This window comes from Micromonospora sp. NPDC048935 (assembly GCF_043197875.1).
Classification (GTDB): Bacteria; Actinomycetota; Actinomycetes; order Mycobacteriales; family Micromonosporaceae; genus Micromonospora.
The window spans coordinates 293,600-408,942 of record NZ_JBICTZ010000008.1; the positions used below are offsets into that span (position 1 = coordinate 293,600).

Genomic DNA, 115,343 nt, shown 5'->3' on the forward strand with positions numbered 1-115,343 from the left:
TCGGCGGGTGGCAGTGGCCCGTGGGGGGCCGCGTCGGCGGGTGGCCTCGGCCCGTGCGGCGGTGGGCCCACGGGTGGCACGGTGCTCGGCTCGGCGGGACCGTCACTCATCGGGCCGGCCCTCGGCGCGGTCGGTGCACCGCGCGGGGCGCGCCCGGTCTGCCGCGGTGCCACCCCGACCAGCCCGCCGCAGCGCTCACAACCCCTCCGCCCGGTCCTCGCCGAGGGCGGTGAGCCGGTCTCGTAGCCGGGCTGCCTCCGCCGGGCGCAGCCCGGGCACCCGGGCGTCGCTCGCCGCCGCGGCCGTGTGCAACTGCACGGTGGCGAGGTCGAAGGCGCGCTCCAACGGGCCGGCGCTGACGTCGACGAACTGCATCCGCGAATACGGCACGATGGAGAGCCGGCGGACCAGCAGCCCGTGCCGGACCAGCAGGTCGGCCTGTCTCTCGGCGTACCCCCAGGCCCGGATCGCGCGGCCGATCGCGACGGCCCGCCACACGCCGAGCAGCACCACGACGGCGAGGGCGAGCCCGAACAGCCAGTGGTCACTCAACACCCAGCCGACCCCGGTCGCCGCCAGCGCGATGGCGACGACGATCGCCAGGCGGATCAGCTCGACCCAGATCAGATCCGTGGAGATCGGCTGCCAGTGAACCGTGTCCGGCCAGGGCTCCAGCGGCCCCCGGCCAGCCGGTGCAGCCGTCGAGGCGTCAGATCCGGGAGGCGGTGGGGCACCGGGGGTGGTCACGTGTCGAGCGTAGGCGATCCGGGCACCGGAGTGACGGCACGCAGGAAGCCGCGAGCGTCCAGGAAGTCACCGAGGCTGGTCCGGTGCACGGCGCAGGCCAGCCAGGTCTTGCGTCGGTCGGCGTGGTGCAGCCGGGGATTGTTCCACTCCAGGGCCCACAGCGCGGTGGCTCGGCAGCCGCGGGCCGAGCAGACGAGGGCGTCGTCGGCGCTGGAGGGAGTGCTCATCCCGGCCAGTCTAGGGTGGCCAGACGGAGAGTTAGCGCGCCGGGCGGCCACGGGGGGAGCCGCCCGGCGACGGGGTGAATCGTACACGCGGCAGCCCGGTCCTTGTACACCCTCGACGCGCGATTCGGCTGCCCGGGGCGGCGCGGCGAAAATCGGCTTCTCCCCACCTCGACACTCAGCAAGGCATGCGAGTCTTGATACCGCACGAGCCGCGACGACCGACAAACGCTGTGGAGGACCGGTGGCCCAGCCGACCATGCCCGACGCCCCGACGCCGAACGGAGCGGCACCCGCGCCGGTTACCACACCGGCGCAGGACGCCACCCTGCTGGAGAAGGGGCTGTTCGAGATCAAACGGGTGATCGTCGGGCAGGACCGGATGGTGGAGCGGATGTTCGTCGCGCTGCTCGCCCGTGGTCACTGCCTGCTCGAAGGGGTGCCCGGTGTCGCCAAGACCCTGGCCGTGGAGACCCTCGCCAAGGTCGTCGGCGGGTCCTTCGCCCGGGTGCAGTTCACCCCCGACCTGGTGCCTGCCGACATCATGGGCACCCGCATCTACCGGCAGTCCAGCGAGAAGTTCGACGTCGAGCTGGGCCCGGTCTTCGTCAACTTCCTGCTCGCCGACGAGATCAACCGGGCTCCGGCGAAGGTGCAGTCCGCGCTGCTGGAGGTGATGAGCGAGCGGCAGGTGTCCATCGGCGGCGAGAGCCACCGGGTGCCCGATCCGTTCCTGGTGATGGCCACCCAGAACCCGATCGAGCAGGAGGGCGTCTACCCCCTGCCGGAGGCGCAGCGGGACCGGTTCCTCATGAAGATCGTGGTGGGCTACCCGACCGACGCGGAGGAACGCGAGATCGTCTACCGGATGGGGGTGACCGCGCCCGAGCCGACCGCGGTCTTCGACACACCCGAGTTGATCGCCCTGCAACGCAAGGCGGACCAGGTCTTCGTGCACAACGCCCTCGTCGACTACGCGGTGCGGTTGGTGCTGGCGACCCGCGCCCCGGCCGAGCACGGCATGCCGGACGTCGCGCAACTGATCCAGTACGGGGCCAGCCCGCGCGCCTCGCTGGGCCTGGTCCGGGCGACGCGGGCGCTGGCGCTGCTGCGGGGGCGCGACTACGCCCTGCCGCAGGACGTGCAGGACATCGCACCGGACATCCTGCGGCACCGGCTGGTGCTCAGCTACGACGCGCTCGCCGACGACGTGCCCGCCGACCACATCGTGCACCGGGTGATGTCGACAATCCCCCTGCCGGCGGTCGCTCCCCGCCAGCAGGCCACCGGGTCGTCGACCGCGCCGCCGCCGGGGGCTGGCTGGCCCGGGCAGCGGCCGTGATCTCACCCACCCCTCGTCCCGCCTCCGACCGCAGCGAGGCCGTGCTGTCCCGGCTGCAACTGCTCGTCACCCGCAAACTCGACGGCCTGTTGCAGGGCGACTACGCCGGTCTGCTGCCCGGACCGGGCAGCGAGGCGGGCGAGTCCCGGGAGTACCGCCCCGGCGACGACGTGCGCCGGATGGACTGGCCGGTCACCGCACGCACCACCACACCCCACGTGCGGCGTACGGTCGCCGACCGGGAGTTGGAGACCTGGCTCGCGCTGGACCTCTCCGCCAGCCTGGACTTCGGCACCGGGCAGTGGCTCAAACGGGAGGTGGTGGTGGCCGCCGCTGCCGCCATCACCCACCTGACCGTGCGCGGCGGCAACCGGATCGGCGCGGTGATCGGCACCGGCGGCGGCGTGTCCGCACCGGCCCGCCGCTGGCGCGGTCGGCCACCACCACCGGCCGGCCCCGGGGTGCTCACCCGGCTGCCGGCCCGCTCCGGCCGCAAGGAGGCGCAGGGGCTGCTGCGCGCGGTCGCCGGCACCACCATCCAGCCGGGTCGTGGTGACCTGGGTGCCCTGGTCGAGATGCTCAACCGTCCGCCCCGCCGGCGCGGGGTGGTCGTGGTGATCTCCGACTTCCTCGCACCGCCCGAGCAGTGGGCTCGGCCGATGCGCAAGCTGCGGGTCCGCCACGACGTGCTCGCCATCGAGGTGATCGACCCGCGCGAGCTGGAGTTGCCCGACGTGGGCGTGCTGCCGGTGGTCGACCCGGAGAGCGGTGAGCTGCACGAGGTGCAGACCGCCGATCCACGACTGCGGCAGCGCTACGCCGAGGCCGCGACCGCCCAACGGGCCACGATCGCCGCCGCCCTGCGCGGTGCCGGCGCGGCCCACCTGCGTCTGCGTACGGACCGAGACTGGCTGCTGGACATGGTGCGATTCGTGGCCGCGCAGCGGCACGCACGTACCCGGGGGACGACACGATGATTCGTTTCATGCAACCGTGGTGGCTGCTGGCCGTCCTGCCGGTGCTCGCCCTCGCGGCGTTCTACGTGTGGCGGCAACTGCACCGCCGGGCGTTCGCGATGCGGTTCACCAATGTGGACCTGCTGCGTACGGTGGCGCCGAAGGGGCTCGGCTGGCGTCGGCACGTCCCGGCGACCGCGTTCCTGCTCTGCCTGCTGGTGCTGGCCACCGCACTGGCCCGGCCGGCGGTGGACACCAGGGAGCCGCTGGAACGGGCCACCGTGATGCTCGCCATCGACGTGTCGCTGTCGATGCAGGCCGACGACGTGGCACCGAACCGGCTGGAGGCGGCCCAGGAGGCGGCCAAGCAGTTCGTCGGTGAGCTGCCGGAGAGTTACAACCTGGGCCTCGTGTCGTTCGCCAAGGCGGCGAACGTGCTGGTGCCGCCGGGCAAGGACCGGGACGCGGTGACGAGTGCGATCGACGGTCTGGTGCTGGCCGAGGCGACCGCGACCGGTGAGGCGGTGTTCACCTGCCTGGAGGCGATCCGGTCGGTGCCGGCCGACGGCGCGGCGGGCATTCCGCCGGCCCGGATCGTGCTGCTCTCCGACGGGTTCCGCACCTCCGGGCGGGCGGTGGAGGAGGCGGCGGCGGCGGCCCAGGCGGCGAACGTCCCGGTGTCCACGATCGCGTTCGGCACCGACACCGGCCAGGTCGACATCGGTGGAACGCTACAGCGGGTGCCGGTGGACCGGTTGGCGCTGGCCGAGCTTGCCGAGACCACCGAGGGCTACTTCTACGAGGCGGCCTCGGTGAGCGAGCTGAAGCAGGTCTACCAGGACATGGGCAGCTCGATCGGCTTCCGGACCGAGCCGCGTGAGGTGACCCAGTGGTACGCCGGGTTGGCGCTGCTGCTGGCGCTCTGCGCCGGCGCGCTCAGCCTGCTGTGGTCGTCGCGGATGCTCTGAGCGGTGAACCGGCGGCGGTCACCGACCGCCGCCGGCCGGCACCCCGGCTCAGCGGCCCCGGCTGGGGCCCCGGCTCACCGACCGCCGCCGGCCGGCACTCGGCTCAGTGGCCGCCGCCGGCCAGCACGAAGACGATGACCACCCAGACGGCGGCGAGGGTGAAGCCCAGCGGGGCGACGTAGCGGCTCATGGACGGCTCCGGGTGGCGGCTGGACGGTCCGCGTGCGGGGGCGGACCGCAGGGGGTGGGGACGCGCACACGAAGTCGTGACCGGGCGGCTCCCGGCGACCGTCCGGAGTCGGACGGCGCGGCACACACCTCGGCGTGTGCCGAGGGGTGGGGGAGCGGAGCGGGGTCAGCTCACCAGACTGAGTCGTGGCTCAGCGGGGCTGACCATCGGCCCGGCCACGACTGGGAGGATCGCTATCTCGCACAGCGATCACCTCCTGCAAGTCGGGCGGGCCGGAACGTCGATGATCGTACACCTGCGGTGCCGACGAGACGCACTCGGCCGACCGGCCGGCGACCCCTCCACCGCCCGGGTGGCGAGGCGGTCTCGACCGGCCGGTCCGCACGACCGTGACCAGCACCGCGGCGAGCAGCGGCAGCCAGCAGAGGCGCGCCAGCACCCAGCCCGGGTCGTCCGGCCCGGTGTGCAACCCCGGCAGGGCCAGCCCGCCGCGGGCGATCAGCGCGGTCACCGCCACCAGCACCGGCTGGTGACTCAGGTAGATCCGGAACGCGGAACGGTTCACCTCGGTCACCGCCCGGCTCGGCACCGGCCGGGACAGCAGCCGCTCCAGCGACGGCCGGGCGAGCAGCCCCAGCCCCACCTGGGCGACCGCCAGCGCCACGGCCAGCAGCGACGGCGGATTCAGGTTGGAGAACCCGGCCCCGGGCACGCCGACCGCACTCACCGGGTAGCCCAGGGCCAGCAACGCGACGAGCGCGGCGGCCCCGCCGGCCGTCAGCGTGCCCGCCGCCCGCCGGCCGGCCAACCGCCCGTCGGCGTGCGCCACGCCCAGCAAATACGGCACCGACCAGGCCGCCACCACGGTGACCGGTGGCAGGTGGCTGCCGGCCGGCAGCAGACGAACCGCCAGGTCCGCCGCGGCGACCACCGCCACCGCCGGTACGACACACCGGACCAACCCCCACCGGCGTACGGCGGCGCGCAGCGGCCCGGTCATCGCGATCAGGAACACCAGCGGCAACAGGAACCACAACGGACTGATGGCGAGCCGCAGCGCGACGGCGAGCGTGTCGTCCGGGGTGCCGGCGACGGTGGCGGCGAACAGCACGGCGGCACCCACCCCCAGCAGTGCCACCGTCGGCAGCAGCAACCCGCGCAGCCGACGGGCCAGCCAGCCAACCGGCCTACCCCGGTAGCGGGCCAGCGACCGGGTCGAGCCGAACCCGGCGGTGAAGAAGAACAGCCCGAGCGTCTGCAACACCCAGGTCACCGGGGCCAGCCCGGGCATCGCGGTCAGCGGGCTGGCCTGGCGCAACCCGCCGTCGTCGGTGAGCACCAGCCCGGTGACCAGCCAGTGCCCCAACACCACCCCGCCGATGGCGTACGCCCGCAGCGCGTCGACGGTACGGTCCCGGCTCATCGCGCGTCCCCGATCCGGTCGGCGTCGACACTGCCCCGCACCACCACCGCCGCCGTCGCGGCGAGCGTGGCGCTGCCCGGGGCGAGGTAGCCGTCGTGCCCGCTGACCCCGCCCACCGGCAACGCGTGGGCACCGAACGCCGGGTCACCGGGGCGACGGCCGAAACCGAGGCCGGGCAGTCGCAGCGGCGGAACCAGGCGGATCCAGTCGGTGGCCGCCTCCGCCGCCCAGAACCGCCGCCCGCCGGGCAGGTCGTCGGCGCGCTGCACCCCGGCACCGACGCCGCCGAGGCTCACCACGTCGGTCACCTGGGCCGGGGCGTCCGCCGCCGCCAGCGACACCACAAGCGCCCCGTAGCTGTGCCCGACCAGCGTGATCGTCGCCGCCGGACGTCGCGCGGCCAGTTCGCGCAGCAGCACGGTCAGCCCGGCCGCACCGCGCCGGGCGCTGACGCGGCCGGCGGCCGTCAACACCCCGTCGGGCGGGTCGTAGCCGAGCCAGGCCAACACCGCCACCCGCGCCGCCGGATCGCCGGCCCGCACCTCCCGGTAGAGCTGCCCGGCCTGCACCGCCGGCGCCCGCCGGGCCACCCCGCCCAAACCCCGGTCGAAGTCGGCCAGGGTGCTGCCCACCCCCGGCACCAGCACCGCGATCCGGTCCGCGCCGGCCAGGTCACCAAGCACCTCGACCGCGCGGCCGTCGCCACGCGGATCGAACGACAGGAACCGACGGCCGTCCGCCGCCCAGTCCGCGTACGGCGGGCCGGCCGCGCGCATCGCCGCCGCCGTGACCGGGTACGCCTCCACGAAACCCGTCGCCGCCACCGGCTCGGGTCGGGTCGGTAGGACCAGGTTCACGCCGAGCAGCGCGGCCAGCGCCACCCGACCGGCACCTCGTCGTCGCATCTCGTTCTCCCTCCGGAATGTCGTCCGGAGGCACAGTGCGCGGGTGGGCGGTGCGTGGTCGTCGTACCGGGGAGCCGTCCGTGGGCTGGCTCCGCCGGGTTACTCGCCGGCGGCCACCAGACCCGTCTCGTACGCCAGCACCACGGCCTGGGCCCGGTCCCGCAGGCCCAACTTGGCCAGGATCCGCCCGATGTGCGTCTTCACGGTCTGCTCGGCCACCACCAGGTCACCCGCGATCTCCGCGTTGTTGCGACCCCGGGCGATCAACCGCAGCACCTCGGTCTCCCGGGGGGTGAGCCCGGCCAGGTCGGTGGGGCGGGGCCGGCGGCGCTCCGGGCGGGCCGCGAACTCGGCGATCAGGCGACGGGTGACCGCCGGGGCGAGCAGCGCGTCCCCGGCCGCCACCACCCGCACCGCCTGCACCAGGTCGGCCGCCGGGGCGTCCTTGAGCAGGAAGCCGCTGGCCCCGGCGCGCAACGCCTCGTACACGTAGTCGTCGAGGTCGAAGGTGGTGAGGATGAGCACCCGGGGTCGCTGCGCCGACCGGTCACCGAGCAGCTTGCGGGTGGCGGCCAGCCCGTCCATGACCGGCATCCGCACGTCCATCAGCACCACGTCCGGGTCGAGCCGGCGGGCGGCAGCGACCGCCTGCGCGCCGTCGGCGGCGTCACCCACCACCAGCAGGTCCGGTTGGGCGGCGAGCAGCGCACCGAAGCCCTGCCGGACCATCGCCTGGTCGTCGGCGATCAGCACCTTGATCACGCGTCCCCGCCCTCCGCGTCGTACGGCAGCTCGGCCGCCACCGCGTAACCCCCGTCGGGCAGTGGCCCGGCGGTGAACGTACCGCCCAGCGAGGTGGCCCGCTCCCGCATACCGGTCAGGCCGTGCCCGGCCCCGGCCTCGTCCCGCCGGGAGCCCGCCTCGGCGGGTCGCGCGTTGCGCACGCGTACCGTGAGGGTCGCCTCCTCGGCGCGGACGGTGACGCGCACCGCGGCGCCGGCCGCGTGCCGTGCCGCGTTGGCCAGGCCCTCCTGCACGATGCGGTACGCGGCAAGCCCGACCGGTGCGGGCACCTGCCCGTCGTCCACCCCCACGGCGTCCAGGGTGACCGGCAGGCCGGCCCGGCGTGCCGCGTCGACCATCGTGCCCAGGTCGGCCAGGTCCGGCTGCGGTGCGATCTGCGGGCCACCCGACTCGCTGCGCAGCACTCCCAACAGCCGCCGCATGTCGGTGAGCGCGTCGCGGGCCGAGGCGGCGATGGCGACGAACTCGGCGGCAACCGGCGCCGGCACGTCGGTCAGCCGGTACGGGGCGGTCTCCGCCTGCACCGCGATCAGCGACATGTGGTGCGCCACCACGTCGTGCAGCTCGCGCGCGATCCGGGTGCGCTCCTCCAACACCGCGCGCCGCTCCTGCTCCCGCTCGCTCAGCTCGGTCTGCGCGGCCAGCGCCCGCCGGGAGAGCCGGTTACGCCGGATCAGGTCGCCCACGATCGCCAGCGCGCCGAGCAGCGCCAGGACGGCGGCACGGTTCTCGGGGTGCACCAGGGTGAGCACCGGCACCGTGGTGATCGCCACCACCCAGGCCAGCACCGGCCGGTCGACCCGCGCGAGGACCACCGCGACCACCGCGACCGAGCCGAGCGCCAGCGGCGGCGTCCACGGACCGGGCAGGCCGGCCGGGGCGTTGAACGTGCAGATCAGCAGGGCCAGCACCGTGAGCCGCCAGGCCAACAGCGGACGCCGGGGCAGCGCCAGCAGCGGCGCCACGGTCATCGCCGCGAACAGCACCGCGATCGGAGCCGGCAGACCCCAGTTGCTCTCCACGGTGAGCGTGATCCAGAAGACGCCGAGCGCGGCGAGCAACCCGACCGGGGTGGCGGGTCGGACCAACCGGGGCCAGCGGGCCAGCAGCTGTCGACCGGGCGGGGCGTCGGGGCCCCACAGGGTCTGCCGCAGCGCCCGCAGGGCCACGGCGATCGGATGCCGGTTCACCACCGCGAGGCTACGGGGACCCCCGTCACCGGGCGTGCCACCAGGGGTTGATCCCCGTGTCGTACCCCGGTGTGACGTGACTCCCGTTAGCGCTTACCTGCCGGTAACGCCTAGGCTCCGACGCGTCCGTGCTGACCATTCGCAAGGGGGAACCGTGGCCCGTACCGTGCTGGTGACCGGGGGTAACCGGGGGATCGGCCTGGCCATCGCGCAGGCCTTCGCCAAGCAGGGCGACCGGGTGGCGGTCACCCACCGCAGCGGCGAGGCGCCCGAGGGGCTGTTCGGCGTCCGCGCCGACGTCACCGACGCGGCCTCGATCGACGCCGCGTTCACCGCCGTGGAGGCCGAGCTGGGGCCGGTCGAGGTGCTCGTCGCCAACGCCGGCATGACCGCCGACACGCTCCTGCTGCGGATGACCGAGGAACAGTTCACCGGTGTGGTGGACACCAACCTCACCGGCGCGTTCCGGGTCGCCAAGCGGGCCTCCGGCAAGATGCTGCGCGCCAAGTGGGGCCGCATGATCTTCATCTCCTCGGTGGTCGGTCTGGCCGGCGGGGCCGGGCAGGTCAACTACGCCGCCAGCAAGGCCGGTCTGGTCGGCGTGGCCCGCTCGATCACCCGGGAGTTGGGCAGCCGCAACATCACCGCGAACGTGGTGGCACCCGGCTTCATCGACACCGACATGACCGCCGGCCTGCCCGAGGACCGCAAGGCGGAGATCCGCAAGTCGATCCCTGCCGGTCGGATGGCCAGCCCCGACGAGGTCGCCGGGGTGGTCACCTGGCTGGCCTCGGACAGCGCCGGGTACGTCTCCGGCGCCGTGATCCCGGTCGACGGCGGCCTCGGCATGGGCCACTAACCCTTTTGACTACGGAGGAAATCTGCGATGTCCGGACTGCTCGCCGGTAAGCGGCTGCTCGTCACCGGTGTCATCACCGACGCCTCGATCGCCTTCTCGGTGGCGAAGATCGCTCAGGAGAACGGCGCGCAGGTCGTGCTCACCGGCTACGGCCGGCTCTCCCTGGTCGAGCGGATCGCCAAGCGGCTGCCCGAGCCGGCCCCGGTCATCGAGGTGGACGTCACCAACACCGAGCACCTGGCCGGCCTCGCCGACCGGGTACGCGAGCACGTCGACGGCCTCGACGGTGTCGTGCACTCGATCGGCTTCGCCCCGCAGAGCTGCCTGGGCGGCGGCTTCCTCGACGCCCCCTGGGAGGACGTGGCGACCGCCCTGCACGTCTCCACCTTCTCCTACAAGTCCCTGGCCATGGCGGCGCTGCCGCTGATGTCGCCCGGCAGCGCGGTGGTCGGCCTGACCTTCGACGCGTCGAAGGCGTGGCCGGTCTACGACTGGATGGGCGTGGCCAAGGCGGGCCTGGAGTCCGCGTCCCGCTACCTGGCGCTGCACCTGGGCAAGCAGGGCATCCGCAGCAACCTGGTCGCCGCCGGGCCGCTGCGCACCATCGCCGCGAAGTCGATCCCCGGCTTCGACCAGTTCGAGGAGGCCTGGGCCGAGCGTGCCCCGCTGGGCTGGAGCCTCACCGACCAGGAGCCCGCCGCCCGCGCCTGCCTGGCGCTGCTGTCGGACTGGTTCCCGGCCACCACGGGCGAGATCGTCCACGTCGACGGCGGCTACCACGTCATGGGCTCCTGACGTTCCCCCGACGACGCCCCCGACCGCCGCGGACGTGACCCACACGTCCGGACCAGGGGGCGTCGCCGGCCGGTCCCGGCCGAGGGGCAAGAATGACCCCATGTCGTACGACGCGGTGGTGCTGGTGTCCTTCGGCGGGCCGGAGCGGCCCGAGGACGTGATGCCGTTCCTACAGAACGTGACCCGGGGTCGGGGCGTGCCGCCCGAGCGGCTGGCCGAGGTCGCCGAGCACTACCAGCACTTCGGTGGGGTTTCCCCGATCAACCAGCAGAACCGCGAGTTGCTGGCCGCCATCCGCGCCGACTTCGCCGCGCACGGTGTCGACCTGCCCCTCTACTGGGGCAACCGCAACTGGGACCCGATGCTCGCCGACACCGTGACCCGGATGCGCGACGACGGGGTCACCCGGGCGCTGGCCTTCGTCACCAGCGCGTACGGCGGCTACTCGTCCTGCCGGCAGTACCAGGAGGACATCGCCGCCGCCCGTGCCGCCGTCGGCCCGGACGCCCCGGTGATCGAGAAGCTGCGCCAGTTCTGGGACCATCCCGGCTTCGTCGAGCCGCACACCGACGCGGTCCGGGCGGCCCTGGGCAAGCTCGACCCGGCGAAGCGGGACACCACCAGGCTGGTCTTCACCGCCCACTCCATCCCCAGCTCGATGGCGGCCAACGCCGGCCCACACGGCGGCCGGTACGAGGCGCAACTGCACGAGACCGCCCGGCTCGTGGCTGCGGCCGCCGCCCCCGACCTCGCGTACGACCTGGTCTGGCAGAGCCGCTCCGGCCCACCACAGATGCCGTGGCTGGAACCGGACGTCAACGACCACCTGGCCACCCTCGCGCAGGGCGGCACCACCTCGGTGGTGGTCAGCCCGATCGGCTTCGTCTCCGATCACCTGGAGGTCGTGTGGGACCTGGACACCGAGGCGCTGGAGACGGCCAAACAACTCGGCCTGGACTTCGTCCGGGCCGCCACCCCCGGCACCGACCCGCGCTTCGTGACCATGGTGCGTGAGCTGGTCACCGAGCGGACCGACCCGGACGGCGCGCAGGTGCGACGCCGCCTGGGCGAGCTGCCCATGTGGGACACCTGCGCGACAGTGTGTTGCGTGCCGACCCGTCGCCCGACCTCCGCTGGGAGCACCCATGCATGACCGCAAGCCCGTGCAGAGTTGGCTGACCGACATGGACGGCGTGCTGGTGCACGAGGGCCAACCGGTGCCCGGGGCACCGGAGTTCATCAACCGGATGCGCACCTCCGGCAAGCCGTTCCTGGTGTTGACCAACAACTCCATCTACACCCCGCGTGACCTCACCGCCCGGCTGAGCCGGATGGGGCTGGACGTGCCGGAGGAGTCGATCTGGTCGTCCGCGCTGGCCACCGGCCAGTTCCTCGCCGACCAGCGGCCGGGCGGCACCGCGTACGTCATCGGTGAGGCCGGGCTGACCACGGCGCTGCACGCCGTCGGTTACGTGCTCACCGACTTCGCCCCGGACTACGTGGTGCTCGGTGAGACCCGCACCTACAGCTTCGAGGCGATCACCAAGGCCGTCCGCCTGATCAACGACGGGGCCCGGTTCATCTGCACCAACCCCGACGTGACCGGCCCGTCCGTGGAGGGCGCCCTGCCCGCCGCCGGCTCGGTCGCCGCGATGATCTCCAAGGCCACCGGGGTGGAGCCGTACTTCGTCGGCAAGCCCAACCCGATGATGATGCGCTCGGCACTCAACACGATCAACGCGCACTCGGAGAGCACCGCGATGATCGGCGACCGGATGGACACCGACATCCTCTGCGGCCTGGAGGCCGGGTTGGAGACCATCCTGGTACTCACCGGGATCAGCAGCCGCACCGAGGCGGAGCGCTACCCGTACCGCCCGTCGCGGATCATCAACTCGGTCGCGGACCTGCTCGACGAGATCTGACCGCCCCCACTCAGCCGCTCGTCCGGGGTTGGTCGTGGCGTCGTGCCGGGGTTGGTGGTGGTGCCGTGCCGGGGTTGGTCGTGGTGCCGTGCCGGGGTTGGTCGTGGTGCCGTGCCGGGGTTGGTCGTGGTGCCGTGCCGGGGTTGGTCGTGGTGCTGTCCCGACGCTCGTCGCACAGGTGCCGTTGCTGATCGCCGGGCCGGGCGTCGCTGATGATCGTGCTGCAACCAGGATGTAGTGGTCATCATCCCGGGTGAGGCCACTACATCCTGGATCGATCACGATCATCATCGGTGGCGTGGCGTGGCGTGGCGTGGCGTGGCGTGGCGTGGCGTGGCGTGGCGTGGCGTGGCGTGGCGTGGCGTGGCGTGGGGGCGCTCCGCTGCCGTGCGGGGGTGCGTCAGGGGCGCAGGGGAGCGTTGCAGGCGGCCACCAGCGCCTGGCGGCAGGCCATGGTGAGGGGGCGCAGAGCGGCGTCGCGCTGCTGGGCCTCATGGTTGTTGATCGCGCCGCCGGGTGCGGCGTGCCCGGCCAACGCGAGCACCCGGTCGAGCACAGCGGCGCGGGCGAAGAGCCGACGGGCTCGCGGGTCGAAGCCCGGTGGCAGGTCGGTGGTGCCGTCCGGGCGGCGTAACGCGGCAAGCGCACCGGCCAACTCGGGCCGCCACTGGGCCACGTCGAGTCGGGTCAGTGCGGCAGTCGTCTCGGCCAGGGCGGCGGCCAACTCGGCCTCCGCCTCGGCGGCGCCGGGCAGTGCGAGCGAGGCGGCCGGCGCGTTGGCCGGCAGCGGGTATACCCGCCAGAGCACGGTCTCGAAACAGTCCCCCGAGCCAGAGGTGTGCATCCGCACCTGGGGGATCAGACCGAGAGCACCGGCGACCACCGCCTCGCCGGTCACCAACGCCGCACCGGCGAAGTCGCCAGGGCCCGGAAGCCCTCGCGGGTCGCCCGGCGCGGGCAGCACCAGGCGGATGTCGTCCGGGGAAAGCTTGGCCAGCGTGGGTAGCGCGGCGCTCAGCGGCACGTCGGTCCAGGTGCCGGGGGCATCCGCAACGAGGTGCTCCTCGTCGCCGGCGATGGCGTCGGCAACCTCGTCGTACGGCACCAGACCGGCGCGCCACGCGCGCACCCAGGCGACGAACCGGCTCGACCGGCGCGGCGTGAGTGTGGCCGCGCCCGCTGCGGGGGTGGACATGCCGAAAGGGTACGTGGTCACGACCGGCCCTGTCTCGACTGCCGCTCCGGTCGCCCGGCCTGCCCCGAACTGCCCTGTTAGCCCCGAATTCCTGCCTGCTTGATCGACGCCGGCGGGCTCGGCGGTTGGGGAGGGGGCGGGTGTGTGGCGGGGAGGGGTAGCGGGGGAGCGGGCCTCCGTGTCGTCCTCGGCCCGCTTGGCGGGTGTGTCGGCCGGTGGGGGCGGGGGCGTGGGGGTTAGCGTGATCGACATGGCGGGGCGATACGGCGAGGACGTGTTGGCGGGAGACTGGCGGCGGCGGAAGGTCACCCCCGAGGTGGACGCCGAGCCGGATCTCGTCGTGGAGGATGCCGACTCCGGGTTCTGTGGAGCGGTGGTGGGCTTCGAGGCCGGCGCCGTGGTCCTGGAGGACCGGCATGGCCGACGACGCAACTTCCCGCTGCTGCCGGCGGCGTTCCTGCTCGATGGTCGCCCGGTGACGCTACGCCGCCCGAGCCGCGCGCCGGTGCCGGCGGCCCGTCGACGGACGGCGTCCGGTTCGGTGGCGGTGGACAACGTTCGCGCCCAGGTGGCCAAGGCCAGTCGGATCTGGGTGGAGGGTATCCACGACGCCGCTCTGGTCGAGCGGATCTGGGGTGACGACCTGCGCATCGAGGGCGTGGTCGTGGAGCCGTTGGACGGCATCGACGCCCTCGACGCCGAGGTACGCGACTTCGGCCCCGGCCCGACCCGACGCCTCGGCGTGCTCGTCGACCATTTGGTGCCGGGCAGCAAGGAGAGCCGGATCGTCTCCCGGGTCAACTCGCCGTACGTGCTGGTCACCGGTCACCCCTACGTGGACGTCTGGCAGGCGGTGAAGCCGAAGGCGCTGGGCATCGCGGCGTGGCCGGTGGTGCCACCGGGGCAGCCCTGGAAGGAGGGGGTCTGCGCGGCCCTCGGGGTGGCCGAGCCGGCGGCGATGTGGCGGCACATCCTGTCCCGGGTGGACAGCTTCGCCGACGTGGAGACGCCCCTGATCAACGCGATGGAACGCCTGATCGACTTCGTCACCGAACCAACCTGACCTGCCTCGGACCTGACCCGCCTCGGACCTGGCCCGCCTCTCCCTGGCCTGCTTCGGACCTGACCCGCCTCGGACCTGACCCGCCTCGGACCTGGCCTGCCTCTCCCTGGCCTGCTTCGGACCTGACCCGCCTCGGACCTGGCCTGCCTCTCCCTGGCCTGCTTCGGACCTGACCCGCTTTGGACCTGACCCGCCCTTACCGACGCCCGACCTCGTTGATCGACTCGGATTTCGGGAAGTCGGGGTGTCCGGGACGATCCGACACCCCCGCTTTCAGGTAAACCGAGTCGATCATGCATGGGGCGGTTGGTCTGAGGACGCTGCTACCGGGTCGGGGCCGCCGCAGCGGCCCCCCGCCGACGCCGGGCCGTTCGTCGGGCCACTCGCCACATTCCCCCGTTCCGGGGTGCCCGCCTGCAAGATCCGCGCAGTTTCCCTGATATCGCTGCCTCCGAGCGCGACGAAGCAGCAATGTCAGGGATGTTGCGCAGATCTTGGCCAGGGGCGCGGATGGCGCGTTGACGACGTGCGGATCTTGGACGGGACGGGCGACGCCGGGACGGTCGACGCCGGGACGGGCGACGCCGGGACGGGCGGTGTCGGGCTCAGGGCTCCTGGTCGGGGGTGCGGGTGTAGACGAAGGTGGCGATGTCCAGCGCGACCGCCCGGCCCCGCTCGTCGCGGCGCACCGTGAGGATCTCGCCGTCCTGCACGCCGGCCCGGCCCCGCCAGCGGTCCGGACCCTCGGGGACGAAGCGGAGGGTGGGTGCGCCGACCGGGCCGGCGCGCAGGTCGCCGGCGGCGTCCGCGTACACCTGGATCATGGTGCCCATCCACCACCAGGGGCCGGTCAGTTCGGCTAGTTCGGCGGGCGGCGGGGTGGTGGCCGGCCGCCATGGGGTGACCGGGGCGGGTTCGGCGTCCAGCACCAGGGTGAGCAGCCGTCGTCCGAGCGCGCCGAGGTGCACGGTGCGCAGGGTGTACGCGTTGACCAGGCCGACCACGGCGGTACGGGTGGGTCGGTGCACGGCCAACGAGGCGCCGTAGCCGGGCATCGAGCCGCCGTGGCCGACGTACACCCGGTTGCCCTCCCGGAAGAGCTCCAGCCCGAGGCCGTGCCCGTGGGTCCAGGCGTCCAGGTCGCTGATCACCACGGGGGAGCACATCTCGGTCAGCGTGTCGGCGGCCAGCACCGAGGGGTCGGGGTCGGCCAGGAACGCGGCCCACCGGCCCAGGTTCTCGATCGTCGACCAGAGCTGCCCGGCGGGCGCCATCGCACCGGTGTCGGTACGCGGCTCCTCGCGCAGGGTGTCGTGCCAGGGGTGGACGACGTAGCCACGGGCGAACGGCTCGGTGGCCGCGTACGTGGTGCGGCGCATGGCCAGTGGGGTGAGGATCCGTTCGTCGAGCAGGTCGGCCCACGGCGTCCCGGTGAGCCGTTCGAGGAGGCCGCCGAGCAGCCCGTATGCCAGGTTGGAGTAGTGGTAGGTGGCGTGCGGCGGGTAGGCGATCTTGTCGGGGGTGACCCCGGTGCGCAGGGTGGTCAGGTCGACGCCCGCGGCCCGTTCCCACCAGTCGCCCTCGGGCTCGCGCTGGAGGCCGCTGGCATGCGCGAGGAGTTGGCGCAGGGTGAGCGCGCCGACGCCGGTGCCCGGGAGGTGCTCCTCCAGCGGGTCGTCGACGGCCAGCCGGCCGGCGTCGCGCAGTTGCATGATCAGGGTCGCGGTCATCGTCTTGCTGATCGAGCCCAACCGGTACTGTAGGTCGACGTCCGGACGGGGATGTTCACCGGCGGTGGCCAGGTGGACGAGCGCGCCGTCGCGGACCACACCCAGCACCAGCGACGGGGCATGGCCGTCGAGCTGCGCCTGGGCGACCTGGGCGTCGATCTGTCGGGCGGTCTCGGGCAGCAGGGTCAACGGGACCTCCTCGGGTCGGGCCGCCGAATCAGGGCCGGAACCGCCGAATCAGGGCCGGAAAGGGATTCGCCGAGCCTACTGATCTTCCTGGTGCGGCCGCGCGTGCGTTCGCGTGTCACGATCGTGGTGTGGACGCCGTGGTGTGGATCGTTCTGGGTGTACTGCTGGCCGTCGCGGAGATCTTCACGACGACGCTATTTCTGATCATGTTCGCGGCCGGTGCGTTCGCCGCTGGCGGTGCCGCCGCTCTGGGCGCGCCGGTAGCGGTGCAGGCGCTGGTCTTCGCGGTGGTGTCGGCGCTGAGTCTGTTGGTGGCCCGGCCAGCCCTGCGGCGGCACCAGCGTTCGTCGCTGGAGAGCGGCGAGCAGCCGTTCGGTGTGGAAGCGATCGAGGGTTCCACGGCGTTGGTGCTGGAGCGGGTGGACGCTGACCACGGCCTCGTCAAGATCGACGGTGAGTTGTGGAGTGCCCGCCCGTACGACACGACGCAGACGTTCGACCCAGGTCAACGGGTTCGGGTGATCAAAGTCCGGGGTGCGACAGCCCTGGTGTGGCAGGACGACATTTCTTCCGTCGGTGAGCTGCCGGAAGCGAGAGGGTGAACGGGATGACCTTGATCGGGGTGCTGGTGATCGCGGTGGCGTTGATCGCCGTGATAACGCTGGCCAAGGCGGTGCGGATCGTGCCGCAGCAACGCCAGGATGTGGTGGAACGGCTCGGCAAGTACAAGCGCACCCTCAGCCCCGGCCTCAACCTGCTGGTGCCGTTCATCGACGCGGTGCGTACCAAGGTCGACATGCGGGAGCAGGTGGTCAGCTTCCCGCCGCAGCCGGTGATCACCTCGGACAACCTCGTGGTCTCGATCGACACGGTTCTCTACTTCAAGGTGGTCGACTCGGTCCGGGCGACCTACGAGATCTCCAGCTTCCTCCAGGCCATCGAGCAGCTGACCGTCACCACGCTGCGTAACGTGATCGGCTCGCTGGACCTGGAGCGCGCGCTGACCAGCCGGGACGAGATCAACAGGCACCTCTCCGGTGTGCTGGACGAGACCACCGGCCGCTGGGGCATCAAGGTGACCCGGGTGGAGATCAAGGCGATCGAGCCGCCGGCCAGCATCCGGGACTCGATGGAGAAGCAGATGCGCGCCGAGCGGGACCGCCGCGCGGCGATCCTGACCGCCGAGGGCCACAAGCAGTCGGTGATCCTCACCGCGGAGGGTGACAAGCAGTCCGCGGTGCTGCGTGCCGACGGTGACCGGCAGGCCCGGATCCTGCAGGCCGAGGGTCAGGCGAAGGCGATCCGGACGGTCTTCGACGCGATCCACCAGGCGAACCCGAGCCAGAAGGTGCTCGCCTACCAATACCTGCAAGCCCTGCCGCAGATCGCGCAGGGCAGCGCCAACAAGGTCTGGATCGTCCCGGCCGAGCTGACCAAGGCCCTGGAGGGGATGGGTGGCGCGCTCGGCGGGTTGAGCCAGATGGTGGGGGATCTTCCCGCGCCGGAGGCGGCCGAGCACGCGAGCCAGGTCGAGCGGGAGGCCGCGGAGGCGGCGCAGGCCGCGGCGGACGCCGCCCAGCAGATCCACGACGAGGTACGCGTCGCCGAGGCGCAGGCCGCCGGCGGCAACAAGCCGCAGGGGCTGCCCGCGCCGGAGCCGATCTCCCCGGCCAGCCTGACCGAGGACCCGGCCGACCAGCGCGAGCGCGGCTGATCCAGGACGCCGGCCGTCCGGCCGGATAAATGCGAGAAAGGCTCATGGGGCGCTCCGACGCCTGCCACGATCGGTCCTAGGACGGGTGGTGACCAGGCAATCGGGGCGCCCCGGCGCGTTCCGCACCACTCGCGGACGAGCGAGGTGACGCATGAAGGATCCGGCGAATCGGATGTGGTCCTCGGCCCCGGTGCCCGGCGCGCACGACCCGGTCGCCCCGCTGGGGTCCCGCAGCACCGGCGGCGGGTTCGGCGTACTGCCGTTCGTCGGTGAGCCGACCCCGGGCGGCCCGGCCACGAACGCCAGCTGGGCCTGGTCGGTGCGTCGGTTCGCGCGGGCGGCCGTGTGGCTGCTGCCCGCGTACGCCATCCTCTACGGCGTGGTGGCGATGGCCAGTGACGGCGGGGTGGGCAACGACCCCTATCCGGCCGACGGCCGGGCGGCGTACCTGATCGGTTGGGTGGCCGCGGTCTGGCTCGGCCTGCTCGCGCTGCTGGCCCTCACCGGGCTGCTGGCCGCGACCCGCAGCCGCCGGGTCGCCGCCGCCGGGCTGCTGGTCAGCATCGCCGGCACCGTGCTGATGCTGCCCTTCGCCGGGCTCGCCGAGCAGACGCCGGTCTTCGGGACCTCCGCGCGGTCGCTGGTCCTGCTCGGCGCGACGTTCTACAGCGTGGGCTGGTTCCTGACCGGGTGGGCGGTGGCTCGCTCGGGCATGTTCAGTCTCGGCGACGGCGTCATGCTGATCATCGCCGCGCCCCTTCTCGGCCTGGGGGGTGCTCTGATCGGTTCGCTCCAGACGTTCGGGGCGATCTTCGTGCTGATCGCCGGCATCGGCATCGGCTACCGTTCCGGTCGCCTGATGCCCCGGGAAACCGCCCGCGACGCGGCCAGCGCCAGTCTCTCCACCCCGGCCCCGCCACCCACCACCCCCGGCGGTCCCGTTTCCGCCGGCTGATTCTCTCCGCCGAAAGGCCGACCACGGCCTCAACCCGGCCACGGCGAATAGCCGGCGGCGGATTGACCGAGTCCATCGAACTGCGCTCGCGGGAATGGTGGTTCTCCGAACTGTCGGATCCTTGACCTCCGCGCTGACGGGCGCGCGTCGCGGTCTGCCGTTGTCGATGCCGTTGCCGCTACTCGTCGACAGTCGTGCGGCGGCCGGTGGGTTCGCGACGGACGACGCCATCGACGTGCGTAGGCGCGGGAGAGCGCTCCGTCGCTGGTGAAGGCGTGGGTCGACGGCCCGGGTCGCGCCGGGACGGCGGCCGCGCGCCGGGCCAGCCGCCGTGACGTCGACTCCCCCGGGCGGGGCTCCACTGCGGGCCCAGGGGTGCGGTAGCGGAAAGCGCACAGCCCATGACGCCCCATCCCAACGGCGCGGGACGGGTCCGTTTGGTCATTGTCGACGGACGCAACGTGGAGGTGATGCGTCGATGGACCGTGCCACCATTGGTGCTCAATTCCCGCCGATGTCGACATTCATGGAGCAATATCGTGGCTGCGCTTCCCCGATTGACCATACTGCTCTGCGATAGTGATGACGCCGCCGCGGGGCGGCTCTACCAGGAACTGACCTCCAGCCCGCTGGTGGAGCGGGTGACGGCGGTCGGAAGTCTCACTGACGCCGTTCGTGAGGCGGGCGCGGGCACTTTTGACGTGATCGTCGTCGATCCGCTCAGCACCGATCTGGTGCAGGCCGGCAGGTTCGCGCTCTCCCAGTCGGGCGAGGGGGCGGCCGTGGTGCTCTACGTCGACCTGGCGCGAGTGGAGGAACACGCGGTGACGTTCTACCACGGTGACCGGAGCCGCTTGCGGGATGCGTTCACACTCGACAAGCGGACGCCGCCGGAGATGCTGGCGGCGGAGACCGATGTGGTCCTGACCAACTGCCAGGCGTTCCGGCTGCTCGCCAGCAGCAGGTCCAAGGCGGACCGGCTCCTCGACGAGGTGCGCGACCGGGCGACCACCAGCGGCGACGACGAGTTGGAACGGCTTGTCGACGACGTCGACCAGGCACGGATCCTGGAACACGTGCGGCCCGACTCGGGTCTGGTGCGGCCGAAGGTCGCGAGCAACACCGTCTTCCTGTCGTACCGGTTCAAGGAGGAGGACGGGTTCGTCCGGGGCCTCAGCGGGTTGTTGGAGGACAACGGTTTCACCGTGATCACCGGCCGGGCCGCGGACGGGTACGTGGGAATGGCGGTACTGAACCGGATTCGGGAGTGCGAGTTCTTCGTCTCGTTAATGACCCGCTCCCGGCAATTCGCCGAGCCCGGAGAGAAGTTCGCGACCAGCGCCTGGTTGATCGAAGAGAAGGGAGCCGCCCTCGCGTTCAGCAAGTACATGGTGCTGCTGGTGGAGGAGGGGGTGGACGACATCGGCGGGCTGCACGGCGACTGGCAACGGCACGAGTTCACCCCTCCCACGTTCACCACGGCGGCTCGGGCCGCCGTGCAACAGTTGCGCAACCGCAGTGGTCGACCGGACTGAGCTCACCCCGGTGATATGCACCCCCTGGCGCAGGGATAGCCGTTCGGTTCGGATAATGCGGTCTGACGGCCGGTGGCGTTTGGCTTTTTGGTCTGCTAGTCCTGTCAAAATGGGTGCGGTGCTTACAGATCGTGAAACAACCCGGGCGCGAGCAAGCCATTGTCCTACGTCATTGCCCTACTATCAGGCCGACGGTAACTCTGACTTCGTCGGAGGACGTTGTGGCAGAGACGATCGGCGAGGCGGGCACGGGTGGCATCCTGCGAGCGCAGTCAGGTCCGACGAGTGACGCGACTCGGTGCCGGTCACCGCACTTCGAGTGTGAGCGACACCGCCGTGCCGCGCTGGCGGCCATCCATGCCGGTCAGCTGCCCCTCAAGTTCGCGTACGCCGGGAGTGCCGCCCACACCCACGACGCCTACGCCCGCACCGACGACTACCTGAGCATGCTGGCCTCCGCGCGCCACGAAGCCGAAGCCCTGCTCGCCGCCCAGACGCTGACGGCCGGGGCACTGGCCGTGGCGGAGATCGGCCCGGGTAACGGCAAGCGCAGCAGCGCCTTCCTCAATCGGCTGACCAGCCTCGGCCACCCCTGCCGGCGTTACCTCGCGTTGGACTTCAGTGCCACCCTGCTCGCCATCGCCTGTCACCGGTTGGCCCACTTCGCGGGTGGCCAGATGAGCGTTGACTCTCACGTGTGGGACATCGAGGCCGGCTCTTCCGAGGGGGTCGAGCGGTGGCGGCCCGGGCCCGACCCGGTGGTCGCCTGCCTGCTCGGGCACACCCTCGGCAACCTGGAATGCCCGACCGCCGCCCTGGCCAACATCCGGGCCTCACTGCGTCCGCGCGACGTGCTCGTGCTGAGTGTCGTGGTGGGTCGGCCGGACGAGCCGGCGGAGACGGTGCTCGCACCGTACCGGTGTCCGGAGTTCCGCGGCGCGGCCCTGGAACCGCTGCTCGCCGCCGGCCTGTCCGATGCCGACCTGGATTTCGTGCTGCGCTGGCGGGACGGGTCGGTGACCGGCGAGGCGGTGCTGCGCCGGCCCGGTGTCCTGGACGGCACACGGCTGCCGGCGGGCCATCGGATCCGCTGCTTCCAGTCCCGCAGGTTCAGCTATCCCGACGTCATTGCCGCCGTACGGGACGCAGGTTGGCGCATCCGGCACGCAGAGTTGGCGCCCGGAAGCCACCATTTGGTGATCACGGCGTCGCGAGGGTGAGGGAGTGGCGGACATGACCGAGCGAAAGGGGGCGCCTGAGAGGGTCACGCCCGCCGACCTGATCGACCGGGCGCGTCGGGCCAGCCTGTTCTATCGGGCCTCCTACGAGGGGACCGACCCCAACTGCGTGCGGCTACCCGGCGCGGCGACGGACGAGTTGGTGCAGGGCCTGGTCGCCGGGGTGCACGACGAGCTGTGCCAGATCGTCCCGTACACCACTGCCGATCGTCCCGCCGATCCGTTCTCCCGGGCGTTGTTCCGCCAGCTGGCGCAGCGCGCGACGGTACGCCGCATGTACCTCGTGCCGGGGGAGGACGTGGGCTCGGGGGAGATCGACAAGCAGTTGGCCGAGGACCGTGCGCACGATCTGGACGCGGTGATGGTGCCGGTGTTCATCGCCGGCGAACGCCCGTTGGTGCCGATGACCGACATGTGGCTGATCGACGGTCAGGTGGTGGTCCGGCAGGAGGTGGGCGGGGACGGCCTCGCGTCCTGGGTGGTCAGTGGCCATTCCGAGGAGGTGACCCGGGCCCGTCTCCTCTGGGACCGCCTGATGAGCCGGTCGTGCCTTCCGGACCGTGGCCGACCGCGCCGGCCCGGCCCGGAGCTGACCCGCTGGCTGCTCCAGTCGGCCAACATGCTGTACGCGATGGCGCCGATGTCCTGTGGACCGTCGCATCTGGACCGGACGAGCTGCTCCTGGTATCACCAGTCCTGGCAGTTCCTGCGCCTGTTCGACATGGTCAGCAGCCCGCAGTGGCACGCGGAGTTCTACGCCGGTCAGTTGGCCGAGGCGGTCCGTCGGGGCGCGCGCCGGGTGTTGATCAGCGGCACCGCCGACTACACCATCCTCGCCTTCCTCCTGGAGGCGGTGCGGTCGGCGCTCGGGGGCATTCCCGCCGACCTGGACGTGCACGTGCTCGACATGTGTCAGACGCCACTGCTGGCCTGCGACTGGTACGCCAAGCAGATCGGTGCCCGGGTCGAGGTGCACCAGGCCGACGTGACCTGTCCCGACGCGGTCGCCCGGCTCGTCGAGGGCGGCCGGTTCGACCTGGTGTTGGCCGACGCGTTCCTGACCCGGTTCAACCGCGCCTCGGCGGACGCGGTGATCAGTAGTTGGTCGGCGCTGCTGAATCCGGGCGGTTCGGTGATCACCACCGTCCGGCTGCACCCGGGCAACGAGTGGCCGAAGGACGAGGAGGAGCAGGACGGCCGCCACCGGGTGTCGGATCTCGTGGACGATTTCGAGCTGCGGTTCCGGGAGCGGGCCGCCGGCTGGCGTGGGCTGCTCTCGGTGGAGCTGGAGGAGCTTGCCGACGCCGCCCGCCGGTACGCGACACGGATGGCCAGCCACGACCTCGGTGACGCCGACGAGGTGCGGGCGGCGTTCGACCGCGGCGGCTTCCATGTGTCCGATTCGGACGTAAAGTCCGTCCACGGGGAGCTGGTCCGGACCCAATACCTCCGACTGCGCGTGGACCTGCCCTGCGACAGCGGGAGGACTGGCGGTTAGCATCAACATGTCGTGGTGATGTGGTAGACCCACGGTGATCGCCGAAGGGGGGGTCGGTGCCCGACTATTCACCCTGGTTGGCCGTCAAGGCTCTCGGCCCCAAGCCGGTCGCCTACGAGTTGCTCACCGCGGCCCACAAGGACCTCACCGCCCAGACCGCCATGCTCGACGAGCGGCCCGCCGCGCTGCGGGTCATCAGCGCGACGGCGGAGTTCCGCGACAGCGCGGGGCACGAGCTGGTCGTCCGGGTGGAGGCGATGGGGCACACCGCCGAGGTGCGGATCGCCGAGCACGTCGTGCGGACCACGACCGAGGGGGACGGGGCCCACGCGGTCACGCCGTTGGTGCTTGTCGCGTACGCCCTGCAGAAGGATCCGTTCGGTCTCCGCTGGCAGCCGCGGCGGATCGGGCACGCCGAGCCGCCCTCGGCCGAGGCGATGGAATACTACGCCCAGCTGGACCGGCTGACCGAGGGCTCCACCCAGGTGGAACGGCAACTCGAGGCCGGCCGGGACGTGCTGGTGATCGGCGAGCACGGCTGCGGGAAGTCGGCGCTGGTGGCCAACATCGCCGACAAGCGGCGCGCCGACGACGGTGTCGTGTGGCTCAACCTCGCCGATCCGGCGGACGGTCCAGAGTCGATCGTGCTGGCCCTGCTGGAGCAGGAACGGAGTCGCTCCGGCCGCTACCTGGTCGTCCTGGAGAACCTGCACGCGAACCCGCTGGTGCTCAACGAGTTGTTCGACTGTGTGACCCGGCTGCGCTCGGACTTCGGGCTCGAGGTGCAGGTCCTCGCGACGAGCTACAAGGTGGCGGGCCCCACCCTCGCTGGTGGCGAACCCACTCGTGAGCTGCGACAGGTTCTCGCCGAGGGTCGGCCGCTGGTCACCCAACTGCTTGTCGACAGCGGCATCGACGAGGCGCACTGGCAGACGATCCGACGCCTGGCACAGGATGACGTACACATCGCGTTGACGGCGATCCACCTCTACGGACGGCACGGCACCGTGCCCACCGAGGCGGACCTGGAGGCGTATTACACCCGGCAGGTGACGAGTGACGACCAGCGGGAGGTGCTCTACCGGGTGGCCTGCCTGGGTGTGCTGGAGCTGCAGATGGCCACCCGGGAGGCGGGTCCGCTGCGGCAGGCGCTCGACCGGTTGCGCGACGACGGCCTCATCTACCAGATCGACGGCGCCTACCTGATCGGCTCCCGCCGCCGGGCGCAACTGGTGATGAACCACGCCCGTCGGCACTGGGACGCCGATCGCCGGTGGAAGAGCCCGGAGCGCAACGTGTGGCTGCACCTGCAGCGCGGCGGGGAGCGCCTGATGAAGGCGACGTTGAGCCGGCTCGACCAGTTGGTCCCGCCGGACGCGGCGCGGACCGACACCCTGCACCTGCTCAGCACCTGGGAGACGCTGATCCGCCTCGGCAGGACGATGCGCAAACGCAACGGCGACGACAGGTCCTGGGGGGACAATTCCGGTGCCGCCGTCTTCGCCGCCAGCGCGTTGAACCAGCTCAACCACGTCGACTCCTGGTGGGAGATCGCCGGCGTGGTGCGTCCCCGGTGGAGCTACGAGGCACCCGGCTGCAAGCTGCCCGTGCCCGTGGGTGGTGTGACCGCCGACTACGAGGATTTCGAGGAGATCCAGCAGTCGATGGCCACGGAGGACGCCCTCCTCGGCGCGGCACCGCACCTGGCCGGCATGCGCGCCGAGGAGTTGGACACCGACCAGATGTACCGCAACTGGGTGCTCGGTCTCCTGCTCGGCTTCGAGGGTTCCGCGCCCGCCGTCCACCAGGACCAGAAACGAATCGACCTTCTCATCGGGGTGGCCCGCGAGGCCCAGCACGAGGACGGCTACTTCTACCCGGCGCGGGTGCCGTGGGTGACCGCCCGGGTGGTCCTCGGTCTCACCCAGGCCAACCTGCGCATGGACCACCCGGTGGTCCGGGACGCCTGCAACTGGCTCCTGCGGCAGGTGTCCGCGGGCGGACCGTTCGACAACTGGTGGCGCAGCGGCACCGGCACGTGGAACCGCGACGAGGCCACCACCGCCATGTGCCTCAGTGCGCTGGTACGCGCCGGAGTGTCGCCGACTCGACCGGAGATGGAGACCGCGCACGCCTGGCTGATGGGGCGCGAGGGGGAGTGGACCACCCCGGGGCGGGAGATCGACATGGCGCAGGCGCTGGAGGCGACGCTGCTCTGCACCGGAGCCGCCAACGGCACCCAGGAACACCTCAGGGCGCTGTTCCAGCGGATCGCCACCGAGAAGAACCCGACGCTGCTGTCCACCGCGCCCGAGGAGCGGCTGCGCGTTCCGTTCGTGGCGGCCCAACTCGCCGACATCGTGTGGCGGATCGTGCAGTTGGAGAGCCTGAAACTGTTCGGTCATGTCATCAACCAGGGTCGGCCCGAGCCGTCCGAGCCTCCGGAGGTGGCCGTGCTGCCGCAGACCGTCACGTCGTCCGTCAATGGGGCGACCCTGTCCCGTCGCAACCTGCGTGCCTGGCAGCGGGGGTGCGAGCAGATCGAGGGGACGATCCGCGAGCGGATCGCCAAGCGTGACGGGCCGATGCGGACGCCGGCGGTGGAAAAGGTGATCAATGAACAGTTGGACTACCGAGCCCAGCTCGCGGAGCTGACCAGCCGACTTGACGAGCATGCCGATCGAGAGTTGCTGGAGCGCATCGACGCGCTCGGGCGCCGGGTCTGCGGCGTCGCCTGGCCGGATCTGCCGTGGCCGGACGCGGGATCGGAGGCCGCCTCGTGAGCATCGCGGTGCCCGCGCCGTCGACGCTGAACTTCCTGGCCGGGCTCTTCGCCGGTGCCGGGATCAACATGCTCACGTCCGTCTCCACCGGCCCCGCGGGCACGGACGTCTCCACCGGCAAGATCGCGCTGGATTCGGCGCTCTGGGTGGTCGCCGCCGGCTTCCTGACCTGGGCGGCGCACCTGTTCCAGGCGGCCGAACGGGACGCCGACCTCTACATCGACCGTGACTTCAGCGAGCCCGAGAAGCAGGAGATCCGGCAGGAGTACCTGCGCCGGGCGTTGCGTCGCGCACGGTTGCCGTTGGTGATGACGGTTCTGGCGCTGGTGTGCGCCGTGCTCCTGTTGCCCGGTTTCATCCGCTGGAGCGGCGTACTGAGTGGTTGACGGCCGGGTTACTGCCCCGGTTGTCGGTGAATTGCCTGACAATTGCCGCCCAGGCTGGTCGATGTCCCTACTTCGTGGCAATCCTGGGGAACATGGCCGCCTCCCGCTCGCCGCTGTCGCGGCTGTTCACCGTGCTGCTCGCCGGCGTGCTGGCCGGGCTTGTCCTGGCAGTCGCCGCGCTCCCGGGCAACCTGCTGCTCGGGCTCGGCGCCCGCGCGGCGCTCGGGTCGTACGCCGCGCTGCCGGCGTCGCTGAAGACCCCGGCCACCCCGCAGCGCTCGTACCTCTACGCCAACGACGGCAAGACGCTGATCACCACGTTCTACGACGTGAACCGCACCGACGTCCCGTTGTCGGAGATCGCCCCGGTGATGCGGCAGGCGATCGTGGCGGCCGAGGACCGGCGCTTCTACGACCACGGTGGCGCGGACCTGCGCGGTCTCGCCCGAGCCCTGGTCGCCAACGTCAAGGGCGGCGGCACCGAGCAGGGCGGCTCGACGCTGACCATGCAGTACGTCCGTAACGTCCTCAAGACCGACCCCACCCGCACCGCCGAGGAACGCGCCGCCGCCACCGACCCCACCGTCGGTCGCAAGATCCAGGAGATCCGGTACGCGAGTGCGCTGGACAAGAACCTCGGCAAGGACGAGATCCTCGACCGGTACCTGAACATCGCCTACTTCGGCTCCGGCGCGTACGGGGTCGCGGCGGCCAGCCAGCGTTACTTCGGCAAGCCTCCGGCGCAGTTGACCCTCGCCGAGTCGGCCCTGCTCGCCGGCCTGGTGCAGTCCCCGGACGCGTACAGCCCGATCGACGGGAACAAGAACGACGCGCTGGCCCGCCGGTCGTACGTGCTGGACTCGATGGTCGCCACCGGTGCGATCACCGCCGCGCAGGCCGCCCAGGCCAAGGCGGAGCCGCTGGCCCTGCACCCGACCGCCCAGCCCAACGGCTGCACCGCCGTCTCCCAGGGCCACGACGACTGGGGTTACTTCTGTGACTACCTGCGGCGGTGGTGGGTCGCCCAGCCGGCGTTCGGGGCCACCGTCGCGGAGCGCGAACAGGCCCTGCGCTCCGGTGGCTACACCGTGGTCACCTCGCTCGACCCGAAGATCCAGGCCACCGCGCAGCAGCAGGCCACCAAGGTCTACGGGTACGGCAGCAAGCACGCCCTGCCGATCGCGGCGGTCCAGCCGGGCACCGGGCAGGTGTTGGCGATGGCGGTCAACCGGCACTACAGCCTGGCCGACAACCCGGCCGGGCAGTCGAACTATCCGAACACCGTCAACCCGCTGATCTCCGGCGGGGCCAGCGTCGACGGGTACCAGGCCGGTTCGACGTTCAAGCTGTTCACCATGCTCGCCGCGCTGGAGTCGGGCCGTACCCTCTCCACCGGCTTCGACGCGCCCGCCAAGCTACCCACCCGGTACGCCGCCGAGGGGCCGGGCAGTTGCGACGGCCACTGGTGCCCGGCCAACGCCAACCCGGACTGGATGGACGGGTACCGGATGATGTGGGACGGCTTCGGCCGCTCGGTGAACACCTACTTCGTCTGGTTGGCCGAGCAGGTCGGCCAGGACAAGGTGGTCGAGATGGCGCAGCGGCTCGGCATCACGTTCCGGGCCGACTCGGACGCCGCCTTCGCGAAGAACAACTCCGCGAACTGGGGTTCGTTCACCCTCGGCGTGGCCGCCACCACCCCGCTCGACCTGGCCAACGCGTACGCCACGGTGGCCGCCGAGGGCACCTACTGCACGCCGGTGCCGGTGCGCTCGGTGACCGCCGCGAGCGGCGAGAAGGTGCCGGTCGGGCAGCCCTCCTGCAAGCGGGTCCTCGACCCGGACGTCGCCCGTGCCGCGACCGACGCCGCGCGCTGTCCGGTGGGCCAGCAGTCGGCGTTCGGGCAGTGCAACGGTGGCACCGCGACCGGTGTGAACGACATCCTCGACGGCCGGCCGGTGGCCGGTAAGACGGGTAGCTCGGAGCAGAACTCCACCGAGACGTTCGTCGGCTTCACCCCGCAGGTCGCGGTGGCCGGCATCGCCGCCAACCCGGACGACCCGGCCGACGAGGTGGGCTCGGCGGTGCAGAGCAAGGTGATCGACGCGGTCGCCCGGGTGATCGCCACCGCCGTGCAGGGCCAGCCGGAGAAGGCGTTCGCCGCACCCAGCCACGAGTTGGCAGGCGACGCGCACCGCCCCGTGCAACGCCCCGCGGTCCCGGACCGCAGACAGCAGCCCACCACCGAGGATCCCCGCTCGGCGCTGCAACGCTGGCTCGACCGCCGCGGCTGACCGCCCGGCCCGCCCCCCGCGCCCCGCCCCCGCGATCTTGCACTTTCGGTCGCCGACAAGCACCCTTTTGCGCGCTTTTGTCGGGGCAGAAAGTGCAAGATCGCGGGGGCGGGGGTGGGGGTGGGGTGGGGTCAGCTTTTGCGGCGGCGGGGGCGGTAGCTGGCCAGGGTGGACGGTAGGCCACGGCGGATGATGCCGGCCCAGTCGGTGTCGCCGCGCAGCACCGCCGCAGCGGTGTTGCGGGCCTGTTCGATGGTGAAGTGCGGCGGCAGCATCAGCTCGGCCGGGTCGACCAGGGCGTTGATGACCACCGGCCGGTCGGCGGCGAACGCCCGCTCCCAGACGCCGGGCACCTGCTCCGGTGAGTCGACAAGCTCACCGTGCAGCCCGAGCACCTCCGCCCACCCGTGGTAGGCGATGTCCGGCAACTGCTGGCTGTCCGGGAACATCGGCGTCCCCTCGCTGGAACGTTGCTCCCAGCTCACGAACGCCAGATCCCGGTTGTTGAGCACCAGCACCACGAAGCGAGGATCGGCCCAACCGCGCCAGTACTTCGCCACGGTGATCAGCTCGTTGACGCCGTTCATCTGCATGGCGCCGTCGCCGATCAGCGCGACGAGCGGTCGGTCCGGGTGGGCGAACTTGGCGCTCAGCGCGTACGGCATGGCACCGCCCATGGACAGCAGGGTGCCGGACAGGCTGGCCACCATCCCGGGGCGGACCTGGAGGTGGCGGGCGTACCAGGCGGTGGTGGTGCCGCAGTCGACGGCGATCAGCACGTCGTCGGGCAGCCGGTCGTTGAGGGTGTGGAAGAGCAGTTGTGGGTTGACCGGGTCGGCGGTCTGCTCGGCCAGGTCGCGTTGCACACGACGCCACGCCGAAGTGGCCTCGGCGATCTCCGCCCGCCAGGCGGTCGGGCCGGGGCCGGGGCCCAGCTCGTCGAGCAACGCCCGCAACGTGGGGCGGGCGTCCCCGGTCAGGTTCACCTCGGTCGGGTAGCGCAGCCCGAGCTGGGTGCCGTCCAGGTCGATCTGCACCGCGCGGGCCTGCCCGGGTGGGGGGTAGAACTCCGAGTACGGCATGTTGCTGCCCACGATCAGCAGCCTGTCGCAGCCGGTCATCAACTGCCAGCTAGGCCGGGTGCCGAGCAGCCCGATCGCACCGGTGACCCAGGGTTCGCGATGGTCGACGACAGTGAAACCGAGCAGGGCGGTGGCCACCCCGGCGCCGAGCCGATCGGCGATCTCCCGGACCTCCTCCTGCGCGCCCAACGCGCCCTGCCCGACAAGCATGGCCACCCGCTGTCCACCGCCGAGCACTTCGGCGGCCCGGCGCAGGTCGGCCTCCGGCGGCACGGTGGGAGTGCTGCTCGGCACGTTGCTGGTCTGGTAGTAGCCGTGCGCGTGGGGTGGGTCCGGGATGGCCGGCTCGTCCTGGATGTCGAGGGGGAGGATCAGGGCGGTGACGGTACGCCGGGCCAACGCGGTGCGGCACGCCCGGTCGACCAGGTGGCGTACCTGCGCCGGGTGGTCGAGCTGGGCGAGGAACGCCGCCGCCACGTCCTTGTAGAGGGCGAGCAGGTCGACCTCCTGGTAGTAGCCGCCGCCCTCGGCGGTGGTCGCGGTGTGCCCGACCAGGGCGACCACCGGCTGGTGGTCGAGCTTGGCGTCGTACAGGCCGTTGAGCAGGTGGATCGCGCCCGGCCCGCTGGTCACCAGCGCGCAGCCCAGCGGCCCGCCGCCGTACTTGACGTGCGCCGACGCGGCGAAGCCCGCGGTCTCCTCGTGGCGGACCTGGATGAACTGGGTGCGCCCGTTGGTGCGTTGCAGCGCGGACGTGAGGCCGTTGATGCCGTCGCCGGGGTAGCCGAAGTAGCGGTGTACGCCCCAACTGAACAGTCGCGACACGATGTGGTCCGCGACGGTGGGGTGCCGGGGCAGAGCGCCGGCTTCGCCCGCTCCGGTGTGGTCTGCGCTCACCTGGCTGGTCCTTCCCGTCGGGTCCGGTAGTCCACCGTCGTTCCCCTTCTCCTCCGGACAAAACACCCCACCGGTGGGCATCGGTGGGCGAGGTGCGCCGTCCGGCAGAATCGTCGGGTGCCCGTCCACGAGATCACCGACCCCGACGACCACCGCATCGCCGACTACCGCGCGCTCACCGACGTCGAGCTGCGCACCCGCTGGGAGCCGCCGCACGGCCTGTTCATCGCCGAGGGTGAGCTGGTGCTGCGCCGGGCGTTGCGGGCCGGCTACCCGCCCCGGTCGTACCTGGTCGACGCCAAGCGCATCGACCAACTCGCCGACCTGGACACCGGCGACGCGCCGGTGTACGCCGCGACGCAGGACGTGCTGCAACGGGCCACCGGCTTCCACGTACACCGGGGGGTGCTGGCGTCGTTCCACCGCCGGCCGCTGCCGACGGCGGCCGAGGTGCTCGCCGCCGCGCGCCGGGTGGTGATCCTGGAGGACATCAACAACCACACCAATCTCGGTGCGATCTTCCGGGGCGCCGCCGCGCTCGGCATCGACGGAGTGCTGCTGTCGCCGACCTGCGCCGACCCGCTCTACCGGCGCAGTGTCCGGGTCAGCATGGGTGAGGTCTTCGCGGTCCCGTACGCCAAGTTCACCGGCTGGCCGGTGGGCCTGGAGCAGGTGCGGGAGGCCGGCTTCACGGTGCTGGCGTTGACCCCGGCGGCGGAGGCGTTGCCGATGCAGCGGCTCTCTCCGGAACAGCGGGCACGGGCGGCGCTGCTGTTCGGTGCCGAGGGGCCCGGGTTGACCGGCGCGGCGCAGAGCGCCAGTGACGTACGCGTGCGGCTCCCGATGCGACGCGGGGTGGATTCGCTGAACGTCGCCGCCGCAGCGGCTGTCGCCTTCTGGGAGCTGGGTCGCGACGATCCGCTCGACGAGAGCGATTAGTTCACTCCGGCTTGCATGCCCATGCGGTCTGTTGCATAATTTTCCCCGTGTCCAAGGTTCTCACCTCCCTGCCCTCCGGCGAACGTGTCGGCATCGCCTTCTCCGGCGGCCTCGACACCTCGGTCGCGGTCGCGTGGATGCGCGACAAGGGCGCCGTCCCCTGCGCCTACACCGCCGACATCGGCCAGTACGACGAGCCCGACATCGGCTCGGTGCCCGGCCGCGCCCTCAGCTACGGCGCCGAGCTGGCCCGACTCGTCGACTGCCGCGCCGCCCTCGTCGAGGAGGGTCTGGCGGCGTTGACCTGCGGGGCGTTCCACATCCGCTCGGGCGGACGGTCGTACTTCAACACCACCCCGCTCGGCCGGGCGGTCACCGGGACCCTGCTGGTGCGGGCGATGATCTCCGACGATGTCCAGATCTGGGGCGACGGCTCCACGTTCAAGGGCAACGACATCGAGCGGTTCTACCGGTACGGCCTGCTGGCCAACCCGATGCTGCGCATCTACAAGCCGTGGCTCGACACCGACTTCGTCACCGAACTGGGTGGGCGTAAGGAGATGTCGGAGTGGCTGCTCGAACGCGGGCTGCCCTACCGGGACAGCACCGAGAAGGCATACTCCACCGACGCCAACATCTGGGGCGCCACGCACGAGGCGAAGACCCTGGAGCACCTCGACACCGGCATCGAGACGGTCAACCCGATCATGGGCGTCCGGTTCTGGGACCCGGCGGTGGAGATCCCGACCGAGGACGTCACGATCGGCTTCGACCAGGGTCGCCCGGTGACGATCAACGGCAAGGAGTTCGGCAGCCCCGTCGACCTGGTGCTGGAGGCCAACGCGATCGGCGGCCGGCACGGCCTCGGCATGTCGGACCAGATCGAGAACCGGATCATCGAGGCCAAGAGCCGGGGCGTCTACGAGGCACCCGGGATGGCGCTGCTGCACGCCGCGTACGAGCGGCTGGTCAACGCCATCCACAACGAGGACACGCTGGCCAACTACCACAGCGAGGGCCGCCGACTGGGCCGGCTGATGTACGAGGGCCGCTGGCTGGACCCGCAGGCACTGATGCTGCGCGAGTCGTTGCAGCGCTGGGTCGGCACAGCGGTCACCGGCGAGGTGACGCTGCGGCTGCGCCGGGGCGAGGACTACTCGATCCTCGACACCACCGGCCCGGCCTTCAGCTACCACCCGGACAAGCTGTCGATGGAGCGTACCGAGGACTCGGCGTTCGGCCCGTCGGACCGGATCGGCCAGCTCACCATGCGCAACCTGGACATCGCCGACTCGCGGGCGAAGCTGGAGCAGTACGCCAACCTCGGCATGGTCGGCGGGGCGAGCCCGCAGCGGATGGTCGGCGCCGCGCAGGCGGCCTCCACCGGCCTGATCGGCGCGATGCCGCAGGGCGGCGCGGAGGCGATTGCCTCCCGGGGTGTCTCCTCCGGCGACGACGAGGCGCTCGACCGGGCCGCGATGGAGTTCGGCGTCGACTGAGTGACCCCCACGGCCCCTCCGTGACGTCGCCCGGCGAATGTCGAGATCCGGCGTCACGGAGGGTAGCGTGTCGGCCGTGTTCCCTACTGTGCGTGAGGTCCTCGCCCTGGGCCCCGTCCGCCACGGCGCACCGCGCGTGGTCGCCGGGGACGCCGGGCTGGACCGGCCGGTCCGCTGGGTGCACGTCGCCGAGGTGCCGGACATCGCCACCCTGCTCGGTGGTGGCGAGTTGGTGCTCACCACCGGCATCGGCCTACCCGGCGACGACGCCGGGCTCCGCGCGTTCATCGGGGACCTGGCCGACGTCGGTGTCTCCGGGCTCGTCGTCGAGTTGGGCCGCCGCTACGTCAGCGGCGTGCCCCGGGTCATGGTCGCCGCCGCCGAGCGGCGCGGCCTGCCCCTGGTGGAGCTGCGCCGGGCCACCCCGTTCGTGCGGATCACCGAGGCGGTGCACGCGCTGATCGTCGACGCGCAGCTCACCGAGCTGCGCGCCACCGAGGAGATCCACCAGCGGTTCAACGACCTGTCCGTCGAGGGCGGCGACGCCGCCGAGGTGATCCGGCAGGCCGCCGAGCTGTCCGGCTGCCCGGTGGTGTTGGAGAACCTGTCCCGGCAGGTGCTCGGGTACGACCCGGCGGGCGAGAGCGCCGAGCTGCTGCTCGACGGCTGGGAGCAGCACTCCCGGCGGGTCCGGCCGACCGGGCGCACCGCGTACGACCCGGACAACGGGTGGCTGGTCACCGCCGTGGGCGCGCGGGGGCAGGACTGGGGGCGACTGTTGCTGCGCTGGCCGGCAGGCGGCGACGTGCCCAGCGCCCAGCCCAGCGTGCCGACCGCCGGCCCGCCCACCCGGTTGACCATCCTGATCGAGCGGGCCGCGTCCACCCTCGCGCTGGGCCGACTGATCCGCCGCGACGCCGAAGGGCTGGAACGGCAGATCCACCGCACCCTGCTCACCGCACTCCTCGACCACTCCCGACCGGTGGACGAGGTCGCCCTGCGGGCGAAGGCGCTCGGCGTGGTGCTCGACCGTCGGCACCTGGTCGGCGTGATGGTCCGACACCGGGCCGAGGACCCGGCCGGGGAGACCGGCCCGGAGGCCGCGCAGGCCCGGCTGCGGGACCTGTCCGAGGCGGTCGGCCAGGCGCTGCGCGAGGCGAAGCTGACCGCGCTGACCAGCGCCGTCGACGACAATTCGGTGGGTGCGCTGCTGGCCCTGACCGACCCGGCCGCCGAGGACCGCGCGTTGTCCGCGTTCGCCGGCGCTCTTCGTCGGGTACGCCTCGACGCCGGCACCGGCCGACCGGGGCTCGGTGTCGAACCGGCTCGGGCCACCCCCGGCTCGGATGCGTCCCGCTCCCCGTCCGGCGCGGAGTCCTCCCGCGCGGCTCCCGGCGCCGATCCGTCCCGCCCGGCGTTCGGGGTGGAGGCCGTGCGGGTGGGTGTCGAGAGGGCCCGGGGTGTTGGCCCTGGTGCCGTGATCGTGGCCGCTGGATCGGGGGTGGGCACGTTGCGGGAGGCTCGCCGGTCACTTGTCGAGGCGCGGCAGATCGCCGAGGCGGCCACCCGGGATCGGCGTGACCTGGCGGTCTTCCGGCTGCCGCACGTCGGCCTGGCCGGGCTGCTGCACCTGCTGCGCGACGAGCCCCGGTTGCAGACCTTCGTGGAACGCGAACTCGGCGCCCTGCTCGACTACGACGCCCGCCACCCCCGGGAACGGCTGCTCGACACCCTGCGCACGTACCTGGAGCAGGGCCGCAACAAGTCCGCCGGTGCTGCCGCCGCCCACCTGTCCCGACCGGCCTTCTACGAACGCCTGGCCCGCATCGCCCGCATCCTCGACGTGGACCTCGACTCGGTGGAGGCCAGCCTCTCCCTACACGTAGCCCTGCTGGCCCTGGACGCAGTCCGCACCCCCTGACCCACCCCACAGTTGATCATGGAGTTCGGCCTGGTCAGGTGAGGGCGTTGAGGGCCTTGGCGTAGGTGGGGGGGATGTGGTTCGGGCCGCCGGGGGTGAAGACGTCCGAGTGGGCCACCGCGGACCAGGCTGTCTCCGGAACGGCTTCGACCAGGGCTCGGATCACCGGGGCGTCGCGCCACTGGGCCTGTTCGGCGAGCAGGCCGAGGGCCACCACCGACTCCTCGACCTCGCCCACGCACTCGAACGGCTTGTGCCCGTCGACGCCCAGCAGCTCGCGGTAGCCGGGGATCTGCGACTCGTCGGCGAGCAGGTCGCCGCCAAAGATGCCCACCACCCGCTCACGCGGCATGAAGGGTGCCATGGCCAGGAACACGAACCGGCACTTCGGACAGTCGCGGCACCAGCGCTCACTCGCGTCCCGCAGCTTGAACGCGGCGTTGCAACTGGTCACCACCTCGTCGTAGCGGGTGAACTCGGCGAACAGCCGGGCGATGTGCAGCTCGGACAGGGAGCGCAGCAGCGAGAAGTACGGGTCGGTCAGGCCCGCGTGCTCGGCCAGCGACGCCCGCAGCAGCCCCTCCGCCTCGACGCCCTTGGACCACTGGTGGTTGATCTCGTGACCGTCCCAGACCAGGTTCGGGTCGGACGCCGAGCGCTCGTTGGACATCACCACCGGGCCGAGCCCGTGCAGGACCGCGGTGGCCACCGCGATCAGCGAGTTGATCGCGGTGACCGGGATGTGCCCGTTCAGCGCGCCGGCCGCGTTCAGGTCGAACAGCACCGGGTCGATCCGCCGGCGGGCGGCGAGCGGGACCAGCCCGGACGCCTCGTTCACCGAGACGATCACGTGGTTCGGGTTGACCGAGAACGGCACCGGGTCCAGCCCGGCGCGGCGCAGCGCCTCCAGGCTGACGATCGAGTCCTTACCGCCGCCGACCGCCGAGAGCGGGCGCCGGTCGGAGTCGTCGTACACCCGGGGGGTCGCCGGTGTGCCGGCCGGCACCTTCGGACGCAGCCGCAACACGTGCGGCAGCTCGTTGCGGTACGCGTACTCGGCGAGGCCCTTGGTGTAGACGGCCGTGACGTAGTCGACGGTGGCCGCGCCCAGCGGCGCCGGCAGCACGAGCCGGGGCGGGGCGGCGGTCTTGTAGTAACTGACCCCGGCGACCAGGTGCAGCACCTCCAGCACCCGGCCGAGGGTCGCCACCGTCTCGTCCGAGGGCGGCTCCGCCGGCAGCGGGAGGGTGATCACCTCGGTGAACCGCTGCTCACCGGCCGGGCCGGTCAGGGCGTAGTCGAACAACACCTCGCCGGTGGCGAAGTCGATCGAGTAGGACGGGAAGGTGAAGGCGTCCATCCGCCGGAGCTGCTCGTTGGGCACACGCCATACTAGGCCCTGGTTCGTCCGGCCGTGTCCGGACCGGGCCCGCCCTGCCGCCGCCGCGACCCCCGAGGAGAGCCCAGTGCGCCTGTCTGACCTGCGCGGACGTACCGTCGCCGTCTGGGGGACCGGCCGGGAGGGCCGGGCCGCTGTGACGGCTATCGCCGCGCACGGCCCCGCCGAGCTGGTCGCCGTCGACGACAGCGCCAACTTCCTGTCGCTGCCCTGGGACGGCCCGCTGGCCGAGGCGGCGCCACTGGTCACCGGCGAGGCGGGATTCGTTCGGCTCGCCGCCGCCGACGTGGTGGTCCGCTCCCCGGGCGTGCCGCAGACCCACCCGTGGCTCGTCGAACTGCGCCGACGCGGCGTCCTGGTCACCCAGGGCACCGCGCTGTGGATGGCCGACCACGCCGCGCGCACCGTCGGGGTCACCGGCAGCAAGGGCAAGAGCACCACCTCCAGCCTGATCAGCCACCTGCTCACCGCGCTGGGCCGGCCGAACGTCTTCGGCGGCAACATCGGGGTGCCGACCCTCGACCTGCCGGAGGCGGAGCTGTACGTGCTGGAGCTGTCCAGCTACCAGTGCAGCGACCTCACCGACTCGCCCCGGGTGGCGGTGGTCACCGCGCTCTTCCCCGAGCACCTGGACGCGCACGGCGGGGAGCGGGAGTACTACCGCGACAAGCTCAACCTGCTGGCCCACGACCCGCAGACGATCGTGGTCAACGGCGGCGATCCCCGGCTCGCCGCCGAGCTGGGGGACCTGCCGGCGGTCCGGGCCGGTCGACCCGACACCACCCACGTCGCGGCCGGCATCGACGGTACGCCCTGGTTCCACCTCGCTGACCAGCCGCTCTTCCCGCGTGCCGTGCTGCCGCTGGTCGGCCGGCACAACGAGGGCAACCTGTGCGTGGCCCTCGCCGTGCTCGACGCGCTCGGCATCGACGTGGTGGCCGCCAAGGACCACCTCGCCGTCGCGGTCGCCGAGTTCCAGGGCCTGGCCCACCGGCTCACCGAGATCACCGACCCGTCCGGGTTGACCTTCGTCGACGACACGCTGGCCACCAGTCCGTACGCGGCCATGCACGCCATCGACGCGTACGACGGGCGGCCGCTGACGGTCATCGTCGGGGGCAACGACCGGGGTCTGGACTACAGCCCGCTGGCCGAGCACCTGGCCGAGCGGGAGCTGACCGTGATCGGGATCCCGGACAGCGGACCGCGCATCGTCGAGGTGCTCGCCGGCCTGCCCAAGGTGCGTACCGAACTGGTCGAGGACCTGGTGGACGCGGTCCGGCTGTCCCGCGAGGTGACCCCGGCGGGTGGGGTGGTGCTGCTGTCCCCGGCCGCGCCCAGCTACGGCCGGTTCCGCAACTTCGAGCACCGCTCCGAGGTCTTCGCCCAGGCCGTCGCCGACACCGCCGGCTGAGCCGGCTGTGCGGGTGCCGCCGGCTGAGGCCGGCTGGGCCGACGCCGCCGGCTGAGCCCGGCTGTTCTGGTGTCACCGGCGGTCAGCGTGCGGGCAGCCGGGAGTGCAGGGCGCGCATCGAGCGGATCGCCGAGCGGATCTCCTGGAGGTAGCGGCCCGGCGTGAGCGTCTGCTCGGGTAGCACCGCCAGGTCGGCCAGCGCCGGGTCCACGCCGACCGTGTCGATGCCACACCCGTACGGCAGGGCCAGGGTACGCAGCGCGTCGCAGTGCTGGAACGGCACGTAGATCGGCGCGGTGACCATCAGGATCTCGTCGCCCGGGGCGACCCGTGCGTGCTCGGCCCAGAACCGCTGCGTGTCGGCGGTGTGGGCGCGCCGCCGATCCGGTTCGCCAGACGGCGCGGCCACCACCCGTACCGGCGGCAGGCCCGTCGGGCGGTAGGTCCGCGACGACCAGGAGTGGTGCGGGTGGCCGGCGTCGACGCCGGCCCGCTCTGCCGGGGCGGTCACCCCGAACACCCGCCGGACCGCCGATTCCAACACGTCCACCTCGGTGTCGTCGGCGGGCAGGCCGGCACCGGCCAGCGTGCGCCGCTCCCAGTCCGACAGCGGCCGGAAACTACCCAGCACGGCGACCTCGCCGGTCACCCGCAGACCCCCGCGCAGCAGGTGCGCGGCGTAGGCGACCCGGCGCACGCAGGCGTGCCCCAGGCCACCGAGGACGACCAGGTGGGCGTACGCCGGTCGGGTCGGCGGCACCGGCCGGACCAGGCCGAGGGCGGCCGCCGCGGCGAGCACCAGCTCGGCGGTGTCGGGGTCGAGGTCCGGCTCCCGGGCCTCGGGCCGTTCCCGGCCGCCCCGGAAGTCCCAGTGCGTCGCCGAGAACTCGTCGAGAAACCGCAGCACCTCGGCCAGGTCACCGTCGGGCCAGGTGCCGCCGAAACGGGCGACCAGGCCGCGGATCGGGTCCGCGCCGACCCACCGGGCGACGCCGGCCGCCGGGTCGTCCGGCGCACCCACGGGCAGCGGTACGGGCAGCTCGGGCACCGCAGGATCGTACCGGGGCACTGTTGTCGTCCCGTCGTACGCTGGCCTCAACCGGCGCCCGGGAGGTACGTCGATGTCCGATCTGCTCCGTCGACCCCGCGTCGGTCGGATCGCCGCCGCGGGTGGATTCGTCCGGCTGTTGGCGCACACCGACCCGGTCGCGCTTGTCGGCATCCTGATCTCGATCTCGCTCTCCGTGACGTTGGACCTGACCAACGCGGCGACCGGCGTGGAGTCGCTGCTCGCCGGGTTGATGGGGACCACCATCTCGCTGCTTGTCGACTCGCTGGCCCGTGCCGAGCGCCGCTTCCACCTGCGCACCCTGCTGGAGGGGCCGCACTGGCTGGTGCACGCGGTGCCGGAGGTGGTCACCGGCACCCGGGAAGCGGTCGAGCGGCATCCCGGCACCCGGGTCGCCGACGAGGCCCGGCGTCGCTTCGAGCGGTTTCGGGCCGACACCGACCAACTGCGGGTGGGGCGGATCATCCGACCCGGCGGCGACTGTCAGGACCTGCTCGGCGGCACCCGCGAGTGCGTACGGCGGCTGGACGCGGTGACGAACGTGATGCCGAGGGCCAGCGGCGAACTGAGCTGGTGGCGTGGCGAGATCGGCCGGCACTACTGGGCGGCGAACACCGAGGCGTTGGCCCGGGGCGTACGGATCACCCGGGTGTTCCTGCACGCCGGCCTGACCGACGAGCTGACCGCGTTGGTGCGGGCCCAACAACAGGCCGGGGTGCGGGTGGGCCTGTTGCCGTGGGGCGTGGTCGATGCCTCCCGGCACGTCAACCTGACCCTGTGGGACGGCACGGCCTGCTGGGAGGGCCGCATGAGCGCGCACGGCGAGATCACCGAGAACCAGTTCTCGGTGAACGCCGGTGACCTGGCCCGGCTGACCGACGTCTTCGAGGTCTGCGTCGAGGCGGCGACCTTCCTCGACTGAGGACGACGTCGACCGACCGCGACGGGAGGGCTGGCCGCCGATGACCGTGCAGGCCGTACTGCTGGTTACCGCGGTGGTGTGGGCGGTCAGCCTGATCCGGTCGGTGCGAATGCGCGCGCTGGTCTACAGTCTCCCGCTGCCGATGACGCTGGCACTGGTCGGCACCGGTCACCGGGTGCAGGGGGCGCAACTGCTCGGGGTGCTCGGCCTCAACCTGTTCTTCGTCGTCGTGGCGGTCACGCACCACCTGTGGCGCTGGCCGATTCTGATCGCCGACGCCGCCGGGATCATCGGGTACGTGGCACTCAGCGCGGGTCTGCTCGCCGTACCGGTGCCCTTCTGGCCCACGCTGGCCGGCACCGTGGCGCTCTGGGCGGTGACGATGCTGCTGCTGCGCCGACAACACCCAGCGCCGACAGCACCGCCGACAGCACCGCCGCCGGTGGCAGAGGCGGGGCCGCGAACCCGGCTGCCGGCGGCGGTCAAGCTCCTGGTGATCCTGCTGGGTGCGACGCTCACCGGGCTGCTCGGCGAGCTGTTGCGCGCGATGGTGGTGACCTTCCCGTACTCCGGGGTGCTGGTGGCCATCGAGAGCCGCCGCGACCTGGTGGCGTTCACCCGGCACTTCGCCCGCAACAGCCTGGCACTTGTCGGCTTCCTGGCGGCGTACCACGTCTGGCAGGACACCTCGACGGCCGCCGCAATGGCGGCCGGCTGGGTGGCTTTCGCGGTGCTGGCGGTGGCGCTGCACGCGGCGGCGGCCAGCGGCGCGGCGCGGCGTCGCGCGGCGCTGCCGGCCGCCGACCGTGCGGGCCCACCGGGCGCGGAGCGGGGACGGTGGGAGCATGACCCGCCCACCGATCGTGTCCGAGAATGAACATCAAGTGCAGTGCGCGCCGGCTCGGCACCGACGCGCCGAGCCGGTCTGTCCTCAGATCGCGAGGGCCCCGCCGTCCACGGGGAGGAGCACGCCGTGGATGTGTGACGCCTCCGCACTGGCGAGGAAGATCACCGCCGCGGCGGTGTCCTGCACGGTCCCCGTGCGCCTGTCCGGGTTGCCCTGGGCGAGCTTCTCCAGGATGGGGCGAAGGTCTTCGTTGCTCTCGGTGATGGTGGGTCCGGGGGCGACGGTGTTCACCCGCACACCGTCAGCGGCCAACTCCGCGGCCCACGACCTGGTCAGTGAGTGCAGGGCCGCCTTGCTGGCACCGTACAGCGACGTGAACTTGATTCCGTCCACGCCGCCGATCGAGCCGATGTTGATCACCGAGCCGCCGCCGTGCTCCACCATGGCGGGCACCAGGGCTGCCGTCAGGAGGTACGGGGCCTTGATGTTGATCTCCAACACCTGGTCGATCTGTTCCTCGCTCGACTCCGTCACGGGGTGCGGCGGCACGAGAAAGGCCGCGTTGTTGACCAGGATGTCGATCGGTCGACCCGCCAGGGCCGTCGCCTCCTGTGCGAGGCGGCGGACGGCGGAGCCACCCGCAGAGAGGTCTGCCTCGACGAAGTGGGCGATGCCGCCCTCCGCGGCGATGCCGTCGACGATCTGAGCACCCTGCTCCGAGCCAAGTCCGGTCACGACGACGACGGCGCCCTCGCGGGCCATCGCCTCCGCCACGCCGCGCCCAATTCCGCTCGTCGAGCCGGTGACAAGTGCAGCACGCCCTTTGAGGCGATTCATGGCAGTCCCTCCAGTTGTGGCGGTGATGTCGATGGACGCGGAACGGCTAACCCTCTCGTCGAACCGATCCAATGTTGCTTGCTCAAGCAAGTGTACGCCGCCGCCGGTGTGGCGCCCCTCGCCGCGATCGTGCTCGCTTCTGGTGCCGCGTACCGGGTGATCGCGCCAAATCCAGGAAAGAGTCCCCCGTCTCGGGCCGGAGGGCACGACAACCGGGATCGAGGGCGATCATGGCCGCGGGCGGCGCGCGCCGGCGGTCAGGTGGTGGGGAACAGGCGGGCGTGCAGGGCCGCCGGGTCGGTGACCTCGGGCAGGTCGCGGGCGGCGAGCCAGGCTGCGGCGGCCGCACCGTCGCCGGCGGTACGCAGGGGCGCGTCCGGCCAGTGTCGGGCGATCTCGGCCCGGACGGCGGTGGCCAGCGGGGTGTCCGCGGTGAGGAGGCCGCCGCCGAGCACGACGGGTGTCGTCGCGTCGGCGGGGCGGATTCGGCCCACGCTCTCGGCGAGATGGGTCGCGGCCTCGCGGATGAGGGCGACGGCGACGGGTTCGCCCTGGCCGGCGGCGGTGACGACGAGTGGCGCGAGTTGGGCCAGCTCGATGGGTGCTCGTCGGGTGACGGTCTGGATGACGGCGTCCACGGTGGCGCGGGGGCGGGCGGCGATCTCGGCGCTGCCCAGCAGGTTGGTGAGCACCGCCGTGGCCAGTGCCCCGGGCCTGCGGCCGACGTCCAGGTCGGCGAGTAGTCGGCGTACCGCCTCACGGCCGAGCCAGAAGCCCGAGCCGGTGTCGCCGAGGAGCCAGCCGTGACCGTCGGCGATCCGGTCGAGCCGTAGGTCGTGGACCTGTGCGGTGATCGCGCCGGTGCCGGCGATGAGCACGGTGCCGTCCGGTGCGGCGCTGCCGGAGGCGTAGGCGACCAGGGCGTCGCCGTGCACCGCGTACGGGCAGCGGAGGCCGGCGTCGTGCCAGGCCCGGTCGAAGGCGGCCCGGCCGGCGGGGTCGGCGAGCAGCCGGCCGGCTCCGGCGAGCCCGATGGTGCCGGCGACCACGCGTGTCGGGTCGAGATCGGCGAGCGCCTCGCGCAGCGCGGTCAGGAGTTCGGCGGCGGCGCGTTCGGCGCCGTGACTCGTGGGGTTGCCACCGCCGGCGCGGCCGGTGCCGACACGGTGCCCGGTGAGGGTCAGGGCGGTCGCCCGGGTGGACGTGCCGCCGACATCGAGACCGATCACGAGGGTGTCGGACATCGGCACGGAGCCTCCTTGGTTGGTACGGCGATCGGGCCTGTTCATGCTGGTCGGCGGCGTGTTGCGGGGCAAGTTCCGGCGGGCGCAGCGGGTTGTGCGCCAGGTAACAGTTTGAAAACTTCGCCCACAGTCTTGACACAGAGGGCCGTTCAGTAAGAACTTTTACCACTAACAGTTAACAAGCTTTTCGGAAAGGTGAGCCGACACATGGTTGATCACGAGGTGGACACCGCCGCGGGGACCGCGGTGGTCGACGCCGACGCGATCGATCGAAGGATCTCCGCCTCCGACGGGGTGCTGGCCCGGGTCCGCAACGGGCTCGGCGAGTTGACCGGCGCCCTGCGGCGGGTCGCCGAGCACGTGCTGAGCGACCCGGAGGCCGCTGCCCGATCCACAATCGTCGAGTTGGCCGAGCGCAGCGGCACCTCACCGGCGACCATCACCCGCTTCTGCCGGGCGATGGGCTTCGAGGGGTACGCCGACCTGCGGCTGGGCATCGCCTCCGAGACCGGTCGGGCCCGCTCTGCCGGTTGGACCGTCGACATCGGACGCGAGATCCAGCCGAGCGACCCGCTCGCCCGGGTGCTCGACCAGATCATGGCCGCCGACACCCGGGCCATGCACGACACCGCCACCCTGCTCGACCTCGGCGAGGTGGAGCGCGCGGCAGTGGCGATCGCCGGGGCCAGCCGGGTCAACATCTTCGGCGCCAGCGGCAGCGCGCTCGTCGGCGAGGAGATGCAGTTCAGCCTGCACCGCATCGGCGTGGCCGCGTGGGCGTGGAACGACGTGCACGAGGGGCTGGCCAGCGCCGCGTTGCTGCGCGCCGGCGACGTGGCGCTCGGCATCTCGCACACCGGGCAGACCCGGGAGACGATCGAGATGCTCGCCGAGGCGGGCAGCCGGGGCGCGACCACGCTCGCGCTCACCGGTTTCCCGCGCTCACCGCTGGCCGAGCTGGCCGACATCGTGCTGCTCACGGCCAGCCAGGCGACCACCTTCCGGCCGGACGCGCTCTCCGCCCGACACCCCCAGTTGGTGGTGCTCGACCTGCTCTACATCGCCGTCGCCCAACGTACGCACGACCGCGCCCACGCGGCCTTCCGGCGCACCGCGCAGGCCGTCGACGGGCACAAGGCCGCGAAAGGGGTCCTGTCATGATCAGTGCCCAGGGGTACGCGGACGCCGTCCGCCCGGTGCTCGACCGACTGCTCGACTCGGAGGCCGACGGGATCACCCGGGCCGCCGACCTGATCGCCGACAGCCTGCGCGACGGTGGGGTGCTCCAGGCGTTCGGCGCCGGGCACTCCGAGGCGTTCGCCGCCGAGCTGGTGGCCCGGGCCGGCGGGTTGGTCCCCACCAACCGGCTCTCGGTACGGGACCTGGTGCTGCACGGTGACGCCCCGCGTGACGTGCTCGCCGACCCGAAGCTGGAACGCGACCCCTCCATCGCCCACCAGATCTACGCGCTCGCGGCACCCCAGCCGCGCGACGTGTTCGTGGTGGCGTCCCAGTCCGGCATCAACGGCTCGGTGGTCGAGCTGGCGGCGCTGGTCACCGAGCGCGGTCATCCGTTGATCGCGGTCACCTCGGTCGAGCACACGGCACGGGTGGCGCCACGGCACCCGTCCGGTCAGCGGCTCGCCGACCTCGCCGACGTCGTGCTGGACAACGGCGCGCCGTACGGTGACGCACTGCTGCCGCTCGAGGGCGGCGGCGCGGTCTGTGCGGTCTCCTCGGTCACCACGGCGCTGCTGGCGCAGCTGCTGACCGCGGAGGTCGTGCGACGGTTCCACCAGGCCGGAGAGGTGCCCCCTATCTACCTCTCCGCCAACGTCCCCGGCGGGGACGAGCACAACATCGCCCTCGAGTCGCGGTACGCCGGGCGTCTCCGGCGTACCGCCTGACCCGAATTTCCCAAGGAGAGACGACGATGTCGATTACCCCCGAACACCCGGCCGCACTCGACCGTCGCACGGTGCTGCGTCGCGCCGCCGCCGTGGGCATGCTCGCCACTCCGGCCATCGGCCTGCTCAGCGCCTGTGCGACGAGCGGCGGCGACAAGGAGACCGAGCAGGTCGCCGGTGGCACCAAGAGCGAGAAGAACCCGCTGGGCGTCAAGGAGGACGCCCCGATCGAGGTGATCATCTTCAACGGCGGTTACGGCGAGAAGTACGCCACCGACGTGCACGAGCCGCTCTACAAGACGGCCTTCCCCAAGTCCGAGGTCAAGCACCAGGCGACCCAGGCGGTCTCCACGGTGCTCCAGCCGCGGTTCGCCGGCGGCAACCCGCCGGAGTTCGTCAACAACTCGGGCGAGAAGTTCCTCGACTTCGGTGCGCTCGTCAACGACGGCCAGCTCCAGGACCTCACCGAGCTGTGGGACGCGCCGTCGGTCGACGACCCGAGCAAGAAGGTCCGCGACACCGTCATCCCGGGCATCGTCGAGCAGGGCATGTTCAACACCGCCGACGGGGGGCGCAAGCCGTTCGTCCTGTACTACGTCTCGACGGTCTACGGCATCTGGTACTCCGGCAAGCTCTTCAAGGACAACGGTTGGACGGCGCCCACCAACTGGGAGCAGTTCAAGGCGCTGTGCGAGCAGATCAAGGCCAAGGGCATCACCCCGTACGGCTACGCCGGGTCGAACGCGGCCTACTACCAGTGGAACGTGATCCTCACGCAGGCCGCGAAGATCGGCGGCACCGATGTCCTGAAGAACATCGACAACCTGGAGGACGGCGCCTGGAAGCAGGACGCCGTCAAGCAGGCCGCGGAGGCGTGGGCCGAGATCGGCGCGAAGTACTCGGACAAGAGCTTCGAGGGGCTCAAGCACACCGACGTGCAGCTTCGGCAGAACCAGGGCAAGGTCGCCTTCTACCCCTCCGGTGACTGGCTGGAGAACGAGCAGAAGAAGGACACGCCGGCGGGCTTCACCTACCAGCTCATGCCGGTGCCCGGCCTCACCGCGACGGACAAGCTGCCGGCGACCGCTATCCGGGCGGCCGGTGGCGAGGGATACTTCGTCTCGTCCAAGAGCAAGAACCCGCGTGGCGGGATGGAGTACATGCGCCAGATGCTCTCCAAGGCGGGCGCCCGGGGCTTCACCGAGACCGTCGGTGCGGCCACGGTGGTGCCGGCCGGCAGCGAGGGCTTCCAGTTCCCGCCGGGTGTCGCCAGCGCGCAGGCCGCGCTGAAGGCGGCCGGCAAGGACGTGTTCAACATGCTCTTCGACAACTGGTACAAGGAGCTCGACACGGAGGCGCGGGCCGCCACCAACGAGCTGATGTTCGGCCGGATCAACGCGGACGCCTTCGTGGAGCGGATCCAGAAGCGCGCCGACGCCATCAAGAAGGATTCCTCCGTCACCAAGTTCAAGCGCTGATCGGAGCGTAGGGGTCATGCGGCACGGCAAGTACCCATTCGTGATCGGGTTCCTCTTTCTCCCGGTCACGCTGTACGTGACCTTCGTGATCTGGCCGTACGCGCAGGCGTTCCAGATCTCGATGACCAACTGGCGGGGGCTGTCGGCCCCGCAGTGGGTGGGCTTCGACAACTACCGGAGGTTGCTCGACGACGGCACCTTCTGGAAGGCGGTCCAGCACCACGGCGTACTGCTGCTTGCCCTGCCGCTGATCACCATCGCGATCGCACTGTTCTTCGCCTTCCTGCTCAACGTGGGCGGCAAGAGCAGTGGCGGCCAACGTCAGGGGGTCTGGGGGGCGAAGTTCTACCGGGTGGTGTTCTTCTTCCCCCAGGTCCTGGCGGTGGCCATCATCGCGGTGCTGTTCCAGATGGTGTACCGGCCGAACGAGTCCGGCCTGATCAACGGCGTGTTGATGAAGTTCGGCCTGGACCCGGTGTTCTTCCTGGTCAAGCCGAGCCTGGCCCTGTGGTCGATCATCGCGGTGCTGGTCTGGCAGGCGGTCGGCTTCTACGTGGTGCTGTTCTCCGCCGGGATGGCCTCCATCCCGGGTGAGATCTACGAGGCCGCCGAGATGGACGGGGCGAGCAGGGTGACGCTGTTCTTCCGGGTCACCCTGCCGCTGCTCTGGGACACCCTCCAGGTGGCCTGGGTGTACCTCGGCATCGCGGCGTTCGACGCGTTCGCCATCGTGGCGGTGCTCTCGGTGGACGGTGGCGGCCCGGACGGCGCCACCACCGTCCTGGCGATGGAGATCTACCGCAACGCGTTCGTCTACTCGAAGTACGGTTACGCCTCGGCGATGGGCGTGGCGCTGTTCTTCCTCACCCTCACGTTCGCGGCGCTGACGCTGCGGCTCACCAAGCGGGAAAGCGTGGAGTACTGATGAACCCGCAGTCGACGCTGCCGCCGACACCGGCGGCGCTACCGCCGAAGACCAGCGACCCGAAGGCCACCGGTGGGCAGGGAGGCCGGAGCCCCCGCTCGGAGGTACGGCTCTTCGCGGGTCTGGGGCACATCGCACTCGCCGTGTGGGCGGTGATCGTGATCGTGCCGATCCTGTGGACCTTCCTCGCCGCGTTCAAGAACACCACCGAGATCTTCAGCAGCCCGTGGACGCTCCCGGCGGAGCTGCGCTGGGAGAACTTCGGTCGGGCCTGGACCAAGGCGAACGTGGGCCGGTACTTCCTCAACAGCGTCATCGTGGTCGGGTGCGGCACGTTCCTCACCATGCTGCTCGGCTCGATGGCCGCGTACGTGCTGGCCCGCTACCGGTTCTGGGGCAACCGGGCGGTCTACTACCTGTTCGTCTCCGGGCTGGCCTTCCCGGTCTTCCTGGCCCTGGTGCCGCTCTTCTTCGTGGTGAAACAGCTACACCTGTTGGACAGCCACCTCGGGTTGGTGCTGGTCTACAGCGCGTACTCGTTGCCGTTCACGGTGTTCTTCCTGGCCGCGTTCTTCAAGACCCTGCCGACGTCGGTCGCCGAGGCGGGGATGATCGACGGCTGTGGGCACACCCGGCTGTTCTTCCAGGTGATGATGCCGATGGCGAAGCCGGGCCTGATCAGCGTGGCGATCTTCAACATCATCGGTCAGTGGGCGCAGTACCAGTTGCCCCTGGTGTTGCTCTCCAGCAAGGACAAGTGGGTGCTCACCCAGGGCATCGCGGAGATCTCGGTGAACGCCGGCTACGAGGCGGACTGGTCCGGGTTGTTCGCCGCGCTGACCCTCGCCATCCTCCCGATGATCATCGTGTACGCGGTCTTCCAGCGTCAGATCCAGGCCGGCCTCACCTCCGGCGCCGTCAAGTAGCCGGTCACCTCGGGCGCTCGTCTGCCTGACTGTGCCAGGAGTGCCACAGCGCGGCGTACGCCCCGCCGGCAGCCACCAGGTCGTCGTGGCTGCCGATCTCGGTGATCCGGCCGTCGGCCAGCACGGCGACCCGGTCGGCGTCGTGCGCGGTGTTGAGCCGGTGCGCGATCGCGATGACCGTCCGCCCAACCAGCACGGCGGCCAGCGCCCGCTCGGTACGACGGGCGGTGCTCGGGTCGAGCGCGGCGGTCGCCTCGTCGAGGATCAGCGTGTGCGGGTCGGCGAGCACCAGCCGGGCCAGCGCGAGCTGCTGTGCCTCGGCCGCGCCGAGCTGCCGGGCCCCGTCGCCGAGCTGGGTGTCCAGACCGTCGGGCAGGTGGGCGAACCAGTCGGCACCCACGGTGACAAGCGCGGCGCGCATCTGCTCGTCCGACGCGTCCGGTGCGGCGAAGGACAGGTTGTCGCGCACCGAGCCCATGAAGACGTGGTGCTCCTGCGTGACCAGGGCGATCCGTCGCCGACGTTCGGCGGGGTCGAGGTCGGTGACCGGGCAGCCACCGATGCTGACCACGCCGTGGCGTGGCGCGTCGATCCCGGCCAGCAGCCGGGCCAGGGTGGACTTGCCGGCACCCGACGGACCCACGACGGCCAGCCGCTCACCCGGCTGCACCTCCAGGTCGATGCCGTGCAGCACGTCCGGCCCACCGGAGTAGGAGAACCGCGCCCCGCTGACGACGACCCGCTCGCCCCGCGAGGTGACCGCCCGACCGGGCGCCTCCGGCGGGACCATGCCGACGCCGAGCACCCGGGCGTACGACGCGAAGCCGCGCTGCGCCTGCTCGGTCCACTGCAACAGCCGGTCCATCGGGTCGATCGCCTGTTGCAGGTAGAGCGCGGCGGCGACCACCGCGCCGAGCGAGACCACCTCCCGGGAGAGCAGGTAGCCGCCGACGAGCAGCACCAGGGCGATCGGCAGCGGATAGCTGGCCTCGACGACCGAGAAGTACACCGTCCGCAGCGCCAGGGTCGCCCGCCGGGCCTGCCACAGCCGGGTGATCCGGCCGGTGCCGTGCCGGACCCGCTCGTCGGTCAGCCGCAGCGCCTCCACGGTGCGGGCGCCCTCGGCGGTGGTGGTGAGCGTCTCGGTCAACTCGGCCGCCGCCGCGCCCTCGGCGAGGTACGCGGGACTGGCCCGCCGCAGATACCACCTGGTGGTCGCCACGATCGACGGGAGCCCGGCCAACGCCGTCAGGCCGAGCAGCGGATGCAGCAGGAAGACCGCCCCGAACAGCAACGTCAACTGCACGGACGCGATGACGATGGTGGGCACCACGTTGCGCACGGTGGTCCCGACCGTCGCCACGTCGACCGAGCTGCGGGTGGCCAGGTCGCCGGAACCGGCACGCTCGACGACCGACACCGGCAGGCCGAGGGTGCGGGAGACGAACTCCTCGCGCAGCTCGGCGACGGCCCGTTCACCGAAGCGGTGGCCGGCGTACTGGGCGTAGCGGGAGAGCAGCGCACTGACCAGGACGCAGCCGGCGATGGCCAGCGCCAGCCGGTCCACGGTGGCCACGCCGGCACCGGCGGTGACCCGGTCGACGATGGTGCCCAGCAGCCACGGCGGGGCGAGGCCGGCGACCGCGGCGGCGCAGTGCAGCGCCAGCACGACACCGACCGCCCGGCGATGCCGACCGATCATGTCGCGCAGGGCGCGACGTACGGTGCGTCGGTCGGCCACCGGCAGCCGGTTCACCGGTAGACCTCCTCGGTGTGGGTGGGCCGGTCGAGATCGGCGCTGCCCCGGGCCACCAGGTGCCGGTAGTCGGCGTCGGCGTCGAACAGGTCGGCGTGGCTGCCGGTGGCGGTGATCCGGCCGGCGCTCAGGAACGCGACCACGTCGGCCCGGCCGAGCAGCAGCGGCGACGTGGCGATCACGACAGTCGTCCGCCCGGCCCGCGCGAAACGCAGCCGTTCGGCGATCCGCGCCTCGGTGTGCGCGTCCACGGCCGAGGTCGGGTCGACGAGGATCAGCACCTCCGGCTCGGCGAGGAGAGCCCGGGCCAGGCGGACCCGTTGGCGTTGGCCGCCGGAGAGTGTCCGGGCTCGCGCGTCCAGCGGGGTGTCCAGCCCGGCGGGCAGGGCGTCGACGATGTCGTCCGCCGAGGCGGTCCGCAGAGCCGCCCGGATCCGTTCGTCGTCGGCACCGGGGCACAGCACGTCGCGCAGTGTCCCGGCGAAGAGGTACGAGTCGTGGTCGGCGACCATGATCCGGGAACGGACCTCGTCCAGGGCGACAGCGGTCAACGGCACACCGCCCCAGGTGGTGTCGCTGACGACGTACCGGCCGAGCCGGTCGGCCAGCGCCACGGCCACCGCCGGGTCGTCGGCGGCCACCCCGGTCAGTCGGCCGGCGGGCACGGTCAGGCCGGTCTCCGGGTCGTGCAGGTCGGCGGGGTCGGCCGGTGCGGCCAGGGCACCCGGCCGGCGTGCGTCGGGCACCGCACCCGACCACCGGCGACCCGGGCCACCGACCTCGTCCGGGGCCACGTTGAGCAGGTCGGCGATCCGCCGGGCGGCGACCCGCCCCCGGATCAACTGGTGACTGCCCTCCAGCAGGAACCACACCGGCACGATCAGGGTCGCCACGTAGCCGTAGACGGCCACCAGCTCGCCGATCGTGACCTCGCCGGTCACCGCCATCCGAGCCGTCAGCCACACCACCGCCGCCAGGAACAACCCGGGGATGGCGACTGTCGCCGCGTCGATCCAGCTGTAGACCGCGCCGACCCGGTAGCCCTCCGCGCGCAGATCCTGGGACCTGGCCGCATACCGCCGGGCGAACAGGTCCCGGCCGCCCACCCCGGCGAGCACCCGCAGCCCCGCCACGATGTCGCCGGAGCGGGCGGTGAGCGCGCCCTGCTGCCGGCGGTAGACCGACTCGACCCGCTCCAGGCGGCGCAGCAGCGGCCCGACGACCAGGCCGACCGCCGGCACTCCCACCAGCACGCAGAGCGCCAGCAGCGGGGAGATCGACCAGAGCACCACGGCGATGATCGCGTACGCGACGACCGCGCCGACGCCCGGCCCGGTCAGCGTCAGCACCTGCGCGGTCCAGTCGATGTCGGAGCCGCCGATGGTGGACACCTCACCCGCGCCGACCCGGCGGGGCAGCACCGCGCCGATGCGGGACAGGTGGCGCAGCAGCACCTCCGCCGAGCGGGCCTTGGCGTCCTCCCGGATGAAGGTCATCGTGCGGTGCCGCATGATGCCGAGGTAGGACAGGGCCACCCCCGCGACGACGATCGCCGCGACCCAGAACACCAGGGCGCGCGTGTCTCCCGTGCGCAGCCCCTCGTCGACGGCGCGGTAGATCAGGTAGGGCCGGGCGGAGAGCCCGACCATCCAGGCCGTGCCGATCAGGCTGCCGCGCAGCACCCGCCAGGGTTGGCAGCGGGCGAGCCACCACAGGTATCGCATCGGACCCCGGGTGTCGGGAGTGCCGGGATCGAAGTGCGGGATCTGTGGGGGCACCCGACCACGCTACCGACCGTCGCCGACACCGCAGGGAACCGACGCCGGTGAGGTCTGCCTCGGGACTTGTCGCAGGGGGGAGGCAGAATCACGTTCGTGCTGGTGGCGGTGGTGTCCGACGAGCGGGGTGGGGGAGTGCTCTGCCCACTGGACTCGGCCGGTGCGCCGGTCGGTCCGACCGAGCCCGTCGTCGACCTGGTCGCCGCGGTCGCCGCCCGCGAGGCCGCCGAGCACCCGCGTTGGGTCTGGTCCGCCGCCACCTCCGTCTACCCGCCGCTGCTGCGTGCCGGTGTCCGGGTCGACAGGTGTCACGACGTGGAGTTGACCGAGGCGTTGCTGCTCGGGCAGGCGGGCCGCTGGGGCGAGCCCCGCGCGCTGGCCGCGGCCTGGGCCCGCCTGACCGGTGCGCCGGTGCCGCCCGACCCACCACCGCGCGCCGCCGCACCGCCCGGGCACGGCCAGGGCGCGCTCTTCGACACGCTTCCCGGCCCGTCGGGGCCGGGCATCGACGCACTGATCCAGGTGTACGCCGACCAGCTCGCCCGCATCGCCGCGACCGAGCACCCGGGACGCTTCCGGTTGCTGGTGGCCGCCGAGTCGGCTGGCGCGCTGATCGCGGTGGAGATGGGTGCCGCGGGTCTGCCGTGGCGTGCCGACGTGCACGACGAGATCCTGCACGAGTTGCTCGGCGAGGCGTCCCCGGTCGGTGGCCCGCCACGCCGACTCGCCGAGCTGGCCGCACGGATCGCCGACGCGCTCGGCGTACGCGGCCTGCACACCGACTCCCCGACGGAGCTGCTGAAGGCGTTCGCCCGGGTCGGGGTGGAGCTGCCCAACACCCGGGCCTGGGTGCTGCGCGGGGTCGACCATCCGGCGGTGCCGCTGCTGTTGGAATACAAGGAGCTCTACCGGATCTGGACGGCGCACGGCTGGTCCTGGCTCGAACAGTGGGTGCGCGACGGGCGGTTCCGACCGGAGTACGTGCCCGCCGGGGTCGTCTCCGGCCGCTGGGCGACCCGGGGCGGTGGCGCGTTGCAGATCCCGAAGGTGATCCGCCGGGCGGTGGTGGCCGATCCGGGCTGGCGGTTGGTGGTCGCCGACGCCGGCCAGTTGGAGCCACGGGTGCTGGCGGCGGTCTCCGGCGACGCCCGGCTGGCGGCGGCGGGCGGGGCCGGCGACCTCTACGCCGCGCTGGCCCGCGACTCGTTCGGCGGCGACCGGGCCAAGGCCAAGGTGGCGCTGCTCGGCGCGATGTACGGGCAGACCGGCGGCGCGGCGGTGCCCGCGTTGGCGGTGCTGAAGCGCAGTTACCCGACGGCGTTCGCCTTCGTGGAGGCGGCGGCGCGCACCGGCGAGGCGGGTGGGCTGGTGCGGTCGTGGCTGGGGCGGACGTGCCCGCCCGGTTCGGTGGGGTTCGGTGATCCGGACGACGCGCCCTCCGATCCGGACGCGGCGGCCGATCCGCAGGGTCCCCGGGCGCGGGCCGCGCGGTCGAGGGGCCGTTTCACGCGTAACTTCGTCATCCAGGCCACCGCCGCCGAGTGGGCCGCCACGTTGCTTGCCACGCTGCGCACGGAGTTGGCCGGCACCGACGCGGAGCTGGTCTTCTTCCAGCACGACGAGGTGGTCGTGCACGCGCCCGCCGCGCAGGCGGAGGCGGTCGCCGAGGCCGTCACCCGGTGTGGCGAGCGGGCCTCCACGCTGCTCTTCGGTGCCACGCCGGTTCGGTTTCCGCTCGACCTGTCCATCGTGGCGTGCTACGCCGACGCGGCCTGACCGCCGGGGCCACGCCTGCCGTGGGTGCCGCCGCGACCTCGGCGCGGTCGAGCTGGGAGATGCCGGGCGTGTAACGGTTGTGCTATTTCTCCTTTTCGCCCCGCTACTCTCGGCTGGCCGTCCTCGTTGCAGTGTCCGTAGGAGGGGCGGACCGGTCACGGTCGGTCCCACGCTGGAGGGGGCGCAGCTGAACGGGATCGCAGGAATGATCATCGCCGCGGGCGGGGGACGACGGATCGGTGGTCCCGAGGCGCTGCTGCACCAGGGCGAGAAGCCACTGGTCAACCAGATGATCGACACGATGACCGAGGCAGGCTGCGAACGCATCGTGGTCGTGCTGGGTGCCGCCGCCGAGCAGGTCCGGGAAACCGCCGACCTGGGCCGGGCCACAGTCGTCATCAACAAGGCGTGGGGCACCGGGGTCGGCTCGTCCATCCGGGCCGGTCTGGCCGCCCTGGACGACGAGGGGATCGAGGCGGTGGTGGTGGTCCCCGTCGACATGCCGGGGCTGACCGCCGTCGCGGTTCGCCGGGTGGCCGCACTGCCGTACCCCGATGTGTTGGTCTGCGCCACCTACGACGGGCTGCGCGGCTACCCGATGCTGTTCGGCCGCCGGCACTGGCCCGGCATCGCCACCCTGGCCAGCGCCGACGTGGGCGCCCGACCGTACCTGCTGGCGCACAAGGACCAGATCGTCGACATCGCCTGCGACTCGGTGGCCGACGGCAGCCGCGTCGACACCCCGGAGCTGATGGCGCTCTACGGCCTGACCGTCCCGCCGCAGCGGGTCGGGGTCTGAGGTGGCCTGAGTATCCGTGCTGATGTGCCGGGCCGCCCAGCGGCGATACTCGTTGCCATGCGTCGACTCGCCACCGCCCTGCTGTGTCTCGCCACGCTCGTCAGCTGCGCCAGGCCGGGCGAAACGCCGGTGCGGGACGGCCCGACCGCGGACACCGGTTGGGGCACCTACCAGGCCGATGTCACGGCCGTGCGGGTCAGCACGGACCCGCGCTCGCTCGTGCTGAGCGTGGCGCTGCTGGGCGACGCGGACGGTTGCTCCCGGAATCCGCGAATCACCGAACTCGTCGAGGAGAACAACCGCATCTACGCCAACGTGGTGCAGGATTCGCGCCTGTCCACGGTGGTCGGGGCCTGCCCCACCCACACACCTGGCGAGGTGACGTTGACAGCGCCGGGGCCGATCGCCGGCCGGAGCGTCGTGCTCAACCAGGAGCCGTGGAAGGTCGACAGCGCGGCGTACCACCGCTGCGACCAGACGTTCGGCTGCGGTCCGATGCCGAAGGACCACTGTGACCAGGCGTGGGTCGGCGTCGTGGTCCGCGGCATGGACGTGTCCCGGCACTCGACCGGATCGGTCGAGGGCTGCGACGGCACCTGGTTGGTGATGACGGTGCCGTTCGATCCGGTGCCGTGCGGTGTCGAGGCGCGGCCCGGCTGCGACTCGTCGGTCAACGTGCGCCGCTACTTCCTGCGGTGGGCCGGCCAGGGCGGCTGGAAGAGGATCGCCAGCTCGACGGAGGCCGGCTGCGGACGCGTCCGCGCCACCGAGCCGGCCTTCCCGAGCAAGCTCTGCGCCGACCTGCCCACCCCCTGATCCGGGCCAGCCTCTCTCCGGTGACTCCGGGCCGAGCCGTCACCTGGCCACCCTGGCCGCCCTGTCGTAGGCGGCCGCTCGGGCGATCACCTCGGGAGTCGCGCGGGACGGGTGGCCGCTGTCGAATGGCGGTTGAGGGTCGTACTCCATCCACAGTTGGATAGCCTGGGCGGTCGTCCGGTCGGTGAGGAGTTCGACGAGTCTCAGTCCCATGTCGATGCCGCTGGACACACCGGCCGCCGTGATGATCCGGGCGTCCGGTTCTTCGACGACCCGCTGGTCCGTCGGCTCGGCGCCGAAGCGGACCAACTCCCGCGCCGCGAGGTAGTGGCTGGTGCCCCGCCGTCCTCGGAGCAATCCGGCGGCCCCCAGCAGAAGCGAGCCGGAGCACACCGAGGTCGTGAACGTCGTCGTGTCGTGGATCCGCCTGATCCAGCCCGGCAGCGGCCCGGCGAGAGCCGGAGCGGTCCCCGGTCCTCCCGGGACGACGAGAACGTCTGTCGCTTGCACGTCTTCGAGCGCGGCCTCGGCCACCAGGGTCAGCATCCCGCAGTCGTCTCGGACGGGACCGGGGCGTTCGGCGACCAGGAGCACGTCGATGCCCGGGGTGAGGGCCAGTGGCTGGTAGACGCCGATGACGTCGAGCGCGGTGAAACGCGCGTAGAGCGGAATGACGACGTGGGTCACCAGAGATCCTTTCGGTGCACGGCGGTGGGCCGTCGAATGCGGTCAGAGCATCGAGAAGCGGGCGCGAAACGCCCCCGGGGTCGTGCCGAGTCGTTCACCGAAGACCCGTCGAAGGGACTCGGCGGACCCGAATCCCGACCTGGCCGCCACCGTGTCGAGGGCGAGGTCGGACTGCAGCAGCAGGCGTTTGGCGGTCTCCAGGCGAAGTTCGGTGAGGTAGCGCCCGACGGTGAGGCCCGTCTCACGTGCGAAGAGGCGCTGGAAGTGCCGAGGCGACATGGCGAGCCGCGCGGCGAGGTCGTCGACCCGGTGTGTCGCGGCCGGATCGGCATCGAGTGCACGCTGAACGGCGGCCACCCGCTTCTCCGTGGCGCGTTCCAACCACACCGGGCCGGCGAACTGAGCCTGTTGGCCGGGCCGGTGGAGGAACATGACGAGCCAGCGCGCGATCTCCTGGGCGACCCGTGCTCCGTGGTCGGCCGCCACGACGGCCAGTGCCAGGTCGATTCCCGCCGTGACACCACCCGACGTCCAGACCGGGCCGTCGTGCACGTAGAGGGCGTCGTGGTCGACGGTGAGATCGGAGAATCGCCGACCGAGGTCCCTGGACACGGACCAGTGGGTGGCGACCCGGCGACCGTTGAGCAGCCCGGCGCGTGCGCAGAGGAACGCTCCGGAACAGATCGACAACAACCGCGTCGGACGGCACTCCCGCAACCAGGCGACGAGGTCGGCGTTCCCATCCTCGGCCACCGCCGCACGGCCGCCGGGCACGACGAGAGTGCCGGCCCGGACCGGCTCTCCGAGCGCGGTGGCCATCATGACCAGGCCGCTCTCGGAAACCACCTCGGCTTGCGCGCCCGCCAGCCTCAGGTCGTACGCGGGGCGCTCACCACGTACCGTCCGGTACTGGTTCGCCCCCGCCAGAACCTCCCACGGCCCGTTGACGTCGAGGGACTGCATGCCCGCGAAGGCGACGACTGTGACGCGCTCGACCATGCCCCGAGTCTGCCGGCGGAGCCATCGCGTGCACCATGACGCCGTACCCACGGAAAGTGACACGGCGCTGGAGGCTCGGTCGGGACGGCCGGTGGCGTCGAGCCGCCGGTGCGCGGTGATTTGGGCACTGAATTACCTTTTGGGTGATTTCGTGGTCCGGGCGTCCCTTGCCGCGAGGGGGTTCGTTACCGGTTCGTGACCTTTAGCGAGACAGTGCAGATGAGAGCGAAGACCGGGGTGGGCACTCGACGCCTGCTTCTGCCCCTGGTGGGAGGGGCGACCGCGGTCGTGCTGGCGATGCTGGCGACCACCTCCGAGGCCCAGCCCCGGCTAGCCGTCGATCCGGTGGCCGGCACGCAGGGCTTCCTGGTCATGACCGCCGGAGACGCGCGGCTGATCGGTGCCGAGAACGAGGGGACCATCGCGGTCGGGGGCAACCTCAGCTTCGGCAACTATGCGGTCGCCGGGAGCAGCGCCGGGTCTTTTGTGGTGCCGCCGGACAGTAATCCGACGGCCCTGGTGGTGGGCGGCCGGGTCGACTTCGCCACCAGTGTCCCCGGGTCGCGGTTGCAGGTGTTGGGGAGCGGCTACGTGAAGGTCGGCGACCTGACCGGCACCTTCGTCCGCGACACCGACAACAACGGCGCCCAGGTCAACACCCGGGTCCTGCCGGTGGACGACTACGAGGCAGCACCCCGTGTCGAGCTCGTGACCCGGCAACCCGTGGCGAGTGTCGGCCCCTCCTCGCCGCTGGATTTCGGCAGCGCGTTCGAGGGTTTCCGCGCGACCGCCACCAGCCTGGCCACCTGCCAGCAGAACGTCGTGCTGACCACCCCGGAGGGTGCGCCGTTGCCCCGGCCCGTTCCGCCGGGCAGCAACGCGGTGGTCAACCTCGCCCCCGGTGTCACGAACGTGCTCAACCTGTCCGCCAGCGATCTTGCCAATATCTCGGTGCTCACCTTCGCCGACCAGCCCACCGCCGACACGCCACTGCTGGTCAACGTGGACACCAGCGACGTCTCTGACGCCTTCGTCTGGCGGGTGCCGAACTTCGCCGGGATCGGCGGAGACCAGGCCAGATACATCCTGTTCAATCTCCCGACCGCCACCTCGATCACCCTCACCGACGACAGCGCGACGCTGGAGGGCACGATCTACGCGCCCAACGCCGCCCTGAATGCCGCGACGAACGGCAACATCGAGGGAAGCGTCATCAGCCGGACGCTGACGCACGACGGCGGGGAGATCCACGACTTCCCGTTCTCGACGCTGCTGAACTGCTCCCAACCGACGCCGACGCCAACAGCGTCGACGCCGACCCCCACACCGACGGGGCCGACGCCCACACCGACCGGGCCGACGCCCACACCGACCGGCCCGACGCCGACACCGACCGGGCCGACCTCCGTACCGACGACCCAGCCGCCGGTGAGCCCGACGGGCTACCCGACCAAGCACCCGTTGCCGGTCACCGGCACCTCGACCTGGCCGATGCTGGGGATAGGGAGCGCCGGAGTCGGCCTCGGTGTGGCCCTGCTACTGCTGGCCCGACTGAGACTGCGACGTAACGAGAACTGAGACCGGTGATGGTGGGTCCAGGACAGGGTCCTGGACCCACCGACGCCAGGTCAGGCACCTGAGAGGCAGTGCCGCACGTCGTCAATCGCGAGCCGCGGGAGGCGTCGCGTCGCGCATCCCAGAACGTGTGATGCCGGTGAGTCATCAAGATGACTCACCGGCATCACGCTCGTCAGGGCATGGCCGCCCGACCGGTGGTGATCGGAGCGGGCGTGGCAGACCTCAGTCCTGCGCCGAGTCCAGCTCGCCGGTGGCGGCCAGCCGCTGGTACCAGTGCGCGCTGTCCTTCCAGGTGCGGACCTGCGTGTCGTAGTCGACGCGGATGATCCCGAAGCGGCGGTCGTAGCCGTAGCCCCACTCGAAGTTGTCCAGCAGCGACCAGACGAAGTAGCCACGGACGTCGGCACCCTGCGCGCGGGCGTCGGCCATCGCACCGATGTGCCGGCGCAGGTAGTCGATCCGCCGGTCGTCGTGGATCCGGCCGTCGGCCGACACCACGTCGTCGAACGCCGCGCCGTTCTCGGTGATCATCATCGGCTGGCTGGGGTATTCCCGGTGCAGGCGCAGCAGCAACTCGGTCAGGGCCGGCGGGTCGATGTTCCACCCCATCGCCGTGTACGGGCCGGGCTGCGGCAGGAAGTCGACGTTGTCGGCGGCGACCCACGGCGTCGACGTCGACGCACCGTGCCCGTCGGCGTCGGAGCGGGCCGACACCCCGTCCCAGGCCCGGACCAGGGTGCTGGAGTAGTAGTTGACCCCCAGCACGTCCAACGGCACCGCGATCAGCTTCTCGTCACCGGCCCGCACGAACGACCAGTCGGTGACCGATGCGGTGTCGGCCAGCAGGTCGGCCGGGTATTCACCGTCCAGCATCGGCCCGAGGAACGCCCGGTTGGCCAGGGCGTCGATCCGCCGCACCGCGTCGGAGTCCGCCGCCGAGTCGGAGGCGCCCCGGATGACGTGCAGGTTGAGCGTCACCGACAACTCGGCGGCCGGCGCCAGCTCCCGGACCACCCGACCGGCCAGACCGTGCGCGAGGTTGAGGTGGTGCACCGCGGCCAGCGCCGCCGCCGGCTCGGTCCGACCCGGGGCGTGCACGCCGGAGGCGTAGCCCAGGTACGCCGAGCACCACGGCTCGTTGAGCGTCGTCCAGGTGTGCACCCGGTCGCCAAGCGCACCGACGATGCCGGCCGCGTACTCCTGGAAGCGCAACGCGGTCTCCCGTGCCGCCCAGCCGCCGGCGTCCTCCAACTCCTGCGGCAGGTCCCAGTGGTACATGGTGGCCACCGGACGGATGCCCCGCTCCAGCAGACCGTCCACCAGCCGCGAGTAGAAGTCGACGCCGGCCTGGTTGAGGCGGCCCGAGCCGCCCGGCTGCACCCGCGGCCAGGCGATGGAGAACCGGTACGCGCTGAGCCCGAGGTCGGCGATGTGCCCCAGGTCGTCGGCCCACCGGTGGTAGTGGTCGGCGGCCACGTCGCCGGTGTCGCCGTTGAGCGTCCGACCGGGCGTGTGGCTGTAGGTGTCCCAGATGGACGGTCCGCGGCCGTCCTCGGTGGCCGCACCCTCGATCTGGTACGCCGCCGTCGCCGACCCCCAGACGAAGCTTTCCGGGAAGTGGTGTCGCGTCATCGTTCCGTCCCCTGGATCTCGCAGCTGTAGCCCGTCGAGGCACCGACGACCAGTTCCGCACTGGCCGTCCCGCCCTCGTAGCGCACGTCGAACTCGGCGCCCGGCCCGTCCCCGGGTGACGGTACCCGGACCCGGGTCCGCTGCCCCTCGGCCGGTGCGTACAGCCGCAGCCGCACACCGTCGGCCCACTCGTAGTCCGGTCGGTCGGTGCGGGAGCCGAACGGGATGACCGCGCCGGGGCGGGCCAGCACCGGCAGGCTGTCGAACGCGTGCTTCTCGGTGACCCACGCCGGACCGGTGACCTGCGCGCCGCTGACCAGGTGCGTCCAGGTGCCGGCGGGCACGTAGTAGGTGACGCCGCCGTCGGCGCTGAACACCGGCGCGACAAGCACGTCCGGGCCGAGCATGTACTGGCGGTCCAGGTGTGCGGTGGCCGGGTCGTCCGGGAACTCCAGGAACATCGGGCGCATCACCGGCGTACCGTCGCGGTGTGCCTCCTGCGCGGCGGCCGCGAGGTACGGCATCAGGCCGAGCTTGAGCCGCGTGAAGTGCCGCAGCACGTCCACGGCCTCGTCGTCGAACGCCCACGGCACCCGGTACGAGCCGGAGCCGTGCAGCCGCGAGTGCGAAGAGAGCAGCCCGAAGGCGACCCACCGCTTGAACACCGCCGGGTCGGGGGTGCCCTCGAAGCCGCCGATGTCGTGGCTCCAGTAGCCGAAGCCGGACGCGGCCAGGGACAGCCCACCGCGCAGCGACTCGGCCATCGCGACGAACGTCGACTCGCAGTCGCCGCCCCAGTGCACCGGGAACTGCTGCCCGCCGGCGGTGGCCGAGCGGGCGAACAGTACCGCCTCGCCCTTGCCGCGCTCGGCCTCCAACAGCTCGAAGACCGCCTTGTTGTAGAGGTAGGAGTAGTAGTTGTGCATCCGCTGCGGGTCCGACCCGTCGTGCCACACCACGTCGGTCGGGATGCGCTCACCGAAGTCGGTCTTGAAGCAGTCGACGCCCATGTCCAGCAGGGTCTTGAGCTTGCCGGTGAACCAGCGCACCGCATCCGGGTTGGTGAAGTCGACGAGCGCCATGCCGGCCTGCCACTTGTCCCACTGCCAGACCGACCCGTCCGGGTTGCGGACCAGGTAGCCGGCCGCACGGCCCTCCTCGAACAGGTACGAGCGCTGCGCGATGTACGGGTTGATCCAGACGCACACCTTCAGGTCACGCTCGTGCAGCCGGCGCAGCATCCCCTCCGGGTCGGGGAAGGTCGCCGGGTCCCAGACGAAGTCGACCCAGTGGAACTGGCGCATCCAGAAGCAGTCGAAGTGGAACACCGACAGCGGCAGCCCGCGCTCGGCCATCCCGTCGACGAACTCGGTCACCGTCTTCTCGTCGTACGAGGTGGTGAACGAGGTGGACAGCCACAGTCCGTACGACCAGGCGGGGATCCGGGCCGGCCGGCCGGTGAGGGCGGTGTAGCGGCGCAGCACGTCCTTCGGGTCGGGCCCGTCGATGACGTAGTACGTGAGCGACTGCCCCTCGACGCTGAACTGGTTCTGCGCGACGACCTCGGAGCCGACCTCGAACGACACGTGCTCCGGGTGGTCGACGAACACCCCGTAGCCGGCACTGCTGAGGTAGAACGGCACGTTCTTGTACGCCTGCTCGCTGGCGGTGCCACCGTCGGCGTTCCAGATGTCGACGGTCTGCCCGTTCTTGACGAACGGGCCGAAGCGCTCACCCAACCCGTACACCGTCTCGCCGACACCGAGCGCGAGCCGTTCGTGCACGTGCCGCCGGCCCTCGGCGTCGGTGACGACGCCGATGCTGCGCCCGGTGGACGCGGTGACCAGCCGGTCGCCGTGCAGGAACTCGACCCGCCACCCGTCGACGAGCGCGACCCGAGCGGTCAGCTCACCGGTGGTCAACGTCGCGCTGATCCCGGTGACGTCGACGGTGACCGGGTGCGTCTCGTCGGTGCTCAGCCCGAAGTGCGGCTCACGGGGTAGCCCGCCGGTGTGGTGGGCGATGGTCACCCCGACGACGCCGGGGGCGGGGGAGAAGAACCGGACGGTGACCAGGGGGCGGTTCAGGGTGTCGCCGCGACCGGTGATCGGGGCGGTCGGCGCGAAGACGGTGAAGCCGCGGTCGTCCGGCTCCACCGACTCCACCACGCCGGGACGCAGGACACTGACACCGGGGCGTAGTTGCCAGTACCCGTCGGTGAACTTCACTTCTCGGCTCCTGCCGTGATGCCGCGCGCCAGGGTGCGCTGGAAGATGAGGAAGAAGAGGATCGCCGGCACCAGGCTGATCAGGGCGCCGGCGTTGGTGGTCGGCGCGTCCATCAGCCGGTCGCCCTGCAACGACGCGAGCGCGACCGGGATCGTCTGCGTCTGGTTGTCGATCAGCATGACCAGCGGGATGAGGAACTCGTTCCACGTCCAGATGAAGAAGAAGATGAGCAGCACCGAGAGGGTGGGCCGCAGGTTGGGGAAGACCACCCGCCACAGCACCGTCCACTTGCCGGCGCCGTCGAGCGCGGCGGCCTCCAGCAGCGAGCGCGGGAACGTCCCCAGGACCGAGGCCAGCAGGTAGGTGCCGAACGCGCTCTGGATGACGGTGAAGATGATGATCACCGAGAGTTGGGTGTTGTAGAGGCCGATCTGCTTCGCCACGTAGTAGAGCGGGTAGATCAGCGCCTCCTGCGGCAGCATGTTGGCCAGCAGGAACAACCCGACGATCCAGAGCCGGCCGCGGACCCGGCCGATGCCCAGGGCGTACGCGTTGAGCAGTGACACGGCCACGCCGAGCACGGCCACGGAGCCGGCGATGAGCGCCGAGTTCCAGAGCTTGAGCGGGAAGTTCACCTCGGTCCAGTACGTGCGCAGACCCTTGGTGTAGAACTCGCTCGGCCAGCTCAACGGGCCACCCGACGAGTAGTCACCGGGCGACTTGAACGCGTTGAGCAACATGAACGCGAACGGCACGAGCATGACCAGCGCGCCGAGGACGACAAGGGTGAGCACGATCCAGCGGCTGACGCCGCGGTGGTGCCGATCGGGTACGGGGCCCCGGACGGGCGCCGGAGTGATGACTGCCATCTCAGTTCCCCCGGTCCCGGCGCTCGCTGCGCGCCTGCATCCAGATGAAGACCACGGCCACCAGGACGATGATCAGGGTCAGCACCGTGGAGATCGCGGAGCCGTAGCCGACCTGCAACTTCTTGAAGAAGGTGTAGTAGGCGAAGTAGCTCGGCACGTTCGTGGCGTTGTCCGGGCCGCCCCGGGTCAGGGCGAAGATCGGCCCGAACACCTTCAACGCGGCGATGGTGCAGGTCAGGGCCACCACGAAGGTCTCCGGCCGGATCTGCGGGAGGGTGATCGCCCGGAACCGGTGGACCCAGTTCGCGCCGTCGACCTCGGCCGCCTCGTAAAGCTCGGGATCCACCCGCTGTAGCGCCGCCATGAAGACGACCACCGGGTAGCCGATCTGCACCCAGATCATCACCGCCATCACGGCCGGCAGGGCGGTGCCCGGGTCACCGAGCCAGTCGTGGCGCAACGCGCCCAGACCGATCGCGTCGAGCAGGCTGTTGAACGCGCCGTCGGGGCGCAGGATCCAGCCCCAGACGATGCCGGCCACCACGACGGGCAGCACCTGCGGGAGGTAGAACGCGGCCCGCAGCGCGGCGGCGGTACGCGGCTTGAACCGTCGGCCGATGACGTCGAAGAGCACCGCGGCGAGCAACAGCCCGAGCAGGGTGGGAACCACCACCATCGCGACGATCATCCAGACGGTGTTGCGGAACGACGCCCAGAACACGTCGTCCTGCATCAACTGCTGGTAGTTGTCCAGGCCGACCCACCGGGGGTCGCCGATGCCGGACCACTTGGTCAACGACAGGTAGAGGGTGCCGACCAGGGGTGCGCCGATCACCAGGAGGAAGAGCACCGCTCCGGGGAGCAGGTAGAGCCAGTACGCCGCGTTGCGGCCGCGGCGTCTGCGGCTGGGCGCGGGCGGGGTGGGCGTCGCGGCCGGTGATGTGGCGGCGACGGTCTCGGAGACAGCCATGGAAGATCCTTCCCGGCGGGGTGGGCGGGCGCGCCGGTCGTGCCGGTCACGCCCGCCACTCGCCGTGTCACTTGCCGGTGATCTCCTTGACGCCGTCGGCGTACGGCTTGGCGATCGCGTCGAGAACCTGGTCGGGGGACTTCGAGCCGTTGATCAGGCCCTGGAAGCCGGAGACCAGCACGTCGTAGTAGCCGGGGACCGGCCAGTCCGGGTAGAAGGCGAGCCCGTCGGACTTGCTGACCGTGTTGAAGTCCTCGATCAGCTTGCGGTCCTTCGGATCGCTGATCTTCGACGCGTCGGCGGCGATCGGGACACCACCGTTGTTGCCGATCAGGTCCTGGATCTCCGGACGCAGGGTGATGTCGATGAAGTCGTACGCCAGGCTCTTGGCCTTGCTGTTCTCCGGGACCACCCAGAGGTTGCCGGAGGAGCCGGCCTGAAGGGTGTTGCCGGGGAAGAGGAAGGTGTCCCAGTTGGCCTTCATCTCGGTCTTGAACCGGCCGTACCACCAGCTACCCGAGACGATCATCGGGGTCTTGCCGGCGATGAACGCGGTGCCCATGTCCTCGGCCTTGAGGCTTGCCGAGTTCTTGGCGACGTAGCCCTTGCGCACCCACTCGGCGAAGGTGTCCGCGCCGTACTTGAGGGGGTCGGCCTTGAAGTCGACAGGGTTCTTGTAGAGCTGGTAGTTGTCGACGAACTGCCTGTCGCCCTTGGACAGGGCGAGCTGGTAGAAGAGCTGCCCGGCCGGGTACTCGGCGCCGGCCATGCCCAGCGGGGTGACGCCCTTGCCGACGAAGGTGTCCATCGCGGCGGTCATCTCGGCCATGCTGGTCGGCACCTTGACGCCGTTGCGCTCGAACAGGTCCTTGTTGTAGTAGACCGTGACGTACTCGCCGTAGTTCGGCACGCCGAACCACTTGCCCGAGCCCATCACGCCCTTGTCGCTGTAGCGGGCGGTGGTCTGCAGGCTGGGGCTGAGCTTGCCGGCCCAACCGCGCTTGTCTGCCTCGGCGCTCAGGTCGGAGAGCAGGCCCTGGGTGGAGAGCAGACCGGCGGTCGCGTTGCCCTTGTTGTACTCCATGATGTCCGGACCCTCGGACGAGTTGATGATCATGCCGGCGTTCTGCTGGATCTGCTCGAACGCCTTGCGCTCGAAGCGCACCTCGACGCCCGGGTGCTCGTTCTTGAAGATCTCGATGGCCCGGTTCCAGCCGACCCCCATGGCGCTGTTCTCGCTCTCGTAGTGCCAGAGCTTGAGAACCTTGGCGTCGCTGTCGTCCCCGTTGTCGCCACCACCGCAGGCGGCCACGGTGGTCGTCGCGGTCGCCGCCAGGGCGATCGCGGCGACGAGCCGGCGGAATCGCTGCATTACAATCCTCCTCGTTGAGTATCTAGCGGTACTGCACGGGGCCCGTCGTCGCGTTGCAGCGCGGCGGCGGGCCGTTCCTACTGGTCAGCCCCCATCAGGTGGCGGCTTCGTGGTGCGGCTGTCGATCCGCGGATCTCCAACGCGCAGGGCAGCAACTGCTGGTGGCGGTGATCGCCCGGGCCGTCCAGGTGGCGCACCAGCGCCTCGATCGCGATCCGGCCCAGCGCCGACCCGGGGGACGTCATCGCGGTCAGCGCCGGGGTCGCCAACTCGGCCACCTGCGTCGAGGTGACCATCGAGACGACGGAGACGTCCTCGGGCACCGACAACCCACGGCCGGTCAACTCGCCGAGAATGCCGAAGATCGCGGTCTCGTTCATGGCCAGCACGGCGGTCAGCTCCGGGGCCCGCGCGAACGCGGCGGCCAGGGCCGCGCGCCCGCCGGCGGCGCTGTCCTCGGCGGTGATCATCAGAGGGTCGAGGCCGTGCCCGGTCATCGCCGCGACAAAGGCGTCCCGGGTACGCAGCGCGGGCCCGTAACCGCTGGCCACCGCCGCGGCCGAGTGGTTGACGTAGACGATCCGCCGATGCCCGAGACCGACCAGGTGCGCGACGGCCTCCCGGACGGTCTGGTCGAAGTCGATGTCGACGTAGGAGAGCGCACCGGTGTCGCCGGTGCGGCCGATCAGGACCAGCGGTACGCCGGCCTCCTGGAGCACGGTGACCCGCTCGTCGGCGAGTTGGACCTCCATCAGCACGACACCGTCGAGCATCCGCTGGGTGGCCAACCGGCGCAGGTCGTCCAGGTCACCACCACCGACCGGCGAGAGCACCAGGTGGTAGCCGGCCGCGCTGGCCGCCGCGGCGGCGCCGGTGACGAAGGCGGTTTCGGTGGCACCGAGGCCGCGCTCGTCCATCGGCATCAGCAGGCCGAGGATCCGGCTGCGGCGGCTGGCCAGGCCACGGGCCATCGCGTTGGGCTGGTAGTCGAGCTCGGCCATCGCGGCGAGCACCTTGCCCCGGGTGGCCTGCGAGATCGGTCGGGCGCCGGTGAGCACGTACGAGACGGTGCTGACCGAGACGCCAGCGAGGCGTGCGACGTCGTGCATGGTGGCCACCGCGCACCTCCTCTGGCCAGGCGTGGGATCACTTTCGCATGATCGTCGAAACGCTTCGACGAAGCGGTTCGACAGACGCTAGGCCACCTGTTACGGCGACGTCAATAGCCGATGTCGAAGAGAATTCGGAGCCGCGCGATCCCCTCGTGCCCGCGCGTCGTGCCCGCGTCGTGCCCGCGCCGTGCCCGCGCCCAAGATCCGCACAACTTCCCCGATGTTGCTGCCTCTGGCGGGCGCGAGGCAGCAGTATCCCTGATGTTGCGCGGATCTTGGGCGCGGGTCGTGGATCTTGGGCGCGGGTCGTGGATCTTGGGCGCGGGCGCGGGCGCGGGCGCGGGCACGGGCACGGGCACGGCGCGCGGGGTGTGGGCACGGCGCGCGGGTGTGGGCGTGGGGTGCGGGGTGCGGGGTGTCAGGTCAGGTCGAACAGCCTGGCGGCGTTGTCCCAGCAGACCGCGCGCAGCCAGTCGTCGCCGAGGTCCAGCCGGGCCAGCCCGGTCAGTTGGTCGGCGTACGGGTGCGGGATGTTCGGGAAGTCGCTGCCGAGCAGCACTTTGCCGGCCAACCCCAACTCGCGCAGCCGGGGCAACTCGTCGCGGGGGAAGGGCACGAACTGGTCCAGAAAAGGGGTGAACGCCATCGTGGTGTCCAGGCGGACCCGCTCGTACGCCTCGGCGAGGTCCATGAACTCCCGGTAGTCCGGTGCGCCGAGGTGCGCGACCACCGCCGGTAGTCGGGGGTGTCGGGCGAGCAGGGCGGCGAACGAGTCGGGGCCGGTGTGTGCCGTTCCCACCGGGGCGTGCCCGGCGTGGACGACCACCGGCACCTCCGCGTCGGACAGCATGCCCCACACCTGGTCCAACGCCGGGTGGGTCGGCGCGAAGCCGCCGACCTGCACGTGCACCTTGAACACCCGGGCCCCGCCGGCCAGCGCCGCCTCGACGTATCCGGGGGCGTCCGGCTCGGGGAAGAACGTGGCCGAGGGCAGGCAACCCGGGGTGTCGCGGGCGAACCCCAGCGTCCAGCGGTTGAGGTCGGCAGCCATGCCCGGCCGGTGCGCGTACGCCAGGGCGCTGAACGCCCGTACCCCGAGGCGGCGCAGGTGCGCGACCCGGTCGGTATCGCTCCACCGGTACCGGATCGGCCACTCGGTGCCGACCAGCGGCCCGGGTGCGTCGAAGTACGCCCACACCCGGCGCATCAGCCGTGGCGGCAGGAAGTGCACGTGTACGTCAGCCAGGCCGGGCAGCCCCAGCGCGTGCCAGAACGCCGGCACCCGATCGTCGGCCGTCGGCAGTGACCCGAGCGCCGGCCCTGTCACATCTCGATGTCGAACCGGCTCAGCACCGAGGGCGCGATCAGGCCGACGGTGGCCAGCGCCGAGACGACGGTCAGCGCGATGCGCATCCCGACCACCTCGGCCTTGCTGCCGACCCGCAGGGCGATGCGGTTCGGTAGGCCGATCATCATCCACATGCGTCGTTTGATCGGGATCGGCCAGAGGATCGGCACACCGGCTCGGGTGATCATGTCGCCGAGGATGTGCACGAAGCAGCCCACCCCCAGGGCGGTGCCGATCAACGGGTAGCCGCGCCCACCCGGAAGGTTGGCGAAGGTGAACCAGGCCGCCCCGGCCGACGCGAGCGTGATGATCACCCAGCCGGCCCGCTCGGCCCACTCGTCGAACAGTCCGCGCAGGGCGAGGCCGAACATGAAGAACAGGATGGTGATCACCGCCCACTTGCCGTACGCGGCACAGAGCGCGGTGGTGCCCCAGCCGACCAGCACGGTGAACGGCAGGGTGTGGGTCAGCGTCCGGTGCCCGTTGTTGCGACGCGGGTCCCTGCTGAGCTTCGTGGCGTAGTAGACCCCGAGCGAGATCTTCTCCATCACCTCGGCGGCGAAGAGCGAGAAGACGCCGAAGGTGCGGGCCACCGTGGCCCCACCCTGGTTCTTGGTCACCTTGCCCGACATGTCGAGGTCGGGAAAGAGCGCGCCGCCGGCGCACACCGCGGTGCCCACCGCCAACGCGAGCGGCGACTGGTGATAGTCGGCGAACTGGTCCAGTGCCCAGGACCCGGCCAACCACGCCGCCGCGCCGGACAGCGCGTGTTGCGGTCCCATCATCTCGGCTCACCCTCCCCAGGGATCTTGAGCGCCAAAACTACGCCACTGTAGTCAGCGTCGGCGCCGCAGGGGCATCACCCGGAAGGTCCACATCGGACGGGATCACGCCGCGGGGCTGAAGCTCTGCCGGATCATCGGCAAGTATGCCGCGTTGACCTGCCAGTCGAACTCTTTTGTCAACCACGAGACGGTGTAGGAACGTTCGGCCGAGGTGTTGGCCAGCAGCCGGAAGCTGTGCAACTCGTCGCCCGCGGCGTTCACCCAGCCGCACTCCCAGACCGCGCCGCCCTCGAAGATGTCCATCGCGGAGATGTCCACCCTGCGGTAGCCGGTCAGCAGCGCCTCGCCGGTGGTGAGTCGCGTCTCCTCGGCCTTCCAGTACGCCACCGGGTCGGCCCGCGCGGGCCCCGCCTCGACACTGAGCACCCGGGCGCCGTCGTGCTCCCGGAAACAGGTCACCGCCCCCTCGGTCCAGCGCGTCCAGCCCACCGGCACGGCGATCCGGAACCCGGTCGGATCGACGTGCCAGGTCCAGCCGTCGCGTAGCCGGTAGGGCGCGTCGGCCGGGCGCGACACCGAGGCCACCGGCGTGGCCGTGGAGGGCGGTGGCGGTGGTGCCGCGCAGGCGAACGCCGCCGGCCGGGCGGTCGGTGTGCCGCCTCCGGAGCCGGACGGTGGTGTCCGCTCGACGTGGCGGCCGGCGAGTGTCAGCGTCACGCCAGCGGCGACGAGGAGGGCCGTGGTGGCTCCGCCCAGGACGATCAGACGAAGCCGCCTGCCGGGCCGATTACCCGTCGGCGTCGGCGGGTCGTCGGGCGGGGCCTGCGGCTCGACCGGGTCGGGCAGGACGGCCCGGCTCGCGCTGCGTACCGCGGCCACCGCCGAGGACCGCACCGTCGCGACGGGCTGGTCGTGGTCCGCCGCGACGGCGCGCAACAGCGGCTCCACCTCGGTGGCGGTCAACCGCCGCCAGGGGTCGCGTTGCAGCAGGCCGGTGAGCGCGGGGCGCAACGGGCCGGCGCGGCGCATCGGGTCCGGTGGGTCGGTGGCCAGTGCGCTGAGCGTCGCCATGGCACTCGACCTGGCGTACGGGGACTGCCCCTCGACCGTCGCGTAGAGCGTCGCGCCCAGCGACCACAGGTCGGTACGCGGATTCGACACCCCCTCGCGGGCCCGCTCCGGTGCGACGAACTGCGGCGAACCGAGCACCGTGCCCGGCCCGGTCATCGCACCCTCACCACCGTCGAAGGTGGCCAACCCGAAGTCGGTGAGCACCACCCGCCCGTCGTCGGCGACCAGCACGTTGTGCGGTTTCACGTCGCGGTGCAGCACTCCGGCGGCGTGCGCGGCCCGCAGTGCGGCGAGCACCGCCAGCCCGATCCGGGCGGTGCGCTGCGGGCTCAGGGGCCCTTCGGCGCTGATGATCTGCTGCACCGACCGGGACGGCACGTACTCCATCACGATCCACGGGCTCTCCCGGTCGTGCACCACGTCGTAGAGGCGCACCACATTGGGGTGATTGAGCCGGGCAGCGGTGCGCGCCTCGCGCAGGGTCCGCAGCCGCAACTCCTCGCGTTCGGCCTCGGCCAGCCAGGACGGCGGCACAACCTCCTTCACCGCGACGTCGCGGTGCAGCATCTCGTCGCGAGCAAGCCACACCCGACCCATCCCGCCGGTGCCGACCAGGTCGAGCAGCCGGTACCGACCCGCGATCAGCAACTGATGCACGGTCGCTCCCCCTTGGTCACCCCGGGTTACACGATAGCCACCGATCTCGGTGTTCTCATCCGCTGAGCGGCCTCGATCCACGCCGGACGGTGCTCCGGATCATGGCCGTACGGTGCAGGTCAGCGGGGTGGTCGGAAACTCTTTCGCACCACCGCCCAGTCGGCTTCGGCCGTCGCCCAGTCTTCCTCGGCGGTGATCCAACCCAGTGTCCAGGGAGCGGCGCCGACGACGAGTTGTCGGGCGTGCAGCAGTGGCCCGTCCGGTGCCCGCCAACGGCACTCCCACTCCGCACCGCCGTCGCGCGCGGCGAGTCGGATCTCGTCGTACTCCGGTAGTGCTCCGGCGTCGGCCGCGGCGTCGCGGACCTGGCGGAGCCCGACCAGCGGATCGGTGGCGCCGCCCGCGGCGACGCTGAACGCCCGGCCGGTCGCCGGGTCCTGGAAACAGGCCGTCACCCCGTCGCGCGAGTAGTACCAGGTCGCCGGCACGGAGACGCGGAAGCCGGCGGTGTCGGCGTACCAGATCCAGCCGGGCGGCGGTCGGAACCGTTCGCCGAGGGCCGGCGCGCGGGCCGGCACCGGCGCACCGCCGATGTCCGGGCGGACGCAGTCAAACGGTGGCGGGGGCACGCCGGGCCCGCCCGGAGGCGGTCGGCGTCGGTCGTGGCCGGGGCCGTCCGGGCCGCCGCCGGCCGGCGGTGCGTACGGCGGTGGGTCGGAGGGCCGGGCGACGGTGTCGCGGGGTCGGTCGGCGGTGACGGCCAGCGCGGTGCCGATACCGGCGGCGGCGGCCACCAGCAGCGACACGGCGACCAGCGCGGCCCGCCGTGTCGTGCGCGGCCCCGTCGGTCCGCTGGACACCGGCACCGCATCGCCCGGTCCGGCGGCCTGACCGGGCTGGGGCAGCGGAACCGTCGGCTCCTGATCGGCCAACTCGTCGGCCCCGGCGGGCCGGTCGCCCGACGCCGGATCGAACCGGCCCGCCGACCCCAACCCCGACGCCGACTCCAACCCGGTCGCTGACGCTGGCCGCGAGGACGACGCCGACGCTGACCCCGAGGACCAGCCGGCCGCCGACGCTGACCCCGAGGACGAGCCCGACCCCCACCGGGACGGCGACGCCGACGACCCGGACGCTGGCCCCGACGCTGACTCTGGCTCCGAGGACGACCCGGGCGACGACCTCGGCGACCACGCAGAATCCGATGTCGGGGGCGGGTCGGTGTGGCCGGCAGCGGCCTGGACCAGCAACCGGCGGGCCGCGTCGTGGTCGAGGCGGTGGCGCGGGTCGCGGCGCAGCAGCCCCGCGAGCACCGGCGCGAGCGACCCGGCGTGTGGGGCCGGGTCCGGCGGGCCGGCGGCCAGTGCGCTCAGGGTGGCCATCGCGGTGCTGCGGGCGTACGGGGAGCGGCCCTCCACGGCGGCGTGCAGGGTCGCGCCGAGCGACCACAGGTCGGCGGCGACCGTGGACGCCCCCTCGGCGGCCCGCTCCGGGGCCACGTACTGCGGGGAGCCGAGGACCATGCCGGGGCGGGTCGTCACCCCGTCGCCGCCGTCGAAGGTGGCAAGCCCGAAGTCGGTGAGCATCACCCGGCCGTCGTGCGCCACGAGCACGTTCTGTGGCTTGATGTCGCGGTGCAGCACCCCGGCGGTGTGCGCGGCGCGCAGCGCGTCGAGGATGGCGAGGCCGATCCGGGCGGCGTGGGCCGGCTCCAGTGGCCCCTCGGCGTCCACCAGGTCCTGGAGCGTGCGGGACGGGACGTACTCCATCACGATCCACGGGTTGTCGTCGACCGAGATGACGTCGTAGAGCCGGACCACGGCGGGGTGGTTGAGCCGGGCGGCGGCGCGCGCCTCCCGCAGGGTGCGCGAGCGCGCCTCGGCGCGTTCGTGGTCGGCCAGCCAGGTGGGCGGCACGATCTCCTTGACGGCGACCTCGCGGTGCAGCATCTCGTCGCGGGCCAGCCACACCCGGCCCATGCCCCCGCGACCCACCAGGTCGAGCAGCCGGTACCGACCGGCGATCAGCACCTGCGCACGCTCCTCCTCGGCCGCTGTCCGGGCTACACCCTAACCAGCGGATCGGGAGTCACCTATCGGTTGTCCGACTTGGCTCAGCAGGCGGCGTGGTCCACGCGCGCCAGCAGATTTCCCTCCGGGATGGCGATCCGGGCACGTCCACCAGCCAGTCGGGCCGCGGCGCGGCGGGCCTGTAGCGGGCCGTGCTCCCGACGGGCAGCGGTGTAGCTGGCGGCGGTGCGGGCCGCGATCGTGGTCCACCCGTACTGTTCGCCGACCATGGTGCGGGCCCGGCGCGCCACCCTCCGGGCGAAGATCTCGTCGTCGAGCAGTTGACCGACCGCACCGGCGAGCGCGTCCGGGTCGCTGTGGGGGAACGTCACTCCGGTCACGCCGGACTCCACGATCTCGGCGAGGCCGCCGGTGCGGGCCACTGCGAGGGGCGCCCCGGCCGCCGCCGCCTCCAACGCCACCATGCCGAACGGCTCGTAGAGGCTGGGCACCACTGTCGCGTCGGTGGCACCGAGCATCGCCGGCAGTTGGGTGGAGTCGAGGAAACCGGTGAACCGGACGGTCGAGGACAGCGCGAGCCGGCGGGCCTGGGCCTCCAACTCGGCGCGGTACGGGCCGTCGCCGGCGATCACCACGCGCAGCCCCGGGTGCCGCTCGCGCAGTCGGGGCACCGCGTGCACCAGGTGCTGGACGCCCTTCTCGTAGACCAGCCGCCCGGCGTACCCCACCAACGGGCCGTCGCCGGCGAACCGTGCCCGGGCCGACGCGACCGCGCGTGGACGGGCCCGCCAGGCCCGGCCGTCGACCCCGTTGGGCACCACGTCGACCTGGGTGGCCGGGATGTCGAACAGGGCCTTCACCTGCTCACGCATGTAACCGGAGCAGACGATCACCCGGCCGGACTCGCTGGTGAGCCACTGCTCGATGCCGTGGATGGTGCGGTTCATCTCCTCGGGCAGCCAGCCCTGGTGTCGCCCGGCCTCGGTGGCGTGCATGGTGGTGACCAGGGGCAGGTCCAGGTGCTCGGCCAGGGAGATCGCGGTGTGGGCGACGAGCCAGTCGTGGGCGTGGATGACGTCGTAGGCGCCGGCCTGGGTGGCGCGTAGGGCGGTGCGGGTGAGGGTGTGGTTGAAGGCCATGGTCCAGGCCAGTAGGGAGTCGGTGGCGAGGGGGAAGGCGACCGGGTCTTCGGGGGCGCGCAGGATGCGGACGCCGTCGGCGTACTCCTCCATGGGTGCGCCGTCGGTGTGGCGGGTGACGACGGTGACCTCGTGGCCGGCGGCGGCGAGGGCGACGGAGAGGGCGTGTACGTGGCGGCCGAGGCCGCCGACGAGCACCGGCGGATATTCCCAGGACAGCATCAGCACCCGCAGCTGCCGGGCGGGGTGGATGTCGATCACGTGGGCGTCGGGTGACATGCGGCCCCCTTTGAGTTGTCCCCGGGCGCGCGCCGACCGACACCGGATTGATGTCGCCGTCGCGTCTGGATCGGGGCCAATCCTGCCGGGACCGAAATAACCGGCGGCAACACCACCGTTGCGGTCGTGTAAAGCGCTACTGGCCCCTTCGGCGCACCCGCAGCAGCTCGGCCACCGACCACGCCTGGAATGGGCAGCCGGTCGCGGAGTGCGGCGCGAGGCCGTCGGCCGTCTCGCTTACCGAGCCTAATCCATATTCGGTCAGATGAGACTCGATCCCCACGAACGTGTCATCGACTGACATCTTTCCCCGGCGGGCGGCGTCGGCGTACGGGCCGAGCAGCCACGGCCACACCGTGCCCTGGTGGTAGCCCCCGTCGCGCTCGGCCGGGCCACCCCGGTGCCGGCCCACGAACTCGGTCGAATCCGGGGCGAGGCTGCGCGGCCCGAGCGGGGTGAGCAACCCGTCCGCGACGCGGCGCAGCGTCGCCTCGTCCGGCTCCAGCGGCGCGAACGGCAGAGACCAGGCCAGCAACTGGTTGGGACGCAGCGCGTCGTCGTCGTGCAGGGCGGCCCCACCCAGGGGGTACGCCGGCGCGGGCGCGTCCAGCACGTCGTGCAGCCAGCCGGTCGGTGCCGGGAACCGCTCCCGGAACGAGGCGGTCGCCTGCCCGTGCCGTCGCCACAGCTCGTCCGCGTCCTGCCCGGCCAGCTCGGTCAACTCCGCGAGCCCGGCCAGCCCGTTGATCCACAACGCGTTGACCTCGACCGGCTTGCCGGTACGCGGGGTGACCGGCACCCCGTACACCCGGGCATCCATCCAGGTCAGCGCGGTGCCGGCGGCACCCTGGCCGAGTAGCCCGTCGGCCGGGTCGACGGCGATCCCGTAGCGGGTGCCGGCCACGTGGGCGTCGATCACCGCACGCAGCGCGGGCAACAACTCGTCGCCGAGATCGGTGTCACCGGTGACCGTGACGTGCCGGCTCACCGCGTGCAGGAACCACAACGTGCCGTCGACGGTGTTGTACTCCACCCGGCCGGTGTCGGCCGTGTTGGCCAGCATCCCCTCGGACAGCGTCGCCGCGTACGACCGCAGCAGCGACCTTCCCAGGTCGGCCCGGCCGGTGCAGAGGAACAACCCCTCGTACGAGATCATCGTGTCCCGGGACCAGGCCCCGAACCAGGGGTAACCGGCGACCACGTCCACCGCCGCGTCGCCCGAGCGCACCACGAACGCGTCGGCGGCCAGCGCCAGGGTGGCCTCCACGTCGTCGGCGGGCTTCGCCGTCGCCACCACCTGCCGGTTGCGCCGCCGGGCCGTCGCCACGATGTCCTCCGCCGAGGGCGGCTCCAGGTCGAGCGGATCGGCCCAGGCCCGCACCGAGACCGTGTCGCCGGGGCGGTCCAACTCGCCGACGAAACGCCCCGCGTACCAGAGATCCTCGTCCGGGTGCAGACCCCGGTTGGCCTCCTCGCGGTGGTGCACGCCCAGCCACCACTGCCCCTCGGGTGCCCACCCCGGCCCGGCCAGCCGGTACGCGCCCTCGACCACCGCACCGCCGGCCACCGACTCGACCTGCGGGGTCGGGCCGTCGGCCCGCCGCTCGCCGTGCGCGTCCCGCCAGGTGCAGGCGGCGGACAGCTCCAGCCGGACGGGCCCGCCGGCGACCAGCCGGTGCACCACCGCCACGCAGGAGCGCCCGGGCAGCATGGCCACCTCCCGCTCGATCACCACCGCGCCGATCCGCCACCGCCACCGGGGCAGGCCGTCGACCAGGTCGAAGCGTTCCAACAGCTCGAAGCCGCGCGGGTCCACGTCACCGGAGGACCACTCGTGCGCGCCGAGCCGGACCCGCGCCCCGGACGGCAGGGTGACCGCCGGATCAAGACTGACCAGTCCCACTTGACGAGACGCCGGTGTCTCACCGGGAACCACCAGCAGACCGTGGTAACGACGGGTCCGCAGCCCGGCGACAGTGCCCATCGCATAGCCACCGAGACCGTCCGGAACCAGCCACTCCCGGCTCGCCGCGCTGGTCAGATCGCCGCAGACCTGCGGGCCGAAGCGAATGTCAATCAACTTTCCTCCACCGGCGGCGGGGTGTAACACGCCACGACGAGAATGGCCGCTGTGGTCAAGCACCGCGGCGACGTCAAAGATGTGCACGTGATCACTGACCGATCGTCCTCCGACGCCTCGCCACCCGACGCCGAGCGGCTCCGGCTCGCCCAGGCGGACTCGGGGGAGCAGGACTGGCGCGCATGGGGTCCCTATCTGTCCGAGCGGGCGTGGGGGACGGTACGGGAGGACTACAGCGAGCACGGTACGGCCTGGGACTACTTCCCGCATGACCACGCGCGGTCCAGAGCCTACCGGTGGAACGAAGACGGGATGGCGGGCGTCTGCGACGAACGACAGACTTTCGCCTTCGCCCTGGCGCTGTGGAACGGCAAGGACCCGATCCTCAAGGAACGGATGTTCGGCCTCGGCGGCGACAGCGGCAACCACGGCGAGGACGCGAAAGAATACTGGTGGTATCTCGACTCGACCCCGACGCACTCCTGGATGCGCTGGCGTTACCACTACCCGCAGGCCGCCTTCCCGTACGACGAACTCGTCGCGGTGAACGCGTTGCGCGGCCGCGACGACACCGAGTACGAGCTTGTCGACACCGGCATCTTCGACGACGACAGGTACTGGGCGGTGACCGTCGACTACGCCAAGGCGTCCCCGACCGACCTGTGCATGGTGATAACCGTGGCCAACCGGGGCGACCGGGCGGCGACCCTGCACGTGCTGCCCACCCTGTGGTTCCGCAACACGTGGGCGTGGGGCCTGCCCGGTGGTGACCGCATCCCGAAGCTGACCGGCCAGGGCACCCGGCTCGTCGGCGAGCACCGGGTGCTCGGCCAACTGCTGTTGGAGGGCGACGGCGGCCCGGTGCCGCTGCTCTGCGACAACGACACCAACGCCGAACGGCTCTGGGGCCTGCCCGGCCGCACGCCCTACCCGAAGGACGGCATCAACGACCACGTGGTCAACGGCGCGGCCACCGTCAACCCCGCGCGGGAGGGCACCAAGGGCGCGCTGCACTACGTGCTGGACGTGCCGGCCGGTGGGCAGCGCCAGATCCGGCTGCGGCTGACCCGTACCGCGTCGCCGCCGGCCGCCGCGCCACCACCCCCCGCCGACCTCAGTGAGGGTTTCGAGGCCGTGGTGTGGGCGCGGCGGGCCGAGGCGAACCGCTTCTTCGCCGGGGTGATCCCACCGGCCGCCACCGCCGACGAGGCGCTTGTCGCCCGGCAGGCCATCGCCGGGCTGATGTGGGGCAAGCAGTTCTACCACTTCGACGTCAAACGCTGGCTGGAAGGCGACCCGGGCTCGACACCGCCGGCCGGGCGTCGGCACGGGCGCAACAGCGCCTGGTGGCACATGACCAGCTTCGACGTCATCTCCATGCCCGACCCGTGGGAATATCCCTGGTACGCGGCCTGGGACCTGGCCTTCCACTGCGTCAGCATCGCCCGGGTCGACCCGGGCTTCGCCAAGGAACAACTGCTGCTCCTGCTGCGCGAGTGGTATCTGCATCCCAACGGGCAGATCCCGGCGTACGAGTGGGCGTTCGGCGACGTGAACCCGCCGGTGCACGCCTGGGCGGCGCTGAAGGTGTTCGAGATCGACGGCGGTCGGGACTACGAGTTCCTGGGCCGGGTGATGCACAAGCTGCTGCTCAACTTCACCTGGTGGGTCAACCGCAAGGACACCGGCGGCAACAACGTCTTCGAGGGCGGCTTCCTCGGGCTGGACAACGTCGGGCCGTTCGACAGGTCGGCGGCGCTGCCGGTGGCCGGCGTGCTGGAGCAGTCCGACGGCACCGGCTGGATGGGCATGTACGCGCTCAACCTGCTGGACATGGCCATCGTGCTCGCCGAACATGACCGGACCTGGGTGGACACCGCCACCAAGTTCTTCGAGCACTTCGCCTACATCGCCGCCGCCGCGTACGAACAGGGGTTGTGGGACGACGAGGACGCGTTCTTCTACGACGTGCTGCGCCTCGCCGACGGCACGAAGGTGCCGTTGAAGGTCCGTTCCGTCGTCGGGCTGCTGCCGTTGGCCGCGACCACCCGGCTCACCGCGAAGACCCTGCACCGCCTACCGGAGTTGGGCGCGCGGTTGCGCTGGTTCCTCACCAACCGCCCGGAGTACGCGCAGGTGATCGGCACCCGCCGACTGGGCCCGGACGGCCGGCAGCAGCGACTGCTGTCCATGGTCGGGCCGGAGCAGGTGGTCCGACTGCTCGCCCGGATGCTCGACCCCGACGAGTTCCTGTCCGACTTCGGCCTGCGGACGCTGTCCCGCGCACACCTGGACAAGCCGTTCTCGGTCACCCTCGGTGGCCAGGAGTTCTCCGTCGGCTATGAGCCGGCCGAGTCGACGAGCGGCCTGTTCGGCGGCAACTCCAACTGGCGCGGGCCGATCTGGATGCCGACGAACTTCCTGTTGATCAGCGCGCTGCGCGACTACGCGGCGTTCTTCGGCGACGACCTCCAGGTGGAATATCCGACCCGCTCCGGGGTGAAGCACACCCTCGACGAGATCGCCGACGACCTCTCCGCCCGGCTGATCTCGCTCTTCACCCAGGACGACTGGGGTCGACGGCCGATCTACGGTGCCGCGCAGATGTTCCAGACCCACCCGGACTGGCGGGACCTGATCTCCTTCCCCGAGTATTTCCACGGCGACAACGGGGCCGGCCTGGGTGCCTGGCACCAGACCGGCTGGACCGCCCTGGTGGCCGACCTGATCCTCACGTTGCGCCGCTGACCCCGTCCTGCCCGCGGTGGTGCTCGGCACGCCGGTCACTATCGTGGACGTCCATGGGGGAGCCGGTCGAGCCAGTAGGTGAGGTGCTTGTCCTCGGGCAGTCCCGGGCCTGGCCCACCATCGCGATCCCGGGCGCCTTCGTGGTCGCCCTGATCCTCGTCGGGGTGCTGTTCGACCGGGTCAGTTGGGCCGGGGTGTTGCTCGGCACCGCCTCGATCATCCTCGCGTTCACCAGTTCGCGGAACGCGGTCCTCGCGGACGACATCGGGCTGCTGGTTCGCCAGCGCGCGGGCCTGCGGCGTTCGTACGCCTGGGCTGACATCGAGCGCATGGGCTGGGTGGACGCGGGGATGTGGGGGAGCACGCTGACGGTCTTTCCCCACGGCGGCCCGTACGACGTGCCGGGGCCCAACTCGTCGGTCGACGTGGGACGCATCTGGCGACCCGCGCGCCGGCACCTCGCCGACCCGATGCCCGCGCTGCTCAAGACCCATGGCATCAAGACGCTGTCCGACGGCTGAGGCTCTGGTCTCGCCCGGGTCAGCCGGTGAAGGGCTCGGGACCGAGCCGGCCCCAGGCCACGAAGGCGGCCAGCGCGAGATAGGCCAGGTTCAGCACGGTGAACCGTGCCTCGTCGTGCCGCAGGTGCGTGATGATCGCGCCGACCATCAGCAGGACCCAGCAGACGGCGGTCACCGCCACCAGCACCGGGGCGATGCCGAGCACGGCGGGCAGGATCAGGCCGACCGCCGCCAGGAGTTCGAGGACCCCGAGGGTCTTGACGAAGCCCACGCTGGCATCGTCGGTCCACCCACCGCCGTTGGCGGCGGCCAACTTCTCCTTGGGTACGAATGTCTTGGTGCCGCCTGCCGCCAGGGCGATCGCGGCCAGCAGTCCGGCCGCGATCCGCAGAGCCAGGTTCATGAGGTTCCTCCGTCCGTTGCGGGTCGAACAGGAGACACCGCCGGCCGCCGCGCTGTGACAGGTCGACGGGTGACGCGGCACACAGACGCCAGGTGTCACAGGGGCCGGCCGACCGGTGTCTGGTGGGCGACGCGGTCGAGGACGAGAAGGCTGGAGGAGACCACGGTGATGAGTGGGGACAGCACTGCCGTCGACGCGTTCGTCACCCACCGAAACCTGCTTATCACCGTCGCCTACGAGTTGCTCGGCTCGGCCGCCGACGCCGAGGACGTACTCCAGGAGACCTGGCTGCGGTGGGCGGACGCGGATCTCGCGACAGTGCGGGACCCGCGTGCGTACCTGGTCCAAATCACCACCCGGCAGGCGCTCAACCGGCTGCGGGCGGTCGGCCGGCGCAAGGAGTCCTACGTGGGCTCCTGGCTGCCCGAGCCACTGCTGACCGCACCGGACGTCGCCGACGACGTGGAGTTCGCCGAGAGCGTCTCGATGGCGATGCTGCTGGTGCTGGAGACGCTCGCGCCGACCGAGCGGGCGGTGTTCGTGCTGCGCGAGGTCTTCGCGCTGGACTACGACGAGATCGCCGGAGCCGTCGACAAGAGCCCGGCGGCGGTCCGCCAGATCGCGCACCGGGCGCGGGCGCATGTCGCCGCGCGCCGACCTCGCGGGGCGATCTCCCCGGCCGACAGCCGACGTGCGCTCGACGCGTTCCGGCGGGCCGTCGAAACGGGTGACGTGCAGGGGCTGCTCGACGTCCTCGCACCGGACGTGGTGTTCCTCGGCGATGGCGGCGGGATCAGACAGGCGGTGCTGCGGCCCGTCGCGGGGGCCGACCGGGTGGCCCGCCTGCTGGCCAGCACACAGGCCAGGGCCGCGGCCATGTCGCTGCGACCGGCCCAGGTCAACGGGCACCCGGCGCTGGTGTTCCACCTCGACGGCGGGATCGACACGGTCGTCGCGCTGCGCTTCGACGAGGGCCTGATCACCGCGATCTACGCCGTGCGTAACCCCGAGAAGTTGTCGCACATGCGGCGCGAGGCCGGCCTGCGTCGTTGAGCCGGCAGCGTCGGAAGGGGCAAGATGCCTGGCCGGCGGGCATCGACGCCCCGCGGGGCACTACAGCGCAGGAGTGGGTGTCTCCGGTGGGAGTCGCCGTGAGCGGCGCGAGTCCGCACCCGCCACGCCGAGCAGCACCACGGCGGTGACGGCCCCCGCGCTCAGCGGATCGAGGCGCAGCGTCACCGGCACCAGCAGGCCGAGGGCCAGCAGGCCAGCGATCCGGGATCGGGACACCCGGGCGAACACCTGGTATTCGAGGGTCGCCCGGCCGGCGAGGAAGAGCACCGGCCCGCCGAGGATGGCGATCAGCCACGCCGCCGGGAGATGCCCGCGTGGCTCGGTGATGAACAGTTCGAAGCCGACGCCGGTCAGGACGATCCCCGCGATCATGATCAGGTGGGCGAACGCCATGTCGGTGGCGAGCCGTGCGGCGTTGCGGGAGCGGCTGATGGCGGCGTCGAGCAGCCCTCCCGCGACGTGGAAGTAGATCCGCCAGAGCAGCACGGTTGTCGCCAGCGCGAGGAGGAAGCCACCGGTCTGGTCGGCGTGGAATTCGCTGCCGCTGAACGCCAGCCCGATGACGAAGATCGCCTCACCCAGCGCGATGAGGAGGAACTGCTGGTACCGCTCGGCCAGGTGCTCGGCCGCGATCGCCTGGACGCCGAGCCGTCGCGCGCCGAGGCGGGGGGTCGGCCAGCCGAGAAACAGCCCCGCGTAGTCGATCAGCGCGGCGGCGGTCCACAACGGCCCTCGTACGCTCCCCTCGGCGCTCAGGCCACCGATGACCCAGAGCGGTGCGCTCAGGCCGAGCCAGAACAGGACCCGGAAGGTCTGCCGGGGATCGGGCCGGCCGTGCCCGGCGACGTGGAAGTAGACCACCCGGCCGATCTGGAGGCTCACGTAGGTGATGGCGAACAGGGGCGCCCGCGCGCCGAAGCCGTCGGGCACCGCGACCGCCATCGTCATGGCGCCGATCATGGTCATGACGATGACGATCTGGACGATCGACGCCTCCGGGTCCAGCCAGCTTGTCGACCAGACCGTCAACGACCAGACCGCCCACAGTGCCAGGAACAGCAGCAGGGCCTGACCGAGGCCCGCGTACACGCCCCGCTGACCGTCGGTGAAGTCGCTGATCACCCGCGCCGAGATCCGGGTGAGGGCGAAGACGAAGACCAGGTCGAGGAACAACTCCAGAAACGTCGCCCGCTGCCGACTGGTCTCGCCGCGCACCAGCCGTACGCCGCGTCTCTCGCTCATCCGTGCGCCACGGGTCGGTGCCGTCGAGCGACCACGTGCCCTCCCGTCGTGGTGATCCCCTCACCCAACGAGCGACGGTTCTGCTCTGGCACGTGGGGCGAGGGAACCTGCGCGATGGCCTTACGGGTGTAAGCTTACGCGGTGACCACACCGAGAACGCGGGCTCGCAACAAGCGCGGCGAGGGTGCGCAGTTGCGCGAGGAGATCGTCAGCGCCGCCGGCACGCTGCTCGACGGGGGCGATCCGCAGAGCGTGACGCTGCGGGCGGTGGCCCGGGAGGCCGGCATCTCGGCACCGTCGATCTACGCGCACTTCCCCGACCTGGACTCGATCCTGCTCGTGGTCGCCCAGCGCGCGTTCGCCGCCCTGGAGCAGGAGCTGACCCGGCCGGACGACGCGGATCCCGCCGAGCGTCTGCGGGCGATCAGCGCGGCCTACCTGACCTTCGCCGAGCGTCAGCCCCACCGGTACGCCCTGATGTTCGGGGCGGTCTGGGACGCGAGCCAGGCCCGCGATCGTGCCCCGGCGCTGGCGGACGACCTTGCCGTGCTCGGCATGGGAGCCTTCGACGTCTTCCACCGCACGCTCGCCGAGTGTGTCGCGAAGGGACTCTCGACAAGTGCGGATCCCTTCGCCGACGCGACGGCCCTCTGGGTCGGTCTGCACGGGTACGCGCAGCTCCAGGTGGCGACGCCGCTGTTTCCCTGGCCGCCGCGCCTGCGAGATTCCATGGTCGACCGGTTGGCGTTGCTGGTCTGAGGACGCCCATACAGTCGCCAATCCGTCACCGGGCGACTACGGCAGGTGTCCGCCCTTACGCTCGACTGCGTGCCCGGACCTGCCGAGAAGGCCACCGAACAGGACCGGCGTGACCTCATCGTCACGGTCGCGCGAGAGCTGGCTGAGACGGAGGGCTGGGCGGGGGTGAGCACCCGTCGGCTCGCCGAGCGGGCCGAGATCGACGTCGGCGACCTCTACCGGCACTTCCCAGATCTTGAGGCACTCCTCGCCGCCGTCGCCGTCTGCGCCTTCGCCGACCTGGCCGCCGATCTGGCGGAGGCGCACGCGGAGGCCGCCGGCAGCCCCGAAGGGGCCTGGCCGGCGGTCGCGAGCGCGTACCTCGACTTCGCGTACTCGCATCCGGAGGTCTATGACGCGATGCTCGCGCTGACCCCCGACCTGGCCCTCGGCGTGGATGGTGTCCCGGCCGCGCCGCGGGCGGTGTTCGCCGAGCTGCGCGCGGCCCTGACCCCGCTTGCCGAGGGCCGCGACCCGGACACCCTCGCCGAGGTGGGTTGGAGCCTGCTGCACGGCGTGGTGATGCTCACCCGGGGCGGTCGGCTCCGACCCGAGGGGCAGGAGGAACGGGAGGCGTTGATCGCCCAACGGCTGCTGCGGTGGCCGTGACGAGCAGTGTGGTCAGTTGAGGGGCTGGCGGTCGTGGGGCCCCTTGTCGACGAACCGGAACGTGGTGCCCAGCGGCCCGTTGCCCAACTCCTTGAGGATCAGCCCGTTGCCGGCGAGGTGCTGGAGAAACCGGTTCTCACTGCGGATCGCGTACGTGCCGCCGTCCTGGGCGAGGATGGTGAACCGCTGGATCGGGTCGTCCACGTCGCAGACGGCGGCGTCGATGGTCAGCTCGGGCTCGATGTCCAGAGCGTTCACCGCCCAGCAGGACGGGTCGTCGTTGGCCGGATGGTCGTCCTTCGTGCCGAAAGCCTTGATCACGTACCTGTCGTCGCCGATCGGCACCGGAACGAACAGGACGCGTCCGCCGGTGTCGCCGCCCTCCTCAAGCCGGCCGCTGAGCTCCAGTGCGTCGCCGGACCCCTGCACCCGCAGCATCGAGATCTCGCGCTTGCCGGACAGCAGGGGATCTGTCGCGGCCGTCGGTGATGGCTTCCCCGCCGGGGGCGTCGGCGTGCCCGCCACGGCGCCCGACGGCGTCGGCGTGCCCGCCCCGGCGGTCGGTGCCTTGTCGCCGTCGGCCCCGCACGCCACCAACGCACCGGCGCACGCCAGCAGCGCGGCGCCGGCAACCCACTTCATCCCGATCACGTCGTGCTCCTCATGAGCTGTCCCGAACCTCGCGGTCGCCAAGAACCCATTTGCCCTCAAGACGAACGCCGGGCCGAGACAGTTCACGGAAAAGCCCGAAACCCGGCGTCGATCTCCCGCCTATCCTGTCCCTTCGACCGGACGGCGACAGCACGGGGAGGCGAACGGTATGACCGACGGCGGGGCGGCGCGGCGACAGGCGGAGGTGTTGATCTTCGATGCGGACGACACGTTGTGGGAGAACAACGTCGTCTTCGAGCAGGTGATCAACGACTTTCTGGAGTGGCTCGACCACCCCACCCTGGACCGCACGGAGATCCGGCTCATCCTCGACGACATCGAGCGGGCCAACACGGTGGCACACGGGTACGGCAGCAAGGTCTTCCTGCGCAGTCTGGCGGAGTGCCTGGAACGGCTGCGCGAACGGCCGGCCACCGACTCCGAGCGTCAGGACATCGCGCGACTGGCGGTCGCCCTGGTCGAGCACCAGGTGGAGCTGATGCCCGGGGTGGCCGACGCGCTCGACGAGTTGGCCGGCCGGCACGAGTTGCTGCTGCTCACCAAGGGCGACCAGGCGGACCAGCAGCGCAAACTGGACGCCTGCGGGCTGCTGCACCACTTCCGGGCCGCGCACATCGTCGCCGAGAAGGACGTCGAGACCTACCGGTGGTTGATCCGGGAACACCGTCTCGACCCGTCGCGCGCCTGGATGATCGGCAACTCCCCGAAGTCGGACATCCTGCCGGCACGCGCGGCCGGGCTGAACGCGGTCTTCATCCCGAACGAGAACACGTGGGTCCTGGAGAACGACGAACTGGACCCCGCCGACGCCGGTGTGTTGCGCCTCGCCGCGTTCCGCGACCTGCTGCGGTACTTCTGAGCGTACTGACAGCGAACAGCGTCAGAGATCATGGTCGCGTTACGCCGACGTGCCTGATTTCTACCCTGAGGTCAGTTGCGCCGTCGGTCGCCCGGCACGGCTTGTCGGCCCGCTTCGGACCGGCCTAGCCTGGGCCGGCGCTCATGGCTCGGCGGGGTACGTGCCGTGAGCGCCGGCGTTCGGCGGTTGGCACCGTGGAGCTGAGTGCCGGAGCTGTCCGCTCCCATCATCCGGACGGCCGAGGGTCAGGGCAGGGTAGTTGCGGACCCGGTCCTGACCCGGCCACGGATCGACCGGACCCGGCGAGCGGGGCAGACCACGCGTCGGTTCGACTGTCAGGATGACCGGATGAGGCGCAGATCCCTCCTGCTCGGCACCGCCGCCGGTCTGGCGGCGCCGACCCTGTTCGCGTCGACGGCTCCCGCGCTCGGCGCGACCCGGCCGCCGCCGCCCCGGGGCACCACCCCGCCAATTCGCCGCAGTCCCCGGCCGCGCACGCCGCGCCCCAACCTGGCCGCCCGGTTGAGCACCCTGCCACCGCAGACCCAACAGGTGATCGTGGTGGGCGCGGCCAGCTACACCACCAGCTACGCCACCCTTGAGGCGTACGTGCGGATCCGGGGCCGCTGGCAGCCGGCCTCGGCGGCGTTGCCCGCCCGCATCGGCTCCAAAGGGTTCACCGACAACCACGTGGAGGGCGTGGCGACCACCCCCACCGGTGTCTACTCGATCGGCCCCACCATGTACGGCATCGCCGCCAACCCGGGTGTGCGGTACCCCTACCACCGGTTGGTCAGCGGCGACTGGTGGAACGAGAACCCGTCGTCCCCGCGCTACAACACCTTCCAGCAGAGCGCGACCGACCCGGGTGGGGCCAGCGAGGCGCTGTGGCAGGAGATCCCGTCGTACACGCACTTCGCGGTGATCACCTACAACATGGCACCGAACGTGCCGACCCCGATCCCCAACGCGGGCAGCGGCATCTTCCTGCACGAGTTCCGGCTCAGCGCCGGCAACGCCACGGCCGGCTGCGTCTCGCTCGCCCACGACCACCTGGTCGGCGTGCTCAACTGGCTGGACCCGGCCCTCTCGCCGCGCATCGTGCTCAGCCCGTACGCCCAGCTCGAACGCTACTGATCAGGGCCCCCTCAGGAGGCCCCGCCGCGGACGATCGACACCGCCACCCGGCAGAACTCGTCCATGTCCGGGTTGAACCCGGCCGCGATGTCGGGATGCAACCCGGAGCGGGTCTCCTCCAACAGCCGCTGGCAGACCTGCTCGACCGGCTCGCCAGCGTAGTGGGCACGGACCCGGTCGGTGGCCGCCTGAAGCGCCGAGGTCAGTTGCTCCTCCAGCGGGCCGCGCAGCTTCTGCTGCACCGGGTCGAGCCCGCGTGGATCGAGCGTGACATGTGGCTCCGACATCGGTGCTCCCTTCGTCGGCGTCCGCGATACCCCACCGCGGTCGTCGGTCAAACCCCGTCCGGTACGGCGGCGACCCGTACCTGGTAAGAAAAATCCTCCGCCGGCTCCTCGTGGTACGACAGTCGGCGGATCTGCCGGTCGTCGTCGTAGAGGGCGACGTCCACCAGCACCCCGAGGTGGCTGAGGCCGATCGACGTCACCCGCCTCTTGTCCTGCAACACGGCGCAGACGCCGCCGAGCAGGGTGCTGGCGTCGGCCGTCCGGTGCCCGGGCGGGCACCGCAGGACAAGATCCACCTCGATCGGCCCGCGCAACGGCGTCCAGCCGGTGTGCTGGGCCGCCGTGAGAGCGGACTGGAGCAGGGCGCGGACCCTCGTCGCCTGCCGGTGCCCGGCCGCGAAGATGGACAACGCTTCGGTCTTGACCGGTGGCAGGCCGCTCACCTCGAACGTCAGGGCGAGAGCGCGGGTGTCCTGCACGACGGCACCTCCTCGTTGGGACGATCCTGCCGAACCGGGGGAGCGGCGGTGGGACGTTCCCGCGATTACCAACCGATCGGGCAGGCATGGGGGTCGGCCGGAGGCGTGTCGACGGCGGCGGCGAGCGCGCTGGCTGCGGCGTTACGAAAACGCTAGTCGATGCCGCCCGCGGTTGGTAGTCGGCCGGTCATCCGATGGGGTGCGGCGGAAGGCGCAGAACTCGTTGCCCTCCGGGTCGACGGGCACCCACCAGGTGGCCTCGCCGGCCGGCTCCCGGACCAGCCGTGCGCCGGCCGCGAGCAACGCCGCCGGGTCCGCGTCGGCCAACCGCAGATCCAGGTGTACGCGGTCCTGCCCACCCGCGGTTCGGGAACCTTGTTCACCCGGATCGACTCGGCGGCCGAGCGCGCCGAGCGGGGGCCACCCGGGTGTCGTCGGCGTCGGCCACGTCGCCGTCGAGCATGCGGGCCCAGAACCCGCCCAGGGCGAGCGCGTCGGTCCACGTCCTCGGCGTCGAACCGGCCACCGGCCAGTGTGGCCCGCGCGTACCGCAACAACTCCCTGTGCTGCTCCACCCGTCGGCGGCGATCTCCGCGCGTGATCGACTCGGCCTTCTGAAAGGCGCGGCTTTCCTGGCGCGGTGATGGCGCGACTTTCAGGAAGTCGAGTCGATCACGTTCGGGGTGCCGGCGTGCGCGTCGCACGTCCTGCACCGCGGCCCTGCCGGCGTGGGTGACGGCGGCGGCTCGCGGCGGGGACCTCCGCTGTGACAGCCAGGTTTCGCGACTTCGCGGGTGGGGCAGAGTAGCCGCACAGAGCATCCGGTCCGGGGCGTTTTCGCAGCTCGTCGGCTCGGAGATGTCTCGCCGTGCGCCGGGGCACGGACGCCCTCCCCGGTTTTCCGCCGAAGAGAGGGGGAGGGCGATGACGGACCCCGAAACGGCACGACACCGACGCCGGCCGATTGTGCGGCTGGGCGCGGCGGCTGCCGCGTTGGCGCTTGTCGCACCGCTCGCCGCGTGCGGCGCGGACGACGACGGTGGCCCACCGACGATCAACCTGTACTACCCGCCCGAGCAGAACCTGCAAAAGGTCGTCGACGACTGCAACGCGAAGGCCCAGGGGCGGTACGAGATCGCCTACCAGGTGCTGCCCCGGCAGGCCGACGACCAGCGGGTGCAGATGGTGCGCCGGCTGGCCGCCGAGGACAGCGGAATGGACGTGCTGGGGTTGGACGTCACCTGGACCCAGGAGTTCGCCAGCGCCGACTGGATCCGCGAGTGGACCGGCCAGGACAAGGCCGAGGTCGAGCAGGGCACCCTCGCCGGGCCGCTGGACACCGCCCGCTACGAGGACAAGCTGTACGCGGCACCGAAGAACACGAACGTCCAACTGCTCTGGTACCGCAAGGACCTGGTGCCGCAGCCGCCGACCACCTGGGACCAGATGATCAGCGCGGCCCAGCAACTCCGGGACCAGGGCAAGCCGTACCAGGTGCTCACCATGGGCGCCCAGTACGAGGGCCTGGTCGTCCTCTACAACACCCTCGCCGAGAGCGCCGGCGGAAAGATCCTCAACGACGACGGCACGCAAGCCGTGATGGACGACGGTACGGTCCGGGCGCTGGAGCAGCTGAAGAGGTTCGCCACGTCGGGCGTGACCTCGTCGTCGTTCAGCAACGCCACCGAGGACCCGGTCCGGTTGGAGTTCCAGTCCGGCTCGGGCGCGTTCCAGGTGAACTGGCCGTTCGTCTACCCGGCCCTTCAGGAGGCCAACCCGGAGTTGGCCAAGCAGGTCGGCTGGGCGCGGATCCCCGGCATCGACGAGGGCACCCCCAGCAAGGTCACCATCGGCGGGGTCAACCTCGCGGTCAGCTCCTACTCCACGCACCCGGAACTGTCCTTCGAGGCGGCCCGGTGCCTCCGCAACGCCGAGCACCAGAAGTTCTCCGCCATCAACGACGGCGTGCCACCCACCATCGAGGCGGTCTTCGAGGACCCGGAGATGACCGAGGCGTACCCGATGAAGGACACCATCCTGGAAGAGCTGAAGGAGCCGGCGACCCGTCCCCTGACGCCCGCGTACCAGAGCATCTCCACCGTGATGTCGGCGATCCTGTCGCCGCCGTCGGCGATCCGTCCGCAGCAGACCGCCGACGAGCTGCGCGACGCCATCGCCGACGCACTTCAGTCGAAGGGGGTGCTGCCGTGACCCGGCCCGCCACCACCGAGACCCCGGAGAAGACCGACGACCAGCGCGCCGCCGTGCCCACCCAACGTGGCGGTCGGCGTAAGCCGCCACTGAGCGCGAACAAGAGATCCGAACGCAGGTTGGGTCTGCTGCTCTGCGCACCCGCCGCGCTGGTCATGATCCTGGTGACCGCGTACCCGATCATCTATTCGGTCTGGTTGTCGTTGCAGCGTTACGACCTGCGCTTTCCCGACCAGCGCGAGTTCATCGGGCTGGACAACTACGTCACCGTGCTCAGCAACGAGTTCTGGTGGACCGCGTTCGGGGTGACCGCGCTGATCACCGTGGTCACCGTGGCCGTCGAGCTGGTGCTCGGCATGGGTCTGGCGATCATCATGCACCGCACGATTGTCGGGCGGGGCATCGTCCGCACCTCGGCGCTCATCCCGTACGGGATCGTCACCGTGGTCGCGGCGTTCTCCTGGCGGTACGCCTGGACGCCCGGCACCGGCTACCTGGCCGACCTGTTCAGTGACGGCGCGCCCCTCACCGAGCGGGCCAGCTCACTGGCGATCATCATGCTCGCGGAGATCTGGAAGACCACTCCGTTCATGGCGCTGCTGCTGATGGCCGGGCTGGCGCTGGTGCCGGAGGACCTGCTCAAGGCGGCCTCCACCGACGGTGCCACCGCCTGGCAGAAGTTCACCAAGGTGATGCTGCCGGTGATGAAGCCGGCGATCCTGGTCGCGCTGCTGTTCCGCACCCTGGACGCGTTCCGCGTCTTCGACAACATCTTCGTGCTGACCGCCGGTGGCAACGAGACCTCGTCGGTGTCGATGCTCGCCTACAACAACCTGATCCGGGGCCTCAACCTCGGCATCGGCTCGACGATGTCGGTGCTGATCTTCATCACCGTGGCGATCATCGCGTTCGTCTTCGTGAAGCTGTTCGGCACCGCTGCCCCCGGCAGCGACGACGGGGAGAGGCGCTGACATGGCTGTCGAAACCACCACCCGGGCGAAGCTGCGCTGGGGTCTGCTGGACGTCGTCGTGGTCGTCTTCGCGCTCGTCCCGGTGCTGTGGATCGCGTCGCTGTCGTTCAAGACGCCGGCCACCCTCACCGACGGGAAGTTCATCCCTCGGGAGTGGACGCTCGACAACTACAGGACGATCTTCGACACCGACCAGTTCGTCCGGGCACTTGCCAACTCCATCGGCATCGCCCTGATCGCCACGCTGATCGCCGTGGTGCTCGGCGCGATGGCCGCGTACGCGATCAGCCGGCTGGACTTCCCCGGCAAGAAGGTGCTGGTCGGCGTCTCCCTGCTGATCGCGATGTTCCCACAGGTGTCGCTGGTGTCGCCGCTGTTCGAGATCGAGCGGACGATCGGCATCTTCGACACCTGGCTCGGGCTGATCGTTCCGTACATCACCTTCGCCCTGCCCCTGGCGATCTACACGCTGTCGGCGTTCTTCAAGCAGATCCCGTGGGACCTGGAGAAGGCGGCCAAGATGGACGGCGCGACCCAGGCCCAGGCGTTCCGCCGGGTGATCGCGCCACTGGCCGCGCCCGGGTTGTTCACCACGGCGATCCTGGTGTTCATCTTCTGCTGGAACGACTTCCTGTTCGCCATCTCGCTGACCTCCACCGAGCGGTCCCGCACGGTGCCGGCCGCGCTGTCGTTCTTCACCGGCGCGTCGCAGTTCGAGGACCCCACCGGGGCGATCTGCGCAGCCGCCGTGGTGATCACCGTACCGATCATCCTGTTCGTCCTCTTCTTCCAGCGCCGCATCGTGTCCGGCCTGACCTCCGGCGCAGTCAAGGGATAGGTGGGTAGTCATGGCTGACATCGTGCTCGACAAGGTGAGCAAGAGTTTCCCGGACGGGACCGTCGCCGTGCAGGACGTCGACCTGGAGATCGCCGACGGCGAGTTCGTGATCCTGGTCGGCCCCTCGGGCTGCGGCAAGTCCACCACCCTCAACATGATCGCCGGCCTGGAGGACATCAGCTCCGGTGAGTTGCGCATCGGTGGCCAACGGGTCAACGACAAGGCCCCCCGGGACCGGGACATCGCGATGGTGTTCCAGTCGTACGCCCTCTACCCCAACATGACGGTGCGGGAGAACATGGCGTTCCCGCTGCGCCTGGCGAAGCTGGACCGGGAGACCATCAACCAGAAGGTCGACGAGGCGGCCAAGGTGCTGGAGCTGACCGCACTGCTGGACCGTAAGCCGGCCAACCTGTCCGGCGGGCAGCGCCAGCGGGTGGCGATGGGTCGGGCGATCGTCCGCCAGCCCAAGGCGTTCCTGATGGACGAGCCGCTGTCCAACCTCGACGCCAAGCTGCGGGTGCAGATGCGTACGGTGGTGTCGCGGTTGCAGAAGCAGCTCGGCACGACCACCGTCTACGTCACCCACGACCAGACCGAGGCGATGACCCTCGGCGACCGCGTGGTGATCATGCGCGGGGGCGCGGTGCAACAGGTCGGCCCTCCGCAGGAGCTGTACGACCACCCGCGCAACCTCTTCGTGGCCGGCTTCATCGGCTCCCCGTCGATGAACTTCCTGCACGCCGCCGTGCAGGACGGCGCGCTGCACACCGCGTTGGGTGACGTGCCGCTCGGCGACCGGATCCGCCGCGAGTTGGAGGCGGCCGACGCGTCCCGCGAGCTGATCCTCGGCATCCGCCCCGAGCACTTCGAGGACGCCGAACTTGTCGACGACGACACCCGCCGCCGGGGCATGGAGTTCGAGGCGCCTGTCGACATCGTCGAGTCGATGGGCTCGGACAAGTACGTCTACTTCACCGTGGAGGGCGAGAAGGCCACCGCCGCCGAGCTGGAGGAGCTGGCCGCCGACGCCGGTGCCGCCGACTTCGCCGGTGGCGGCGGCAACCTGGTGACCCGGCTGTCCGCGGAGTCGCCGGTCGCCGAGGGGCAGTCGCGCCGGGTCTGGTTCAACCTGGAGAAGATCCACCTGTTCGACCCGGCCACCGGCCGCAACCTGACCCTGCGCGAGGGCCGGGCCGCAGGCGCGCTAGACGACTAACGCCGCCAAATCGCGTCGCCGCCAAGTCGCGCCGATCTTGCACTTTCTGTCGCCGATATAGGGCGGAATGCCCCTGTCTCTCGGGACAGAAAGTGCAAGATCGACGGGCGCGGGGGTGGGGTGGGTGTGTGTGTTCTGCGGGTTGGGGTTTGTCGTGGGAAGGTGTTCGGGTCGCTTCGTGAGGCGGGGGGCGGGATGGACCGACGACTGACCGCGCTGGCCAAGGCGCACGGCGTGTCCACCTGGTATGAGGACTGGCGGCACCGCCGCGTCGAGGTCGCACCGGAGACCGTGGTGGGCGTGCTCGGCCTACTCGGCGTGGACGCCACCAGCCCGGCGGCCATCGCCGACGCGCTCGCCGCCTCCCGTGCGGTCGACCGCGGCGCGCTGCCGGAGACTGTCGTGCTCACCCACGGCGTCACCCGGGCACTGCCCGCCCCCGGGGTGATGACCCTGGAGGACGGTGGCCGTCGCGCGGTCGACGGTGAGCTGCCGGCGGACCTGCCGCTGGGCTGGCACCGGCTGGCCTGCGCCGGCCGGGACGTGACAGTGGTGGTGGTGCCCCGCCGGCTGCCCGTGCCGCCGCGCACCTGGGGCTGGACGCTCCAGCTCTACGCGCTCACCTCGGACCGCTCCTGGGGCATGGGCGATCTCGGCGACCTCGCCGAGTTCACCGACTGGGCCGGTGCCACAGGTGCCGGGCTGGTGCTGCTCAACCCGCTGCACGCGGTCGGGCCCGCGCACCCGGTGGCCGCGTCACCGTATTCACCCGCCAGCCGCCGCTTCGTCAACCCGCTCTACCTGCGGGTCAGCGACACCGCCGCGTACCGGGCTGCGGATCCGGCGACCCGGGCGGTGGTCGACGCCCTGCGCCCCGACCGTGGTGACCTGATCGACTACGACGAGGTGTGGACGGCCAAACGGCACGCCCTGGAGTTGCTGCACCCGTACGCCCAGCCGGTCGACCTCGCCGCGGACCCGGCGCTGGCGAGCTTCGCCACCTGGTGTGCCCTGGCCGAGCGGCACGGCAACGACTGGCGGGCCTGGCCGGCGGAGCTGCACCACCCCGACGCCCCGGCGGTCGCCGAGCAGCGCCGCCAGCTCGCCGACCGGGTGGCCTTCCACGCCTGGCTGCAACACCTGTGCGACGAACAACTCGACGCCGTCACGGCGGCGGCCCGCGCGGCCGGGATGCCGGTCGGTGTCGTGCACGACCTGGCCGTCGGCATCGACCCGGGCGGCGCGGACGGCTGGCAGCTCGCCGACGTGCTGGCCCAGGGCGTGCGGGTCGGCGCCCCACCCGACGACTTCAACCAGCTCGGCCAGGACTGGGGGCTCGCCGCCTGGCGTCCGGACCGGCTCGCCGCCACCGGGTACGCGGCGTACCGGGACATGCTGCGCCGGACCCTGCGGCATGCGGGCGGCCTACGCGTCGACCACGTCGCCGGCCTGTGGCGGCTGTGGTGGGTGCCGCCGGGCGGCGGGGCCGCCGAGGGCACCTACGTCCAATATGACGCCGAGGCGATGCTCGGCATCCTCGCCCTGGAGGCGCACCGGGCCGGCGCGGTGGTGATCGGTGAGGATCTCGGCACCGTCCAACCCGCGGTGACCCGAGGGCTGCGCGGGCGCAACATGCTCGGTTCGACGGTGCTGTGGTTCGCGCGCGACGGCGAGGGCGACTTCGTCCCGCCGGCCCGGTGGCCGCGCAACGCCCTCGCCACGATCTCCACCCACGACCTGCCGACCGCACCGGGCTTCCTGACCGGCGAGCACGTGCGGGTCCGCGACGACCTGAAGCTGCTCGACACCGACGTGGCGGTGGAGCGGGCCCGCGCCGTCGCGGACCGGGAGCGACTGCTCACGATGTTGCGGGCCGAGAACCTGCTGCCCGACCCGGCGGCGCTGCCCGACCGGGCCGAGAGCCTGCTGCCCGACCCGGCCGCGGTGTCCATGCCGCCCGACCCGTCCACGCCGGCTGCGCCTCCCGACCCGGCGCGGAGCACGCTGGCCGCGACGGCCGACGCCGGCGAGGCGGTGGTGGCGATGCACGCCGCGCTCGCGGCAAGCCCGGCCCGGCTGCTCGGCGTCTCCCTCTACGACGTGCTGGGCGAGGTTCGCCAGCCCAACCTGCCCGGCACCGTCGACGAATACCCGAACTGGCGGTTGCCGTTGCCGGCCACCGTGGCGCAGATCCGCACGGACCCCCGGGTGGCCCGGGTCGTCGACCTGCTCACCACGGCACGCCCACGATCGGGTGCCGCGCGACGGGCGCGTCCACCATCGGGTGACGCGCAGTCGGCGCGCCCGCGATCGGATGCCGCGCAATCGCCACACCCACCCGAGGACTGACGCCAGCCCAGGCCAGCCCAGCCCACGCCAGCCCAGTCCAGGCCAGCCCAGGCCAGCCCAGCCCAGCCCAGGCCAGCCCAGGCCGGACCAGGCCGGCCGCACTCACCCGAGGACCGACGCCCGACCGGGCCAGCCCAGCCCAGCCCAGGCCGAACCAAGCCGGGCCGTCGCTGGCGAGCGCCGCTCAGGTCAGCCAGTCGAAGCGGGGAGGTAGCCCGAGGAAGCCGGCGTAGCGCTCAAGCGCCCGCTCGACACGGGCCCGTTCGGCGGTCGCGGTCGGTGTCAGCGGCTGGATCGTGATGGTGACCGCGGCCCGGCCGACCTTGCGCTTCCACACGCCCACCACCCGGCCGGCGCGGACGACCGTGGCCTGGAAGATGCCGTTGTTGCCCGGCACCACGGCCGCCTGGTGCGCCGGGTCGAGCATGAGTGTGCGGTCGCGGTAGCCCAGCAGATACTCGTCGAAGCCGGGCAGCGCCACCACGTCGTCCAGCGTGGTGCGCGGCGCGTCGGCCAGCGCCGCGTCGACGTGCATCGGCTCGCCGTCGACCCGGACCGTGCTCAGCACGTCGTCGGTGGCGGCCAGCCCGCGTCGGGCGTCGGTCAGGGTAAGGCCGCTCCACCCGGCGAACTCGCGGGCGGTGACCGGCCCGTGCCCGCGTACGTAGCGGTGGGCGAGCAGGGCCAGCGCCTCGTCCCGCTCCAGTTCGCGTGCGGCGGGCGCCCACTCGTCGAGCAGGGCGAAGGTCTGGTCGGTGCCGATGTTGGGTGCCACACAGGTCACCCCGCGCACACTCGCATACCAGAGCAGGTGGTAACCGCGTTGCCCGTCGGTGTCCAGACCGGCCGCGCGCAGCGTCGCCAGGCACTGGGCCCGGGTGAGCCGGCCGCCGCCGGCCAACGCGGCGCCGAGGACGTCGATCGCCCGGTCGGCGTCGGCCTCCGTCAGCCCGAGCTGCGCCCGACGCGTCGCCGCGCCGGCCAGTGAGCGGACACCGGTCAGCTCCAGCATCCAGCGGGCGTCGGCCGGTGGGACGAGATGCACGGTGCCCCGCATCGGCCAGGTGCGCAGGGCCTCGCGCCGCTCCAACGCCGCCTGCACGTCCGCGACGGTCCGGCCAGGCAGCCGGGCGCCCACTGACCACAGGCCGCTGGCCAGATCCTGTGCCTGCATCGCGCCGAACCACTCGACCACCTCGGCGACGCTGGTGGGTCGGGTGCTCGGGTGCGGGCGCAGCAGGAGGCTGGTCATCCGCAGGGCCAGCGCGTCGGCCGCGCTGAGGTCGGCAGGCATCGGGTCTTCCTCCACAGGCTGGACGGCCAGCCTAGAGCCGGCCACCGACACGTCCGTCGGGGGAGGCGTAAGGGCGGTCGTCCTGGGAAAGCGGCTCGCGCGAGTGCGCGCACCGCGCGTACGGAAGGGGACTCTCATGACTGCCGCAAGTGAGCCGGTGCGGGGTGCCGGCGCTCCGGCCGGATCCCGGAGCCATCGGGGGGACGTCCGCGCCAAGACGAGCGCCGCCGCCACCTTCGCCCTGGTGTTCGGAGTGGCCGGGTTCTTCAGCGTGTTGACGGCGATCCTTGCCTGGTTGGGGCTGGTGCTCGGCATCATCGGGATCATCCTCGGCATCGTCGGCCTCAAGATGGCACGCCGACCCGGGGTCACCGGGCGTGGCGTGTCGATCGGCGGCCTGGTGCTGAGCATCCTGGCCGTGCTGATCGGCCTCGGGTTGGCCGCGGGCATCTCCACGTTCGTCAACAACGAGAACGCGGTGGACCGGCTCCAGACCCAGGTCGACAAGTTGCGCGACAAGCTCGACTGACGCCGGCCGGCGGCACACCTGACCGCCGCGGTCCGCAGCCCCAGTAGGGTGGGCGGCGTGCTCCGCCAGGTCACCGCGATCCGTTACGTCACCCCGCTGCGCGAGGGTGGGTCGCTGCCGGGCGTGGTGGAGGCCGACGACCTGGGCACGTACGTGGCGAAGTTCCGGGGCGCCGGCCAGGGGCCCAAGGCGCTGATCGCCGAGGTGATCTGCGGCGAGCTGGCCCGTCGGCTGGGGCTGCGGGTGCCACCGCTTGTCGTGCTCGACATCGACCCGGTCATCGGGCGGGCCGAGCCCGACCAGGAGGTGCAGGAGCTGCTGCGCAACAGCGGCGGCGCCAACCTGGGGATGGACTTCCTGCCCGGGGCGCTGGGCTTCGACCCGTTGGCGCACCCCGTCGACCCGGTGCTGGCGTCCCGGGTGCTCTGGTTCGACGCGTACGTGGAGAACGTCGACCGGAGTTGGCGCAACCCCAACCTGCTGGTCTGGCACCGGGAGTTGTGGCTGATCGACCACGGGGCCTCGCTCTACTTCCACCACAACTGGCCGCGCGCCGAGGCGGCCGTGCACCGTGCCTACCGAGCCGAGGACCACGTGCTGGCGCCGTACGCCTCCCGGTTGGCCGACGCCGACGCCGAGCTGGCTCGCCGGGTCACCCAGGAGTTGCTCACCGAGGTGTTGGCCCTGGTGCCGGCGGAGTGGCTGACCGCCGCCGACTTCGAGACGGCCGACGCCGCCCGCGCCGCGTACCTGGAGCATCTGTCCCGCCGGGTCGCCCGCACCGCCGACTGGCTTCCGCGGGGGAGCGAGGCATGAGGCAACCCTTCGAGTACGCGCTGATCCGGCTGGTGCCCCGCATCGAGCGCGGCGAACAGATAAACGTCGGGGTGTTGCTCTACTGCCAACAGCGCGACTTCCTGGCCGCGCGTACACACCTGGACGCCGACCGCGTTCGTGCCCTGGCGCCCGACGTCGATCTGCCGGCGGTGGCCGCCGTGCTCTCCTCCTGGGACCGGACCTGCTCCGGGGACGGGCCGGCGACCCGGATGCGGCTCGGTGAGCGGTTCCACTGGCTGGCCGCTCCGCGCAGCACGATGATCCAGACCGGGCCCGTGCACACCGGGCTCACCGCCGATCCGGCGGCCGAGCTGGATCGATTGATGGCAGCCCTGGTCCGCTGAGCGGAACCGGCCGGCGGCAGTGCTCACGCGGGCCAGCCCCTGATCGCGCTACGCCAGCGACGTTGGTGGCGGAGCGCGATCCCCCGTTCAGGTGCTCGGTGCGGGGCGGCGGCTGGTTACCACCGGCACCGGTGACATCAGGATCGCCGTCCGTACGCGTCGCAGGACCGAAACAGTCGGGACGTTGCGGAAAACTTGAGCCGGACGGACCGGAACGGGCCCGTGTGCCCTGCCGTTAGAGGTCGCCCCCACCGGGTAGTCGCGGGAGCTGACCCGAGACGAGAAGGGGAACATCTGATGGCTGCCCAGACCAAGGTAGCGGTGATCTACTACAGCGCCACCAGCATCACGTACCAGATGGCGCAGGCCGTCTGCGAGGCCGCCGGGGATGCCGGCGCGGACGTGCGCCTGCGCAAGGTGCGCGAGCTGGCGCCGGACGAGGCGATCCGCTCCAACTCCGGCTGGCAGGCGCACCACCTGGAAACCCAGGACGTGCCCGAGGCGATGGTCGACGACCTGGCCTGGGCCGACGTGGTGATCATGGGTGCGCCGACCCGGTACGGCATGATCGCGGCCCAGCTGAAGCAGTTCATCGACACCACCGGCCCGCTCTGGGCACAGGGCGCACTGGCCAACAAGGTCTACTCCGCCTTCACCTCGACGGCGACCGCGCACGGTGGGCAGGAAACCACCCTGACCTCGCTGTTCAACGTCTTTTACCACTGGGGCGGCGTCGTGGTCACCCCCGCCTACACCGACACGAGCCAGTTCATCGCCGGCAACCCGTACGGCGCCTCGCACACGAGCAACAACGGGGAGATCGCCCCGGACGCCGTGGCGCTCGGCGCCTGCGCGCTCACCGCACGCCGCGCGGTGCTGCTGGGAGCCGCGCTGAAGGCGGGCATGTCCGGCTGACGGCGGAAGCGACCGGTGGCACGGGCGAGGGCTCTCGGCCCGCCCACACCACCGGTCGCCATTCAGCCCTACCCGGCGGCGGGACGGCTATGCGCGCCCGCCCGTGGTGGACAACTCGTCGGCGTGCGGTGCCGGCAGCAGCTCACTCAGCACCTCGGTGAGGACCGCGAGCCCGTCCGGGCTGAGCACCGACTCGGGGTGGAACTGCACCCCGGCGAAGCCACGCCCCCGCAGGGCGTGCACGGCGCCGTCGCCCGGGTCCCGGGCCAGCTCCACCGGCCCGTACGCGGTGACCAGCCGGTCGGCCTCCGCGCGGGCGGTGAACGTGGAGTAGAACCCGACCCGGCGGGTCCGCCCGAACAGCGACACCTCCCGCTGCAACCCCTGGTAGGGCGCCTCCCGACGATGCAGCGCCAGCCCCAGCATCCCGGCCAGCACCTGGTGGCCCAGGCAGACCGCGAGGGTGGGACGGCCGGTCGCCAGCAGCTCGGTCAGCAACCCCCGCAGCGCCGCCATCTTCGGCTCGTCCGGGCTGCCCGGATCGCCCGGCCCGGGACCGACCACCACCAGGTCGTACCCGTCGACGGGGCCGTCCGCGTGCCACGGCCGCAGGCTCACCGCGAGGCCCAGCGCGCCCAGTTGGTGGGCGAGCATCCCGGTGAAGGTGTCCTCGGCGTCCACGATCAACGCGCGGCGGCCGACCAGACCGGGCAACCCGGGCGCGTCCGGTGCCCGCTGGTCCAGCCAGAACCGCGCCAGCGGCGCGTTGCGCGCGGCCAGCGCGTCGCGTACCTCCGGGTCGTCGGCCAGCCGCGCGACCGGGCCGCCGTCGCCGGCGGGCGCCGCCCGCCCGAGGCCCAGCGCGGCCAGCACACCGGCGGCCTTGGCGTGGGTCTCCGCCACCTCGCCGGCCGCCGTGGAGTGCCGGACCAGGGTGGCGCCCACCGGCACCCGCAGGTGACCGGCGGGGGAGATCTCAGCGGTACGGATCAGGATCGGCGCGTCCAGCGTCTGCCTCCCGGCCTCGTCGTGGCCGAGCAGGGCGAGCACACCGGCGTAGTAGCCGCGGCCGCGACCCTCGTGTCGGGCGATCACCCGGCAGGCGTTCTCCATCGGACTGCCGGTCACGGTCGGGGCGAACATCGTCTCGCGCAGCACCTCCCGCACGTCGCGGGTGCCCCGCCCGGCGAGCAGATACTCGGTGTGCGCCAGGTGCGACATCTCCTTCAGGTACGGGCCGATCACCTGGCCGCCGTGCTCGGCGACGGTGGCCATCATCTTCAGCTCCTCGTCGAGCACCATGTACAGCTCCTCGACCTCCTTCTCGTCGGCGAGGAAGCGCAGCAGCGCCGCCCGGTCCGGGGTGTCACCGGAGCGTCGGAAGGTGCCGCTGATCGGGTTCATCATGACCAGCCCGTCGTCGACGCTCACGTGCCGCTCCGGGCTGGCACCGACAAGCGTCCGGGTGCCGGTGTGCACGACGAACGTCCAGTACGCGCCGCGCTCGGCGACCAGCAACCGGCGCAGCGCGGCCAGCGCGGCCACCAGCGGTCGGCCCTGCACTGTGGCGTGCAGGGCGCGATGGATGACGAAGTTCGCGCCCGCACCACTGCCGATCTCCTCGGCGAGCACCCGCCGTACGGTCCCGGCGTACTCCTCGTCGGTGACGTCGAAGGCGGCGTCGGTGGTGCGGACCGGTTCGTCGGGCAGCGCGGCCAGGGCGTCGGCCAGCGCGATCCGCCGATGCGCACGCACCTGGAGGCACTCCAGCGGGGCACCGTCGTCGACGCACGCGAAACCGCGCTCGGTGATCTGGCGGTACGGCACCAGGGCCAGCGTCTGCGCTCCCGGCGTGCCCGGCGGCAGCGGGATGTCGGCCAACCGGTCGACGGTGCCGACGGTGCCGGTGAACAACTCCAGCACGTCGGCGTCGTCGCGGCGTACCAGCGCGAAGGGGCCTGGGTCGACGCCGCTGGTCACGGCGGCGATCAGGTCGGTCAGGTGGGTCATCAGGGTCTCCGTGGGGCCGGGCGCCGCCGTTCGAGGCGGCCATCCGGGCCGGGAGAACCGGCGGCCGCCTCGAAGGCGGCCGCGTGGATGAAGCTACGCGCGGAAGATGGCCGCCGGGTTGGCGGGCCACCAGCAGGTCGGATGCGCGAGCATGTGATCCACCCTACGCGCCCGGCGCCCGGCTGACACCGGGTAACTTGACCGGCGATGAACATTCTCGCGCTCGATCTGGGCACCTCCTCGGTACGCGGGCTGGTGCTGGACGGCGACAGCCGTCCGCTGCCCGGCGCCCTGGCCCGGCGCAAGGTCGACCTCGCCATCGGCGACGACGGCACCGGCACGCTGTCCGGCCCCGGCTACCTCGCCTGCCTGATCGAATGCCTCGACGAGCTGGCCGACGCGGGGCACCTGCACGACGTCGACCTGGTGGCGGTGTCCGCCCAGTGGCACTCGGTGCTCCCGCTCGACCGCGACGGCACCCCGATCGGCCCGGTGGTCACCTGGCTGGACACCCGGCCCGCGCCGGTCGGCGGAGAGGCCGGACCGTCCGACCCGGACGGCTTCCACCAGCGCACCGGCTGTTGGTGGCACCGCTCGTACTGGTCGATGCGGTTGCCCTGGCTGCGCGAGCAGTCCGGCACGCCGATCGCCAGGTTCGTCGGCCTGCCCGAGTACGTGCTGGGCGAGCTGCTCGGCGACGCGCCCATGTCGGTGTCCCAGGCATCCGGGACCGGTCTGCTCGACCTGCGCACCCTGCGCTGGGACGAGGAGGCGTTGACGCTGGCCGGGGCGCGACCTGCCGACCTGCCGACCCTCGGCGAGTTGGACTGGCACGGCCGGCTCCGGGCCGAGCTGGCCCACCGGTGGCCGCAGTTGGCGCAGGCGCGCTGGACGCCCCCGGTGGGTGACGGTGGGGCCTCGAACGTCGGCTCGGGCTGCGTCGACCCGAGCCGGGCCGCGGTCACCGTGGGCACCTCGGCGGCCGTACGGCTGATGCAGCGGATCCCGGCCGGCGAACCGATGCCCCGGCTCCCCGAACGACTGTGGCGTTACCGGGTCGACCACGACCACGTGGTCACCGGCGCGTCGTACTCCAGTGGGGGCAACCTGTTCGCCTGGGCGAACCGGGAGCTGCGGTTGCCCCAGGGCGCCGAGCTGGACGCGGCACTGGCGCTGGTGCCGGCGGGCGGTGGCCGACCGACCGACCCCCGCTTCGGTGGCGACCGGCCGCCCGGTCTGGCGCCCGCCGGCAGCGGGCAGCTCCGCGGCCTCAGCTTCAGCACCACCTCCGTGGACATCCTGGCCGGGCTGATGCAGGGGCTGTGTGAGCTGGTCGCCGAGGATCTCGCGGTGCTGGAGTCCACAGTCGACAAACCGGTGGGTGTGGTGCTGGGCGGGGGTGCGGTGGCGGCCTCGGTGTGGTGGCGGCAGGCGTTCGCGACCGCGCTGGCACCGCGACCGGTGTCGCACCAGCGCAACCCGGAGATCGGTGCGACAGGCGCGGCACTCGTGGCGTTGGGGCGGTTCGGTGACGCGATCGAGCTCGCCGACATCGGCCGGACGGACGAGCTGGTTTTGCCGACCACGGCAGGAGGTTCCCACCCGCAGTATCCTTCCTGAACCTTCGTTCCGCCCGGGCCGTTGACACTGGTCGCGAGCCTGGTTGGATGGACCCCGCTCCCCGGACCGCGGTGGACGCGGTAGGACCGAGGAGGCAGGGTGGCGGCAGGTCCCGACCCGTCGAACGGCGCGGTGTCGAGCCACCGCCGGCGTCGCTTCGACGTCCGAGTTGTCCCGCATCGACGCCGGTCACCGTTCCGGCTGCGGGACTGGCGGATGAGCACGAAGCTCGCGACGGTGCTGATCGTGCCGTCGGTGGCGTTCCTGGTGCTCGCCGGTGTGCAGACCAGCGCGTTGGTCGGGCGGACGACGGCGTTGAACGACTTCTCCCGCCAGGTCGGCATCGGCCGGCAGATCACCGCTGTGGTGCACCAGCTCCAGCAGGAGCGCGACCGCTCGGCGGGGGAGCTGGGTGAGCTGCGCCGGGGCGGCGACCGGGAGACCGCGGTGAACAACCTGCGGCCGTTGCAGGCGGCGGCCGACCGGGCCATCGACAACCTGCGGCGGGCCGCCGCGCCCCTCGCCGACGCCGACGCGTCCTGGCGGGTCGCCTACTCCGAGGCGTTGGAGGCGTACGACCAGGTCGACGACATCCGGCCGGCGATCCCGCCCGCGGTGCTCAGCAGCGAGACGATCCTGAGCAACTACTTCCGGGCGATCGGCGCGATGCTCGACCTGCTCGCCGAGCCGACCCCCGGCCAGGGCCAACCCGAGCTGAACGACGCGGTCCTGCGCTACGTGCAGCTCGCCCGGGTCAAGGAGCTCTCCTCCCAGGTCCGGGCCCGGCTCTACGCCGCCGGCCGCAGCGGTGGGTACGGCACCGAGGACCGGGTGCTCCTCGCGGACCTGCGCGCCCAACAGCTCACCGCGCTCAGCACGTTCCGGGTGGCCGCGACCAACGACCAGATCCGCCGCTACGACGAGACCACGGTGACCCCGGGGTTCCTGGTCGCCACGCGGCTGGAGGAACGCAGCCTGCCAGCCGGCGACGCGGCGCCCGAGGTGCTGCCGTCGGAGCAGTGGTGGTCGGCCAGCCAGCAGCGCCAGGACCAGCTCCGCCAGCTTGAGGCGGGGATTCTGGACGACGCCGTGCGGCAGGCCGACGACGCCAGCAACGGTCAGCTCCGGACCACCCTGCTGGTCGTCGGTGGAGTCGTCGCGGTCCTGCTGGTAGCCCTGCTGATCTCGTTGCTCGTCGGGCGGTCGGTGGCGCGTTCGATGCGGTTGCTGCGGAGTCAGGCGCTGCGGATCGCGCAGATCGAGCTGCCGGACGCCCTGGGCCGCCTGAAGACCGTCGCCGGTGGGGTGCCCACCATCGAGGTCGCGCCGGCGGTGGTCCGCTCGCTCGACGAGATCGGTGAGCTGGCCGAGGCGTTCGTGGCGGTGCACCGCAGCGCCGTCACGGTCGCCGTCGAGCAGGCGCTCATGCGGCGCAACGTCAACGCGATGTTCGTCAACCTGGCCCGCCGCAGCCAGGTGCTCGTGGAGCGTCAACTGGAGCTGCTGGACGACCTGGAGCGTGAGGAGGGCGACCCGGACCAGTTGGAGAACCTGTTCAAGCTCGATCACCTGGCCGCCCGTATGCGCCGTAACGACGAGAGCCTGCTGGTGCTCGCCGGCACCGATTCCACCCGGCGGTGGAACCGGCCGGTCGGCCTCGGTGCGATGCTGCTGGCCGCCGCCGCGGAGATCGAGCAGTACCAGCGGGTCCGCATGGAGTCGGTGGCCGACGTGTACGTGGTCGGGCATGCCGTCGGCGAACTGGTGCACCTGTCGGCCGAGCTGCTGGAGAACGCGACGGCCTTCTCCCGCCCGGACACACCCGTGGTGGTGACGGCCCGGGTCGAGGCCGCGACCGCGCTGATCGAGATAGTCGACCACGGTCTGGGCATGAGCCCGACCGCGCTGGCCGAGGCGAACGCGGTGCTGTCCAGTCCTCCGGCCGCGGATGTCGCGGCGGTGGAACGGATGGGCCTGTTCGTGGTCAGCCACCTGGCCGCCCGGCTGGGCGTGACCGTGCGCCTCGACGGTGGTCAGAGCGGCCTGGTCGCCCGGCTGGTGCTGCCCGCGGGGCTGCTGGCGCCGGCGGGCGTGGTGGAGTTGGATCCACCCGCGTCGGCCCGGATGCTGGCGGCGAACGCCGCTCGGGGCGGGGCCGCACAGCCCGCGGGTGTGCGGGAGACCGGTGCCCCGGTGGCGGGCTTCGACGCCAGGGACCTGCCGATGGCCGGCCGCCCGCCGGGGGTCGCCGTGCCTCGTCAGGCCCGCCCGGTGCCGGTGCGCTCGGAGGATGTGCTGGCCCCGGCGGCCACCTCCGGCGACGGCGGGGGCTGGTGGTCGCGGCGGGGTCCGTCCACGCCCGCGGTGCCCGCGGCGGCGCCGCCGGCCGTCCCGGTGACCGGCGGCACGAACGAACGCGGGCTGCCGGTGCGGGTGCCGATGGCGCAGTTGAGCGCGGTCACCCGTACGGCACAACCGACCTCGGCGCCGAAACGCGTCGATCCGGACCCGGAAGCGGTCGGCGGCATGCTCACCCGGCTCTACAGCGGGGTGCGGCGGGCCGAGGCCGAGGACACCACCGAGATACCCGTGCCACGGTCCGGGGGGTACGACGAAAGGGGACAACGACAATGACGACGTTGAGCCAGGAGGCGCGTGACCTGAGCTGGCTGGTGAGCGCGTTCGCGGACCGGGTGCCGGGCGTGGCACACGCGGTGGTGGTCTCCTCGGACGGGCTGCTGGTGGCGATCTCCGACCACCTGCCCCGCGACAACGCCGACAAGCTCGCGGCGGTGACCTCCGGGCTGATGAGCATCACGGCGGGCGCGGCCTCGATGTTCGACGGCGACATCGTCAAGCAGACGGTGGTCGAGATGGGCCGCGGCTACTTCCTGGTGATGCAGATACGCGACGGTTCGATCCTGGCCACGCTGGCCGCCGGAGACGCGGACATCGGCGTGGTGGGCTACGAGATGGCCCGGCTGGCCAAGCAGGCGGGAGAGATGCTCACGCCGGCGCTGCGAGCGGAGTTGCAGCAGGCACTGCCCCGCTGATCGGCCCCCGGCCGAGACCCGGACGGTCACCGGCTCACCCGAGCCGAGCCGTCCGGGCCCGGCATTCTCCGGTGGCGGCCCGCTCAGAAGCCGCCGTCGGTGATGACGGAGCGGTACCAGGTGGCGCTGCTCTTGAGCACTCGCCGCTGGGTCGCGTAGTCCACGTAGACGAGGCCCCAGCGCTGGTCGTAACCCGCGTCCCACTCGAAGTTGTCGAGCAGCGACCAGACGTGGAAGCTCTCCAGCGGCACCCCGTCGGCGATGGCCCGGTGCACGGCGGTGAGGTGGTCGCGCAGGAAGTCGATCCGACCGGCGTCGTGGACGGTGTCGTCCGGGGACAGCGTGTCCGCCGTGGGCAGGCCGTTCTCGGTGATGGTGAGGGGGATCGGGCCGTAGTCGCGGGTGACCCGGGTCAGCAGGTCGTACATCCCCTCGGGGTAGATCTGCTGCCACTCGGCCTCGGTGGTCTCCCAGCGCTGCACGGTGCCGCCGTCGGCGGTGACGTAGATGGGGGTGTAGTACTGGACGGCCAGCAGGTCGATCGGCGCAGAGATGATCGCCAGGTCGCCGTCGCGGATGCCCTGGACCATCCGGCTCTGCGGACCCAGGTCGGCCAGCAGGTCCTCCGGGTAGTCCCCCCGGAGCAGGGAGTCGAGGTAGAGGCGGTTCTCGTAGCCGTCGTAGAGGCGGGCGGCAGCGGCGGCCTGCGGGGAGTCGTCGGCGGGGTAGCAGGGGTGCAGGTTGAGGGCGGGGCCGATCCGGCTGCCGCTGCCGGTGGCCCGTAGCGCGCCGACGGCGAGCCCGTGCGCGAGTTGCAGGTGGTGGGCGACCAGGTAGGCGGCGTCCGGGTCCTGCCGCCCGGGGGCGTGGTGGCCGGTGAGGTAGCCGTTCTGCACCACGGTCTTGGGTTCGTTGATGGTGAGCCACGCCGGCACCCGGTCACCGAGGGCGCGGAAGACCACGTCGGCGTAATCGGCGAAGCGTTGCGCGGTGTCGCGCGACTCCCAGCCGCCGGCGTCCTGGAGGGCCTGGGGGAGGTCCCAGTGGAACAGGGTGGCCATCGGGGCGATCCCACGCTCGTGCAGGCCGTCGATGAGCCGGCGGTAGAAGTCGAGCCCGCGCTGGTTGGGCACGCCGGTGCCGTCGGGCTGGATGCGGGGCCAGGAGATGGAGAAGCGGTAGCTGCGCAACCCGAGGTCGCGCATGAGGTCGAGGTCCTCGGTGTAGCGGTGGTAGTGGTCGGCGGCCACGTCGCCGGTGTCGCCGTTGCGGGTGCTTCCCGGGACACGGCTGAAGGTGTCCCAGACGGACTCACCACGCCCGTCCTCCTTGGCGGCGCCCTCGATCTGGTACGCCGAGGTGGCCGCGCCCCAGCCGAAGTTGGCGGGGAAGCGCAGCGGGCCGGCGGGCCCGGTAGGTATCGACATGGATTCTCCTCGTGGATACGGGGCCACCGCCGAGATTCGGGAGCGCTCCCAGGATAGGCCAGGGGCGGCGGGCCCGGGTCAGCTGGCCGTCATGGCGGCCGGCGATGGCGGGTCGAGGCGGTTGGAGGCCCCAGACAGCGAACAAGGCCGCCGGGCGGCGCGGCGCGCCTGTCCCGTCGGCCTCTTTTCCCATCGTGTACGGGGGTTTAGTGTGGGGACGGGGGAGGGCAACCCCCGTCCCCACCGTAACTGCACACACACGGGCGGAATTTGGGTCCTGCCGTGCGTGTCGCGCGGGAGCCGGGCCACGCGAGTGGCTCTGGTTCCACCTCCCTCCGTAAGGCGGGATGATGGCTGACGACGGCGTCCGGGCTGGCCCGTCGTCGGCCCTCGGGATGGTTCGCCGGTCTCGTCAGGACGATCCCAGCGATCTTCTTTTTGGAACCTTGTCGATGGAAGCGCTCCCATCGACCGATGTTGCGACTGTAACGCCCGTCACCGCTTTGTGAAAGACCCAAAACGAGATCGAAACAACGGGCTGAACGAGCGGCGTCTGCGCTTGTCGTGGGAGCGCTTCCATGGCACACTGTCGATTCAACGCGACAGGAGCCACATCGCGTCAGCGCGGGTTCACCGAGGGCAGCCGGCAGCACATCTCCGGTCACGGTCACCCCATCGCGGCCGGCGGGACCCCTCCCGTGCGGCCGCACCGCCCTACCCCGGCCGGGCCCGGGGGAGACCACCTTCCCGGCGCCTCGACATCCCCGCGGACCACCACCCTCGCGGGCAGGCGCCTCGCCGGGGACCGTCCCGGCCTGGTCCGAGGAGACACCGCGCACATGAGACAACTGGCACGACGCCGTCGAGTGGCGATCTTCGCCGCCGCCGCGCTCGCCGCGGGCGGGGTGACCCTGCCCGCCGGCGCCGCACAGGCCGCGCCCGCCTGCGACGTGGTCTACGCGACCAACGACTGGAACACCGGCTTCACCGCCAACGTGACGATCAAGAACCTGGGCGATCCGATCAACAACTGGACGCTCAAGTGGACCTTCCCGAACAGCGGCCAGCGGGTCGTCCAGGGCTGGTCGGCCAAATACAGCCAGACCGGCAGCGACGTCACCGTGACCAACGAGTCGTACAACGGCAACCTCGCCGCCGGGGCCTCCACCACGATCGGCTTCAACGGCGCCCACTCGGGCACCAACCCGAAGCCGACCTCGTTCACCCTCAACGGCACGCCCTGCAACGGCACCCCGGCCAACCTGCCGCCGACGGTCTCCCTCGGCCTGCCGAGCGGGCCGTTCACCGCGCCGGCCGACGTGCCGCTGACGGCCACGGCCAGCGACCCGGACGGGACGATCAGCAAGGTCGAGTTCTACCGCAACGGCCTGCTGATCAACACCGACACCTCGGCGCCGTACGCCTACACGCAGGAAGACCTGCCGGCCGGCAACTACACCGTGCAGGCGAAGGCGTACGACAACGGCAACGGCATCGGGGTCGACGAGAAGGCGTTCACCGTCGGCGCCCCCAACGGCCCGATGCTTGTCGCCACCCCGTCCGCGGTGAGCGTCAGTGAAGGTGGCACCTCCACCTTCAACCTCAAGCTCAGCGCCGCGCCGACGGCCAGCGTGCCGGTCACCCTCACCCCCACCGGCGACGCCGACGTCACGGTCTCGCCGACCAGCGCCACGCTGACCCCGAGCAACTGGAACACCGGGGTCACCGTCACGGTCGCCGCGGCGGAGGACGCCGACACCGTCGGCGGCACCGCCACCATCACCGCCTCCGCCACCGGTCTCGCCTCGCTGGCGGTCTCGGCCACCGAGATCGACAACGACACCCCCGGCGGCGACAACGTCTACATCAAGAAGTTCCTCGAGCAGTACGGCAAGATCAAGAACTCGGGCTATTTCAGCCCCGAGGGCGTGCCGTACCACTCGGTGGAGACGCTGATCGTCGAGGCGCCCGACCACGGTCACGAGACCACGTCGGAGGCGTTCAGCTTCTGGCTGTGGCTGGAGGCGAACTACGGGCGGGTCACCCAGAACTGGGCCCCGTTCAACAACGCCTGGACGGTGATGGAGAAGTACATCATCCCGACCCACGCCGACCAGCCCACCGCCGGCTCCGCGGGCACCCCGCAGTACGCGGCGGAGTACAACCTGCCCAGCCAGTATCCTTCGGCGCTGAACCCGAACGTCTCGGTCGGGCAGGACCCGCTCCGCTCGGAGTTGCAGTCCACCTACGGCACCGGCGACATCTACGGCATGCACTGGCTGATGGACGTCGACAACACCTACGGCTTCGGCCACTGCGGTGACGGCACCACCAAGCCGGCCTACATCAACACCTTCCAGCGGGGCACCCAGGAGTCGGTGTGGGAGACCGTCCCGCAGCCCTCCTGCGACACCTTCAAGCACGGCGGTCAGTACGGTTACCTCGACCTGTTCGTCAAGGACACCGGCGCCCCCGCCAAGCAGTGGAAGTACACCAACGCCCCGGACGCCGACGCCCGCGCCGTGCAGGCCGCGTACTGGGCGCTGACCTGGGCCAAGGCGCAGAACAAGCAGGCCGACGTGGCGGCCACCATCGCGAAGGCCGCCAAGATGGGCGACTACCTGCGGTACTCGATGTTCGACAAGTACTTCAAGAAGATCGGCAACTGCGTCGGGGCCAGCACCTGCCCCGCCGGCAGCGGCAAGGACTCGGCGCACTACCTGCTCTCCTGGTACTACGCCTGGGGCGGTGCGTACGACGCCAGCCAGAACTGGTCCTGGCGGATCGGCTCCAGCCACAACCACTTCGGCTACCAGAACCCGTTCGCGGCCTGGGCGCTGACCAACACCCCGGAGCTCAAGCCGCAGTCGCCGACCGCGACCGCGGACTGGACCAAGAGCCTCGAACGGCAGCTGGAGTTCTACACCTGGCTCCAGTCCGCCGAGGGCGGCATCGCCGGTGGTGCGACCAACAGCTGGGATGGCAGCTACGCCCAGCCGCCGGCCGGCACCAGCACCTTCTACGGCATGTTCTACGACGTCGACCCGGTCTACAACGACCCGCCGTCGAACCAGTGGTTCGGTATGCAGGCCTGGTCGATGCAGCGCATCGCCGAGCTGTACCTGCAGACCGGTAACGCGAAGGCCAAGGCGCTGCTGGACAAGTGGGTGCCGTGGGCGATCGCCAACACCACCCTCGGGACCAACTGGTCGATCCCGTCCGACCTGGCGTGGACCGGCCAGCCGACCACCTGGAACCCGAGCAACCCGCAGCCCAACACCGGCCTGCACGTCGAGGTCACGGTCAAGGGCCAGGACGTCGGTGTCGCCGGCGCCTACGCCCGGACCCTGATCGCGTACGCGGCCAAGTCGGGCAACGTGGCGGCCAAGGACACGGCGAAGGGGCTGCTCGACGCGCTCTCCGCCGCCGCGGACGCCAAGGGTGTCTCCACCACCGAGAAGCGTGGCGACTACCGGCGCTTCGACGACACCTACAACGCGTCCACCGGTCAGGGCCTCTACGTCCCGCCGGGCTGGACCGGGAAGATGCCGAACGGCGACACCATCGCCGCCGGCAAGAGCTTCCTCGACATCCGGTCCTTCTACAAGAACGACCCGGACTGGCCCAAGGTGCAGGCGTACCTGGACGGTGGTCCGGAGCCGAGCTTCAACTACCACCGGTTCTGGGCACAGGCTGACATCGCCATGGCGTACGCCGACTACGGCAGCCTGTTCCCGAACGGCTGACGACGACCCGGGGTGGGTGGCGTGGACCACCCGCCCCGGGATCCGGCCGGGGTCCGGGGAACGACGGACTCCGGCCGGCGGGACGGCCTGACACCCACGGTCAGGCCGGGGTGGGCCGGCCATCTGGCCGACGCAGCGGATCGGCTGGCCCACCCCACCGCCCGGACTGGAGCCAACCGCGAAAAAGCCCAGAAATTCGGGCCGTCACGGGATCACGCCGAGGTCCGCAACGGAGTAACGTACGTCACCGGAGAGGCCGCTCCCCCCGTGGCGGCCTCTCCACTTTTTGCCCTACGCCCGCCCGGATCGGCCCCGGCTCGCCCCCGGGTCTCCGGTGACCGGATGACGCAGACCGGGGTGCCCGGCCGGCAACGACCGCCGCAGCACCACCCAACTCAGCGCCAGCGCCGCGGCGACCAGCGGCCAGGTCAGAGCCACCCGGGCCACCACGAGTGCGAGCACCTGCCCACCCAGGTAGAGCGGCACGAACACCGCCAGCCGCACCAGGTAGGTCGCCGTCCACACCCAACTGGCCCGGCCGTAACCGCGCAGCAGCGCCCGGTCGCGCCTCCACCGGGTGCGCTGGCCCAGCACCCCGCCGACCAACACACCCAGCAGCGGCCACCGCACCACGATGCTGACCGCCCAGGCGAGTGCGCTTGCCGCGTTGGACAACACCTGGATGAGGAAGAAATCCTCGGCCCGGCCGGTGCGCACCGCGATCAACGCCGCGACGCACACGGCCAGCAGACCGATCAGCACCGACCGCGGCCGGTCACCCCGACGCAGCCGTACGCCGGCCACCACCGCGCCCACGGCCAGTGCCGCGCCGATCCCACCCCACAGTGACTCGCCGCCCAGCAGCCAGCCCGCCGCGAACGCGAGCGGCGGCAGGGTGGCGTCGACGGCACCGCCCCGCCCACCCAACAGGTCCGCCAGCGACTCGGCCCGCGCCCGCCCTCCCGGGGTCGGGTCGACGCCCACCCGCTGGTCCCGATCCGGTGCGGCCTGGTCACTGTCGTGCTCCGGTGTTCCGCCCACCGCCGCCTCCTCGCCTCTGGCACAACCTAACCGGCGGCGCGCGGCGGGCCACCGATCGACCGGCCGGCACCTGCCGCTACGGTGTGCGGATGCGCGCGACGGCACGGGGTTGGACCGCGGTCTGGTTGGTCGTTCTGGCCCTCGTCCAGGCGGCCGCGTTCCTCGCCGTGTGGCGGGTGGCCGTGCACAGCGAGATCGGCCAGTGGGTGGACACCGTCGCCCTCACCGGCAACCGGATCGGGCAGGACACCATCGAAGGCCCGGTCGACCGGATCCTCAACGCGATGTCGGTGGTCTCCCTGCTGGTCGCCACCGCGATGATCGGGTTCATCGCGCTGATCCGGGGACGGATCGCCCTGGCGATCACCGCGACCCTCCTGATCGCCGGCGCGAACGTGTCGACCCAACTGTTGAAGTACGGGCTGAACCGTCCCGACTACGGCGTCGACCCGGAGCGCGTCGCGGTGGGCAACAGCCTGCCCAGCGGCCACACCACGGTGGCCGGTGCGGTCGCGGTCGCGCTGGTGCTGGTGTTGCCGGCCAAGGTGCGGGCGGCCGGTGCCTTCCTCGGTGCCGCCTATGCCGCCATCGCCGGAGTCGCCACCCTCTCCGCCGGCTGGCACCGGCCCAGCGACGCGATCGCCGCGTACCTGGTGGTGGGCGTCTGGGCGGCGGTCGCCGGGCTGGTCCTGCTGATCACCCAGCGGGAGCAGGCCGAGGTCGCACCCGGCGACGCGCACCGGGTGGCGGCGCTGGTGCTCGGCGTGGGCGGGGCGTTCGCCCTGGTCGCCTGCGGCCTGGCCCTCGCCTGGCTCGTCGACCTGCGCGACATCGGCCCGGACGAGTTGGCCCGCCGACCCCTGTTCGTCGGGTACGCGGGCAGCGCCGCCGGGATCGTCGGCACGATGGCGGTGGTGATGGCGTTGGTGCTCACCGTCGTGCACCGGCTGGTGCCCCGGGTCAAGGGCTGAGCGGGCCGATGGACCCGGTCCGCGCGGCGTTCGCCGCCGAGTGTGGGCAGCTCACCGGGATCCTGGCCGGGATGGTCGACGCCGACCTCGCCCGGCCCACCGACTGTCCGCCGTGGACGGTCCGGGAGTTGGTCGCGCACGTGCGCACCGGGGTCGGCCGACTCACCGACATGCTTGCCGCGCCGGCCCCGCCGCGTGCCGAGGTCGACGCCGCCGGTTACTTCGGCCGGGCGAAGTTCACCCCGGCTGTCGACGCCGACCGGATCGCCGGAGGCCGGCGCGACGCGACGCGGGTGGACCGGGCGGCGCTGGCGACCGAGTGGGACCGGGCCTGGCGGGCCACCGACGCCGCGGTGGCAGCCGCACCACCCGATCGCGTCGTACGGACCCGGCACGGCGACGCGATGGGCCTCACCGAGTTCCTGCGGACCCGGGTCGTCGAGGTCGGCGTGCACGGTCTGGACCTGGCCGCCGCCCTGGACCGGCAGCCCTGGCTCACCCCACCGGCGGCCGAAGTGATCGCCGACCTGCTCACCGGGGGCCGACCGACACCTGCCGAGCCGCACTGGGACCGACTCACCCTGATCCGCAAGACCACCGGCCGGGCGGCGCTGACCGCCCCGGAACGGGCCACGATCGACGCGGCCGGCTTCCGCTGGCTCGCCTTCGGCCGCTGACCCGCTCGCTGTCACTTCCGGTCGCCGTTCGCGCGTCGCCGTTCGCGGGCTGCGGCTTGCTGCCGCGCGCCAGCTTCGGGCGTTGCTGGTCGTCTCGCGGGTCGGCGTTGGGCTGGGCGGTGGAGGTCAGCTCGCGGAGCGCGGGGCGGGGACGTGTGGGGCGGCGCCGCGCAGGTGGGTCAGCACCACCGGGTCGATCCGCCCCGGCACCAGCCGCTCCTCCAGGTTCTCCAACCCGGCCCAGGAGACCAACGCCGCTTCGGTGCCCCCATCGGCCACCGGATGACCCAGCGCGGTGAGCAACGCCGCCACCTCGTCGGCCACCGCGCCGCTCAGGTCGAGCAGGGTGGCCGGGTCGGGCCGACTGAACAGCATGGTGTGCACGGCGAGCAGCCGGCCCAACTCGGCGACCGGGTCCGGGTGGTCGTCCACCCGAAGGTCGACGAGCACGTCGCTGGTGCCGCCGTACCCTCCGCCGCGCTCGACCACCAGCAGGCCGGCGCTCTGCCGGCCCCGCCGGTCACCGCCGGCCTCGTCGCCGGCCCGCAACGCGGCGACCAGCCGTTCGGCGAACGGCAGCGCCGACCCGGCCAGCCAGGCGTCGGCAAGCGCGTCGACGACCTCCGGGCCGGTGAGCACGTTGCCCTGCGCGGCCCAGCCGTCGCCGGCGCGCCCGCCCGCCCACGGGAGGCAGGCCGGTCCGGTCCAGGTGGCACCCGAACCGTGGACACCCACCACACCGAGTTGGCGGTGCTCCCGTTCGCGGTCGGCGGCGATCAGCCCGGCCACCACGTCGGCCGGGGCCACGCCGGTGCGCAACAGGGTGAGGCCCTGCGGGCGGTAGGCGAGGTTGACGTGCGCCTGGGTGGCCAGGGCGCCGACCTCGGCGGCGGCGGCCGGCACCAACGCCCCGGCGGCGAGGAACTTGCTGGCCACGGCCACGCCGTGCCGGCGGCCGTCGGCGGAGCGGGCGACGAGCGAGAAGGTCACCCGCCGAGATTAGCCGGACATCGTCGTACCGGGCCGGCTCAGAACGGTGGCGCGGCGGCCTCCGGCGGGGCACCGTGCGCCCGGCGGGCGTCGATGACCGCGACCCCTGCCAACACCACCACCCCGACCGCAGTCGCGACCACACCGGGCAGCCGCAGCAGCGGCACCGACGCCGCCACCAGCACGGTGAGCGCGATCCACCGGGACGGGGAGATCCGCCCGAACACCTCGTACTCCAGGCGGGCCCGGCCGATCAGGAACAGCGCCGGCCCGCCGAGCACCATGGCCAACCAGGCGCCGGGAATCTTCTCCAACGGATGCTCGATGATCAGCTCGTAACCGATCGCGGTGGCGGCGAGGCCGATCACCATCAGCAGGTGGGTGTCGGCCGCCGACCGGCCGATGTTCGCCGGGTGGCGGGCCTTCACCACCGCCTCGCCCAGGATCCGCCCGGCCCGCTGGACGTAGATCCGCCACAACACGATCGAGGTGGCCAGCGCGAGCGCGAACGCCCACACGTGCCCCGACCCGTACGGCCCCATGCTGTAGGCGAAACCCGCCACCAGGATCGTCTCGCCAAGCGCGACGAGGAAGAACTGCTGGTACCGCTCGGCCAGGTGCTCCCCGGCGATCTCCCACTTCGAGACCGTCGAGCGACCCAGCCCCGGCACCGGCCAGCCGCAGCGGGCGGCCAGGTACTCGATCACGAGCGCCGCCGACCAGAGCACCACCTGCGTGTTGGTTCCCAACAGCGCGCCACCGATCCAGAACACCCCGCTGAATGCGAACACCACAGCCATGCGCACCTTCAACCGGCGGTACGGATGCGGTCCCAGCGCGATCGACAGGATCACCGGTCGGGTCAGCTGCGCGACCACGTACGCCACCGCGAACATCAGCCCGGTCTCGCTGAACGCCCGGGGGATCGCCACCCCCAGCAGCATGCTGCCCACCAACGCGGTGATCACCACGGTTTGCAGGGGCACCCGGTACGGGTCGTAGCGGCTGGTCGTCCAGGCGGTGCCCTGCCAGACCGACCACAGTGCGAGCAGCAGCAACAGCGTCTTGCCGCCGCCGGTGACCGCCGCCATGCCGTGCTCCCGGGCCGGCCCGTCGGTCAGGTCCTCGAACGCGCGGGCCGAGATCCGGGTGAGCGCGAAGACGTACACAAGATCGAAGAAGAGTTCGAGGAAGGTAGCCCGGCCCGGGTCGCGCTTGGCCGGCTCCAGGTGCCCCGCTGCCCTGGAAGCCATGGTCAGCGGCCTGCGCCGTCGGTCCGGTCCACCTCGAAGTCGTAGCATCCGGGCCGGTACGGGCGGCCGGAAACCGGCGATTCTGCCCAACCCGGGGATCTTGCCCGGGGCCACCGTCAACGGGCACGATCGGTCGGTGACGAATCGATGGGGCATGACGGTGCCGCTGGGCGGGATCGCCCTGGCGCACCACGACGCGGCCTACGCGGCCCTCGACCGGGCCGGGTTCACCGACGTCTGGTCG

Annotated in this window: 97 protein-coding genes (2 of these 97 running past the window's edge); 55 read left to right on the top strand and 42 right to left on the bottom strand. The window is 71.7% G+C overall.

Translation table 11 applies throughout. From position 1 onward, the window contains the following. The 3 genes from ACGFIW_RS23100 to ACGFIW_RS23110 form a co-directional block, all read right to left on the bottom strand. A protein-coding gene (locus ACGFIW_RS23100) for a PH domain-containing protein (protein ID WP_393319140.1) crosses the window boundary here: on the bottom strand, positions 1-110 show its beginning. 1,390 nt of this gene lie to the left of the window's left edge; 110 of the gene's 1,500 nt are visible here — the first part of the coding sequence; it begins with the start codon at positions 108-110; its stop codon lies beyond the left edge, outside the window. Positions 111-195: 85 nt separating this feature from the next. Continuing rightward, a complete protein-coding gene (locus tag ACGFIW_RS23105; RefSeq protein WP_393319142.1) occupies positions 196-747 on the bottom strand; it encodes a PH domain-containing protein in 552 nt (183 codons plus the stop codon). Beyond that, positions 744-974 (bottom strand): hypothetical protein, encoded by a 231-nt coding sequence (locus ACGFIW_RS23110; protein ID WP_393319145.1) that lies wholly within the window; start codon positions 972-974, stop codon positions 744-746. The genes ACGFIW_RS23105 and ACGFIW_RS23110 overlap by 4 nt, the downstream gene beginning before the upstream one ends. 241 nt (positions 975-1,215) lie before the next feature. Here ACGFIW_RS23110 and ACGFIW_RS23115 point away from each other — a divergent pair, with 241 nt between their 5' ends. Genes ACGFIW_RS23115 through ACGFIW_RS23125 form a run of 3 tightly spaced genes read left to right on the top strand, consistent with a single transcriptional unit; the run spans position 1,216 to position 4,237 of the window. Then, the gene (locus ACGFIW_RS23115; RefSeq protein ID WP_393319147.1) at positions 1,216-2,313 is read left to right on the top strand and encodes an AAA family ATPase; all 1,098 of its coding nucleotides are present in this window, start codon (positions 1,216-1,218) and stop codon (positions 2,311-2,313) included. Then, positions 2,292-3,290, top strand: a complete 999-nt coding sequence (locus tag ACGFIW_RS23120) for a DUF58 domain-containing protein (RefSeq protein ID WP_393319452.1) — start codon at positions 2,292-2,294, stop codon at positions 3,288-3,290. Before ACGFIW_RS23115 ends, ACGFIW_RS23120 begins: the two co-directional genes overlap by 22 nt. After that, positions 3,287-4,237 (top strand): VWA domain-containing protein, encoded by a 951-nt coding sequence (locus ACGFIW_RS23125; protein ID WP_393319150.1) that lies wholly within the window; start codon positions 3,287-3,289, stop codon positions 4,235-4,237. Before ACGFIW_RS23120 ends, ACGFIW_RS23125 begins: the two co-directional genes overlap by 4 nt. Before the next feature lie 380 nt (positions 4,238-4,617). Here the strand turns inward: ACGFIW_RS23125 and ACGFIW_RS23130 are convergent, their stop codons facing one another. The 4 genes from ACGFIW_RS23130 to ACGFIW_RS23145 all read right to left on the bottom strand — a co-directional run bounded on the left by ACGFIW_RS23130 (position 4,618) and on the right by ACGFIW_RS23145 (position 8,749). Beyond that, positions 4,618-5,850 carry an acyltransferase gene (locus ACGFIW_RS23130; RefSeq protein WP_393319153.1) on the bottom strand — a complete coding sequence of 411 codons (1,233 nt, stop codon included), beginning with the start codon at positions 5,848-5,850 and terminating at the stop codon, positions 4,618-4,620. After that, positions 5,847-6,755 carry an alpha/beta hydrolase gene (locus ACGFIW_RS23135; protein ID WP_393319156.1) on the bottom strand — a complete coding sequence of 303 codons (909 nt, stop codon included), beginning with the start codon at positions 6,753-6,755 and terminating at the stop codon, positions 5,847-5,849. The genes ACGFIW_RS23130 and ACGFIW_RS23135 overlap by 4 nt, the downstream gene beginning before the upstream one ends. A 99-nt stretch (positions 6,756-6,854) precedes the next feature. Beyond that, entirely contained in the window at positions 6,855-7,517 is a 663-nt protein-coding gene (locus tag ACGFIW_RS23140; RefSeq protein ID WP_393319159.1) for a response regulator, read from the bottom strand. Further along, positions 7,514-8,749: a sensor histidine kinase gene (locus ACGFIW_RS23145; protein WP_393319162.1), complete on the bottom strand. Its 1,236-nt coding sequence runs from the start codon at positions 8,747-8,749 to the stop codon at positions 7,514-7,516. Before ACGFIW_RS23145 ends, ACGFIW_RS23140 begins: the two co-directional genes overlap by 4 nt. Before the next feature lie 154 nt (positions 8,750-8,903). Between ACGFIW_RS23145 and fabG the strand changes: the two genes are divergently transcribed. From fabG to ACGFIW_RS23165, 4 genes are all read left to right on the top strand, one after another. Then, entirely contained in the window at positions 8,904-9,608 is a 705-nt protein-coding gene (gene fabG / locus ACGFIW_RS23150; protein ID WP_355030443.1) for a 3-oxoacyl-ACP reductase FabG, read from the top strand. 27 nt (positions 9,609-9,635) lie between these two features. Then, positions 9,636-10,403 (top strand): enoyl-ACP reductase FabI, encoded by a 768-nt coding sequence (fabI, locus tag ACGFIW_RS23155; RefSeq protein WP_393319166.1) that lies wholly within the window; start codon positions 9,636-9,638, stop codon positions 10,401-10,403. A 100-nt stretch (positions 10,404-10,503) separates the two neighbouring features. Beyond that, on the top strand, positions 10,504-11,556 hold the full coding sequence (locus ACGFIW_RS23160; protein ID WP_393319169.1) for a ferrochelatase: 1,053 nt from the start codon (positions 10,504-10,506) through the stop codon (positions 11,554-11,556). Then, positions 11,549-12,328, top strand: a complete 780-nt coding sequence (locus ACGFIW_RS23165) for an HAD-IIA family hydrolase (protein ID WP_357078014.1) — start codon at positions 11,549-11,551, stop codon at positions 12,326-12,328. The genes ACGFIW_RS23160 and ACGFIW_RS23165 overlap by 8 nt, the downstream gene beginning before the upstream one ends. A gap of 400 nt (positions 12,329-12,728) precedes the next feature. On the opposite strand, the gene ACGFIW_RS23170 is transcribed toward ACGFIW_RS23165, so the two are convergent. After that, on the bottom strand, positions 12,729-13,523 hold the full coding sequence (locus ACGFIW_RS23170; protein ID WP_393319172.1) for a hypothetical protein: 795 nt from the start codon (positions 13,521-13,523) through the stop codon (positions 12,729-12,731). Positions 13,524-13,773: 250 nt separating this feature from the next. Here ACGFIW_RS23170 and ACGFIW_RS23175 point away from each other — a divergent pair, with 250 nt between their 5' ends. Next, on the top strand, positions 13,774-14,586 hold the full coding sequence (locus ACGFIW_RS23175; protein ID WP_393319175.1) for a DUF3097 domain-containing protein: 813 nt from the start codon (positions 13,774-13,776) through the stop codon (positions 14,584-14,586). A gap of 605 nt (positions 14,587-15,191) precedes the next feature. Here ACGFIW_RS23175 and ACGFIW_RS23180 read toward each other — a convergent pair. After that, the gene (locus tag ACGFIW_RS23180; RefSeq protein ID WP_393319178.1) at positions 15,192-16,505 is read right to left on the bottom strand and encodes a serine hydrolase domain-containing protein; all 1,314 of its coding nucleotides are present in this window, start codon (positions 16,503-16,505) and stop codon (positions 15,192-15,194) included. A gap of 128 nt (positions 16,506-16,633) precedes the next feature. Here ACGFIW_RS23180 and ACGFIW_RS23185 point away from each other — a divergent pair, with 128 nt between their 5' ends. From ACGFIW_RS23185 to ACGFIW_RS23225, 9 genes are all read left to right on the top strand, one after another. Continuing rightward, a complete protein-coding gene (locus ACGFIW_RS23185) occupies positions 16,634-17,107 on the top strand; it encodes an NfeD family protein (RefSeq protein ID WP_393319180.1) in 474 nt (157 codons plus the stop codon). A gap of 5 nt (positions 17,108-17,112) precedes the next feature. Then, positions 17,113-18,219 carry an SPFH domain-containing protein gene (locus tag ACGFIW_RS23190; protein ID WP_393319183.1) on the top strand — a complete coding sequence of 369 codons (1,107 nt, stop codon included), beginning with the start codon at positions 17,113-17,115 and terminating at the stop codon, positions 18,217-18,219. Between the two features lie 151 nt (positions 18,220-18,370). Continuing rightward, entirely contained in the window at positions 18,371-19,174 is an 804-nt protein-coding gene (locus ACGFIW_RS23195; RefSeq protein WP_393319185.1) for a hypothetical protein, read from the top strand. A gap of 539 nt (positions 19,175-19,713) precedes the next feature. After that, complete coding sequence (locus ACGFIW_RS23200) at positions 19,714-20,709, top strand: hypothetical protein (protein WP_393319188.1); 996 nt, start codon at positions 19,714-19,716, stop codon at positions 20,707-20,709. A 221-nt stretch (positions 20,710-20,930) separates the two neighbouring features. Then, positions 20,931-21,929: an L-histidine N(alpha)-methyltransferase gene (locus tag ACGFIW_RS23205; RefSeq protein WP_393319190.1), complete on the top strand. Its 999-nt coding sequence runs from the start codon at positions 20,931-20,933 to the stop codon at positions 21,927-21,929. Positions 21,930-21,942: 13 nt separating this feature from the next. Then, the gene (locus ACGFIW_RS23210; protein WP_393319193.1) at positions 21,943-23,445 is read left to right on the top strand and encodes a class I SAM-dependent methyltransferase; all 1,503 of its coding nucleotides are present in this window, start codon (positions 21,943-21,945) and stop codon (positions 23,443-23,445) included. A 56-nt stretch (positions 23,446-23,501) separates the two neighbouring features. Continuing rightward, a complete protein-coding gene (locus ACGFIW_RS23215; RefSeq protein ID WP_393319196.1) occupies positions 23,502-26,228 on the top strand; it encodes a hypothetical protein in 2,727 nt (908 codons plus the stop codon). Beyond that, a complete protein-coding gene (locus ACGFIW_RS23220) occupies positions 26,225-26,614 on the top strand; it encodes a hypothetical protein (protein WP_357078046.1) in 390 nt (129 codons plus the stop codon). Before ACGFIW_RS23215 ends, ACGFIW_RS23220 begins: the two co-directional genes overlap by 4 nt. Positions 26,615-26,640: 26 nt before the next feature. Then, positions 26,641-28,908 (top strand): transglycosylase domain-containing protein, encoded by a 2,268-nt coding sequence (locus ACGFIW_RS23225; protein WP_393319455.1) that lies wholly within the window; start codon positions 26,641-26,643, stop codon positions 28,906-28,908. A 131-nt stretch (positions 28,909-29,039) separates the two neighbouring features. Here the strand turns inward: ACGFIW_RS23225 and ACGFIW_RS23230 are convergent, their stop codons facing one another. Beyond that, entirely contained in the window at positions 29,040-30,887 is a 1,848-nt protein-coding gene (locus ACGFIW_RS23230) for a thiamine pyrophosphate-requiring protein (RefSeq protein WP_393319199.1), read from the bottom strand. Positions 30,888-31,004: 117 nt separating this feature from the next. Between ACGFIW_RS23230 and ACGFIW_RS23235 the strand changes: the two genes are divergently transcribed. The 3 genes from ACGFIW_RS23235 (at position 31,005) to ACGFIW_RS23245 (ending at position 35,246) form a co-directional block, all read left to right on the top strand. Continuing rightward, a complete protein-coding gene (locus ACGFIW_RS23235) occupies positions 31,005-31,826 on the top strand; it encodes a TrmH family RNA methyltransferase (RefSeq protein ID WP_393319202.1) in 822 nt (273 codons plus the stop codon). Positions 31,827-31,873: 47 nt separating this feature from the next. Further along, positions 31,874-33,325: an argininosuccinate synthase gene (gene argG, locus ACGFIW_RS23240; RefSeq protein WP_393319204.1), complete on the top strand. Its 1,452-nt coding sequence runs from the start codon at positions 31,874-31,876 to the stop codon at positions 33,323-33,325. A gap of 67 nt (positions 33,326-33,392) precedes the next feature. Continuing rightward, positions 33,393-35,246, top strand: a complete 1,854-nt coding sequence (locus ACGFIW_RS23245) for a PucR family transcriptional regulator (RefSeq protein ID WP_393319206.1) — start codon at positions 33,393-33,395, stop codon at positions 35,244-35,246. 34 nt (positions 35,247-35,280) lie between these two features. On the opposite strand, the gene ACGFIW_RS23250 is transcribed toward ACGFIW_RS23245, so the two are convergent. Then, positions 35,281-36,630 carry a hypothetical protein gene (locus ACGFIW_RS23250; protein ID WP_393319208.1) on the bottom strand — a complete coding sequence of 450 codons (1,350 nt, stop codon included), beginning with the start codon at positions 36,628-36,630 and terminating at the stop codon, positions 35,281-35,283. An 82-nt stretch (positions 36,631-36,712) separates the two neighbouring features. On the opposite strand from ACGFIW_RS23250, the gene murD reads away from it, so the two are divergent. Next, a complete protein-coding gene (murD, locus tag ACGFIW_RS23255) occupies positions 36,713-38,059 on the top strand; it encodes a UDP-N-acetylmuramoyl-L-alanine--D-glutamate ligase (RefSeq protein WP_393319211.1) in 1,347 nt (448 codons plus the stop codon). 82 nt (positions 38,060-38,141) lie between these two features. Here the strand turns inward: murD and ACGFIW_RS23260 are convergent, their stop codons facing one another. Next, complete coding sequence (locus tag ACGFIW_RS23260) at positions 38,142-39,107, bottom strand: hypothetical protein (protein ID WP_393319214.1); 966 nt, start codon at positions 39,105-39,107, stop codon at positions 38,142-38,144. A gap of 73 nt (positions 39,108-39,180) precedes the next feature. Here ACGFIW_RS23260 and ACGFIW_RS23265 point away from each other — a divergent pair, with 73 nt between their 5' ends. Together ACGFIW_RS23265 and ACGFIW_RS23270 are read left to right on the top strand one after the other, a co-directional pair. Further along, positions 39,181-40,050, top strand: a complete 870-nt coding sequence (locus ACGFIW_RS23265; protein ID WP_393319217.1) for a hypothetical protein — start codon at positions 39,181-39,183, stop codon at positions 40,048-40,050. Between the two features lie 40 nt (positions 40,051-40,090). Then, positions 40,091-40,927, top strand: a complete 837-nt coding sequence (locus tag ACGFIW_RS23270) for a hypothetical protein (protein ID WP_393319220.1) — start codon at positions 40,091-40,093, stop codon at positions 40,925-40,927. A gap of 54 nt (positions 40,928-40,981) precedes the next feature. Here ACGFIW_RS23270 and ACGFIW_RS23275 read toward each other — a convergent pair whose 3' ends face one another. Then, positions 40,982-41,734, bottom strand: a complete 753-nt coding sequence (locus ACGFIW_RS23275; protein WP_393319222.1) for an SDR family NAD(P)-dependent oxidoreductase — start codon at positions 41,732-41,734, stop codon at positions 40,982-40,984. Between the two features lie 257 nt (positions 41,735-41,991). Beyond that, positions 41,992-42,978 carry an N-acetylglucosamine kinase gene (locus ACGFIW_RS23280; RefSeq protein ID WP_393319224.1) on the bottom strand — a complete coding sequence of 329 codons (987 nt, stop codon included), beginning with the start codon at positions 42,976-42,978 and terminating at the stop codon, positions 41,992-41,994. 207 nt (positions 42,979-43,185) lie between these two features. Between ACGFIW_RS23280 and ACGFIW_RS23285 the strand changes: the two genes are divergently transcribed. Genes ACGFIW_RS23285 through ACGFIW_RS23305 form a run of 5 tightly spaced genes read left to right on the top strand, consistent with a single transcriptional unit; the run spans position 43,186 to position 48,214 of the window. Continuing rightward, positions 43,186-44,139, top strand: coding sequence for a MurR/RpiR family transcriptional regulator (locus ACGFIW_RS23285; RefSeq protein WP_357078080.1), 954 nt, complete (start codon positions 43,186-43,188; stop codon positions 44,137-44,139). After that, positions 44,136-44,885, top strand: coding sequence for an SIS domain-containing protein (locus ACGFIW_RS23290; protein WP_357377044.1), 750 nt, complete (start codon positions 44,136-44,138; stop codon positions 44,883-44,885). Before ACGFIW_RS23285 ends, ACGFIW_RS23290 begins: the two co-directional genes overlap by 4 nt. 26 nt (positions 44,886-44,911) lie before the next feature. Beyond that, positions 44,912-46,363: an N-acetylglucosamine/diacetylchitobiose ABC transporter substrate-binding protein gene (gene ngcE / locus ACGFIW_RS23295; RefSeq protein ID WP_393319227.1), complete on the top strand. Its 1,452-nt coding sequence runs from the start codon at positions 44,912-44,914 to the stop codon at positions 46,361-46,363. Between the two features lie 16 nt (positions 46,364-46,379). Further along, the gene (locus ACGFIW_RS23300; protein WP_357078090.1) at positions 46,380-47,288 is read left to right on the top strand and encodes a sugar ABC transporter permease; all 909 of its coding nucleotides are present in this window, start codon (positions 46,380-46,382) and stop codon (positions 47,286-47,288) included. After that, positions 47,288-48,214, top strand: a complete 927-nt coding sequence (locus ACGFIW_RS23305; protein WP_393319229.1) for a carbohydrate ABC transporter permease — start codon at positions 47,288-47,290, stop codon at positions 48,212-48,214. The genes ACGFIW_RS23300 and ACGFIW_RS23305 overlap by 1 nt, the downstream gene beginning before the upstream one ends. Positions 48,215-48,218: 4 nt before the next feature. On the opposite strand, the gene ACGFIW_RS23310 is transcribed toward ACGFIW_RS23305, so the two are convergent. Next, on the bottom strand, positions 48,219-49,916 hold the full coding sequence (locus ACGFIW_RS23310; RefSeq protein ID WP_393319458.1) for an ABC transporter ATP-binding protein: 1,698 nt from the start codon (positions 49,914-49,916) through the stop codon (positions 48,219-48,221). Between the two features lie 50 nt (positions 49,917-49,966). Then, on the bottom strand, positions 49,967-51,694 hold the full coding sequence (locus tag ACGFIW_RS23315) for an ABC transporter ATP-binding protein (protein ID WP_393319462.1): 1,728 nt from the start codon (positions 51,692-51,694) through the stop codon (positions 49,967-49,969). Between the two features lie 120 nt (positions 51,695-51,814). Between ACGFIW_RS23315 and ACGFIW_RS23320 the strand changes: the two genes are divergently transcribed. The 3 genes from ACGFIW_RS23320 (at position 51,815) to ACGFIW_RS23330 (ending at position 55,139) form a co-directional block, all read left to right on the top strand. Continuing rightward, entirely contained in the window at positions 51,815-53,524 is a 1,710-nt protein-coding gene (locus ACGFIW_RS23320) for a bifunctional 3'-5' exonuclease/DNA polymerase (protein ID WP_393319231.1), read from the top strand. 205 nt (positions 53,525-53,729) lie between these two features. Further along, complete coding sequence (locus ACGFIW_RS23325; protein WP_357078107.1) at positions 53,730-54,323, top strand: nucleotidyltransferase family protein; 594 nt, start codon at positions 53,730-53,732, stop codon at positions 54,321-54,323. A 57-nt stretch (positions 54,324-54,380) separates the two neighbouring features. Continuing rightward, complete coding sequence (locus tag ACGFIW_RS23330; protein WP_393319233.1) at positions 54,381-55,139, top strand: hypothetical protein; 759 nt, start codon at positions 54,381-54,383, stop codon at positions 55,137-55,139. 39 nt (positions 55,140-55,178) lie between these two features. On the opposite strand, the gene ACGFIW_RS23335 is transcribed toward ACGFIW_RS23330, so the two are convergent. After that, on the bottom strand, positions 55,179-55,826 hold the full coding sequence (locus ACGFIW_RS23335; RefSeq protein WP_393319235.1) for a DJ-1/PfpI family protein: 648 nt from the start codon (positions 55,824-55,826) through the stop codon (positions 55,179-55,181). A 42-nt stretch (positions 55,827-55,868) separates the two neighbouring features. After that, entirely contained in the window at positions 55,869-56,825 is a 957-nt protein-coding gene (locus ACGFIW_RS23340; RefSeq protein WP_393319238.1) for a GlxA family transcriptional regulator, read from the bottom strand. Positions 56,826-57,044: 219 nt separating this feature from the next. Here ACGFIW_RS23340 and ACGFIW_RS23345 point away from each other — a divergent pair, with 219 nt between their 5' ends. After that, positions 57,045-58,403: a collagen-binding domain-containing protein gene (locus tag ACGFIW_RS23345; RefSeq protein WP_393319241.1), complete on the top strand. Its 1,359-nt coding sequence runs from the start codon at positions 57,045-57,047 to the stop codon at positions 58,401-58,403. A 222-nt stretch (positions 58,404-58,625) separates the two neighbouring features. Here the strand turns inward: ACGFIW_RS23345 and ACGFIW_RS23350 are convergent, their stop codons facing one another. The 12 genes from ACGFIW_RS23350 to ACGFIW_RS23405 form a co-directional block, all read right to left on the bottom strand. Next, on the bottom strand, positions 58,626-60,035 hold the full coding sequence (locus tag ACGFIW_RS23350) for a GH1 family beta-glucosidase (protein ID WP_393319244.1): 1,410 nt from the start codon (positions 60,033-60,035) through the stop codon (positions 58,626-58,628). Next, the gene (gene yicI / locus ACGFIW_RS23355) at positions 60,032-62,263 is read right to left on the bottom strand and encodes an alpha-xylosidase (protein WP_393319247.1); all 2,232 of its coding nucleotides are present in this window, start codon (positions 62,261-62,263) and stop codon (positions 60,032-60,034) included. The genes ACGFIW_RS23350 and yicI overlap by 4 nt, the downstream gene beginning before the upstream one ends. Then, positions 62,260-63,132, bottom strand: a complete 873-nt coding sequence (locus tag ACGFIW_RS23360; protein ID WP_393319249.1) for a carbohydrate ABC transporter permease — start codon at positions 63,130-63,132, stop codon at positions 62,260-62,262. The genes yicI and ACGFIW_RS23360 overlap by 4 nt, the downstream gene beginning before the upstream one ends. Position 63,133: 1 nt before the next feature. Then, positions 63,134-64,102: a carbohydrate ABC transporter permease gene (locus tag ACGFIW_RS23365; RefSeq protein WP_393319252.1), complete on the bottom strand. Its 969-nt coding sequence runs from the start codon at positions 64,100-64,102 to the stop codon at positions 63,134-63,136. Between the two features lie 67 nt (positions 64,103-64,169). After that, a complete protein-coding gene (locus ACGFIW_RS23370; protein ID WP_393319255.1) occupies positions 64,170-65,474 on the bottom strand; it encodes an ABC transporter substrate-binding protein in 1,305 nt (434 codons plus the stop codon). Between the two features lie 77 nt (positions 65,475-65,551). After that, positions 65,552-66,583 (bottom strand): LacI family DNA-binding transcriptional regulator, encoded by a 1,032-nt coding sequence (locus ACGFIW_RS23375; protein WP_393319465.1) that lies wholly within the window; start codon positions 66,581-66,583, stop codon positions 65,552-65,554. Positions 66,584-67,004: 421 nt separating this feature from the next. Next, the gene (locus ACGFIW_RS23380) at positions 67,005-67,913 is read right to left on the bottom strand and encodes an amidohydrolase family protein (RefSeq protein ID WP_393319258.1); all 909 of its coding nucleotides are present in this window, start codon (positions 67,911-67,913) and stop codon (positions 67,005-67,007) included. Beyond that, positions 67,910-68,719 (bottom strand): metal-dependent hydrolase, encoded by an 810-nt coding sequence (locus ACGFIW_RS23385; protein WP_357078131.1) that lies wholly within the window; start codon positions 68,717-68,719, stop codon positions 67,910-67,912. Before ACGFIW_RS23385 ends, ACGFIW_RS23380 begins: the two co-directional genes overlap by 4 nt. A gap of 102 nt (positions 68,720-68,821) precedes the next feature. Beyond that, positions 68,822-70,447 (bottom strand): serine/threonine-protein kinase, encoded by a 1,626-nt coding sequence (locus ACGFIW_RS23390; RefSeq protein WP_393319261.1) that lies wholly within the window; start codon positions 70,445-70,447, stop codon positions 68,822-68,824. A 119-nt stretch (positions 70,448-70,566) separates the two neighbouring features. Then, positions 70,567-72,477: a protein kinase gene (locus ACGFIW_RS23395; protein WP_393319263.1), complete on the bottom strand. Its 1,911-nt coding sequence runs from the start codon at positions 72,475-72,477 to the stop codon at positions 70,567-70,569. Positions 72,478-72,560: 83 nt separating this feature from the next. Next, entirely contained in the window at positions 72,561-73,895 is a 1,335-nt protein-coding gene (locus tag ACGFIW_RS23400; RefSeq protein ID WP_393319266.1) for a glycosyltransferase family 4 protein, read from the bottom strand. A 136-nt stretch (positions 73,896-74,031) separates the two neighbouring features. Next, the gene (locus tag ACGFIW_RS23405; protein WP_393319269.1) at positions 74,032-75,975 is read right to left on the bottom strand and encodes an amylo-alpha-1,6-glucosidase; all 1,944 of its coding nucleotides are present in this window, start codon (positions 75,973-75,975) and stop codon (positions 74,032-74,034) included. Between the two features lie 42 nt (positions 75,976-76,017). Here ACGFIW_RS23405 and ACGFIW_RS23410 point away from each other — a divergent pair, with 42 nt between their 5' ends. After that, positions 76,018-78,723: a glucosidase gene (locus ACGFIW_RS23410; protein WP_393319272.1), complete on the top strand. Its 2,706-nt coding sequence runs from the start codon at positions 76,018-76,020 to the stop codon at positions 78,721-78,723. 53 nt (positions 78,724-78,776) lie between these two features. After that, a complete protein-coding gene (locus tag ACGFIW_RS23415; protein ID WP_393319275.1) occupies positions 78,777-79,244 on the top strand; it encodes a hypothetical protein in 468 nt (155 codons plus the stop codon). 19 nt (positions 79,245-79,263) lie between these two features. Here ACGFIW_RS23415 and ACGFIW_RS23420 read toward each other — a convergent pair whose 3' ends face one another. Next, the gene (locus tag ACGFIW_RS23420) at positions 79,264-79,647 is read right to left on the bottom strand and encodes a DoxX family protein (RefSeq protein ID WP_393319278.1); all 384 of its coding nucleotides are present in this window, start codon (positions 79,645-79,647) and stop codon (positions 79,264-79,266) included. 168 nt (positions 79,648-79,815) lie between these two features. Between ACGFIW_RS23420 and ACGFIW_RS23425 the strand changes: the two genes are divergently transcribed. Beyond that, positions 79,816-80,700, top strand: coding sequence for an RNA polymerase sigma-70 factor (locus ACGFIW_RS23425; RefSeq protein ID WP_393319281.1), 885 nt, complete (start codon positions 79,816-79,818; stop codon positions 80,698-80,700). A 60-nt stretch (positions 80,701-80,760) separates the two neighbouring features. Here the strand turns inward: ACGFIW_RS23425 and ACGFIW_RS23430 are convergent, their stop codons facing one another. Continuing rightward, complete coding sequence (locus ACGFIW_RS23430; protein ID WP_393319284.1) at positions 80,761-81,963, bottom strand: low temperature requirement protein A; 1,203 nt, start codon at positions 81,961-81,963, stop codon at positions 80,761-80,763. 141 nt (positions 81,964-82,104) lie between these two features. On the opposite strand from ACGFIW_RS23430, the gene ACGFIW_RS23435 reads away from it, so the two are divergent. Beyond that, entirely contained in the window at positions 82,105-82,722 is a 618-nt protein-coding gene (locus ACGFIW_RS23435) for a TetR/AcrR family transcriptional regulator (RefSeq protein WP_393319287.1), read from the top strand. Positions 82,723-82,791: 69 nt separating this feature from the next. After that, positions 82,792-83,370, top strand: a complete 579-nt coding sequence (locus ACGFIW_RS23440; protein WP_393319289.1) for a TetR/AcrR family transcriptional regulator — start codon at positions 82,792-82,794, stop codon at positions 83,368-83,370. Positions 83,371-83,382: 12 nt separating this feature from the next. On the opposite strand, the gene ACGFIW_RS23445 is transcribed toward ACGFIW_RS23440, so the two are convergent. Further along, positions 83,383-84,021, bottom strand: a complete 639-nt coding sequence (locus tag ACGFIW_RS23445) for a hypothetical protein (protein ID WP_393319292.1) — start codon at positions 84,019-84,021, stop codon at positions 83,383-83,385. A 169-nt stretch (positions 84,022-84,190) separates the two neighbouring features. Between ACGFIW_RS23445 and ACGFIW_RS23450 the strand changes: the two genes are divergently transcribed. After that, on the top strand, positions 84,191-84,901 hold the full coding sequence (locus ACGFIW_RS23450) for an HAD family hydrolase (RefSeq protein WP_393319295.1): 711 nt from the start codon (positions 84,191-84,193) through the stop codon (positions 84,899-84,901). A 348-nt stretch (positions 84,902-85,249) separates the two neighbouring features. Beyond that, positions 85,250-86,038 (top strand): L,D-transpeptidase, encoded by a 789-nt coding sequence (locus ACGFIW_RS23455; RefSeq protein WP_393319298.1) that lies wholly within the window; start codon positions 85,250-85,252, stop codon positions 86,036-86,038. An 11-nt stretch (positions 86,039-86,049) separates the two neighbouring features. Here the strand turns inward: ACGFIW_RS23455 and ACGFIW_RS23460 are convergent, their stop codons facing one another. The 3 genes from ACGFIW_RS23460 to ACGFIW_RS23470 form a co-directional block, all read right to left on the bottom strand. Continuing rightward, entirely contained in the window at positions 86,050-86,325 is a 276-nt protein-coding gene (locus tag ACGFIW_RS23460; protein ID WP_393319301.1) for a hypothetical protein, read from the bottom strand. A 47-nt stretch (positions 86,326-86,372) separates the two neighbouring features. Then, entirely contained in the window at positions 86,373-86,804 is a 432-nt protein-coding gene (locus tag ACGFIW_RS23465) for a hypothetical protein (protein WP_393319303.1), read from the bottom strand. 141 nt (positions 86,805-86,945) lie between these two features. Then, positions 86,946-87,449, bottom strand: a complete 504-nt coding sequence (locus tag ACGFIW_RS23470) for a VOC family protein (protein WP_393319467.1) — start codon at positions 87,447-87,449, stop codon at positions 86,946-86,948. A 279-nt stretch (positions 87,450-87,728) separates the two neighbouring features. Here ACGFIW_RS23470 and ACGFIW_RS23475 point away from each other — a divergent pair, with 279 nt between their 5' ends. The 5 genes from ACGFIW_RS23475 to malQ all read left to right on the top strand — a co-directional run bounded on the left by ACGFIW_RS23475 (position 87,729) and on the right by malQ (position 94,392). After that, complete coding sequence (locus ACGFIW_RS23475) at positions 87,729-89,015, top strand: ABC transporter substrate-binding protein (protein ID WP_393319306.1); 1,287 nt, start codon at positions 87,729-87,731, stop codon at positions 89,013-89,015. Between the two features lie 53 nt (positions 89,016-89,068). After that, positions 89,069-89,986, top strand: coding sequence for a carbohydrate ABC transporter permease (locus tag ACGFIW_RS23480; protein ID WP_393319470.1), 918 nt, complete (start codon positions 89,069-89,071; stop codon positions 89,984-89,986). Position 89,987: 1 nt separating this feature from the next. Next, positions 89,988-90,824 carry a carbohydrate ABC transporter permease gene (locus ACGFIW_RS23485; RefSeq protein ID WP_393319309.1) on the top strand — a complete coding sequence of 279 codons (837 nt, stop codon included), beginning with the start codon at positions 89,988-89,990 and terminating at the stop codon, positions 90,822-90,824. Positions 90,825-90,834: 10 nt separating this feature from the next. Next, entirely contained in the window at positions 90,835-92,043 is a 1,209-nt protein-coding gene (locus ACGFIW_RS23490; RefSeq protein WP_393319312.1) for an ABC transporter ATP-binding protein, read from the top strand. A gap of 195 nt (positions 92,044-92,238) precedes the next feature. Next, positions 92,239-94,392 (top strand): 4-alpha-glucanotransferase, encoded by a 2,154-nt coding sequence (gene malQ, locus ACGFIW_RS23495; protein WP_393319315.1) that lies wholly within the window; start codon positions 92,239-92,241, stop codon positions 94,390-94,392. Between the two features lie 184 nt (positions 94,393-94,576). On the opposite strand, the gene ACGFIW_RS23500 is transcribed toward malQ, so the two are convergent. Continuing rightward, positions 94,577-95,686 (bottom strand): winged helix DNA-binding domain-containing protein, encoded by a 1,110-nt coding sequence (locus tag ACGFIW_RS23500; protein WP_393319318.1) that lies wholly within the window; start codon positions 95,684-95,686, stop codon positions 94,577-94,579. 136 nt (positions 95,687-95,822) lie between these two features. On the opposite strand from ACGFIW_RS23500, the gene ACGFIW_RS23505 reads away from it, so the two are divergent. The 4 genes from ACGFIW_RS23505 to wrbA all read left to right on the top strand — a co-directional run bounded on the left by ACGFIW_RS23505 (position 95,823) and on the right by wrbA (position 98,311). Next, the gene (locus ACGFIW_RS23505; RefSeq protein WP_357074476.1) at positions 95,823-96,215 is read left to right on the top strand and encodes a hypothetical protein; all 393 of its coding nucleotides are present in this window, start codon (positions 95,823-95,825) and stop codon (positions 96,213-96,215) included. A gap of 57 nt (positions 96,216-96,272) precedes the next feature. Beyond that, on the top strand, positions 96,273-97,031 hold the full coding sequence (locus ACGFIW_RS23510; RefSeq protein WP_393319321.1) for a HipA family kinase: 759 nt from the start codon (positions 96,273-96,275) through the stop codon (positions 97,029-97,031). Next, the gene (locus ACGFIW_RS23515; protein WP_357074482.1) at positions 97,028-97,396 is read left to right on the top strand and encodes a DUF3037 domain-containing protein; all 369 of its coding nucleotides are present in this window, start codon (positions 97,028-97,030) and stop codon (positions 97,394-97,396) included. Before ACGFIW_RS23510 ends, ACGFIW_RS23515 begins: the two co-directional genes overlap by 4 nt. 297 nt (positions 97,397-97,693) lie before the next feature. Continuing rightward, a complete protein-coding gene (wrbA, locus tag ACGFIW_RS23520) occupies positions 97,694-98,311 on the top strand; it encodes an NAD(P)H:quinone oxidoreductase (RefSeq protein ID WP_393319324.1) in 618 nt (205 codons plus the stop codon). 87 nt (positions 98,312-98,398) lie between these two features. Here wrbA and ACGFIW_RS23525 read toward each other — a convergent pair whose 3' ends face one another. Continuing rightward, positions 98,399-100,321, bottom strand: a complete 1,923-nt coding sequence (locus ACGFIW_RS23525) for an anthranilate synthase family protein (protein ID WP_393319327.1) — start codon at positions 100,319-100,321, stop codon at positions 98,399-98,401. Positions 100,322-100,528: 207 nt separating this feature from the next. On the opposite strand from ACGFIW_RS23525, the gene ACGFIW_RS23530 reads away from it, so the two are divergent. The 3 genes from ACGFIW_RS23530 to ACGFIW_RS23540 all read left to right on the top strand — a co-directional run bounded on the left by ACGFIW_RS23530 (position 100,529) and on the right by ACGFIW_RS23540 (position 104,994). Further along, positions 100,529-101,941 (top strand): FGGY family carbohydrate kinase, encoded by a 1,413-nt coding sequence (locus tag ACGFIW_RS23530; RefSeq protein ID WP_393319330.1) that lies wholly within the window; start codon positions 100,529-100,531, stop codon positions 101,939-101,941. A gap of 216 nt (positions 101,942-102,157) precedes the next feature. After that, a complete protein-coding gene (locus tag ACGFIW_RS23535; protein WP_393319333.1) occupies positions 102,158-104,575 on the top strand; it encodes a nitrate- and nitrite sensing domain-containing protein in 2,418 nt (805 codons plus the stop codon). 5 nt (positions 104,576-104,580) lie between these two features. Then, the gene (locus ACGFIW_RS23540) at positions 104,581-104,994 is read left to right on the top strand and encodes a roadblock/LC7 domain-containing protein (protein ID WP_393319473.1); all 414 of its coding nucleotides are present in this window, start codon (positions 104,581-104,583) and stop codon (positions 104,992-104,994) included. A gap of 83 nt (positions 104,995-105,077) precedes the next feature. Here ACGFIW_RS23540 and ACGFIW_RS23545 read toward each other — a convergent pair whose 3' ends face one another. Beyond that, the gene (locus ACGFIW_RS23545; RefSeq protein ID WP_393319336.1) at positions 105,078-106,421 is read right to left on the bottom strand and encodes a GH1 family beta-glucosidase; all 1,344 of its coding nucleotides are present in this window, start codon (positions 106,419-106,421) and stop codon (positions 105,078-105,080) included. Positions 106,422-107,260: 839 nt separating this feature from the next. Between ACGFIW_RS23545 and ACGFIW_RS23550 the strand changes: the two genes are divergently transcribed. Further along, positions 107,261-110,167, top strand: coding sequence for a glycoside hydrolase family 48 protein (locus tag ACGFIW_RS23550; protein ID WP_393319339.1), 2,907 nt, complete (start codon positions 107,261-107,263; stop codon positions 110,165-110,167). A 291-nt stretch (positions 110,168-110,458) separates the two neighbouring features. Here ACGFIW_RS23550 and ACGFIW_RS23555 read toward each other — a convergent pair whose 3' ends face one another. After that, positions 110,459-111,151, bottom strand: coding sequence for a DUF3159 domain-containing protein (locus ACGFIW_RS23555; RefSeq protein ID WP_393319475.1), 693 nt, complete (start codon positions 111,149-111,151; stop codon positions 110,459-110,461). Between the two features lie 140 nt (positions 111,152-111,291). On the opposite strand from ACGFIW_RS23555, the gene ACGFIW_RS23560 reads away from it, so the two are divergent. Together ACGFIW_RS23560 and ACGFIW_RS23565 are read left to right on the top strand one after the other, a co-directional pair. Then, positions 111,292-112,179 (top strand): phosphatase PAP2 family protein, encoded by an 888-nt coding sequence (locus tag ACGFIW_RS23560; protein WP_393319478.1) that lies wholly within the window; start codon positions 111,292-111,294, stop codon positions 112,177-112,179. Between the two features lie 8 nt (positions 112,180-112,187). After that, positions 112,188-112,856, top strand: a complete 669-nt coding sequence (locus ACGFIW_RS23565) for a maleylpyruvate isomerase N-terminal domain-containing protein (protein WP_393319342.1) — start codon at positions 112,188-112,190, stop codon at positions 112,854-112,856. 126 nt (positions 112,857-112,982) lie between these two features. On the opposite strand, the gene ACGFIW_RS23570 is transcribed toward ACGFIW_RS23565, so the two are convergent. Both ACGFIW_RS23570 and ACGFIW_RS23575 read right to left on the bottom strand, forming a co-directional pair. Next, a complete protein-coding gene (locus tag ACGFIW_RS23570; RefSeq protein ID WP_393319345.1) occupies positions 112,983-113,846 on the bottom strand; it encodes a DUF1028 domain-containing protein in 864 nt (287 codons plus the stop codon). A 38-nt stretch (positions 113,847-113,884) separates the two neighbouring features. Then, entirely contained in the window at positions 113,885-115,099 is a 1,215-nt protein-coding gene (locus ACGFIW_RS23575) for a low temperature requirement protein A (RefSeq protein WP_393319347.1), read from the bottom strand. Between the two features lie 154 nt (positions 115,100-115,253). On the opposite strand from ACGFIW_RS23575, the gene ACGFIW_RS23580 reads away from it, so the two are divergent. Next, positions 115,254-115,343 carry the 5' portion of an LLM class F420-dependent oxidoreductase gene (locus ACGFIW_RS23580; protein WP_393319481.1) on the top strand. The gene runs 894 nt beyond the window's last position, so the window shows 90 of its 984 coding nt (coding positions 1-90); its start codon is at positions 115,254-115,256; its stop codon lies beyond the right edge, outside the window.

Coding starts and splice junctions, on each gene's coding strand:
- ACGFIW_RS23110 (WP_393319145.1), bottom strand. CDS start 974: ATGAGCACTCCCTCCAGCGCCGACGACGCCCTCGTCTGCTCGGCCCGC.
- ACGFIW_RS23125 (WP_393319150.1), top strand. CDS start 3,287: ATGATTCGTTTCATGCAACCGTGGTGGCTGCTGGCCGTCCTGCCGGTG.
- ACGFIW_RS23130 (WP_393319153.1), bottom strand. CDS start 5,850: ATGAGCCGGGACCGTACCGTCGACGCGCTGCGGGCGTACGCCATCGGC.
- ACGFIW_RS23135 (WP_393319156.1), bottom strand. CDS start 6,755: ATGCGACGACGAGGTGCCGGTCGGGTGGCGCTGGCCGCGCTGCTCGGC.
- fabI (WP_393319166.1), top strand. CDS start 9,636: ATGTCCGGACTGCTCGCCGGTAAGCGGCTGCTCGTCACCGGTGTCATC.
- ACGFIW_RS23160 (WP_393319169.1), top strand. CDS start 10,504: ATGTCGTACGACGCGGTGGTGCTGGTGTCCTTCGGCGGGCCGGAGCGG.
- ACGFIW_RS23165 (WP_357078014.1), top strand. CDS start 11,549: ATGCATGACCGCAAGCCCGTGCAGAGTTGGCTGACCGACATGGACGGC.
- ACGFIW_RS23170 (WP_393319172.1), bottom strand. CDS start 13,523: ATGTCCACCCCCGCAGCGGGCGCGGCCACACTCACGCCGCGCCGGTCG.
- ACGFIW_RS23175 (WP_393319175.1), top strand. CDS start 13,774: ATGGCGGGGCGATACGGCGAGGACGTGTTGGCGGGAGACTGGCGGCGG.
- ACGFIW_RS23190 (WP_393319183.1), top strand. CDS start 17,113: ATGACCTTGATCGGGGTGCTGGTGATCGCGGTGGCGTTGATCGCCGTG.
- ACGFIW_RS23195 (WP_393319185.1), top strand. CDS start 18,371: ATGAAGGATCCGGCGAATCGGATGTGGTCCTCGGCCCCGGTGCCCGGC.
- ACGFIW_RS23210 (WP_393319193.1), top strand. CDS start 21,943: ATGACCGAGCGAAAGGGGGCGCCTGAGAGGGTCACGCCCGCCGACCTG.
- ACGFIW_RS23265 (WP_393319217.1), top strand. CDS start 39,181: ATGTCCGATCTGCTCCGTCGACCCCGCGTCGGTCGGATCGCCGCCGCG.
- ACGFIW_RS23270 (WP_393319220.1), top strand. CDS start 40,091: ATGACCGTGCAGGCCGTACTGCTGGTTACCGCGGTGGTGTGGGCGGTC.
- ACGFIW_RS23275 (WP_393319222.1), bottom strand. CDS start 41,734: ATGAATCGCCTCAAAGGGCGTGCTGCACTTGTCACCGGCTCGACGAGC.
- ACGFIW_RS23280 (WP_393319224.1), bottom strand. CDS start 42,978: ATGTCCGACACCCTCGTGATCGGTCTCGATGTCGGCGGCACGTCCACC.
- ACGFIW_RS23285 (WP_357078080.1), top strand. CDS start 43,186: ATGGTTGATCACGAGGTGGACACCGCCGCGGGGACCGCGGTGGTCGAC.
- ACGFIW_RS23290 (WP_357377044.1), top strand. CDS start 44,136: ATGATCAGTGCCCAGGGGTACGCGGACGCCGTCCGCCCGGTGCTCGAC.
- ngcE (WP_393319227.1), top strand. CDS start 44,912: ATGTCGATTACCCCCGAACACCCGGCCGCACTCGACCGTCGCACGGTG.
- ACGFIW_RS23300 (WP_357078090.1), top strand. CDS start 46,380: ATGCGGCACGGCAAGTACCCATTCGTGATCGGGTTCCTCTTTCTCCCG.
- ACGFIW_RS23305 (WP_393319229.1), top strand. CDS start 47,288: ATGAACCCGCAGTCGACGCTGCCGCCGACACCGGCGGCGCTACCGCCG.
- ACGFIW_RS23310 (WP_393319458.1), bottom strand. CDS start 49,916: ATGATCGGTCGGCATCGCCGGGCGGTCGGTGTCGTGCTGGCGCTGCAC.
- ACGFIW_RS23315 (WP_393319462.1), bottom strand. CDS start 51,694: ATGCGATACCTGTGGTGGCTCGCCCGCTGCCAACCCTGGCGGGTGCTG.
- ACGFIW_RS23325 (WP_357078107.1), top strand. CDS start 53,730: ATGATCATCGCCGCGGGCGGGGGACGACGGATCGGTGGTCCCGAGGCG.
- ACGFIW_RS23330 (WP_393319233.1), top strand. CDS start 54,381: ATGCGTCGACTCGCCACCGCCCTGCTGTGTCTCGCCACGCTCGTCAGC.
- ACGFIW_RS23340 (WP_393319238.1), bottom strand. CDS start 56,825: ATGGTCGAGCGCGTCACAGTCGTCGCCTTCGCGGGCATGCAGTCCCTC.
- ACGFIW_RS23345 (WP_393319241.1), top strand. CDS start 57,045: ATGAGAGCGAAGACCGGGGTGGGCACTCGACGCCTGCTTCTGCCCCTG.
- ACGFIW_RS23350 (WP_393319244.1), bottom strand. CDS start 60,035: ATGACGCGACACCACTTCCCGGAAAGCTTCGTCTGGGGGTCGGCGACG.
- ACGFIW_RS23360 (WP_393319249.1), bottom strand. CDS start 63,132: ATGGCAGTCATCACTCCGGCGCCCGTCCGGGGCCCCGTACCCGATCGG.
- ACGFIW_RS23365 (WP_393319252.1), bottom strand. CDS start 64,102: ATGGCTGTCTCCGAGACCGTCGCCGCCACATCACCGGCCGCGACGCCC.
- ACGFIW_RS23370 (WP_393319255.1), bottom strand. CDS start 65,474: ATGCAGCGATTCCGCCGGCTCGTCGCCGCGATCGCCCTGGCGGCGACC.
- ACGFIW_RS23375 (WP_393319465.1), bottom strand. CDS start 66,583: ATGCACGACGTCGCACGCCTCGCTGGCGTCTCGGTCAGCACCGTCTCG.
- ACGFIW_RS23385 (WP_357078131.1), bottom strand. CDS start 68,719: ATGATGGGACCGCAACACGCGCTGTCCGGCGCGGCGGCGTGGTTGGCC.
- ACGFIW_RS23400 (WP_393319266.1), bottom strand. CDS start 73,895: ATGTCACCCGACGCCCACGTGATCGACATCCACCCCGCCCGGCAGCTG.
- ACGFIW_RS23410 (WP_393319272.1), top strand. CDS start 76,018: ATGGCCGCTGTGGTCAAGCACCGCGGCGACGTCAAAGATGTGCACGTG.
- ACGFIW_RS23415 (WP_393319275.1), top strand. CDS start 78,777: ATGGGGGAGCCGGTCGAGCCAGTAGGTGAGGTGCTTGTCCTCGGGCAG.
- ACGFIW_RS23420 (WP_393319278.1), bottom strand. CDS start 79,647: ATGAACCTGGCTCTGCGGATCGCGGCCGGACTGCTGGCCGCGATCGCC.
- ACGFIW_RS23425 (WP_393319281.1), top strand. CDS start 79,816: ATGAGTGGGGACAGCACTGCCGTCGACGCGTTCGTCACCCACCGAAAC.
- ACGFIW_RS23430 (WP_393319284.1), bottom strand. CDS start 81,963: ATGAGCGAGAGACGCGGCGTACGGCTGGTGCGCGGCGAGACCAGTCGG.
- ACGFIW_RS23450 (WP_393319295.1), top strand. CDS start 84,191: ATGACCGACGGCGGGGCGGCGCGGCGACAGGCGGAGGTGTTGATCTTC.
- ACGFIW_RS23455 (WP_393319298.1), top strand. CDS start 85,250: ATGAGGCGCAGATCCCTCCTGCTCGGCACCGCCGCCGGTCTGGCGGCG.
- ACGFIW_RS23460 (WP_393319301.1), bottom strand. CDS start 86,325: ATGTCGGAGCCACATGTCACGCTCGATCCACGCGGGCTCGACCCGGTG.
- ACGFIW_RS23475 (WP_393319306.1), top strand. CDS start 87,729: ATGACGGACCCCGAAACGGCACGACACCGACGCCGGCCGATTGTGCGG.
- ACGFIW_RS23485 (WP_393319309.1), top strand. CDS start 89,988: ATGGCTGTCGAAACCACCACCCGGGCGAAGCTGCGCTGGGGTCTGCTG.
- ACGFIW_RS23490 (WP_393319312.1), top strand. CDS start 90,835: ATGGCTGACATCGTGCTCGACAAGGTGAGCAAGAGTTTCCCGGACGGG.
- malQ (WP_393319315.1), top strand. CDS start 92,239: ATGGACCGACGACTGACCGCGCTGGCCAAGGCGCACGGCGTGTCCACC.
- ACGFIW_RS23500 (WP_393319318.1), bottom strand. CDS start 95,686: ATGCCTGCCGACCTCAGCGCGGCCGACGCGCTGGCCCTGCGGATGACC.
- ACGFIW_RS23505 (WP_357074476.1), top strand. CDS start 95,823: ATGACTGCCGCAAGTGAGCCGGTGCGGGGTGCCGGCGCTCCGGCCGGA.
- ACGFIW_RS23515 (WP_357074482.1), top strand. CDS start 97,028: ATGAGGCAACCCTTCGAGTACGCGCTGATCCGGCTGGTGCCCCGCATC.
- wrbA (WP_393319324.1), top strand. CDS start 97,694: ATGGCTGCCCAGACCAAGGTAGCGGTGATCTACTACAGCGCCACCAGC.
- ACGFIW_RS23525 (WP_393319327.1), bottom strand. CDS start 100,321: ATGACCCACCTGACCGACCTGATCGCCGCCGTGACCAGCGGCGTCGAC.
- ACGFIW_RS23530 (WP_393319330.1), top strand. CDS start 100,529: ATGAACATTCTCGCGCTCGATCTGGGCACCTCCTCGGTACGCGGGCTG.
- ACGFIW_RS23535 (WP_393319333.1), top strand. CDS start 102,158: ATGAGCACGAAGCTCGCGACGGTGCTGATCGTGCCGTCGGTGGCGTTC.
- ACGFIW_RS23545 (WP_393319336.1), bottom strand. CDS start 106,421: ATGTCGATACCTACCGGGCCCGCCGGCCCGCTGCGCTTCCCCGCCAAC.
- ACGFIW_RS23550 (WP_393319339.1), top strand. CDS start 107,261: ATGAGACAACTGGCACGACGCCGTCGAGTGGCGATCTTCGCCGCCGCC.
- ACGFIW_RS23565 (WP_393319342.1), top strand. CDS start 112,188: ATGGACCCGGTCCGCGCGGCGTTCGCCGCCGAGTGTGGGCAGCTCACC.
- ACGFIW_RS23575 (WP_393319347.1), bottom strand. CDS start 115,099: ATGGCTTCCAGGGCAGCGGGGCACCTGGAGCCGGCCAAGCGCGACCCG.